This is a genomic window from Pseudomonas sp. BS3767 (assembly GCF_900099665.1).
Lineage (GTDB): Bacteria > Pseudomonadota > Gammaproteobacteria > Pseudomonadales > Pseudomonadaceae > Aquipseudomonas > Aquipseudomonas cerasi.
In genome coordinates, this window is the sequence record NZ_FNCX01000012.1 from 1 (window position 1) to 115343 (window position 115343).

A 115343-nucleotide genomic window follows, 5' to 3' on the forward strand; every position below is an offset into this window, starting at 1 on the left:
ATCCCATCCCGAACTCAGTAGTGAAACGATGTATCGCCGATGGTAGTGTGGGGTTTCCCCATGTGAGAGTAGGTCATCGTCAAGATTGAATTCCAGAAACCCTCATCGCTTACGCGTTGAGGGTTTTTGTTTAAGTAGAAGTCACCAAAATTCGCTGGAACGTTACCTGCTAACGGATCGGCAACAGAATTTCTTGACGACCATAGAGCATTGGAACCACCTGATCCCATCCCGAACTCAGCAGTGAAACGATGTATCGCCGATGGTAGTGTGGGGTTTCCCCATGTGAGAGTAGGTCATCGTCAAGATTGAATTCCGAAACCCCTCATCGCTTACGCGATGAGGGGTTTTGTCGTTATGGGTTATCGAATAAAAAAGCCCGCTCAGGCATTCGCTCCGAGCGGGCTGTTGTGGTGCAGCATCAGTCAGCCAAACAGGCTGCGCACGTTACTCATTGCGCCATCTGCAAACCCCTGAAGAAACGCCTCAAATGCATCCCCCTCAGGCCCTCCCTCAACAGGGTCGGCAACAATCGTCCAGCTGGCGAGGCAGGTATCGCCGTCGCCGATAGCGTCAACAGTCATTGCTGCCCACAGATTGCTGACTGGCAAGCTGGTGTGGATCAGTGACCAGGTCATATAAAGCGCTTGATCGTCCCTGGAGTTCAGTTGTTCGATGGCCACGTTGCCATCCTTGAACAGCTTGCTGCGAACCGAGCCCGGACCTTCACCGGTGACCTCAATGCTCTCCAGTGCCGGTATGAATGCCTGGAAGCCACCGAAATTGCCGACAACAGCCCATACGCTGGCCGCATCACCTGGGACTTCCACGGCGGACACCACTCGGCACGCCACCGGGTTCTTGATGAGTGTGTCGGGTTTCAGATTGCTGTGAAATGTGTTCATGTCGTTCTCCATTTATCTCAGTGGGTAGTGGCTCAGATGAAGTCGATTTCTTTCAGGTAATCGCAGCCCCTGCGCAGCAACGCCGGAGTCTTTTGCGGGTATTGCTCGCCCATGCGACGAATGCCGTTCAGGGTGTTGCGGTGCTCGATCATCGAGATATCGCCGATGTCTTCTTCAAACCCATCGAGGTAAAACCCCAGCACGCCAAACAGCGCGTTCTGGCTGTCGACGCGCCGGAGTTGCGCCTGCCATTGCTCGACGCTGACCAGCTCGAACTGACGCCCGGCCTCGCGAAAGGCGTGCACGTAGTCGCTCCAGCTCAAGGGCTCGGGGTTATGCAGATTGAATACCGCATGTTCTGGCTGATAACGGCTGGCATGGAAGCCGATGAAGCGCGCCAGAAAGTCCACCGGCATCAGGTCGAAGTTGATGGCGAACGCCGGAACCTGACCCAATTGCAGCGAACCCTTGAGCATCAGCATCAGGCGGTTTTTCTGTGGCTGACACACGCCGGTCACGCTGTTGAAGGCGATGTTGCCGGGGCGATAGATGTTCACCCAGGCACCTTGGTCCCGGGCACATTGCAGGATGCGCTCAGCCACCCACTTGGAGAGGTTGTAGCCGTTCTTGATGTAGATCGGCGGGGTCGCGGCAGCGGGTCGTTCAAGCACATTGCCAGCGGCATCGATGGCACTGCAGGCAGACAGCGTCGAAACGAAATTGAAGATCTTTTTACTGCGCCCCTCACACAGCTTCAGGCATTCAAAGACCGGGGCCACATTGTCTTTGACCAGGGTTTCGTAATCCTGGACATGGTTCACATTGGCAGCGTTGTGCACCAACGCACCAAACTTGAGATCCAGTCGTTCATACACCGCTTCACTGAGCCCCAGCCTTGGCTTCGTCAGGTCAGCGGGGTAGACCTTTACGCGGCTCAGGTCCAGGTGATCCAGACGGTTTTCCCGCAGGGCATGTTCGAAACGCTGCTGTGCGCTTTGTCCAGAAGTCTCCCGCACCAGGCAGGCGATCTCTGTCGCTCCCCAATTGAGCAGCGCTTGGACGATATGCACACCCAGAAAGCCATTGGCACCCGTGACAATCACCTTATGAACATCACCCAGCCTGCTGACGGGCAATGTAGCCAGTTGAAAGTCCGGGTTGGCATCCCGCAGCGCCTGAGCACTGAGGACACCCGCCGAAGTGCCGTCGCTGTCGATCAGGCTGGCCAGCGTCAGTACTGTCGGTGCTTCGATAAAACGATTGATAGGAATGCTGCGCCCAAAGCGTTCACGAACCCCCAGCAACAGGCGCGACAGGAGGATCGAGTGGCCTCCGAGATTGAAAAAGCTTTCATCAGTCGAGATGTCGTCTGGCGGCAGCTCCAGCAGCTCGCCCCATAGCTCGAGCAGTGCCTGCTCCTGCGTAGTCTCGGGCAGACGGCGAGTGTGCTGCCCGGTAAAGCTCAGCGGTATTTCCAGAAGCGCTTTACGATCTACCTTGCCGTTGCTGGCGAATGGCATGCCGGGCAACATCGTGTAGACGGCGGGGTGCATGTAATCAGGCAGCAGACGTTGTACATGGGCCTTTAGCGCCTGTTCGTCATGCTCAATATACGGTTGAGCGAGAAACGCCAGAATTCGCCGTTGGTTGTCGATCACCACGGCAACCTGTCGATACAGTCCGCTGTCGCGCAGGCAATGCTCGATCTCCTCGGGCTCGACCCGAAAGCCGCGAATCTTTACCTGATTATCACGACGTCCGCTGAGGACGATGCCGTCAGCCGTCCACTTGGCGATATCGCCGGTGCGATAGGCGCGCATTAGCTGCCCATCCGGTTTCATCAGCCACACATAACGCTCGGCGGTAAGCTCTGGGTTGTTGACATAGCCCAGGCACACACCGGGTCCGACGATGTACAGCTCCCCCTGAGTCTGCTCGGCCACGGGCTGCAATTGCTCGTCCAGAATCCACGCCTGGCTGTTGGCGATCGGTCGGCCCAGATGGCGGTTGCTGCTGGACGGCCCGAACTCGCAGGCGGTGACCAACACCGTGGCTTCGGTGGGGCCGTACAGGTTGTGGAAATGACATTGCCCGGTGAGTTGCACAATCACATGCGGCTCGCAGACGTCGCCTCCGGTCATGACATGTTCAAGCCCCAGCGGCTGATCCAGCGGCAGGATGCTCAACAGCGCCGGCGGCAGGAATGCATGGGTGATGCCTTGTTGCAGTACGCGGACCAGCTGCAACGGATCACGCCGCTGATCCTCATCGGGGACCACCAGTTCGGCGCCGCTGAGCCAGGTGGGGAAAATGTCGATGATCGACGAGTCGAAACTCAGCGTCGAGAACTGCAGCACCCGGCTATGTTCGTTCAGGCTCACATGCTCGGCATACCAGGCGGTGAAGTGGCTGAGATTGCGCTGGCTGAGCAATACGCCTTTCGGCTGCCCGGTGGTACCCGACGTGTACAGCGCCATGCAGGGCGCATCCTGATCGGCAGCGGCGCCTGTATGCGCTGAAGCTACGTCCTCGACAGGCACCGCCGCGATATCCAGCGCCGGAAACTCCGCAGCGGCCAGTGGGTGCGAGCCATCGTGCAGCAACAGCATCGCCCCCGAGTTTTCCAGAATGTACTGCTGACGCTGCACAGGCTGGCCGGGATCAAGCGGCAGGTACACCGCACCGCAACCCAGAATCGCGAGGATGCCCGCGTACAGCTCGGCTGACTTGCTCAGGCAGATACCAATCACCGGAGGTGCGTCGGCTTTTGCGTGCGCCAGCAAGGGCTGCAGCAAGTGCTGGATAGCGAGACTGTGCGCGTGCAGTTGCCGATAGCTGAGCGTCTGGTTGCGAACGAACAGTGCCGGGCGTTCGGCAAACGCCAGCAGCGCCTGCTCCAGCCGCTCGGTGATGGGTGTTTCGGCCCGTTTCAGCAGGTGTGGTTGATCTGTCTGATTCAGACGATGCTCGAACAGCAATTGATCAACCGCCTGCAAGCCATACTGTCGATCACTCTGGGCGGGTGTGACGCTTGTCAGACCGTTGAAATAGTCGTCGTCTCTGGATAGCCGGCTGATCTGTAATGCCGTCAGATCAACCATGGCTGCGACAGCGGCATCACGCAGTACGCGCCCGTTGCCTGATTCCTCGACCGGCAGCCATTCATGAACGATCAAGCGTCGAGCTTCGGCAGCGCCATGCCAGCACAGCAGCTCCAGCCGGGGTAACCCGTACTCCAGTTCCCCGCTGATACCGAACCGCAGGCTCAGATGCGTGAAGTGGCCGAACGCACTCAGTTGTTCCTTTGTCAGGCCCAGGCTGCCGTCTTCGATCAGCACGCAGCCATCAGGCATCGTCAGCGCGCCCAGCGCCTGCTGATCGGACAGATGCCGCACGCCATGCCCGTGGTCCTGCAGCTCGGTATTCAGTTCAGTCAGGGTCAGGCTGTGACCCATGAGCACAATCTCCAGGCGCTTCATTGCAGTGTCCCCCGAGTCGGCAGATAGTCCACCAGCGCCCGCTGCACACAAGGATCGTCCAGCATCGAGCTGTTCTTGAAGAAACGCACGATGTTGGCCACCAGTGGGTGATGGCGATTGACTGGGAAACTCACAGCCCTGGTTTCGTCCCTGAGCGCCTGCTTGACGGTGTCCGGCACCTGCAGGTGGTCGATCAGGGTGAAGTCGAAGCCATTCTGAAGATCGTTGGTCAGGTATTGAGCGATGAACACCGGCATGATGCTGGCGATGGATTCCCGGTCCTGTTGGGGAGCGGTGTGCCAGTAGATGCGTACCAGCCGCGCCCAGAAGCCCGAGTGACGCCCCTCGTCCAGCAGGTGGTCGGCCATCAGGCCCTTGACCGATTGCTTGACCGATTCGTCCTTGGCAAACGCCGCCACGTCATTGGTCACGGTGTTCTCCGCGATGGCGACACAGATCAGCTCCACTGCGCTGCGCAGATGCTCCGGGGCCAGAGCCAGTGCGGCGGGAATGGCCCGGCTGAGTTCAATCTCGTCCGGCAACGGGATAGGCGCTATGCCCGTCAGGGCGATGGTCTGTTGCATGAAGTCCATGGCGACCAGTGCGTGATAGTCCTCATCGACCACCACCGTCATCGCGTCATAGCGACAGGCAAACGGGAAGCGAATCGTAAAGTGGTCCTTGGCGATGCTGCGTGCGGTCCTGTCGACGATCTCGGTCTCGAAGATCACCACATCGTTGATGAACTTGTAGAGGCTCTGTACCAAGGCGTAATCGCGCAAATGCGCGCACTCGCGGATGAATGTGTCACTGAGCACCAGCGGCTGACGGCTGAGGGGGTAGATCAGTTTTTCATCGTTCTCGACGATCCTGCGTGGACGAGTACGAATGGTGGCGCGACCTTCCCACGCATCGATGAACGACATGTAGTCTTCTGCTTTCATGATGGCTTCCTTGTAAAGGCTTCAGGGTGTTGCGAGCGGGACTTACGCGCTGGCCTGCACCAGCGGCGTTCGCATGCTCAGGCGCAGCGTGTCCCATAGCCGGATCCTGCTTTCCACAGCGGCGATGGCGGTCTGATAAACCTCTCGTTCGCGCTGCGCGTCGCCAGCGACCAGACGAGCCAGTAACTGCTCTGCTGCCGGACCGTGGTCCTCGGCGTCCACTTCGATGTGGCGTTCCAGGTAGTAGCGGAAGGTAGGGGCCTGGTCGGCGGTGATGCCCCAGTCATCGAGAATGGTCTGGAACATCTGCGGGATGACACTCTCGCGCCCATGCAGAAAGGCCGCCGCAACGCTGTGTGCTGGCGCATGCAGGGCGATGTCGAGCGTGTGTGTCACGAATGCTGTTGCTGCCTGCCCCGCGTCGACTTGCTGCAGTGCGGTTGTGTAACGCAGGCCCTGTCTCTGCAGTTCGATGAAGCGCTCGATCTGCACCGTACTTGCGCCGATCTCGCGCATCGCATCCAGATAGAGCTCGAAGTGGCTGTAGTGACCCGCGCCCAGTCGGTTATCGGATTCCTCACCCAGGACAATCTCATTGATCAGGCGGGCAGCGGAAGCATCTGTCGGCGGCAGCCACGGCAATTGGGTGCAGGTCAGCTCCTGTTGCAGACGCTTGGTCAGCGACATGAAATCCCAGACCGCGAATACGTGGGTCTCCATAAAACGCCGGAGTACATCCAATGTGGTGATTTCTGCAAAGATTGGATGACGGCCAAGTTCAACTTTCTTGTGTGCAAGCAGCGTTTTTTCACAAGGCATGATGACGGTCCTATTGAAAGAGAACGGTAAGTAGCAATGCAGTTATTTGCGATATAAAAGTGTCGGCTGTGCAGCGGTGGAACACAATGAAATACGTGGGAGCAAGGCAAGCGCAGGCCTTAAGTGTGAGGGCCCATTCGCCGCAAACATGCAACGGTTATTTCACATCCAGGCACAATGCAGTGTCGACGTTTCGAGCGCTAGCCCTTGTACAGCGAGGGGGCACCCCGGTAAGCCATCAATAACACCGACGGCGAAGAAAACTTAAAACAAATTTGTCAGAGGGGGCAATCATTTTTTAATAATATTTAACTGGCTGTTTTTTTAGCATGTAAGTTGCCATATAAAACGCTCTGAATACGTTTTACAGGCGCGCAGACAACCCTCCCGACTGATAACGTCAGAATTATTAATAATGAGCGAATGCCTCGCCCAGCGTTGCCGATATGCTGAATAATCAGGGTTCTGGATTTTTTAATGGGCGAAGTTGGAAATGACTTCCAATGTCTGTTTGCCCCGTTCAACAACTCCTTATCCATTGAGTTCAGATGAACAGAGAACCGCTCCGATCCTGCGCGAGCCGTTCAGCCGTAGCCAGGGAACACCCTCCGGTTGGTGTCCTCAGCGCCTCGGCCGAGTTTGCCTCATTCCGGCGTTGGGCCATCTGGCAGATCAGGAAAATAGCGATAAAAACGCCATGCCCGGGTTGAGCCTGGCGATACGCTGACGAGATGTGGAGAGGAGGGCGGGAGGTACAAGCGGCCAATCCGCAGACGTTGTGTCATCGCCTGCCGGATAGACCGCCTTGATAATTCAGGCGGGGTTTTTCTTTATTGCGCGGGTCGACTTGGCCTTGGTGGCCTTTTTGCTGTTCAGGTATTGAGTGACGGCCTGAACACCTCGGTTGAGGTGATACTGCAGCGCTTCGACACAGGGTTCGATCGCTTTCTGCTCGGCAAGCCGCAACAGCTGCCAATGGTCATCCTGAGAAAGCTTGCCCAGGCCCATGTCGGAAAGATTGAAACGCAGGAAGCGTTCCTCTTCGTTCAGGCCTTCTTCAACCAGACGCATGAGACGCTTGTTGTGGGTCTTGGCATACAGCGACAGGTGGAACATCCGATTGAGTCTGCCGATCTGGCCGAAATCTGTCTCGACTTCAAGCTGCTCGATATAGCCCTTCGCCGCCGCCAGATCATCGGCGTCCAGCAATGGGATAGACAGGCGCAACGCTTCGGATTCCAGCAGGATGCGCAAGGCATAGGCATCCACCGCGTCTTCGGTGATCAACGGTGCGACCACCGCGCCCTTGTGCGTTTCGACACGCAACAGCGACTGCGCCTCGAGCTGGCGCAGTGCCTCGCGTACAGGCATGCGGCTGACGCCAAACAGCGTCGCCAGTTCCTGTTGGCGCAATGCCGTGCCACTTGGCAAGCTGCCATCGATAATGGCGTTTCGCAGCTTTTCTTCAATCACGGTTCTGGCAAGGTGCGCCGGAGGCTGCTCATTGCCCAGTACGGAGCCCAGAAAGGCTTCTCTATCTGATTTGCGCATTGGCCTACTTCTTCATCAACCCTGGCTGGACAACGTCCAATTAATCGCTTTGTTGCCGACAGACTAGCCAAGACTTGCCGGTACGTCGCGAAAATACAAACATCATCCTGTTTAACGGCGAACGCCGGATCGCGCTGCAGCCCGGTGAACTCGATAAATACGCGCCTATCTTAGCGCTCATCGGCTCTGCGTACCGAGCGCGCGTTCACAGGTAACAGGAGTTTCACATGTTGTTTTTATGACGATGCGCTCTGAAACGACCGTTCCAGAGCGCATCAGGGCTTCGCTCGCGGCATAAGGCCGCAGGCGTGATCCTCTCAGCGCGTCAGGCGGCCGGAGACGAAGTGCTGAACGTCATTGAAACCGGGCGTCGACGCATGGCCGGGTGTCACCAGCGAATCGATGAACGCTTCGTCTTCAGCGGTGATATCCACCGTGAGTGCTTTGGTGTAACCGTCCCACTGCTGCTCGGTTCTTGGGCCGACGATGGCTGAGGTCACGGCCTGGTTGTTGAGCACCCAGGCAATGGCGAACTCGACAATGCCGACTCCTTTGTCCTGCACATACGCCTGAACTCGCTGCGCGATACGCAACGACTCCATGCGCCATTCGGTTTCCAGCAGCCGCTTGTCCTGGCGCCCGGCGCGGCTCTCGCTGTCGGGGGCGATGTCCGGAGCGTATTTGCCGCTGAGCACACCGCGTGCGAGCGGGCTGTAGGGCACGACGCCCAAGCCGTGGTACGCGGCCGCAGTGATCTGCTCGACCTCAGCCTGGCGATTGACGATGTTGTACAGCGGCTGGCTGATGACCGGCCTGTCCACACCCAGGCGTTGCGCGACGTTGACGATTTCGGCAATTCGCCAGCCGCGGAAGTTCGACACGCCCCAGTAACGGATCTTGCCCTGCCGGATCAGATCGCCAATCGCCGACACCGTCACTTCCAGCGGCGTGTCGTGATCTTCCTTGTGCAGGTAATAGATATCCACATAGTCGGTATCGAGCCGCCGCAGGCTGTTCTCGATGGCGTTGAAAATATGCTTGCGGTTCAGACCGGCCCGGTTGGGCACGCCGTCGGGCGGGCCGATGGCGACCTTGGTGGCCAGCACCCAGTCACTGCGCTGTGCCGCGATGGCCCGTCCGACGATTTCCTCCGAACGCCCGGCGTTGTAGACATCCGCCGTGTCGATGAAATTGATGCCCTGATCCCTGGCCTTGTCGATGATGCGCAGCGACTCTTCGGCGCCGGTCTGCTCACCGAACATCATCGAGCCGAGTGTCAGTGTGGAAACCTTGAGGCCGGACTGGCCAAGGGTTCGATAATTCATGCTCAGCATCTCCATGTCATTCAGGCGAGCTCAGGTAACCCCCACGCCTTGAGCGGGAAGTCGGCCAGCGAGCCCAGCAGCAGGTCCGCATGCTCGTATTGCTCGACCGGCATGTGCGAGTCCGGCACAGCCACGGCGTACATCCCGGCAGCCTTGGCGGCGGTCACACCGAACGGCGAGTCTTCGAAGACCAGGCAATCGGCGGGCGAGACGCCGAGACGGCGGGCGGCGACCAGAAAGATGTCCGGGGCCGGCTTTGCGGCGCCTACTTCCGGATCGTCGGCGGTGACGACGGTGTCGAACAGCTCGAACCATGCGCGGTGCAGGGTAGTCTTGGCCTCGAAGTAATGCACAGACGAGCTGGTGCCCACGGCGATGGGAATATTGTGGGCTGCCAGATGCCGGACCAGCGCCTCGGCTCCGGGCATTGCCGGCGCTTTGGGGAAACGCTCTTCGAGCATAGGTTCACGGGTTTCGAGAAACTCGTCGATCGACATCGGCAGCTCCAGCGCCTTGATCACGTAGTCCGAGAAGTCCCGGGCACCGCGGCCAATGGTGTGCTGCTTGACGGACCAGTCGAAGGTGCGCCCGTGGCGACTGGCAATCAAGTGGGTGACTTCGGTGTAAACCCCCTCGGTGTCCAGCAACAGGCCATCCATGTCGAAAATGACGGCCTTGATTGGGCCTCGTTGTGTTTGCTGCTCGCTCATGTGATCACGTCCTGTTCCCAAATTCGTTTCAGCCTAACGTTTCCGGGAAGGCTGTGGCTAGGGTCTGTTTCAAAACCTTTCCGCGGGATTGGCGTGCGCAACAAAAGGCACAAGGCCATGTCCAACGCGCTTACAGAACGGCTACGCGCCCACAGAAATGGCCATGAAGGCTGGGCTGTCGGGATCTGCCGATGATAGTCTCTCGCGGCTTTCAATCGGCGCTGCCGGTCCCGGTACGACTTTCCCATCATCAGAACGGATATCTTCACGTCACTATGAATAAATCAGCAGGTATAGCGATTGGCGTCATCGTCGTAGCGGGCGCACTGGCTACGGCCGGTGCCTGGTACACCGGCAATCAGCTGGAAGGCGCGCTGAACGACTCGATCAGCAAGGCCAATCAGGAACTGGCGAAGTCGTTCAAAGGCACGGACACCAGTGTCAAACTGGAAATGCTCTCGCTCGACAAGCACTTCTTCAGCAGCACGGCGCACTATCGCGTCGACATCCAGAACCTGTCCGATAGCACCCAGGGCGGCCAGTTTCTGTTCGTCGACCATATTGAGCACGGCCCCATTCCGCTGTCGCATCTGAAGACCCTGAACCTGCTGCCGGTCATGGCCCTGAGCAATTTCCAGATGGAAAAAAGCCCCAGCGCCGAAAAATGGTTTGCCATGAGCAAGGACGTTCCACCGCTCACGGGCCAGGCCAGCATCGGCTATGACCGCGCCACCAAAGGCACGCTGCAGATGGCCCCGCTGGAAATGACCGACGTCGACGGCACGTTCCGTTTTTCAGGTCTGGACCTGAACGCCGAGTCGTCGGCCGACGCGGAAAAATTCAGCCTTGCGGGCAACATGGACAATCTGCAACTCAATGTCGCGTCGCCTGACGGTCCGGTCAGCATCGAGATCAAAGGCATGACCTTCGACACGGGCGGCACCAAAGGCAAGTCCGGTTTCTATCTGGGCCATACCAACATGAAAATCCAGAACGCGGGTTTCCAGGTGGTGGGCAAGCCACAGGTGCAGATCCGGGATTTCACCAACACCAACCTGGCGCAGGAAGATGCCGGTAACCTTGCAGCGCAGATCAATTACGATGCCGGCATGATTGCCTACGCCGGCAAGGACGTCGGTTCTGCGCACATGGGCTTCAAGATCGCCAATTTCGATGTGCTGGCGACTCAGGCGCTGTATCAGTTGTATCAGGATAAAATCCTGCCTCAACAGCAACAGGCCGCGCTGGAGAAGCGTCCGTTCCGCCTGGAGCTGAACACGGCTGATCAGGAACTGATGAACACCCAGATGAAAACGCTGCTGGCGGCCAAACCGCACATCGAGCTGGAAAAACTCTCGCTCAAGACCAGCAACGGTGAAAGCCACATGCGTATCGCCGTGGACCTGGCCGATCCAGGCCCGCTCGATCAGCCTTCCGATGCGCTGCTCATGAAGAGCCTGGGCGAAGTCAACGCCAGGGTCGTCCTGTCCAAGCCGATGATTCGCGATCTCGCGACCCAGCAAGCCATTCGTGAAGGCCAGACCGACCTCAAGGTCATCGCTGATCAGGCCAAGGCCGCTGGCGACATGGCCAGCGCAATGGCCGAGATGATGCAACTGGCCAAGGTCGACGGCGACAACATCGTCTCCGACCTGCATTACGCCAACCAGATGGTCGACTTCAATGGCCAGAAAATGACCGTGCAGCAGTTCATGAGCAACGTCATGGGCAAGGTCGGCGTGCTGGGTAACCAGTAAGCCGCCTGCGACACGGTCTGCCGTCAGGACGGGCGATGTGCCGTCCTGACACCAGGCGTCGCTACTGAGTCAGCCCGCGCAGGGTATCCGCCAGTTGCCGGGTACGCTGCGAGGTGCCCGCCGTCATATCGCTGGAGCCTTCCAGTTCCGACAGCAGCCCCGTCAGCGTTCCAACCTCAAGGGACTGCTCCTCGATGTGCTGCGCCACCTTGCGAATTTCCTCGGCCAGACGCTCGATATCGGTGCCGATGTCGTTGGCGTTCTGCGACGTCTTCTGCGCAAGCTGGCGCACCTCATCGGCCACCACTGCAAAGCCACGTCCCATTTCGCCCGCCCGCGCAGCCTCGATGGCAGCGTTCAGCGCCAGCAGGTTGGTCTGCCCGGCGATCTGCTGGATCATCTGCACCACCGACTGAATGCGCAGGCTGGACTTGGCCAGCTCCCGCGAGCCGAGCACCACCTCGTCAGCCTGACTGACCAGGCTTTTGACGGTGTTGCCCGCTTTGTCGATAACCGTTTCCTGCTGGGTGATGGTCTGCGACAGCTCATCCATCGAAACATGCAGCTCGCCAGAGTAATGGCGCAATTGAGCGGCGATTTCTTCCTGATCCTGATGGGCCTTGACCAGCACATCGCCCAGGTCGCTCAGGCCACCGAACACCGGACGGATCTGCTCGTCCAGACCGCTCGGGTCAATGGTTTGCACGAAGTTACGCTGCTTGAACTGATCGATCTGCTTGACCACCACATGGCTCAGACCGGCCAGCTTCTTGATCTGCCGACGCAGAAAGAACGCCTTGAACTCGCCGTAATAGGCGATGAAGTTATCGATGTAGTCGTCGCGGAACGGCTGCCCTTCGGGCACCTTGAAGAAGAACACGGCGGTGAGCGTCTGGTTGAGGTTCAACCCGAGAATCTCGCCAAAGGTCGAGAAGCCCACCACCGGCGTCGCACCGAACACATCGTTCATCCGGCCCAGTTCACTGCCGTTGTTCAGGCGCCGCAGGATGCAGTCGCTCAACAGGCCGAGCAGCGGCTTTCCGGACTTGCCCTGCAGAAAACGCGCGAAGTCCTTGCGCGTGGTGTCGATCATGGACGTTCGTTTGACCATCACCAGCTCTTCGCCGGGCGCCACGTCGCAGAACAGGTGAACCCGCTCGCTTTCATAATCGATGCGCGCAATCGAGCGCACGAACAGCTCTTCGCCTACCCGGATGGCGAACGAGTACTGCGCCAGCTTGCCTTCCAGCTCATGCCGCTCGCACTTCAGCGCGTCACACAGCGCCGCAACCATCGTAGTGATCTCGCCTCTGGGGTTGACCACCTGGCTGATGTAACGATCTTCCAGGGAGGCCGTCAGCACACTCAGGCTCAATGGCGTCGGCGCGAAGTTCTGGCTCTTGAAGACGCCGAAGCGCACGTTTTTCGCGCTCTTGAGAAACACCACCTGAGCATGGTTTTCGTAGCTGCGTTTGCCGTCGTGAATCAAGGTCTTCTTGAAGTCGCCTTTGCCCCCCGCAGAACCGCCCACGAACAGGCACGGAAAGCGCCCGGACTCATACAGCGCTTCCATGAAAAACGACTCCGACGCCGACAGCCCGTCGAACGTGACGTAGGCCAGCGTGTCGCGGTGGTCGATGGGGGTGTTGATCTGCGTGCGCTTGATCGAGTCGGTCAGGCGCGCAATGCGCTCACGCATCGACAGCCGCTTGCCCGCACCGCGAATGTCTTCGCTGTGCAGCGGAATGTGCACCACCTCCGCACTCTTGATGACGCTTGAGTCAAACAGCGCGAGGACGATCCGGTCCCACTGGTTATCCGCCGCGCAGTACAGCGAATCATTGCCCGAGCACAGTTCGCCTGACGTTGTGCACAGGCTGATCTTCGCGTTGGGAAAGCGCGTAGCGACAGACTTGGCTACCTGATCGAAGTCGACGTGCGGCGAAACGAAACCGGTCAGATAGACCGGATCGAAGCTCAGCGCAGACAGCTTGGCGTTCAATTCCCGGGCGGACGTAATGACACTGATGGCGCCTTCGGTCCGCGATGTGCCGGCCCGAAAACGAGATAAAAGGCTCATGGTTAAACCCGTAAAGATAAAAAGCAGAGGCCACGCGGAATATGGACCGATCCTTATTGATCGGCTGCCAACAGGTTCGGGTGAGCTTGAAGGGCGATGAATTTTGCCTATGCGTGCCGCTCAGGACAGGTGCAGCATCAACGCTCTGATGAGGGCGAGCGTCTGGCGATGCACCGAATCATAATGATCATTGTGGCAATAGGGCCGTACCGACAGGGTGATGGAGTCGGCCGTTGTGGAGGACAGGTGCACATCGACAGCGGGGCTGCTCAGTACATTGGGCAGGCGGGCGATCTGATCCTTGAGGCGCGGGATGATCTTCTGCTCGTCGGCGGTGCCCGGCAATATTGCGGTCAGTTCGACGCTGCGAAAAGCATTGCTGGAAAAATTGACGATCGTGTCAGAGAAGATCTTGTTGTTGCCCACCAGATTCAGCACGTTTTCCGGCGTGTTGATCGACGTGACGAACAAGCCGATTTCGACAACGGTCCCGGTCACGCCCGCCGCCGAAATCAGATCGCCGACCTTGAAGGGCCGCAGCACGATGATGAAACCACCCGCTGCCAGATTGGCCAGCAAACCCGACCAGGCCATGCCGATCGCCAGCGCCACGGCCGCCAGCAGCGCCGCAAAGCTGGTGGTCTCGATGCCGCAATAGCTCAGAATGGCGATCACCAGAATGATATTCAGCGTCACCGTGATGAACGAGCCGACATAGCGCAGGACCGTCGGATCAAACCGCTGCCGCGTCAGCGAACGCTGTGCCATCCTGACCAGCACGCCGATCAGCCAGCGACCCACTATCCACAACAAGGCTGCGATCACCAGCCTCAGAACAACAGTCGTCCCGTACTGCAGAACGACATTGAACAACGAGTTGATTCCGTCAGTGCCGATATTGATGACATTCAGCGCATCCATCACCGCTACTCCAGACCGCAAGGCTCGCCCGGCAGATGGCCTACGGAGCGGAGCCGTACATTGAAGGGCAAAGCAGGGCGGTGGCTACTGGTAGTTTTGACTGGAGGCAAAGGGCCTGCAACTGGTGTTGGGGGCTCAGCAGGTGTTCTGGGCTTTTAGCCTACTCGTGTCTATTTTTTGTTTTTTGAGATGTAGTCAACTATGTTTTGTACCGTTTTGAATTTTTCAATTTCCTCATCCGGGATATCGATGTTGAATTCTTCTTGTAGAGCCATGCTGAGCTCGACAAGTTCTAAACTGCTACCCTTGAAATCCTTGGTTATGTCAGATGTCGGTTTTACCTCTACTGCCGCTGCTTCCAAATGCTCGGCCACCAATTCTTTTACACGTGTCATTACCTCTTCCATGATCATCATCTCCTCGCATGCGATTTTTACTGACTACTGAAATCCTAAAATTAGGCCTCAACAGAAAAGCTGTCTACTGACATTAATAACAGCTGTTTAACAGTGGGAGGTCTGAGCCGTTTGGCCATGCTCGTATTAAGCCCGTCGATAAATCGCTAAACTCGCCACCTCACAAGGACGACTCAAGGACCTGGTATGCCGCTCCCTTCTGACACCCTGCGCCGTACGCTGGTGATCTGGCTGTATGCCGTCGCAGTTGCGCATGTGCTGGGCAGTCTGGTGTTCACTTGGGCAGGCTTTTCCGGCTTGCTCGACGGCTACCTGACTACGCTTGAGCAGGCCTTCTGGACCGATGCGGTTCCCGCCGCTGCTCGCGCGCAACAGGTTTGGTGGATGGCGCTGTTTGGCGCAACCTTGCAAACGTATTCCGTGTACATGCTGGCGCTGGTGCACCTGGGCAACCGCCTGAAAAGCGCCATGCCCTGGGGCTGGCTGATTGCGGGCCTGCTGCTGTGGGCGCCTCAGGACATCCTGATTTCCGTGCGTGGGGGCGTCTGGTCGCACGTATGGCTCGATCTGGCGGCGTTGCTGGCGTTGTTGCCGCCGCTCATCTGGCTGTATCGCCATGACCGCCGCACTTCGGTTGTTCACGCGTCGAAGGACCCTCGTCATGTCTGACTTGCCGCTGCTGTATCTGCTGGCGGGCAACGGCAGCAGTGCCGAATGGTGGAACGACGCGCTGCCGCATTTTCAGCGGCATCGAGCCGTGCCGCTGGAACTGCCAGGCTTCGGCAATAATCCTCAGCCACCCTGCGAAGACCTCGCCGCCTATGCCGATGCGCTGTTGGCGGCGACCGTGAAGGGCAGCGCCATCGTCGCTGTGGGTGTCAATGCCTTGCTGGTCATGCATGCCTTGCAGCGCCAGCCCGGACACTTCTGCAGAAGCGTGCTGCTGGCCCCGGTGGGGGCTTTTCTGTGGCAGCGGCGCTTGCCTGCGCTGATGTCGCCGCTGCCCATTCGCAAGACCATTCACTGGCTGCTGGCCAACAAGCCCACGCTGTTTGCGCACAAGTTTTCCAGGCAGACCTGGCCAGCCGAGCACTACCAGCGCATGGGCTCCGGTTACGCCCGCTGCCGTGCTTTCGTGCCGTATTGGGATCTGTTGCGTGCCGACACCGCGCTGCCGCTGCTGGAGTGGGTGCAAGATCCCATAGAGCTGGTCTGGGGCGATCAGGACGAGGTCCTGGGTATCGAGCAGGCGGCAGCGTGGTCGGCCATTCTGGCGCGTGCCGACCTGAGCATCAGCCTGAAACCGGGCTGGGGTCACTACCCGTGGATCGACGCGCCGGCCGAGTTTGCGCAGTGGCTGGAGTCGGGCGAGCGCGGCTTCGTTGCGCACACCAAAGGCGGCCGTCTGCGTCTGGCGGCCATCGCCGGGCAACCGGTGCCCGATGCACTGTCTCTGGTGCAGGGCGATGACTCGGCCTTGCCCGGGTTTCTGGCCCGTCAGCCTGACGCTATATGGGCCGTGCGCTCATCCAGCTTCGGTGAGGATCAGGCCGATGCGGCCAATGCTGGTCTGAGTACCACTTTTCTTCGCGAGCCCAGCCACAACGTACCCGTGCGCGTTGCAGAGCTGCACAACGCTGGCGTCGAAGAGGTGGTGGTACAGCGCTTCATTACGCCGGTGCTTTCCGGGATCGCTTTCGTGCGTCACCTGTCGGTCGAGCTGGAGTGGGTGCAAGGGCATCTGGAGTCGCTGGCCGACGGTCAGGCAAGTCCTGAGCGAGCAATCATTTCCCGCCTCGGCGCGGCCTGGAGCAGCGGCGACTTCAAGCCATCCCAAGGTTTGACTGAGGAGGCGCTCTGGGACTTCCTGCAGGGCATTCTGCGCGTATTCCACTACGTGCCGGGCGACGTCGAGTGGGCCTGGGATGGCCGCCAGCTGTGGCTGCTGCAGTACCGCCCGATCAGTGACTACGGCTGGCGCCGCCACCTGACCGCCGCCAATATTGCGGAGATCCTGCCGCCCCAGCCCAGCAGGCTGGTCGAGTACGCACAGCGGCGTGCCGCAGGCAGCATCCCGGCGATCATGGCGCGTTGGGAATCACGCGTGTTGCAGGACAACGAGCCATTTACCGCACTGTTTGGCGCAGCTTCCTACATCAACAACGACCTGTTTCTCGCACGCCTAGCTGATTGGGGCATCGCCTCCAGCAGTTACGCCGATGAGGTCGGTGGCGCGACCCCGCATCTACCGTGGCGACCACTGCGTCTGCTGCGCTCATTGCCGGTGTTTCTGCGGATGCAACGTGTCGCGCGTGGCCACTTGTTGACCCTGGAAAAGCAACTGCACCGTTTCGACCGAGAGCTGCATGCCCTGACGGCCCAAGGTGCTGACGGTCAGCAATTGGCTGACTGGTTCACCCGTTTCTACGTATTCGTCGTGCAAGGCAACCTGTGCATCGCCACCTCGCTGGCCAGCAGCGGCGGAGACCTGCTGGGACGTCCACCGACCGCTTACGACGACCTGGAGCACTGCCCGCACCGGCTGCCCTGGGAAACCGACCCCGCGACTCCACGCCCGGCAGCCACTGACCTGCCTTTACAAGCCTTCCCGACCTGGCCGGGTTTCATTCGCATCGCCCACCGCGCAGGCCTGCCGGGCATGCGCGGCTACTACCTGCAAGTACGCGAGTGGTATCGCGACAACCTGATGCGCCTGTTCTTCCGCCTGCATCACGCCATGCCCAGCGCCGACCGGGAACACTGGTTTGCGCCGCATCCAGACATTCGCAGCCGTGCCGGCAGCTTCTGGCAGGACGGCCGCGAAGGCACCGAGCAGGCCACCGGTTTCATGATCTATCCTGGCCAGGTGCAAGGCATTCTGGGCGAGGACATCCTGCTGGAAGACACCCTCGACCCCGGACGCCACGCGCACTACCAAAACGCCCGCGCGGTGATTGCGCGCATGGGCGGACGTCTCTCGCACGGCTCGACCTTGCTGCGTGAACTGCGCAAACCCTCGGCCGTGCTGCCGCAGGTTGATCTGGCGTGGGTGGGGCGTGAAGTGCTGTATGTGGATGGGGAGTTGAGGTTGGTGGAAGGGCAGGCACGCAGTCGGGTTCTCGCCGACACGGTATAGCCAAACGCTTACACGCGGTGGAGGGATTTGGCCATTTCCGAACTGGTCCTTCCTGCGTATTATTGGATCCATCAAGTGGTGAACAGGAGTTCACCAGGATCAAGGATGATCGACCATCGCCTCGGAGGCGGCCGACAGGAAGTCGGGATGGTCTTGGAAAAACCCGCTTCGGCGGGTTTTTTGTTGGGTGCGATAAAGTCCTCGTCGATTTCGGATCATGTGCGCGGTGCCTTCCGCTTGCGCAGGCTCTGACGATGTTTCTTGAGGTCTTTACGGCGATGCATCTCCCGACAGATCTCCTTGCGCTCGCACCGAATGAGCGCCCACTGCACACGCAATTCGCGACCGTGCCGGCTGTTGAGCGATAAAAGGCCCAGCGATGGGAAAAGCAGACAAACAATATCAGTGCGGTCATGCCAGAAGTCGCAACGCTTCTGGCTCTGAGTTAGTCAGGTGATGTTCGTCACCTGCGTGTCCTGCCCCATACTGCGCAAGAACTTTCGCTGCTGCCTGAGCAACTCACGGTAGTCGATGCAGCGATAGTGCAGACCGTGGCGGGGGGCCAGATCGGCAATGATGTTCGCCAGTGCCGGGTAGTGTCGATGACTCCAGCCAGGGAACAGGTGATGAGTCAGATGAAAGTTCAGCCCGCCCACGGCATGGTGCAGCCAGCGTGGAGAGGTTTGCCAGTCGCAGGTTGTCGCGAAGTTATGTCGATACCAGCCGTGTGGCATCAACGGGCTGTCTGATGGCTGATAGAACTCCGCTTCTGCCCAGTGCGTGCCGAGCAGCAGAAATACCACCCAGAGAGAGGCAAGCATCTGGCTCAAAAAGTACGCGATCAGCACCGTCGTCCAGCTGCCCTCGAATATCACCAGCGGCACTATCAGTACCAGCAGCAGATGGCATGCCTTGCTGGCCAGAAATACCGCCCAGCCTTTGTTTCCCGGAAGAATGCTTTTGGCTTTGAGCGGCGTCTTCCCAAGGCGGTCCGACCAGTCGAATATCCATGAGATATAGGGCAGCGACAACGCCGCGACCATGGGCCAGTAAAGATGTTGATAACGCATGTGCTTCCGCCAGCCCTGGAAGGGCGTCTGTCGCAGGACGCCATTTTCCTCGGTGTCCAGATCGTAATGTTCAACGTTGGCATAGGCATGATGAAACTGCACATGCCTGACTCGCCAGTAATCCGGATCAATCCCGAGCGGCAAGGTCATCAACCTGCCCACCAGCCGGTTTGCCCAGGCCGCCCGGAAAAAAGCATTGTGGGTGGCGTCGTGAAACACCATCACGTTGAGTAGCATGCCTGTCAGGACAAACAGGAAATAGCAGCCCACGAATGCCCACGCATTGTGTTGCATAAGGCTCGAGGCATAAAAACCGCCGCACAGCAGGGTAAGGAGCATTGCCGTCACCTTTTGCCGAATGCTTGCGTAGCGATGGTCGTCTGCCAGGTAGGCGTGCGCCGCCTGCTTGAGGGCGTGATGAAATGCCTGTTCGCCATCGGCAGGAAATGACAGGGGGGCAAGTGACTCAGCCATGATGTTTTTTCACCGGATTTGCGGCTGAAAGGTTGTAGCCGCGAGAAGACACGGCCACCCATGCGCCGTGCAGGGCGAGGGCGACCATCGGCAATTGCCAGTAAACCTGCGACCAGCCGTAATAACCCAGAAAAAGCAACGCCAGCCCCAGGCTGACTATTAGCCAGACGGGAATACTCCAGGTCCTCGCTTCGGTCATTCCTCCCAGCGCCACCGAGCCCACCACAAGAAAGACGAACAGGACGACCTGCGGCCAAGTGATGTCGCTGTAGCCATAGCCATATTGATAGATATAGCCCACCACCAGCGCGAAGAGCAGCAACGCGCCGCTGAAAATGCTCAAACCCGAAACGCGCGAGCGGGTCGGTTCGTTCGATTTTATCGACAGTCGCAGGTAATGCAGAAAAGGTACGTTGCTGGCCCAGAACGGATTTGCGGAAGAGCGAGGCCCTCCGATTCCAAACGTGTAAGGCACATCGGGCAGCCTGGAAAATGTGCCGAACAGCTTGTCCCAGAAAATGAAAGTACCGCCGAAGTTCTTGTCTGAGTAGGTCCGGTCTTTGACGTGATGCACGCGATGATGGGTCGGAGTAACGAAAATCTTCTCAAGCACGCCCAGCCTGGGTGTCAGCGCATTATGGTTAAAGAACTGCATCGAGTAATGCAGGATCGACACTGTGACAAACACATGCAGGGGTACCCCCAGCACGGCCAGAAGAATGAAGAACGGAATCGAGGTGAGTGACGAATACCATGAATTACGCACGCCCAGGGACAGGTTGAAGTGCTCGCCCTGATGATGCACCACATGCACGGCCCAGAGTACGCCAACGTGGTGATGCAGACGGTGCAGCCAGTAGAAACAGAAATCCCAGGCCAGCAATGCGAACGCCCAGATCAATAGAGGCGGCCATGTATCCAGCAGGCCAAGGCTCAAGTACGCGGCGACAAGTCCGTAACAGATGACTTCCAGGCCACGGAACAGCCATAGCATGAGGTGGCCGGAATTCAGATTGAACACCACGTCATGCCAGTCAACCGGCTTGCGCTGCATCCACTGCAGAATGACGGCCTCGCCTGTTACGGCCAGCAGCATGATGATGATCGGAATGGCCAGATCGCTCATTGCATATTCCCTTTAAGTGCGACTGGCCTGCTTCGGCCGAGCGCATCGACCAGCATACCCGCCACCAGTGCGAGCACGGCGCCACTGACCACGTCGATGAACAGATGACGGCGCAATTGCAGGATCGAATAGGCAATGGCGACCACCCATAAGACAAACACTGCAGTACGCGCGCTACGCCTTGCTGCACTGATCCCCCAGACTGCCAGCACCATCAGGGCCATGTGCAGGGATGGCAGGCAATTCTGGGGCGAGTCCACATAGGTCAGTGCTGCCAGCAGTGTAGAGCTTAACGTTGTGCCCTCATCGACAGGGTAAACCATCGTTGTCGGCCACAGCAGATAGACCGTTCCGGCACCCAGTGCGGTAAGACGCATGGCGCGAGACAGCCAGCGCACCCGATCGAGTGGGGTCATCAGATAGCCCAGTGGAACAACCACGAAGAACGACAGGTACAGCCAGATGGCGTGCGGCGTGAATGCGATCATTCGGTCGAGCGGCGAGGGTGTCATGACCTGGCCGGTGCTCTGCAAATGGTCGGTCAGCGTATAGATCAGACCGACCGAACCCCAGCCAAGCAGCATGTGCCACAACCGAAACATCATTGGGGTGTTCATGCTTTTGCCTGCCGGACAATACGGCGTCGTTTTCGATCAAAGTTCGGCATCACGTTCTGCACCGTCAGTTGCCATTCAAGTTTGTCAGTGGCAATACCCTGTTGTGTGAACAGGGCGACAAGTTGTCTGCGGCTGTGCTCCAGTTCGGTTTGCGTACAGTCTGCAATCAGCTGCAGCCGGGTTTTCGAAAGCTGAATCAAGCGGTAGTCACTGGTCAGTGGCAGTGCATTGGCAATTGCCCGACTGCACAGGTCGGCAAAGATAATCTGCATCTCACCGTGCTGGTCGGGCAGCGAAAGCTGATCGTCGCGGCGACCTTCGATTCGGGAAATTGCCATCGAATGCTGACCACACGGGCAGGGCTCGGATTGCCTGACCAGTACATCATCCAGTCGGTAGCGTACGATAGGCTGGGTGCTGCGAGTGAAGTCGGTGATCAACGGCGTGAAGCGCTGCTCATCAAGCCACTGGGGCTCGATATGCACGAACTCTTCGTTCAAATGCAGCGTGCCATGAGAGCACGTGGCGGCCAGAAAACCTTCGGTTGCCTGATAGACCTCGCCGACCTCGCGGAACACCGTATTCAGTAACTGACGGTCCTGCGCGTCCAGGACTTCGGCAACGGAGATCACCTTCTTAACGTCGAGTTGAATCTGCCCGTCCAGAACGGCCAGCGCCAAGGCGCGTAGCACCTGTGCCGGTGCCACGATGATGGTCGGTGCCTGCGCTTGCAGGCGAGGCAATTGCTCAAGGAATGGTGAAAACAGATCGTAAAAGGCCAGGCTCAACCAGCGATTGTCCACGCTGTGGTACAGGTTGCTGTCCGCACGTAGAAAAAGTGCCACTCGCTCACCCGCGAAAATACCCTCTGGCAGCATCTTGGCAAGCATCCCGCCCGCCCAGATCTGCTGTTCCTGCGGGCTGACGACGAAAACGCCACGCTGCCCTGACGTGCCCGAGGACAGCCCGACGCTAAAGCGGCCGAGGCGTGGCGTGAAGTCGCGCTCGGCTTCGCCGCGCCTTGCGCAGGCCAGCAACTGATCGCGTTGCAGGCCCGCAGTGTTCATCTGGTCGAACTGCGTCATCATCAGCGCCTTGTCCATCAGCGGCCATTCTTTGAACGGCAGAACGCTGTAAGGCTGAAAGTACGGACTGTTGGCCAGCACCTGTCGGGCGAAGCGTTTCAGTTGCCTGCTCTGAAAACGCTCCAGTGCCTGGCGACTGGAAAAACGCAAACGACGTGCTCGCCAGTAGTGCCAGAGCGTCATCACCGGGATCATAAATCGCCCTCGTGGCACAAACGAATATCCACATGGCCTGCTGCCCACAACAGGTTCAGACGGTTCAGCGTCTGGTAGTAGGCCTTGCTGTCGTCCATCAGCACGTTGGCAAGCACAGAAGGCCCGCGTAATTCTTGATAGCTCAGCGGCGACCACGCTGAATCACTGGCCAGCAGTGTCCAGCCCTCGTCAGTGAGAATAAATGCCCCCAGGTGTCCGGCGGCATGACCTGGTAGTGGCACCAGAACAATCTGCCCGTCACTGCCCGGTAGTTCGTAGCCATGTGTAAACGGGGCCAACTGTGCAGACAGGCTCACCTGCTCAAAGCCCTCCACGAACTGCAACGCTGCTTCGAAACCTTCGGGAATCAGTCCTGGTACGAAGGCGCGCTTGAGCGCGGCGATGCCACGTAATGAGCGGGTTTTCTGCCAGCCTTCGCCCGAGCAGATAAAGTCGAGATGACTGAAGTCCCGCAGGCCGGCGATGTGATCGGCATGAAAGTGGGAAATAATCAGCGCCTGAATGTCGTTGGCCGCGTAACCCGCATTACGCAGCTGATCCAGCAGCGTTTCACCCGCATCCAGGTATACCGGGGTAACCTGGCTGTAGATGCGGAACACCCCTGAACGGGTATGCTCCTGAAAATGGTTGGCATAGCCGGTATCCCATAACCAGCGGCGATCGCCGACCTCCAGCAGATACGCCCTGGATGGAAATTTGCAGACCCGCAGGCCAGCGCCTTGCAACGCCATGCAGCCGATATGCGTGCAGTAACCCACTTCGAAAGTGGTGATGCTAGCCATGGCGCTTCACCGCTTGAGACTTGAGCCATTGCCCAGTGAGCTGAATACTTTCTTCCATCGTATACCGAGGTCGGTAGCCCAACTCTTCAATGGCTCGCGTCTGGCTCAGGGTCATATCGAAGTTCACCGCTGCCACACTGTAGCGGGTCAGCACGGGCTCCTTACGCGTTACAGAGGCCAGCAACTCAAGTGCAATCGCCAGTGTGTGAAGCAACCTATAGGGCATGGGCTGAACACGATAACGAAGGCCGAGTTGATCGTGCAGTAACAAATGCAACGTATCCACTAACCGCATAGGCTGGTGATTGGTGATGTTGTAGGCGGCGCCTGAAGACAAAGAATTGTTATGGCTGGCCAGATCCATGGCGTGCACAACGTTCAGTACAAACGTCAGGTCCAGTACCGCCTCACCACCGCCGGGCAAACGCAGCACGCCGCGGTCGCGTTCTATCTGGCCCAGAATCCGGGGCAGAATCACCCGGTCATGGGGGCCGAATAAGCCACGGGGCCGCAGGATAATAAACGTGGTCTGTGGATAAAGCGGTACCAGCGCCTGTATGGATTGTTCTGCCTGGTACTTGCTGCTGGCGTAGTGATTGGCGAATCGTCGGGCACGGTATTGCTCGTCAATACGCTCATGGTCTTGAAAGTCGAAATAGATCGCAGGCGTGGATATGTGCACGAAGCGCGAAACGCCGCAGCGGCCCGCTGCCTCGGCCAGCTTTTCTGCGACGACTACATTGGCCTCATGAAACTCGGCCTCGCTACCCCAGGGAGAAGACTTTGCCGCGCAGTGCCAGACCACGTCACTGCCGAGCATCAATTGCTCGCATTGCTGTGCTGTAGCCCGGGTCAGATCCAGGGCGGTGAACGCCGCTCCTTGTTCTCGCAGCAGATTCCCCACTGCCGAGTCACGTCCGGTGGCATGTACCCTATGGCCTGCATTCAATAGCCACTCTGCCGCATTGCGTCCGAGGCCACTGGTGGCGCCGGTCAGCAGAACCTTCATGGCAGCAGCACCATGCCCGCCAATGTCAAACCGGCAGCGGTACCGATCAGCATCACGGGTTTGCCGGGTGTAAAGCGGCCGGTGGTAAAAGCAGTATGCAGCGCCGTCGGAATCGATGCCGAGACCTGGTTACCGTGATAGCGATAAATATCCACCAGTACCTCAGGCCGTACTCCAAGCCTTTTTCGCATGTGCTCAAGCGAAAGATGGCTGGCCTGATGGGGGACCACGGTGGCGATCTCGGCAAGCTTCAATCCGCTCCTTTCCAACAGGCGTGCGAGGTAGCTCTCGATCAACGCGGCAGCCTGACGAAACAGCTGCTTGCCCTTCATATGGAACAGAAAGTCACTGTCAGTCATGCCTGTACGCGGATTGCGGCGTGTACCGCCTGCTTGAATCTCACACAGGTCGCTGCCCTGTGGATAAGTCTCGGACAGGCTGCTCAGAATGCCGCTGCTGCCGTCACCGCGTTCGACAATGGCGCAGGCTGCTCCGTCGCCGAGGATCAGCGAGCTTTCTTCGTCATCCCAGTCGATACCGCGTGAAACGAGATCTGCCGACACGACCGCAATGCGTTTGTAGATCCCCGCATTGAGCAAGCCGGCAGCGACCTGTAGCGCTGTAATGAAGCCGACGCAACTGCTGTTGATATCAAAGCCGGGAGTACCCGACGGCAGATGGGCGGCCTTCAGAATCAGTGCGGCCGTGCAGGGCAATGCTTGCATGGGTACTGCTGATGCCGAGATCAGCAGATCAATCGAGTTCGCCGGAATCTGCTCCCTGGTCAAAGCGTCCTGGAGCGCTTGCGCTGCAAGTTCGGCCTGGCTGGCATCGAGTGTTGCGTGAAACCGGCAATGCACGCCCGAGCGCTTTTCGACATAACCCGCAGGCTTGTTCAATAACGTGTCCAGCGCAGACGAGTCCACTCGATTTGCGGGCACCGCTACGCCAGTCGCAATGACTTTCAGTGGCAGCAAGGCTGCGGGGGAAGAGGGCGCTGTCATTGGAGTCCTGGCTTCGCATCCATGTGGCAATTACCTGAATGACTGATTCAAATATAACGCTGGCTGAACATGGCATGGGTCGATGAACCGCGAACCCTCATGCTCGGCAAGGGTAGAGTGTCATCGGTTATCTTTTCGGGTTAAAGACGCATGCCCTTGAACGGGTTCCAGCCTTGCTCGCCTTTTACTTCTTTGAGGTAGTACGAATAATTGACGGTCAAGGCATACATCAGCGAGAAGGCCACATTCAGACCTCCCCCCAGCGCGTAAGGAACCTCGGTTCCCAAAAGCGTACATACCAGAAGGATCAAGGCGTTGGTCGCGAGCATTATGCCAATCAACGCAATGCCTTTTTTCCACAGGCCCAGCACGAAGAAATAAATGGGGCCAAAGAAATACGCGATGACGTTGAAATTGATCCGCATTTTCTTCCTGAAGCCAGGAAGTGATTTGAGGCCGGCCTTGAACCGCGGGTCGTTCGGCGCACCGTACGTCTCGAAGAAATTGAAGCGCTCCTGCCACCTGGCGCTGTAGGTGCCAGTGTTGCGCGTCTGATCTGCTGTGCTCATGGTGCTGCTCCTGATGTTCCATTGGGGTGACGTCTTTCTTCCGGGAAATCCTGTGTTCTGGCGTTTTTATGATCAGGGTGCTGAGTGTATGGAGTTTTCGGGTGGTGTACTACGCCGATGCCACTCGATTCTTCCGCTCTACACCCGCTAGGTAAAGTTGTAGGTCGCATCGTTTTCGTTGGTCAGGGCGACGAGGCGAATGGCCTTGTCGTATTCGTAAGTGATGGTCTGGCCTTTGGCATCCTGTCGCCATTTGGGCAGGCCACGGCCGTTGCGCAGCAGTTGGGTGGTCTGGCCTTTGCCGTCGGTGTGGGTCAGGACCTGGCCCAGTTCGTTGTAGGTAAAGGTCTCGCTGTTGCCATCCGGGTGGTTGATGCGCAGCACTTCGCCGTCGGGCTTGCGTTCCAGCGTGGTGGTGTTGTTCAGGGCATCGGTGACGGCGAACAGGTGATCGAATTATTCGACATTGACGAGGTGCTCGCTGCACCTTTGATGTTGATAAGGCAATCCAAGTCGCTTTCATGGCAAAGTTTTTATCACCTTGGTACAAGGCTAGGACGGTATTGAAGTTGCCCATCTCAGTCAAATTTTTAAAGATCACTACTGTGGCGATAGGGCTATCTCATCGTGAAAATGCAAAGCCTCTAAAAAGCCAGAGTTACAAAATACTAGCAACAAGCTTTCTTACAAGCTTCACTTAGACTAATTATATTTTTTGCAGTCTAAATGAGTCTATTCTTATTAGGGCAAAGGCTAGCAGCAAAAGCCAGATGCCCTATCAAAAAGAAAATAAAACTTCCTACTCTGTTTTTTCAAAACCCTCTGCAGCTAATTCAATATGAATGATTTGGACCTAAGCTTAAATCGCAAAGGTTTTTATTTGCGCAGCATTAATCGTTAAATCGTCAAGCCTGTTCGAAATAACTTTCCAAGAAGTCGTTAAAATTTGCCCACTGAGGTCTCAATTTTCCTTGTTTGAAATCCAAGAGCTCATTTCCCAAAGATACGCTAAGTACCTCGCCAGTGTCTCTATTATAGAAATAGCCACTTTCGCCTTCGAAGCTATCTAGCGGAATATACTCCTGTGGGAGCTGCAATGTTTCATGTGTGTTCTTCAAATCTAAGTCAAAATTAGTATTTTTAGAGAACCAGCATACCTGATATATTTCCTTTCCGTGCTGCATGAATGTTGGACCGTCTTCTACGTGTAAGTAGAACTGAGCGAAATCAGACGATAAGTCAATACCCAGCTTCTTGAGCTCCACTTCATAATCTGCGCTTGCATCTTCATACCACCAGCCTTGTTGCTTAAAAAAATCTATCAGTTTTTTCGATATCATAACTTTATCCGCAGTTTCCCGAAAGCTTAGGGCTCCCGGCTCTTCTGTTAATTTCTGTTTGCGCACGTCCTTCCCAGTAAGCGCCGCGATCACCGTTGAATAGGTCTCTATTAACAGGGTTGATCGGATGCTGTGCAGGTAGATGAGGATGCAACGCGTTAGTGTTACCAAATTTTTTATGTGTATCGGCAGATAACTCGAAGAGAGAGCCTAACCCATCTTGTTTAGAATGATGGAGATTAAGCTGAGAATAACTGCCATTCTTAACAACAAATGGACTTCTCCCCTCTGATGCGAGATCCAAGTTGGTCTTTACTCCTTCCCTTGTATTGACAGGTAGGTCCCAGTCTATAACTTGCTGATAAACTGTATGTGTACTACCGGATGGAGCGGTGAATGAGGAGGGTGTAAAAAATCCAGTTAGTCCAAACGGATCAATCCATCCGTTGGTATTAGGGGCATACTGATAAAGATTAAACCCACCCAACAACCCAATCGGATCCTGCGTTATAAACCGCCCAATCTCCGGGTCGTAATACCGAAACGTGTTGTAATGCAGCCCCGTCTCGACATCAAAATACTGCCCCTGAAACCGCAGGTTCTGCTCAACCTCGTTCACCACCAGCTTCTCAACCGCTCCCCATGCCCGGTACTTCGCCTGCCAGACGATCTGCCCTTCGGCATCGGTCATTTCCAGCGGTGTACCAATCTGGTCGGTGTGGAAGTAGTAGACCTTGTTCTCGACTTCGCCTTCTTTCTCGTCAACACGCGCCAACGGTGCATAGCTGCCGGGCTCGTAGATATACAGACTGCTCTGGCCGGGACTTTCTTCGCGCAGCATCCGCAGGCCTTGCCAGAGGAAGCGTTTGTGGTCGGTGCGGCCTTTGATCTCGGACTGTTTGGCGACTCTTCGGCCAAGGCTGTCGTACTGGTAGCTGCTGGTGCTTTCCACCTGCGTGTCAGCCATGGTCTCGGTTTTGACCAGGCGGTTTTCGCAGTCGTAGGTGAAGGTCTGCCAGCGCACGATGCCGACGACTTTTTCGATCAGGTTGCCCCAGGCGTCGTATTTGTACTCGTGGTTCGCCCACTGTTTGAGGCGGTTGTCTTTGACGTGATCGAAGCGGCTGGTGTTGAAGTTGAGGCGGTTGGCCGCAGCGTCGTAGCGGAACTCTTCTCCATCGACCACTCGGCCGGTGTTGCGCGCTAGCAACTGGCCGTTGGCTTCGTATTCGTACTGGGTTTCGCCGCGCAGTTTGTCGAGGGTACGGCTCAGTTCACCGGCCGGGTCGTATTCGTAGCGGCGGTGAACCGGGTTGTAGGCGTGTTCGACGTAGCGCTCTGGTTTTATGAGCGGGTTCTGAATCTGTGACAGTTTTTCCGCAGGCAGGGTGGTTGCGTACTGCCACGCTTTGCGGCCCATGCTGTCGTAGCCGAAGCAACTGGTGAGTTTGCCCTGGGTGCGGTAGACCTCGCGGTGCAGGTCGTCGCGTTCCATGTCGCTGATCAACTGGCCATCGAGGTTGAGCTGATGCAGATGACCGCTGCCGTAGTACAGGTGGTTCAGGTGCTGGCCGGTAGGAAGGGTCAGCGTGGTCAGGTTGCTGAGCGGATCGTACTCGTAGGCCAGCGCGCCCTGAGGCGTGGTTTCTTTGACGAGGCGGCCGAGCAGGTCGTAGGCGAAGTCGATCTTTTCAGCGGTGACGCCCAGTTTTCAGCCTAAGTCCGTCGGCTTACGTTTGATCGATAGCAGTCGGTCACCGTTGTCGTATGCATAGTCCTGACGCACGTCGTCGTTTAGCTTTGCCAGCAGACTGCCGATTGAAAAAAGAAGGGCTGGCACAAAGTTGACAGCCCCTTTTTTCGACCAAGATTTTAAAGAGCTATATAGTTCAGAAAATTTTGACGGCATCATGGCAGAAAATGAAAACCAATAGCTTGGAGACTAAGCAACGCCCTTAACCAGTGACTGTCCCTTTACCCCACCCCATGGATCATCCATAAGATATTTTGCATCAAGCTCACCATCGGAAGGCACAAACGTGAACTTATAAAAAATTTCATCACCTTCACAAATTTCATAGTAAAGAGCATATTGGCGCTCTTCGACATCTAGAACGACTTTGGCTTTTTCAGCAGCTGAGGCAACCTCTAATTCGTTTCTTTTTGAAACAAAAAAGGGGACTACTATGCAGCGTTGAGTTTGTGTGTCCAAATTAAATTTTGTGTCTAGAGACAAGCTTATATTTGCACCAAATGCGTCATCTGGTAGGGGGTCAAATATTACGTAGTCTTTATGTATTACTGCGCCTTGATCAATATTTAGCTTACCCCATTGGCTCGAAGCTTCGTCATAGGCACGTGACCGAATTTGAATTTGGCTATGAGATATGAGTAAATCTACTACTTGATTAGAATTTGCCATTAGAAAACCTCTACTTTAATTTTAGTTCCATTTGGAAGGCCTGAAAGCACATTACCAATACTAGATCCTGCTCCTCGATTGTCACTAGGACCGATGTGTCTAACACTTGCACCGCTCCCTCCCTCTTTAAACATGGCCATAGGCCATTCGTCGCGATCTTTTAACTTCATTGTTTTAACGTCTTTGAGGCTTGTCTTTCTATTTAATTTTGCTGCATCTCTCTGAATGGTAACTATGTACGGCTGCCCGCCATTGATTGCGTCTTGTATGTGGCCAAAGGTTTCGGGATATTCGGAGCGTTTTAACCTTAAAAGGTAGTCGTGATCAACGGCATCTGCTTTTATCAAGGTACATCCGGCTAGACCCGTCACGTCAATCCAGCGAATTGGATTTATATTGTACTGGTACAGGTTATACCCTCCAGCCAACCCAATCGGATCCTGCGTAATAAACCGCCCAATCTCCGGGTCATAATACCGAAACGTGTTGTAGTGCAGTCCCGTCTCGACATCAAAATACTGCCCCTGAAACCGCAGGTTCTGCTCAACCTCGTTCACGACCAGCTTTTCCACCGCACCCCACGCCCGGTACTTGGCCTGCCAGACGATCTGCCCTTCGGCGTCGGTCATTTCCAGCGGTGTGCCAATCTGGTCGGTATGGAAGTAGTAAACCTTGTTTTCTACCTCGCCTTCTTTCTCGTCAACACGGGCCAGCGGCGCATAGCTGTCGGGCTCGTAAAGGTACAGGCTGCTCTGGCCCGGACTTTCCTCACGCAGCATGCGCAAGCCTTGCCAGAGGAAGCGTTTGTGGGCGGTCTGGCCTTTGATCTCGGATTGTTTGGCGACTCTTCGGCCTAGGCTGTCGTACTGGTAGCTGCTGGTGCTTTCCACCTGCGTGTTGGCCATGGTCTCGGTTTTGACCAGGCGGTTTTCGCAATCGTAGGTGAAGGTTTGCCAGCGCACGATGCCGACAACTTTTTCGATCAGGTTGCCCCAGGCGTCGTATTTGTACTCGTGGTTCGCCCACTGTTTGAGGCGGTTGTCTTTTACGTGATCGAAGCGGCTGGGGTTGAAGTTGAGGCGGTTGGCGGCGGCGTCGTAGCGGAACTCTTCGCCGTCGACCACGCGGCCGGTGTTGCGCGCCAGCAACTGGCCGTTGGCTTCGTATTCGTACTGGGTTTCGCCGCGCAGTTTGTCGAGGGTGCGGCTCAGTTCACCGGCCGGGTCGTATTCGTAGCGGCGGTGGACCGGGTTGTAGGCGTGTTCGACGTAGCGCTCTGGTTTTATGAGCGGGTTCTGAATCTGCGACAGCTTTTCCGCAGGTAGAGTTGTGGCGTACTGCCACGCTTTGCGGCCCATGCTGTCGTAGCCGAAGCAACTGGTGAGTTTGCCCTGGGTGCGGTAGACCTCGCGGTGCAGGTCGTCGCGCTCCATGTCGCTGATCAACTGGCCATCCAGGTTCAACTGGTGCAGGTGACCGCTGCCGTAGTACAGGTGGTTCAGGTGTTGACCGGTAGGCAGGGTTAGAGTGGTCAGGTTGCTGAGCGGATCGTACTCGTAGGCCAGCGCGCCTTGCGGCGTGGTCTCTGTGGTCAGTCGCCCCAGCAGGTCGTAGGCAAATTCCAGTTTCTCGGCGGTGACGCCCAGTTTTCTGCCGGTGTCCGTCGGTTTGCGCTCGATTGACAGCAGTCGGTCGCCGTCGTCGTAGGCGTAGTCCTGACGCGCGTCGTCGTTGAGTTTGGCCAGCAAACGGCCTATCGGGTCGCGCTCCAGATGGGTGCTGCGCCGTGGCTGTTCGCCTTTCTCGCCGTAGCCGATTTCCTCGACCTGTGTCAGGTGCCCGCCGAGGTTGTAGCTGAAACGGCGGGTGAGGTTATCGATGCGTTTTTCTTCGATCAGACGGTCTGCATCGTCGTAGGCAAAGCGGTAGGTCGCATCGTTTTCGTTGGTCAGGGCGACGAGGCGAATGGCCTTGTCGTATTCGTAAGTGATGGTCTGGCCTTTGGCATCCTGTCGCCATTTGGGCAGGCCACGGCCGTTACGCAGCAGCTGGGTAGTCTGGCCTTTGCCATCGGTGTGGGTCAGGACCTGGCCCAGTTCGTTGTAGGTAAAGGTCTCGCTGGTGCCATCCGGGTGGTTGATGCGCAGCACTTCGCCGTCGGGTTTGCGTTCCAGCGTGGTGGTGTTGTTCAGGGCATCGGTGACGGCCACCAGGTGGTGGCGCTCGTCATAGCGGTAATGCGTGCTTTTGCCCGAGCAGTCCTGAAAGCGCTGCACTTGCGCCAGGTTGTTCCACCACAGGTATTTGGACTTGAGCGTCGGGTCGACGATGGTGTGCGGCAGGCCGTCCTCACCGTTGAGGTATTCGGTCTTGTGGCCCAGCGCATCGATCTCGGCAACGAGGTTGCCTTTGGCATCGTAGTTGGCCTTCCAGGTACTGCCATCCGGGTAATCGACCTGAGTGATCAGCGTCGTCAGGTGGTGGTACTGGTAGCGAATACTGCGGCCCAGCGGATCGGTCTCCTTGAGCAACCGAGCGAACTCGTCGTACTCGAACGCCAACTGATTACCATCGGGCAGGGTCAGCCCGGTCATGTTGCCGGTATCGTCGATCTCGATGACGTAGTGATCGCCACTGTAGTCGCGGCTCGAGGTGACGCGATGGTCCTTGTTGTAATGAATCTCCTGCTCGCGGCCCAGTACGTCGGTGACCCAGGTGGTGCGGGCCTCGCGGTCGTAGCGGAAGTGGAAATGCTCACCATCGCTGGTCTGGTGTTCGACGACACGTGGCTGGCCGTCGATGGTTTCCCAACGGTACTCGCAGGTCAGGCCCAGTGCGTTGCTGTGGCGGGTCATGACGCCATCGGTGTAACTGAAACGGCGCACTGAATCACCGTTGCGGTTGAACACTTCTGCAAGCTGACCGTTGCTGTCGTAGTGGTATTGAACCAGGGTTTCGACAGCCTCATTGTCGACGATGCGCTTGACCGAGGTCAGGCGTGTCGTCACTTCGTCGTAATGCAGGTGCACGCGGATCCCGCCCGTCGCGCTGATGTCGGTCAGCGTGCCTTGTTCGGTGCGGGTGAAATGCAGGAAGTGACCGAGTGCGTTTTCGATACGATCCAACGGAACCGGTTTGTTGTCGTCAGGCACTTCGCCGAAGTAGAAGAAGATGTTGTCCAGCGTCTGCAGCAGGTAGTGACCACCCTGCGTGCAGACCAGATAAACCTGTTCGTGAGGGTTGTAGATGCGCTGGCCGGGCGCTATGTCCACGAACGGTACGGTGCGGCCCTGGTTGTCCGTAAGGTAGAGGAAGCTGCCGCGCTTGCGCAGGCTTTGCTCCCACGGCAGCACCCAGCCTTTGCCGAGTACGCTGTCCACATTCAGATTGCTGGCGTAAAAACGCGACCATTCGATGGGCATCAGGCCCGGCAGGCTGAAGTCGATTTCATCCGGGATCAGCTTGCGGCCAGTCGTGGTGTCGACCGGATTGCCGCTCAGGCCGCCGATGGCACTGCGCATCACAGGCTCAACCACGTAGCGACTGCCCACTTCGCCGGCGACGAAACCTGCGGTGAACTTCATGGCGCAGGGCAGCACTGCTTTCATGCCTGCCTGCGTTCCGGCCTTGATCAACTGGGCGATACCACCTGCCGCACCCGCCACGGCCATCAGCACATCGACGGTAGTGCGCAGCCAGCCTGGAATTTCGTCGTCCACTGGCAGATAGCGATACCTGCCGCCGCCGATAAATACGTTGTCGGAGCCGCCGGAGATGGTCGCGCCACAGGTCAGCTTGTCGCCTTTGCGCGCCGCCGCCACACTGTTGATGAAGACGTTGGTCGAACCCTCGGCAATCTTGACCGGCCCCGGATGCTTGTCACAGGCACCAATGCTTTTTTCAACATGCGCTGCCTTGCGGTTGTTGATGTACACATTGGGTGAGGCCGTGATGATCGTGCCGGAAGGGGAGGAAAACATACTCCCTATCGCCTCTCCTGCGGCGGTGAGCAGGCTACCTCCGACGCCTGCTGCAAGTCCTGCCAGAAGAGCCACGCCGAACCCGCACGTGAAGGTTGCGATCGCTACCGTCGCGATGAGCGCAATACCGAGCACAGCCCCGATCAGGAAGCCCCCCAGGGCGCCGGTATGCGATATTTCGTCACCAAAGCGCGCGGCCTCGAACATGAGCGTTACTCCTGTTCGCTACCGTTGGCTGGAGAGGTATCAGACACGCGAGGCTGGAAACTGGCCAACAAGTTTTCCCAATCCTGGGTCTGCTCGACACTGAAGTCCGTCTGGGACGTGGTCGAGAATACGATCGCGCGCTCAGGCTCGATCAGAAACGCCGCCTGACGTTGATAGTAAGGACGCCCTTCGGTCATGTAATACGCGTCGATCTGAATACCTTCGAGAGGGGCCACGGTCGATAGCGAAACTGCTTTTCTGTTCAGCAGCGTGTAACCGCGTAGCTTGGACGAAAGCATTTTGACCTGGCGATCAACATAGGTTTTCAGGTGCTCGGAAGGTAGCAGAGTGTCTCTGGAAACTGTAATGCTCAGCGGGGCAGGCAGCGTCGAACCCATGACGAACATGTTCACTGTGCGGTCCTGAAATCCCTCTGGCAGCTTGATACTGCCTTCGTGCAACTCGTAGTCCATGTGATAAGAATTCCTGAAATCAAAAAAGAAACAATCACTGTGCGGCGAGACCGCCCAGCATGCTATCGAAATCCGCCAGCCAGAGGCTGAGGTCCGGCTTGGTCGGATCGATCAGGCAAGAAATTTCCAACCACTGCAGCACATCCTTTCCGGCAAGCGGAACAAGCGCACCTACCAGTCGTGCGTGTTGTTCTGCGCTGCCTTCTTTGAAGTGGAAATCCAGCGCTTTCGCAGTGCAGCCCACCAAGATGCAGTCCCGCCGACGAATAATACGGAGTTGAGGGTCGCGCTCACGAAAGGTCTGCACCGAGCTTTCGAAAAGTGCTTCCAGCGCCTCACCCTGCATTACGTCTCTGCGTTTGACAGACAACATGAGCGGCTCGCCTTTGTACTCAAGCGTAACCTGGACATCACGAAACAGGACGCCGTCAGGAAAGGCCAGATTAAAGCCACCAAAATTGAAACTGCTGGGCACGTCCTGCAATGGCGTGATCGGTTCTGGCTCAGGCTCGGGGACAGCTTCAACGACCGGAGCTTCCAGCGCCGCCTTGCGTGCTGCCTCCTCATCCGCAATACGTTTTGCGGAAATACGGTCGTAGAGACTTGTTCGTTCCATGCCCTGCGTTCTCACTTGTTGATGTCGACTCGGTCACCTTTGACGAAGGTGCTCTCGCCAAGAACATTGATCACTTTGCCTTTTATCTGGATGCCTTCCGGAGTGATCGAGATGCTGCTATCGCCCACTTTGAGAAGGATGTACTGCTTGGCATCCACCTGAATGAATTGGTTGTCGACCTTTAGCGTAAACGACCCCTGCTGCACGTTCGTCACAGTATCTTTCTGGATGATTTCCGTATTCGTGCCGCCGACCGTCACCTTGCGGTTATTGCCCACCTCGTGCTTTTCATCCAGCTCGATCTCGGTGTCCATGTTGCGCTCGGCATGCACAATCACCTGTTCGGCACCGGCCTTGTCTTCGAAGCGGAAGAAGTTGGCTGTACCGCCATCACCCTTGGCCGAACGCGTCAGGAAACCGCTTTGGGTCTTGTTGGCAGGCAACGACCACGGCGGCGTATTCTGGCTGTTGTACAGACTGCCCATGACAAGCGGACGGTCAGGGTTGCCATCAAGGAAAACGACCACCACCTCGTCACCGACGCGCGGGATCTGAATGCTACCAAAACCGCCGCTGGCACCGGATTGAGCGACGCGGACCCAGCAGGAGCTTTTGTCGTTGTGCTCGCCTTTGCGGTCCCAGTGGAACTGAATCTTTACGCGACCCAGTTCGTCGGTAAAGATTTCTTCTCCGGGCGGACCCACAACGATAGCGGTCTGCGGCCCGGAAATGACGGAGCGATTGGTAGTGAGCTGCGGGCGAAAAACTATCTTCTTGCGTACACAGGAGAAGGTGTTGAAGTAGCTGGCTTGCTGACCGTTGAGATAATTGTTGTGGCCTTCGCTATCAATAAGAACGAGCAGAAATTGACGATCTTCAGGCGAGCCCTGATCGTGGTCGTAATGCTGCAGCAGTTCGAAGGTATAGCCAGGCTTCATGGCGCGACAGTTACTGGCCCCTCGAAAGCTCTTGCCCCTCAACTCAAGCGCTTCAACGCGCAAGCGCAACAACGCCTCACCTTCATCATAAGTGCCATGGGTGTACTGGCCGGGGAAGTCGTACACCTCGAAGTTCTCAACGTCACCCTGCTGGTTCAGACTGTTCATGGTCACTGGCAGTCTGTTGTTAGGCTGACGATAGTCGAACGTCTGAACCGCCATTTTTCCTGATTGCAGCCTGCGGTCGCCGTTCCAATCGGTGATGGAGTCGGCTGTCTCGGTAACAGATGCCGAATGGAAGCGTATCTGGGGCTGTTCCGGCAAGGGCACCAGCGTGGTGGAGTCGTCACAGATGATCATGGTGTGGCCTTCGGCGGTATGCTCGAAGTAATAGAACATCCCTTCTTCTTCCAGCAGGCGCTGGACGAAGTTGAAGTCGGATTCGCGGTATTGGGTGATGTAGGTATAGCGCTTGAGAGGCTTGCTCAGGCGAAACTCATGCTTGGAGAACGCGGTACACATCGCGAACACTTGGGTAACGACTTCCTCAACCGTATTCCCCTGGAAGATACGCGTGTCGAAGCGGTTCTTCAGCATCGAGAACCAGGGGTTGAGCGTTGCCGTGTATTTGGCCATGCCGCCGTCGCTGCCGCCACTGGCAAAGCGCGTGAGGTAGCCAGCGATGTAGCGTGGCGAGCCATCGGCCAGTTCGATCTCGATGACCACATGTTGGCCCATCATCGACTTCAGCTCGACCCCGGAGTCCTGACACACCAACAGCAGGTCAAACTGGTACGCCCGCGACAGACCTTCAGTTCCTCTGAACGACTCCAGAAGCAATTCCTGCTCGGGGTTGGCGAGGTTCTTGAATTTGAAAAGGCGCCGGTTCTGCGGCGAAAGCATCGCGGCAAGGTCCATCAACATGTATATCTCCTTGAGGGCAGGGAGGCCAGCACCGCCGGGTTTAGCGGCTAACGATTACGAACTGACAAGTCACGGCTTAGGTCTGGTGCTTAAGTATCAATCATTTAGGGCATTGGATTGACATTAACCATGGATGTGCAACGCGCCCTAAACCTCCGAAAATCTCGTAGGACCAGGGCTACAGACGCATTCCACATCTCGCAAATACTGCAGCGTGCGACCATAAATTAGTGTGAAAGTGCCACTAGCTCAGTAAAAATACCCTACATCTCTCATAAAACCGTTACAGTTCTTATCTTAAAGTATGAAAGGAAACACCGTGGCGCTGCGCCGTGTCAACCACAACCATGCGGCTCAGGTGTTGGCGGTGATTTTGATGAAGACACGCTATCTATGGGCGTTTTGATTCCACCGAGGCCAGATACTTTTTAATGGGTAAATACTCGGTATTCACAATGGTTTAAGTGAAGACTCGACTGGTTGATGGCTTAACGGCATCATTGCGGTCTGTTTCGCAGATGAGAAAAATGAGCTTACCTTGAAATTCAGCTCAAATATTCAGGTCTGACAGGCGATATACGCACTGCCCAGCCCACGCTGATTCGTGGTCACGCAAGGCACCGGTGCTAGCTTCCTTCAACCCAGGACTGTGACGTGTAAATGGACCTATTAGCCAATGTTCCTAGCTGGGATGACATCGAGCGAAACCTCGATGATAAATTCAATACGCTAAACCAAGGCTACAGCGATGGGCTGCAGAGCGCTCACGACAGCTGGAATGGCTTTACTCGACGCGTCAGTACCACAGCCACTCAAGCCTACGGGTATATGGGAGGCAACAGGATTGACTCGGTGAAAGCAGCGATGCGGCTTTCCCAGCCCATTATCGAGTCGAATCTCAAGCGCAAGTGGGCGTCTATCGAGATCGAACAGATCCTCCCTGTACTGCTGCAACTGGTCAAAGAAGTGGCGATGATTCTGGGCGGCAGCGTTGCGGTCGGCACCATTGCTGGCGGCGTTGCTGGGTCGTTTTTCTTTGGCGTAGGCGCCGTGCCGGTAGCAGCAGCGGGGGCGGGTATCGGGCTACAGGTTGGCAATCTGATCCTATTGACGCTAGGCCTCGCCTCTATCGCTGAGTATTTCTACCAAGGCCTACCCGCTTGCCTTGCAACACTGCAGGAAGGCTTTGCTACCGCCTGGCATGCTGACGAAGGCCTGAAACCCGAGGGCCTCGACCCTACCGGGGGGTCGGCATACGTAATGCAGGAGCGCATTGATCGCGCTGCCCGCCAACTTGCAAAGGGCCAAGAGCAACTGGTACTGCTGCTCTTTACTGCTATCGTGACCTACGTGACACGTGGGCAGGTCAAGGCAGGCCTCATGGGCAGCATGGATAGCATCGCAGCACGCAGTACCAAGCTTCAGGCTGAGATTTCGAACAAGCAGTTCGCGAATTGGTTGGCGCGTAATGAGCAGAAGTTGTTGGCTCAGCCGGAGTTGAGGGATACTGAGCCGGTGTCTTTCAAACAACCAGATGCGCAACAATATGATAAACAAGAACAACCCGCTGCAAGACCGCAAGCGAAGCCAGCCGAAAAGAAAGTGCTGGAGGTACAATCGCGCCGAGATTATCTGAACAAAAGATTTGGTCGTACTGGTGATCTTGTACAAGATATTTATATTCGTGGAAATCGAGAAACTGCTGTTGACTTTTTCAAGTCGCAAGGACTCAAGCCTGTCGATTACGAAAAATACATGTCTGGACTAGATTTTACGAAACCGGTCTATGTCGAAACGATCAACAGAGGCAAGAATCTTTGGCAGTATCAAGTGCCAGGCGGTGTGCAAGGGGTTTGGTTCTCGCCAACGCCGAATGTTGCGCCGGGCCAATTAGGAATCAACCCACTTGGTAAAATCTACAAAACTGAGACAGTGGTGCCGAAAGTATTGAATGTTTATCAATCCACTGATAAAGTAACGTTGCTAAGGAGTACGTCTGCACCCGTAGTTGATACATGGTCTATACGCCATCAGCCTTATGATGCAATAGGGGGAGCTAGACAAATGACGGCACTCCAGAAAGAATTGTTTAAACTCATTGCGCCGGGCCAACCATGATTATTAAAGCGCCGATTGATTATATTAAAAAAGCTATCGAAGTAACTGTGGATAGACGTGACAAGTGCCCTCAGTTTCCGGTGTACGATATGCTCCTTGCTCAGCTCGACTATGTGAAAGCCGTTTTTGAGGGAACAGAAAAAGATAAGTCTAGGCTTCATCAATTGAGTATAGGTGCTATTACGTCAAAGGAGTTTGAGGAAACCGACCCAGAGTTGGACCGAGCTTTAAGGGATGCTCACTATGTTGCTATACAATCAGCTCGCGGATTGAAAATTATACTTCCCGACTAGTATCGAATTTTTTAAAAGCGGTGCTGGCGTGGAGTACTTGCGCATGTACAGCTTTTGAAAAGTTTGCATTAGCTCTTACGAGAAAGATGATTTCATACGAAGAGATGACGCTCAAGTGTTGTTGCTAGTATGGTGTTTCACAAGTACCCATGAAAATATGGTCTATGCTCATCTGAAACCGATAATATGCACGAGCACTATGCTAGGCAAGATCCTGATTTTGTTCCTTATGAAGCTCAGCGTAAGGAAGCAAAAACGTTTGAGGCGCAAGGCCTCTCTCAAAAGGAAATAGTAGACTATCTTGCAACGGAAAATGGGCAGCTATATTTGGATAAATTGCAAGCAGCAGCGCCAGAAAAATCTTTTGATGAGATAATCAACCGTGCTATAGGCCAAATTAAGTCTGGCAGCACAATTCCGAAATTAGTTGTTACGGATTCCCCACTGGTAAAAATTGTACCAGTGGGGAAAGAAGTTAGCGACTATTCTCCCTTCTTTACTACGATGGACGAATTACGAAGAGCCAGTCAAAGCAAAGCTACGCTCGCTGACCTTTTTGGCCTTCCTTTAACCAGCGAAGCATCGAAATATTCTGTATTCGAAATAACACCAATCAAGCCAACAGAAGTTTTTGTGAGCAAAGTCGCACCGACTACCGAGTTTGGTGGAAGCGTTGCTAGGTCCGGAGATGTTTTTCAGAGCATAGTGACTAATCGTGGTGAATGGTCTGCGCCTAGGCTAATTGGCACGTTGGATAATTAGGGGTGATGTAGTTATGAATATTAAAGCTTTGAAAGTTGCTGCCAAAACGCTTCGTGATAAACTTGAATTTTACAAGCAGCGCGACTCTGATGCGTCAATATTGTTGTTGAGTCTTGAGAATTTACTTTGCCGAGCAGAGCAAGGCGAAATAACAGAAATGGTTGAGCCACGAGAAATACCAGGATACAAGCTTTTTACCGAAACGAACTTACAAGCTTATGGGGATTTGGCAAAGGCCTACGCTGATTTTTGTCTTGAACTTTCAGAGGTGCGCGAAACAGATGCGTATAAGATGTTGGCAGCCAAGATGGCTAAGCGTCGAAAGTCTCTTCAGTAGAGGGTAGTGCAGCGTACCTTCCTTTCGAGGCTGAAACGGTAAAGCGAAGACGTTTCTTCTCCTTTCGATAATCCCTAGTCAAACGCATGGAAAGCAAATGACTTACAGTCCCAAAAAGCGCTTAAATTAATGGGCGCGGGCGGGTGATGAAGTTTAATACTGCTATAGAGTTTATAGATTATGCTATCGATCTGACTAGAGAACGGATAAAACGCAATCCTTCATTCCCTGTTTATGCCACAGTTATAAACCAGTTTTTATATGTAAAGGCTGTTTTTTGATGGTATTGAGAAAGATAGATCTAGACTTCATAAGCTTTCCATTGGAGCTCTTGCGGCGAAAGAGTTTGAAGATGCTGATTACGAGTTGGTGCGAGCATTAATGGATGTTTATTACATAGCTAATCAATCAGCGAACGGACTGAAATTTAAGCTTCCCGAAGGGTTGTGGCATCCTTGAGAGATAAATTTTATTACGCTTGCCAAGAGCGAAAAAATTTGCAATTTTCGCTCTTGAGGCCGGTCGCAGATGTCTGCTTTCCTTCGTCCCTCCGTCGATCCAACTGCTGCCAAAGTCATTATCATGAATGCTGAACATCTGAAGCAAAAAACGCAAAAGCTGCGTGAGGTGATTGAAGATTTGAGAAGTTCAGATCCCGTTGTTGAAAAGCTTCGAGTTGAGATCGAACCACTGATGAAGCTGGCCGAATCTGGCATGATAACAGTTAAGTTGCAGTGGCGAGACATTCCGGGGCGTTACCTATTTACCGAAGAGGGCTTGCAACAATATTCTCATCTTGAGCATGCTTTCGCAGAGTTCAGGATTGAGCTGACTGGTGGAGAGACTCCTTTGTTACGTAAGTTGAAAAGGGAAATGGGCGAGGAATGAAAGTGAGTGTCACGGGCATTTAACTTTTGTTTTGTGTGGCGCACATGTCTTGCGACTCTAATGCTGCATGACCTGCTTTCTGAGGTATATAGCATGTGCTCCTTTGAGAATTGGCTAATGTCCTACTGCAATTGTCATGTTTGGAGTGTAGTAGTTAAGCGTGGCTAATGGTTCGCCGCTAGGAAGCCGTCACAATAGACACTTGGAGGTGAAATAAAATATGGATGTTAAAGCCTTGAGAGGGGCTGCCATAACGCTTCGCGAAAAACTTGAAATTTATAAACGTTGCGACCCTGATGCTTCAATATTGTTATTGCAACTTGAGGGTTTACTTTCCCGAGCAGAGCAAGGCCAAATTACTAAAATGGTTGAGCCACGAGATATTCCAGGTTACAAGCTTTTCACTGAGACACGTTTACAGTCATATAAAGATCTGGAGGCTGCGTACACAGATTTCTATATGGAACTCATAGAGGGGCGCGAAACGGAAGCTTACAAAATGTTGGCGGCCAAGATGGCTAAGGACTGAAAATCTTATCAGAGAGGTATGTTCTGTGCGTTAGGTTTGCGATTAGCTCAAATTAATATTTCGAGAGATAATATGGTTTTTAAAGATGGTTTCGTAAATCGCGATCTCATGTTCTCCTTGGGCATAGAAGAAACCTCCGGCCGTTTTTATTTATCATTCCCGGTGAGCAATGGCTTGGTCGATTACGAGGAGTACTACGAAATCGACAAAGCCAGCTTTGATCTTTTCCACACAGATCTCATTGCTGCAGATGCTTTCGCCACGACATTCCGCAGGAGAGAGCAGGATGATCTTTTGATCCAGAAGCCAGGCGCAAAGCGGGGAGCGGCTATTTGGCCGTTAACAAGCGGTATAGACTCGGGCATCAGGTAGCAGCTTCCATACTGCTCTGCACCTTGAAAGATTATCCTGGAAGGACCCATGATCGACTTGAGAAGCCCCAACGACATTCTCGACCACTATGTTGAGCGCTACGATCACCTGCTGCCCGCACCTTCCGCGCAGCTAACTCAACGCATGGATTACATGCTGAAGCCTGATGCACCCAGGCTGCCGAGGGGCAAGCCCGATTGGATAGCATCACGGACGTGTACCCTCAGCGAAGAACAGGCGCTGGACCGTGCGAAGGGGGGCTTGCTCGGCCTGGCCATTGGCGACGCAGTGGGCACAACACTGGAGTTTTTGCCTCGTGATCGCAGTCACGTCCATGACATGGTGGGTGGCGGTCCTTTTAAGCTCAATCCCGGTGAGTGGACCGATGACACCAGCATGGCACTCTGCCTGGCAGACAATTATCTTGCGAAAGGCAATTTCGACCTTAGCGATTACGCAGCCAGACTAGGCCGCTGGTATCTAAGCGGCGAAAACAGTCACAATGGCAGATGTTTTGATATCGGCAATGCTACTCGAACTGCGATCGAAGAAAGACTGAAGAATGGCGGCCTTTGGTATGGAAATGCTGCTCCATCCACCGCTGGTAATGGCTCAATAATTCGCTTGGCCCCGACTGCGATATTTTGTCGACATTCGCTCTCAGCTACTTGGCGTGATAGTGCCGCCCAAAGTCAATGCACGCATCGAGCACTAGAGGCCATCAGTTGTTGCAGACTGCTCGGCGCACAGCTGCATCTCGCCCTTAACGGCGCAGACAAAGAAGAAACCCTTTCTCCGATGATTCGCCCGTTACGACCGCGAGCTTTGATCATCAACGTTGGCGAATACAAAGAAAAAAACCGCGACCAGATCCGCTCCTCCGGCTATGTCATCGACACACTCGAAGCAGCTCTGTGGGCTGTATGGAATACCGACAATTTCAAAGACGCCATCCTGCTGGCCGCCAACCTGGCTGATGATGCCGACAGCGTAGCCGCCACTGCCGGACAAATCGCCGGCCCTTTGTATGGGGTGTCGGGTATGCCTGAGGAATGGGTCAAGAACGTTGCATGGTCCGAGCATATTCAGGGGCTGGCCCAACAGTTGTTCGAGCGTGCGCCGCTGCACGACCCTTTGGACGAGTCTATCGGCGATTGATAGGGAAGCGCGCGTACTCTCTCTGAGGGTCAGCCCGCGATCCCTGATTTTTATCGCGTCTCAAGGAATCTGACCCACATGCCCAAACCGTGTCCGCAACAGCTCTACAACAAAGCCTGGCTATTCGCATCCCATGCCCACGTAGGCCAAAAAATGACAGGCTTGGACCTTCCTTACACCACCCACGTGGCGATGGTTGCCAACGAGTTGATCTTTGCCCATCGCGAAGAGTCCGTGGGCGCGCTTGAGATAGCCTTGCCTACAGCGTTGCTGCACGACGTGCTGGAGGATACGCCGGTGACTCAGGATGAGTTGGCTGAAGCGTTCGGTGTGGAGGTCGCCTCAGCCCTGGCGTGCCTGAGCAAGAACCTGATCGTGCCGTTTTCCGAAGCGCTTTATTTCGCCGGGATCGCCAGTCATTCCAAAGAAGCTGCGTCGGTCAAGTTGTGTGATCGCATCACCAATCTTCAGTCAGCGCCGTCCACCTGGAAGAAGGCAAAGCGAGCGTCTTATCTGGTGGAGTCGGCGCAGATCCTGGCTGCCTTGGGGCATGCGAACGGGTATCTGCGGCAGCGGCTCACCGATACGATGGCGCGTTATGAGGCGCTTTATGTTGATGGCTTTGAAGACTGAGTAATGAGCTCTCATCATTGTCGGATCGAGAACGGGAATCTCTGGATAGAAAGTCAGCGAGTCTGCCTTCCTTACCCAGTGGATACGTTTTTGCTTTTTCAGGGGATAGTGCTAATCAGGCTTGAATCCCCACCGGGCGAGGGCTTCAACCGGAACATCTTCGCTTTCTCGATGGCTGGCGAAGTGCTCTGGCAGATCGAGGAAAGCCCGCACGGTACGCAGGCGGACAAGCCGTTTATGAGTCTTCACTGCGATGACAACGCTCAGGTCATCGCAGGTTGCTGGAATGGTGTGACCTACTCGGTGAATGTGGAGAACGGGAAGATTCAAGTTATCCAGTTCAACAAATAGCCGCGCTTCCGGCGTTTACCCTTCAGCTGACGCGCTTCGCGCCTCACCAACGCAACCCCTCAAACGGATTCCAGCCCTGCTCGCCTCTCACTTCCTTCAGGTAATACGCGTAATTGGTCAACTGGCCATACAGCGAATTAAACGCAAACCCCAGCGCAGAACTCGCCTCCTTGGCGTAGCGGAACTCAAACATGTCCATCACGATGTTCAGCGCGACAGAAACCACTATCATGATCGCGATAATGCACAGGTTCTTCTTCCATAGCCCCAGAATGAACAGGTAAACCGGCCCGAAAAAGAACGCGAAGAAGTTGAAGTTGATTTTCACTTTTTTCAGAAAGGGCAGTTGCTTGAGCGCGGGTCTGAACCCTGGTGAGTTCGGGCCGCCATGCGCTTCAAAAAAGGCGAAGCGCTCTTTCCATTTGTCGCTGTAATGGCCTGATGCGTTTACCGGGTCTGACGTGTTCATTCTCTAATCCCTGATGTGTGTGAATCCTGTGAATGGTCGTTCCCTGTTGCATTGCTGGGTACGACACAAAATACGGGTAAATCATGGGCACGTCAGTCGTACAGACAGACTCGCCTCGTGGTGCATTTCCCGACGGTCTGTACGCACCTTCATACAGACCGATCCACCAGATCGCCCTTACTGCTTAGGCTCTTTCGTACCCAGCACATCGCGAATGCTGTCCACGACGTTGCTGTCCTTGATAACGTCGTTCAGCCAGCCTTCCAGCGGCATGTTGCCCCACTTGATGGCGCGTTCGATGAGGTACGGGACGGGGCTTTGCGGTTCGGTGTTTTTGAAGAACTGCGCGATGCCGGCGAGCATGGTGAAGGCTTCGTCGCGTGTGGTCGGGGTGGTGCGCAGTGGTGCGGACGCGCTGTCCTGGCTGGCCTGGGTCATTACGGCACCTGCGGGTTGGTCGATGGCGATTTCGGGTGCGGTCTGAGCGGCGGCTGCCGGGGCAGGGCTCAGTTCGATGCCGCGGTCCTTGAGCAGTTTCTCGGTCAGTTGCCCGGCGCGTTGCAGGATGTCGCTGAGGGTGACGAGGCTCGGCGCGTCGCGGCCGAACAGCGTGTCGGCAGTGGCCTGGAGCTGCTGGCAGGCGTACAGGCTGGCGGCGATTTCGCTGGCCTTGAGGCGCAGGTGGTCCGAGTCGGTCAGGACCACCGAGCGCTGGAAGATTTCAGCGTTGATCTTGCCTTCTTCAACAGCGGACTGCATGGCCTTGGGATTTTGCAGCGCGAGGTTTTCAACGTGGCGCGACTCGTCGTAGCGCAACAGGCCAAAGTTCTGCCCCTGGGTGATCGGCAGCCCGCCGACGACTTCGGTCAGTGTGGTTTTCAGCCAGGCCAGGCGGGCGGCACGTTCTTCTACGCCATCCTCTAAGGATGGGTACAGATCGTCCCAGAAAGTTTGCAGGATCCGTTCGGCCACAGTAAGGCCGAAGGTGATGCCGACAAAGTGGTATTTGTGCGCCAGGGCTTCGCTGAGCCAGGCGACGAGCATCAGGTCCTTGCTTTGTTCGGCAAGGCCCTGTGCGGCCAACGTGATGGTCTGTTCCCAGTCCGAGGACTTCAGATCGGTTTGCCAGTCACCTTGGGTGAGGTAGTCGGGGTCTGCTCGACGAGCTTCCTTGACCTGATCGAACAGGGTGGAAAAGCTCAGGTCCTCGCCACTTCCCCCGTTGATGGGTGCCGTCAGATCGGCAAGCGAAAGGTCGTTGAGAAATTCAGACATAGTCAACTCTGATCAGAGGATAAAAGAACACCGTGCCTGGGCAGACACGGTGTTGAAGACGGGCCGCTTGCGCGACCCGATGTGTCACGGACTTATGCGAATACTTTGTTCGCAGTGCGGTCCCAGCCGCCAGTGACGTTACCGCCACCCTGGCCATCGGAACGGCTCTGCTGGGTGTAGGTAGTCTTGATGCGAGCGAAGTTGAAGCTGATTTCTTCAATCGGCAGATCGCTGACTGCGTTGTCTTCGCCTTTCTGGCTACCGCCAGCAACCGCCTTCACGGAAGACACAACCACTTCTTCCAGGTTGATGGTCAGGTAGGTCAGCTTGTCGCCGCCTGCACGGTTGACGTTCAGCTGGATCTTGGCGATGTGAGTGCCCTTGCAGCACGCTTCGAACAGCTTGGCGGAGGCCTTGTCCACAGACTTGCGGATGCTGAAGTCGCTCAGTGCAACGCGCTCGGACGAAGCACCGCCCGAAGAGCTTGCGGTCGCCGAGGTGGCCTGGGTAGCGCCGAACTCGTAGCCCAACACTTCGATCCAGTCCTTGTGCTTGTCGTCCAGAACTTCGCCTGGGATGCCGTCGATTTGGATGTATGCGTCAAATGCCATTTTCTGCTTCTCCTTCTTCATTTAAAGCCGTGGCGTCTGCGGACAGAACACGGCCCTTTTGATTAACCTTCCTGAAACGATCAAGAAAGGTTCTCTTGCCACGGCCAAGGTCTCATATGGACAACCCGGGCTTCGGTTTGCTCGCCAACGCGCGATCAATTGAGCGCGCGTACTTCGATCTCCACGCGTCGATTCGGCTCAAGGCACTGAATCAGCTGAGCTCTGGGTTGCTGCATATCGCATTTGACCAGAGGCTTCTCGCTGCCTTCACCAACCGCGTCCACCAGCTCGGCGGGCACGCCCTTGCCGACCAGGTAAGTCTTGATGGTCTGCGCGCGCTGTTTGGACACCTGCATGTTGCTCTGCGGGTCGCCCAACTGGTCAGCGTGACCTGCAATCACGATCTTGCCGATGTTCGGTGTGCTCAACAGCTTGCCGGCGATCGCGCTCAACTGATTTTGACCTTCGGTTTTAAGGCTCTGGAAATCGGCACGACCAAAGGCAAACAGCGTGTCCGATTCCAGCGTGATCGTTTCGATAGCCTTCAACGACTGCGTCAACAGGCTGTTGATGTAATTACGCGAACTGGATGTCAGAAATGCGTTGTCGAGAATCCGCGGCACGTCCAGTTCGTGAATCTGATCGCTGTAGAAGTTGATCTGTCGGCTGGCGTACTCGTAATCCTGATTGGAGCCTGCCTCGGCATTCGCGGTGATGGTCTTGCCGGTCTGACGCGCGATGGCCGGGTACCAGTAATCAGGCATCTTCGCTTTCAGGAACGCCGGGTCAGCCTTTTCACGCTGGGCGCGCGACAACATCACGTAAGTGTCCAGCGTGGCCTTGCCGAAGGCAGCGATGGATTGCGCGCGGTTATCCGGCGGCAGCGCCTTGGGCTCGACACTGTCGACGCCGGTGACCGGCATCAGGTCCTTGGCATTACGCTGGTAGACCTTGATGGTGGTCAGCAGGTAAAGCGAGCGCGTCAGGTTGTCTGCGGTCGGTTTGAGCATCACCGTTTCCAGACGGTTGAAGTAACGCGTGCGCAGCAGCGGCTCGACGTCATAGCCCCGGTAAAGACCCAGGCGCAAGCGCAGTGGTACCCCTTCGTCGTGATGACGGTCGTAGTAAAGCGAAGTCCAGAAGCGCATGCGATCCAGCGTTTGCCACTCGGTGTACTGCCCGGTGGCCTTGCTGTCCTCGGCTGCGGCCTGAGCGAGTTCGGTGGAGATAGACTGGATGTTGTCCTTGTTGTTCCAGTACGACCAGCCCCACAGACTGCACAGCAGCAACGCGACAAGGCTTGCGCCACCGATCCAGGCGGCCTTGCGGCGACGTTCGCGGTGGTTGGTGGTGTACAGCGCCACCAGATGCTGATCAGGGATGATCACCTTGCGGAACAGGCTGTTGATGAACAGCGGGTGCGGCTGGACATTGCCATCGACAGCTTCCTGCTCGCTTTCCAGCTGGAATCGTTCGGTGACCTGGCGGGTATGACCGCCCATCTCGGGCTGATCGGCGTCCAGTGCGCTGGTGAAGTAGAAGCCGCGCAGCATCTCGGCGCTTTGATACGGGTTAGCGCGCAGCAGAGCATCGACGAACAGGAGCAGGCGCGGTTTCAAGGCTTCCAGCTCCAGCGGGAAGCGATACACCGCAGTGTCCTGACGAGTGACCTGGATGTCCTGAAGCACCAGTTGCTGGTTGGCGATCTGTTTCCAGTAATTGATCAGTTCTTCCATCGCCACACCGAAGCGCTGGCCCCAGTCGGCTTGCTCGAAGCCCTTGTGCGGGAAGGTCTTGCCCATCACTTCGCCACGCGCCACATCGTCGAGCTGGCGATAGAACGGCACGAAGCCCGGGACCAGGTCGCACTTGGTGAACACCAGATACACCGGCAGACGTACTTCCAGCAGCGCGTGGGTTTCCTGGATGCGCTCGCGCAGGCGCTTGGCGATGCGCTCCTGGTCCTCCACCGAGGACTGCAGGATGTCATGAATGCTGACGGTGACAATCAGGCCGTTGAGCGGTCTGCGCTGGCGGTGCTGACGCAGCAATTGCAGAAAGGCGCGCCATTTGCCGGCTTCTTCCTGATCGTTCATGTAGCGACCGGCCGTGTCCAGCAGCACGGCTTCCGAGCTGAAGAACCAGTCACAATTGCGCGTGCCACCCAACCCGGCCACGCGTGCGCCTTCGCGTTCTGCGTAGGGGAAGTTGAGGCCCGACTGATAGAGCATGGTGCTTTTGCCCGCTGCGGGCTGACCGATCACCAGATACCAGGGCAGGGCGTATAGCGCGTCCTTGGAGTTGCTGCCGTTCGGCTTGTTGCTCTGCAGGCGCTCGAGGCTTTGCAGCAGGCGCTCGCGCAGCAGGCTGACCTCTTCACGGTCCGCCGGGCTGGCGTTGAGCACCGCCTGGTCGGCGTCGTCACGCAGCAGGCCTTCCAGGTTCTGGTGCTGTGATACGCCTCGATACAGCAACAGCACATAGGCTGCCGACAACAGCAGAAACAGGCCGATCCCCGTCAGCAGGCTGTTCATCGAGCTGAAGCCCAGGGCACGGCCGATGCTCCAGACGATAAAGATCGCCAGGAAAAAACAGACCCCTAGAACGTAGGGCTGGTAGCGCAAAAAGTAGTATTTGATCTTGTTCATACGGGCTTCAAATCCAGCACATCGACAAAGCGGTCGATAACGTCATAAAGAGGGCGGTCAATGTCTGGAAACACATGGCCTCGGTGGTGTTCGTCGAACGCGTCGAAGGGTGCCAGTACGTCATAACTCTCCGAATGCTCACTCACGCCCGTCACCACCCGGTACACGCCGGAGGTGTTGCGGGATGCAAAGCAGAACAGCCGGGGGCGCATGAAATCATCCGCCAGAATGCTGATCTGCGGCACCGCCCTGTTCGGTTCGATGCGTGTCAGCCAGTTGACCCACAGATCGGCTGTCGGGTTCTTCAAGCCTCGTTCTGCCGGCAGTGGCAGCGAAATACCAACGGGTGCCTTGGACGATGGGCGGCTCAGCGCCTGCAGCCTGGTGAGCACGGCGTTGCTGATGAACTCCGGGTAGGAGCTTTCCAGCGAGGTCGCGATGTCGCGCAGGGTGAAGTTCACCAGAAACTTCTCATGCACACGCCTGAACAGCTCGAAATCCTGACCTTGCAGCGGTCGCAAGGCCCTGATGCGTTCGAACAGCACCGCCGTGCTTTCGCCTTGCGCGGCCATGTGCAGCAGCGGTTTGATCTGCCCGGCGAACAGTTCGCTCAGGGTGAACGGGTTCACAAACAGCCCGGCGTCACTGGACTTCACCGTTTGAAAGATGAAGAACGGATAACGCCGAGCGCTTGAGTCCTTGGAACTGATCAAACCGCCCACCAGCCAATTGCCGCTGCGTGCCCGGTAGCTGAAAAAGCACACGGGCAATCGGTCGAACAGCGTGCGCCAGTCTTCGCGGTGCTGCATGTCGGCGAGAGCGCCCTGCAGCCATGCATCGAACTCGCAGATATCGTCGCTGGCACCATGCAGGCTGACGAAATCTGCGCTCGCGGGCACTTTTCCGAAGCAGCCAATCATCGACCGCCCTCCAGATCCAGCATGTGCATCCTCACTTGGTCCGCCCATCGGTTGCGTTAAGCGCGCTTAGCGCCTTGACGTTGGCCAGGTCGGTCAGCTTCACGCCGCCATAGTTGCGTACCACCAGACTGACCGGCCCTTTGGCCGTGTTCCAGCTGAATCGCTGCTGGATGCCGTCAAGGTCAGCGACGCGTGCGCTGTCGTTCATGCGCAGCAGGCCCCAGCGGCCGGTGTAGTCGAACACGGTAATGCGTTCGCCGGACAGGGTGACTACATCCAGGCGTGCGCCTGGCGCTGTGGTAGTGCCAGGCCACGAGAAGCGGCTCCAGCTGGTCTTGCCGTTGCGGTAGTGCTGCTCCTGGCCATCCAGCGTGAAGATGATATCGGTGAAGTAGGCCGACGGCTCAAGCATGATCTCGAAACCGTTGTCGCGGTCCGAGAGGCTGGCGATGACTTCGCCCAGAGAACTGGCCTTGTCGATGTTGCTGACCATTTTCGGGTTGACCAGCGGCGCCGCCTTGGCACCGCTGCCCATGCCGAGCCCTTCGCCATCGGACAGATTGCCGATTTCATTGCGTTTGAAGTTGGGCAGCAGGCCCGACTCCGGGTCGACGAAACGCTGCAGGTCTTTCACCGAGGCCTCGTTGCGGCTGTCCGCAGCAATCGGGTACCGGTGAGCCATGACCTGTTCCCAAGGCTTGGCGACCTGTTTGGCCCAGGCTTTGGCGATCTGTTCGCCAGCCGGATCACGCAGCGTTTCCCAGGCGAACTGAATCGGCAGGCTGAACAGGCTTTGCAGCGAAGTGGAAAGCCCGCCCTGGCTGGTATCGACCGTGGTTTCAACGTAGTTACGCACGTTGGTGACTTCGCTCGGCTGCCCTTCGAGGGTTTCGCTGATCAACTGCTTGCTGCTCTTGCCGACATCCTGCGAGCGCTGGATGTTGTTCATCCGCACTTTGAGCTTGCGCAGTGCTGCCAGGTAGCGATCCATGATGGTGCTGTCGGCGCCTTCGGCATTCTGTGTGGCGAAAACCCGCGATACAGGCTCGAAGCGCTTGGCCAGACTGCCGTCATCCACCGCAGGCAGCGGCGAGACCAGTACGCTGGCCGCTGCTTCCTTGTTGTCGAAGATGCCGGTGACCTTGCCCCAGAAGCCATCGTCACGCTTGACCCCGGTCTGTTGCGCCTCGCGAACAGCAGGGACGTCCCATTGCGTGTTGTCGTTGACGGCGGCGAGCAGCAGCTTGACCGGCGAATTGCGCACGTCACTGAGCAATGACAACTGCTGCGTGGCGTTGGCCATGTCGCTGAAGCGACGCACGCCCACGCTGTCGATCATGGTGTACCAGACCTGCGTGTAGTCACGCTTGTAACGGGACATGAACTCACGGACGAAGTTGGCTTTCTGCACCACGCTGTCGCCGCCTTCACCGTCGAGCACCCAGTCCGATTCGTTACGCAGATTGCCGGACACCAGCTTGATCAGCTCCGGCTTCACGAACTCTTCCCAGCCCTGACGGGTGAAAATCGCAGGCACGGCTTCCGAACCGTACAGCAACTGACGACCCGGCATCGGCACCAGATCATTCAGGCCGATAGCGGGAAACTGACGGCTGGACTCCAGTTGCAGGCGCAGGTATTCACGGTCCACCAGCGAACTGGAGATCATGAAAAACTTCAGGCTCTTGCGGGTCTCGTCGATCAACTGCTCATTGCGTGGCATGGCCGGCGCGTCGCCGTTCTTGAGCAACTGTACGTAGACCGGCGAGTTGTCCTCGATGACGTCGTCGCTGATCGGATTGGCCTCGCTGGAAATATCCGCCCAGGCCACCGGCAACGCCGCGTTGACGAACTCGGTTTCCGGGTGCGTGGTCGGCTGAGTCAGAATCAGATAAAGCTTGAGAGCGTTGTATGACTCGATGATGGATGCCACCTGCCGTTCATCGAGTCGTCCGAGCATCTCCTCCGACAGCGACAAACCGCCCGTGGTGGCCGACAACTCGGCCGCATCGTTTGCGGTGGCCGGGTTACGCAGTGCGGCGATGGCCTCGCTGCGTGTCTGGCTGGCCGTGTTTCTCGCGGCGCCGGTCAGGCGATTGGTCACGTCGCCGGTGCTGCGCGGAATGCTGCTCAGGCTGGTCGGACGGCCTGCAGCGACGTTGCGAGCGCCACGGTCCAGCAGTTTCCGGCCTTGCGCACGCGCCTTGCCGGTTTTGCTGTCGGAACCGGCGGGAGCGGCCCCGAAGCCATACTGCGGGTCCATGGTTTTGGCGAACTCGTTGAATTCACGCATCTGCAGTTGCAGTTTCAGCGTGATCGGCTCCAGCGCCTGGGTGCGCAGTTGCTGCAAGTAAGCGGTCTGGGTGGCGAAGTAGATATCGTCGCCACGGTACAGGCCGCCGCTGAGTTGCAGCGGTACGCCCTTGGTGCGGTATTTCTCGATGGTTGCCAGCTGATTGCGCAGCAGCTCCAGGCCCTGGCCCGAGGCAAGGCGTTGTGCCCGGTCCGGGGACTGCTCCAGTTCGCGCAACTGCTGGCTGATGTTGGCCAGCCACTCGCGGTTTTTCTGGAACGACAGGGCCTGCCAGCCGATGAAGGCCAGCCCGGCGAACAGCGCCGCAGCGATGACGATCGGGCCAATCGAGCGGTCGCGGCCATGCCGTGACTGGTACAGGGTCAGGTCACGGTCAGGGAAAATGACGCGGCGGAAGGTATCGGTGATGAAGTAACTGCGATCACTGATTTTCCGGTGTTCTTCTTCCTCTTCCTCCACTGCACCGTATGGCTTCGCCGGCCGCAGGACGAACGACTCTGACAGCTCGTCTTCATACACCGGTGTCAGCTGCTTGTCGGTTTGCAGGGCGCTGGTGAAATACAGGCCGCGCAGCAACAACTGAGTACCGTTGACGTTACTGCGCGCGAAATGCTGCAGGAACTGCTCGAGGATCGTCGACAGCTCGGCAAAGTAGTTGGGGAAGTTCAGCAGGGCGCTGTTGGCATCGGCACCCAGCGCGATAATCTGTGCATCGACGTGGCGACTGACATGCGCCTGCAAGTTCGCCAGCTTACGATCGAGCACCGTGCGCAGGCTTTCGGTGTTGATCTCGTTCAGCCCGAACGTCATGCCCAGCGGCTGCTGGCGCTCGTTCAGGTCCATGCCGTCGAAGGCCTGGTTGAAGCCGGGCAGTTGGTCGGTCTTGGTCAGCATCAGGTAGATCGGTGGATTGGCGTCCAGGCAATCGGTGTATTCCTCGATGCGCGTGACCAGGCGCGCACCCATTTCGTTTCGTTCGGCGGAAGAGGCGGCCAACAGCTCCGGCAGGCTGACCACCAGTACCAGACCATTGACGGCGGCCTTGCTGCGCTGCTTTTTGAGCATGCGCAGGAACGCCGCGAATTCGCTGGCGGACTGATCGTCGCGAAGGTAGCGGCCAGCGGTGTCGATCATCACGGCTTCAGGGCTGAAGTACCAATCGCAGTGCTGGGTGCCGCTTTCCGTGTCATTGGCGCTGCTGGCAATGCTGGCCGACAGGCCGGAGCGGGTCAGCAACGAGGTCTTGCCCGCTGCGGACATGCCGATGACCAGATACCAGGGCAGATCGTAGAGCGCCGAGGAGCCGCCACCACCTGCCGAACGATCGGTGCGCAGCATGGCAATGGCATGCTTGAGGCGGTCGCGCAGCACTTGCTGATCACGGAACTCGCCGGTGGATTTCAGCGAGCGGTCAACTTCGATCTGAACCAGATTCTCGAGGTTGTGTTCGGTGCGAATCCGCCGGTATTGGCGCAGTACGATCAGCAGCAGGTAGAAGGCGCTGATGATCGCCATCGCTTCGAGCGTGTAGCCTTGCAGCCAACTGATCCTTGGGGCGAAAAACCAGCAGACAGCCAGGCTGATCAGCCACAGTATCGGGACCAGGAACCAGAAACTTTTTAACAGGCGCAGTAATGTCTTCATGTCTTCCTGACTCGGTTACCTGATCGGGACTCAAGCATTGAACAGTTGGCTGATTTGTTCGGCCAACGCGGCCACGTCTTTGCCCAGCAACCAGTCAAGCGTCAGATAGACACCCAGGCATACGAGGGCGATGAGCACCAGGTAAAGCCATACCGGAACTTCATGGCGAAGCATTTGCGACACCTGGTCAGGCAGTGCCCAGTCAGGCGACAGCGCCTTTGGCGTCTTGCGGTAGCGTGCGATGTCCTGGCCCAGCGTGTTGGCCAGGTAGCGCAACTGGTCCTTCTGACCCAGCCCGAATTTGCCCTCGAAACCCAGTGCCAGGCACAGGTGATACACCTCGAGCACATCCAGGTTCTTTTTCACGTCGGCGCGCAGCAGTTCGATTTTCTCGAAGAAGCCTTCGCCCGCCAGGTGAACCCCGAAATAACGGAACTGCAACGGCTCCATTTCGAAGTGGCGACGCATGTCGTTGTCACCCGAACGCAGTACGCTCTCATCGAGGAATGCGCACAGTGCGTACTGGGCGTCCTTGACCTGTTCGACGCTGTAATTGGCGCTGCGCGCTTGACGCTCCAGGTTGGCGAAAAAGGTATCGACGCTGGATTCGAAGGCAGTGACCGAGATCGCCTGGCGGCCGCGACGGACAATCAGCGCCATGGTGATGAAGTCACGTACCAGGTCTTTGAGCGTAGGTTTTTCGGTTGCGGCCGTAGCGGCACCTTGCATCACGGCTTCAGTCATTTAAGCACCGCCAACAGTTCGAGCTTGAGATTGGTAAACGCGCTGGGCGCGTAGAAGGAAATGGCCTGGGCTTCCATCATGCGTTCATACACGCGGCCATGCGGCTCGATGGAGAAGTAATGGTTGTCCAGGCGCACCGGAATGGCGTTTGGCAGACGCGTCGAGTGGTTCAGCGTGACGCCCGGCATGGCGCTGTTGACCACCACTTCGATGTCTTCCGGCGAACCGACCTTGAACGCACGTGGCACCAGTTCCAGCAGGCTGGAGCCAGGCATGTCGGCATGCACCGAGATGTAAAAGTCGGCTTCGGTAAGGCGGGGGTCCAGCAACTGGCCCTGCCAGTACGAAGGCCGGACCTGACTCAGGTTGATGACGATGCACTGGTTCGGGATCACGTTTTCAAGCAGCAGACGAACCAGTTCGTCGAGCTTGACCAACGAGGCCGCCGGGTCCTGATGATCGTAATCGGGGATGTCGGTGAGCTGAGTGTCCAGCGAGAAGGTCAGCAAACCACCCGCCAGTTCCGCCAGAAACAAATACAGACGCTCCGGGTGCAGGCGTGGATGCGCCAGCAGGTGAGCCAGTTGCGGGTAGGCGCGATTGACCGTATTCAGCAGCCAGAACAAGGTGACGTCGCTGGAGCCGAACTCGGCGATCTGGTCAGCCCGCTCGCGGCGGCGGCCTGAAAGCGCCTTGCTCTTGGCTTGCAGCACGCTGATCAAACGTCTGCCGAGACCGACCAGCGTCTCGTGGGTGCCCACGTGCAGCGTCGGGTGCACAAAATGCGCATCCAGGTTGAAGCCGCCGATGCTGTTGCGTGCCAGTCGGGCAATCGGGCAGTAGCTGTAGCCATCCAGACTGTCGCCATCGACCAGCATCACCACGTTCAGGCGCAGGCTGGTGATTTCGTTTTCCAGATCGCCTTCGTTGAGGTCCGGCAGGGTGTCGAACTGTTTGCGAAAACGTCGCGCGCTCTTCTGTTCCTGGCCGTCTTCAACGTAATTCAGGCCAAAGGGCTCAGGCAGTTTGAGCGCCGCGTAGACCTTGATTTCTCCGCCTTTGATCAGGTTTTTCAGGTCGCGGGCGGCGGGCAGCGGGTCGTGCTGCGGCGCGTCGTAAAGGCTGCCGTCCGGGAACACCAGCTTCAGACGCTTCAGTTGCAGGGAGCCTGTCGCCAGCGCCTCGACGTCGACTTCCAGCGTTTGCACGCCCCAGTGAAAGGGCGTGGAGCGCAGCGTCGACTCAGCAAGCTGATGTTGATGAAACTCATCCTGATATTGGAAATGTTGCGGCAAAAGGAACATGCCTTCCGACCACATCACGCGGCTTTGTTTACTCATTTGGCGCCTTCCAACAGAGAATTGAATTGTGAGTCTGCTGCCTTTTTGGCAGCACTGCCGGCCGAGTCCTGAACCTGCTGGACAGCTGCGTCCTGCGCGCGCTCGGTCATACTTTTACTGGCGGGTTGTTCGGGAATCGAATTGGATTTGTTGAACTGCTCTTCAGTCTTGAGTTTGTTCAGCACGTCCACACCACGCACCGCGAGGATGTAGTTGTTATCCACCAGCACACGCACGCCGTCGGACGAGAACCAGATACCGTCCTTGCGCAGCGTGTTGGCGTCGAACGCGACCTTCCAGCGGCTGTCGACGTCGGTGCGGAAGAACGCCGCGATGCCCACATACGAGGCATTCGGGTTCAGCGGCCACTGATCGGTCTGGCCCATGCCAGGCAACAGAATCAGCTCCCGGCTTTCGACCATGGTGTTGCCCAGAGCCTTTTGCGGATCATCCCAGAGGGTGTCGGCGTTGATCGACTCGAAGCGCTCCAGAGAGGACAGCTGATAAACGCGCACCACCACCGACAGCGGTTTACCGTACTCGTCAGGGTTGAGCTGGTTGCCGCCGTCAGTGGTCAGGATGACCTTTTCGTTGTCACCGAACATCATGTCGCCAGCCCAGGTGTCATCCATGCGCTTGGCGACACGGTCTGTCACGCCGCAGGCGGACAGAGCCATCATCATTGCCAGAACAGCCAGGCACCTTGCCAAGGCTGGCTTCGAGGAACAATTGCCTTGAAGTCTTTTATTCATCACGTCTTACCTATGGGGTGATCGATCAGGTCAGGGTGTAAGCGAAGTCGCCATCGCTGCCCAGGCCGATGGTCAGGCTCTGAATCGGCTTGTCCTGCGCCATCCGCTCCAGCACCCGCTGAGCGAGCTCCGGCATGAGGGTCTTGGACAGGATGTTGTCGATATTGCGTGCGCCACTGTCGACTTCCGTGCAGCGCGACGCGATAGCCTTGATCAGCGCTTCGTCGTAACGCAGCACCGCCTGATGATTGCGCTCGAAACGCTTGCGGATGCGCTCCAGCTTCAGGCCGACGATGCGTTCCAGAATCGCGTCCTGCACCGGGTAATACGGCACAATGGTCAGGCGCCCCAGGAAGGCCGGTTTGAATACCTGATTCAGCTCGTCGCGCAGGCCTTCCACAATGTCATCGGGAGTCGGCTTCTGCTCGGTGTTCAGGCACCACTGCATGATGCGGTCAGTACCGGTGTTGGAGGTGAGGATGATCACGGTATTGCGGAAGTTGATCTCGCGACCTTCGCCATCGTCCAGCACGCCTTTATCGAAGACCTGGAAAAACAGCTCGAGCACATCCGGGTGGGCTTTCTCCACCTCGTCGAGCAGTACCACGCTGTAAGGCTTGCGGCGCACGGCTTCGGTGAGCACGCCACCTTCGCCATAACCGACGTAGCCAGGCGGTGAGCCTTTCAGGCTGGAGACGGTGTGGGCTTCCTGGTATTCGGACATGTTGATGGTGATGACGTTACGTTCGCCGCCATACAGCGTGTCAGCCAGGGCCAGTGCCGTTTCGGTCTTACCGACACCGCTCGGGCCCAGCAGCAGGAACACACCGATCGGCTTGTTCGGGTCTTCCATGCGGGCACGGGAAATCTTGATGCGCTTACCGATCTCTTCGAGTGCATGGTCTTGACCCAGCACGCGTTCGCCCAGCAGCGCGGGCAGGCTTTGCACGGTGTCGATTTCGTCGCGCAGCATCTTGCCCAGCGGAATGCCGGTCCAGCCGGAAATCACTTCGCCAATCGTGCCGCCATCGACCAGTGCATGGACCAGCGGTTGCTCACCTTGCACGCTGGCCAGTTCGGCGCGTACGGCGGCAATCTGCCCGGCATCAGGCTCGCCGCTTTCCGGAACGCTGAGTGCGCCAAGTTTTTCGACCAGTTCCAGCTCGCGCTTCCACTGTTGCTCCAGCGACTCGCGGGTTTCCTGTTCGGCTTTCAGCTCTTCGTGCAGGGCCGTCAGACGGCGAGCGTGGTCGCTGCCCTTGGCGGTTTCCTGCTCCAGTACGGCGATTTCCGCGTTCAGGTTGTCGATGTGACGCTTGCAGTCTTCCAGCGCTCCCGGCTGTGCCGATTGGCCCAGGGCAACGCGTGCGCAAGCGGTGTCGAGCACGCTGACGGCTTTGTCCGGCAGTTGGCGGCCGGTGATGTAGCGGTTGGACAGGCGTACGGCCTGCACCAGCGCTTCGTCCATCACGGTGACCTTGTGGTGCTCCTGCATCTTCGCCAGCAGCCCGCGAAGCATGTGGATGGCCTTGTCTTCGTCAGGCTCTTCGACTTTCACGACCTGGAAGCGTCGAGCCAGTGCGGCATCTTTCTCGAAATACTTTTTGTACTCGGCCCAGGTGGTGGCGGCGATGGTGCGCAGCTCGCCACGCGCCAAGGCAGGCTTGAGCAGGTTGGCGGCATCGTTCTGCCCGGCTTGCCCGCCCGAACCGATCAGCGTGTGGGCTTCATCGATAAACAGAATGATCGGGTGCAGGCTGCGTTTGGTTTCTTCGATGACCGACTTGAGGCGGTTCTCGAACTCGCCCTTGACCCCGGCACCGGCCTGCAACAGGCCCAGATCCAGCGTGTGAATGGCGACGCCCTTGAGCACCGACGGCACGTCGCCCTGCACGATGCGCAGCGCCAGGCCTTCCACCACGGCTGTTTTACCGACGCCGGCTTCACCGGTCAGGATCGGGTTGTTCTGGCGGCGGCGGGTCAGGATGTCGACCATCTGCCGCACTTCGAATTCGCGTCCCAGCACCGGGTCAATCCGGCCATCGCGAGCGCTCTGGGTCAGGTTGACGGTGTACTGGTCCAGGGCTGGCGTCTTGCCGTTGCCTTTGGTGGTGGCGCCCGTGCTGGCGTCGGCGTTCGCCAGTGGCTTGCTCAGCTTGGTCTCGGGGCTGCCCTCGACCAGTGCGCTCATGTTCAGGCGCAGGTCGTCAGCGTTGATCTTCTCCAGCTCCGGCGCCGAGCCGATGACCACGCGACGCAGTGCATCGTCATCCAGCAAGGCCTGCACAAGATGGCCGGTACGGATCTGTGACTGACCGAACTCGATCGATGCCAGCACCCAGGCCTGCTCGATCATGCGCGTGATGTGCGGCGAGAGCGCAGGCGTCCGCGTGTTGCCTTTCTTGAACGTCCCCAGCGCAGTGACCAACTGTGCCTGCAGGCGATCAGGCACCACATCGTAATGGCGCAGGATCACTGGCAGATCGTTGTCGTTGTTATCGAGCAATTGCAGCAGCAAGTGCTCGACTTCAACGTCGTAATGGTTCTCCGACAGGCACAGCGCAGCAGCGCTTTCAGTGGCAGTGCGGCTCGTTTCGTTCAGCTTGGCGAACAGGGACTTCAGGTTCACAGGGAGACCCCATCAAAAGGAATATGGAAAACGGCGCAACGGGAAGGCTCCACGTCGACACCGGGGCGTTTGAGCCAGCCAAGCCAGCCCAGTGATACATTGCCTTGGCGACCCAGACGGGCCACGGGTACAGCTTCGCGCTTGAGCTTCGGCGCAATCTGGAAGTCCAGTTCGGCACCGATGTAAAAACGCACCAGTTCAACAAGCTTCTGGTAATCCTCGGTGCCCGGCTGAAAACGCTGGTAATCGGCCAGTTCCAGAGGACCCATTTCGATACGTACACACGACTGGTAATCCCAGACGTGATTGCCGGCCACAGCGCTTTGCCCCAGCACTGCATTCTTGCGGCCCAACTGCGTGCACTGGCTGCTGTCGAGCTTCAGCCAGCGTCCGGCGAATTGCTGGATCTTGAACGGCAGCGAGAAGTAAAAACTCAGCATGACCTCAAGGTTCAGGGCGTTGCGCGGCTTTTGGGCGAACATCCCCGAGAAGTAGCTGAACAGTTCGCGGCGCAGCGGAGACTCGCCCTTGTCGAACTTCTGCTTCAGGCCTTCTGGACCGAAACCCACCAGGTTGAGCAGATAACGGTCGAAGTTCGAGGTGCCGTTGCGCTCGTACTCGATGTAAAACTTGTACTTCTGCCACGCCTCGTAAAACAGCGTGGTCATGCGATGCGAAAAAATATCCAGAAACGCATGTGCAGCGTCGTCTCGATACTGAATATGTCGGTCGATCAATAGCTCGGTGTACGGGCGCGGCAGCACGCCCGAAGGACCGACCAGGCCCATGAACGTGACCTGCACTTCGGACAGCGGCAAACCTGCCGCCGAGAGCTTGCCTTCGCGTTCGAACTGCAGGTCGCTGACTTCACTGGCCGGGAAGTTCAGCGACAGCTGCGAACGAAAGCGCAGAGGGTCTTCGTGCGGCCTGGTTTCCAGGTCCATACGCCCGTTCCTGCTGTAGTGCAGGCGAAGCAAACGCACCAACTGGAAAAATTCGAATCGGTGCGGCTCAGCCCTTGCCTGGTCGATCAGACCAGGGGTTGATCGCCTGTTCGCGGGGGCCATTGGACCACTCTCTTTTCGCGCTGCAAGGTGCGAAGGGTTAATTGGGTAAAGCTGTTCATCGAGCAGTACTGACCAAAGAAGTGATCAAGCACCATGCCGAACAGGAACACGCCACTGCCGGTGTACTGGCTTTCATCGAACTTCAGCGTGATGCCGACGCCGCGCACGAAGTTCGGCCGCGGATGGCCGATGCGTGCCACGACCGGCTCGCTGCTCACCGAAACGATCCCGTTGATCTGCTTGCGGATCGCCGACACGTTGCGGTAGTTGTAAAGCGACAGCAGCTCCAGCAGCACCTCGCGTCCCTTGGAAACCAGCGACATGTGGTTGAGTGACAGGTGCGAAATAAGCCGCCAGATCACGCCGTTGCCCAGCGGCACGCGCACCGTCGCCGTCGGCTTGCGCAGGCAGCGGATGTCCTTGATCACCGAGTTCGACGGAATGTTGAAATCGCCGCGCTCGCCGCCAAAAGGCAGCATCAATGGCAGGTCGCGATTGCTGCACGTCAGACGGATACTGAGCGTGTCGTTGTTGGAATCGATCAGTTCCAGATCCCGATCCACGACCCGGATGAACATGTTCGAGCCATCGCTTTGCCGGCTCTGCGTAGGGCGGCGCCGAGCGATCCAGAAACTCTGCCCCGGGCCTTGATCGCCACGTGGTTCGAAGAACGGATGGCAGGTGCCGACCTGGTCATTGCCATTGATCTTCTTCACCCGCCGCACGCGATCGATCGAAACCACTTCGGCGGAGCTTTGCAGGCGCACATCCGGCGTGACAGCGTATTCATGCTGGACGTGGGTCAGCTTGATCGGCTCGGCCTGCTGGCGGAACAGGTTGATGATCGGCGTGCAGTTGAGCTTGAAATTGTTGCGGCTGACGTTCTGCGTCAGGCGCGCCAGACGGTCCGTCAGGTCGTAGTCGGAAAAGTAGAAATTGATCTCCACTTTGGCGATCTCTTTGCCCGCCAGAATGCGCGCAAAGCCCGACAGGTCGAAGAACATGAACTTGTCCGGGAAGGTGAAGTACTCGTGCAGCAACCGGTAACCCAGAAACGAGCGCTCCGAGTAATCCACCAGCCCTTCATCCAGACCGTAACCGACAGATTTCAAGGCACCGGCTGGTAGCACCACTTCGCGAGTGCGGCCTTCGTCTTCGAAGGTCAGCGTGGCCTTGGCCAGGTTGTTGAACAGCAGCTCATACAGTTGGTGCATGAGCGTGCTTTCGCCATCGAGGAAGAAGCGCAGGCTGTCCATCTCCATCTTGCCGAACAACACGTCGGAGGTGGCCGTCAGACCAATGCGCAGACGCGCAATCAGGTCTGCGCTGTGGCCGTTGAACGCCGAGCGTTCCATTTCGATGAACGACGCGCTCTGCACGGCAATCGGCCATAACTCGACCGGGTAGCACGTCCGGAACTTGCACACGATGCCATCCACCGGATTGGCATGCAGTTCGGTGTGTCGTGCCACACGATAGGACTCGGTGACCTTTTCCTGCTTGCCCATGTTGAACTCGACGATGGACATCGACGGGGTAGGGCGCAGGTAATGCGGGTACAGCACCTCGAGGAACGACTCGACGATTTCCGGAAACTCATCATCGAGTTTCTTATGCACGCGCGCCGACAGGAACGAGAACGCCTCGATCAGGCGCTCGGTATGCGGGTCCTCGCAATTGTCGCCCTCAATCAGCAGTCGCGAAGCGATCTTCGGATATTGAGCGGCAAATTCCTGGCCCAGAAAGCGCAGGTGCGAGAGTTCCTTCTCGTAATAGGGCAGCAGATCGTCGAGCATCAGTTGAGGTTCTGCACTTTGTATTCCTGAGTGTTGACCTGCAGCACGGCGTCAAAAGAAACCTGACGCGAAATGTCCTGCAGACGCAGTACTGCGTCCACACGAAAAGTCAGCATGCGTTGGCCGGTCTGTTGTGCAAGCAACTGGACTTTCACGCTGCGAAAGCGTCGGTCGCCCACCGAGATGGCCTTTTCCAGCTGGCGCTGGATCAAAAGACGATCCTGTGGGTCGAGCACGCTTCTACTGGTGAAGTCGGGCATACCGTAGTCGAGGATGGTGCCGCTCAGATTGGCGAAACCTTCCAGCTCGTTAGCGACCAGAGACTGGCGAGTGTTCACCAGAATCTCCAGGTCACGAACGATGCTGGCCTTGTAATCGGCCAGCGAGCTCAACCGTTGCGATGACGATTCCACGGATTGATGTGGACGATCGTCGAGCAATCGATCCAGCAATGAAGGCAACAGCTTGTGTTGACTACTCATGTTGCCTCCCTGGCTAAGTGTTGGATCAGCCGCGAGTCGATTGCGGCAATTCGGCGACCAGACGCAGCGATGCCGTCAGTTCATCCAGTTGGTAATGCGGACGCAGGTAAGTCACGGCCTTGTAGACGCCAGGCTTGCCAGGAACTTCGAACACTTCGGCACGCGCTTCGCGCAGCGGGAACTTGGCCTTGGCTTCCTGGCTGGCGGTGTCATCCAGCAACACGTAGCTGGACAGCCACTTGTTGAGGAACAGCTCGACATCCTTGCGCGATGCAAAACTGCCGATCTTGTCGCGCATGATCGCTTTCATGTAGTGAGCGATACGCGAGGTCGCGAAGATGTATTGCAGTTGCGCCGACAGACGCGCGTTGGCGTTGGCAATGTCGGTGTTGTACTGCTTCTGCTTCTGGGTCGACTGGGTGCCGAAGAACGCGGCGTAGTCGGTACCTTTGCAGTGCACCAGCGGAATGAAGCCGAGGTCCGACAGCTCCTTTTCGCGACGGTCGGTGATGGCGATTTCAGTCGGGCATTTGAGCGCGATTTCACCGTCATCGGTCTTGAAGGTGTGCGTCGGCAAGCCTTCGACCAGACCACCGCCTTCCACACCACGGATCGCCACGCACCAGCCGTAGCGGGAGAACGCATCGGTCACACGGGTGCCCAGCGCGTAGGCAGCGTTCATCCACAGGTATTTGTTGTGGTCACGGCCATCGACGCTTTCGACGAAGTTGAATTCTTCGACGGGCGTGGTATCCGGGCCATACGGTAGACGACCCAGCACGTGCGGCAGGGTCAGACCGACATAGCGGGAGTCTTCAGAAGCGCGGAACGACTTCCACTTGGCGTATTCGACCGTGTCGAAGATCTTCGCCAGGTCGCGAGGGCCGGCCATGTCGGTGAACGAGTCCCAGCCGAACAGCTCAGCCGATGCCGCCGAGATGAACGGCGCGTGGGCGGCGGCTGCCACGTGGGAGATCTCTTCCAGCAGGTACATGTCTTCCGGGTTGCGGTTGAACTCGTAGTCACCCAGCAACATGCCGAACGGTGCACCACCGAAGGTGCCGTACTCTTCTTCGTAGATCTTCTTGAACAGTGCGCTCTGGTCGAATTCGGACGACGCCTTGAGGTCTCGCACGAGGTCTTTTTTCGACGCGTTGAGCAGGTGAATCTTCAGCGTGGTGCTGGTCTCGGTCTGGTCAACCTGATACTTCAGGCCGCGCCAGGACGCTTCCAGTTGCTGGAATTCACGGGCGTGCATGATTTCGTTCATTTGCTCGGAGAGCATCGAATCGATCTCGGCGATGCGCGCGTCGAGCACGGCAATCAGGTCCTTGCTTGGCGTCATTTCGCCTTCAAGTACCTGAGCCACCAGCTCACCGATCAGATCGCGGGTACGGGTGCGCTCGGTTTCGGAGCGTGCAACGCGGCTTTCGGAAATGATGCTGTCGAGCAGGGAAGATTGCGGGGCGAAGTTTTCAACTTCAACCAGAGCGCTGTCCTGCTGAGTCACGGGTTGCTTATCGGTCATCGTCAGGCTCCTCCTTACTCTTTGCTGTCGGTGGCAGGAACGGCGGCTTCACGGCCGAACTCCTTGCCCAGGGTTTTCAGCTTTTCAGTGTTCTGCAACACGTCCATCAGCAGTTCTTCCAGCTTGTCGTTGCCACCCATCTTGTTACGCAGGTCAGCCAGCTTGTTGCGCACTTCCAGCAGCTTGCGCAGCGGCTCGACCTGACGCACGACGTTCTGCGGCTCGAAGTCTTCCAGCGCATTGAAGTTCAGCTCGACACCGAGTTGGGTCCCGTCTTTTGCCAGGGTGTTGTCGACGCGATACGCCAGGCGCGGCTTGATGCCTTTCAGGACGCCATTGAAATTGTCGCGGTCGATGAAGATGAACTTGCGATCCTTGAGCTTGGGCAGCGGCTCCAGCGGGTTGCCGGAGAAATCGCCCAGAACGCCTACAACGAATGGCAGCTCTTTCTTTTCCTGAGCATCGCCGATGTCCACGTCGTAAGTGATATGGACCCGAGGCGCGCGAACGCGGTCAAGTTTGTGCTGGGTACTTTCCTTCTTCGCCATCGTCATCTCCTGTGCGAGCAACTCGCTGCAAGTCGTTTGCGTACCGGGCCTGTGGCAGGCCGGGCGCGATTAGAGTCCTTCAATCGTCAGCAGCAGACGCTGACGGATTTCATCGTTCATTTCCAGAATGTTTTCGTGTCCGACCAATTCTTCGAAACTGGTATTGCCTGCGATCTGCGTGCTGTTGCGAATCACCGATTCATCCGGCAATTCTGAGCGCACCGGTGAGCTGATCACGCAGAACGGCAGGTCGCCGAAGTCTTTCAATCGCTCGAAACTGACCGGGAAGCGCAGCCCTTCGAACAGCCTGCTCATGCCCGGCGACTTGCTCAGGCAATAGAACAGCACCAGATAATGCACAACGTAGCGATACAGCTCGGCGCTGCTGCGATTCGGGTCTTTGATGACCTTGCGAAACTGCGCCAGATCGAACGAGTTGAAGCCCACCACCCAACGCACCGGACTGGTGATGCGAATGGTCTGCCCGCTTTGTGACAACACCATGTCGTATTCGAGCGGGAACAGCTCGGGCGTCGTGCTGATCAGGTTCAGGGGCACTTCCAGTTCATTGACCAGCTTGAACGGCTCTGCCGAAGCAATGCGGTCATAGAGCTCCTTGAGCTCTTTGAAATGGTGCTGAGTCTCGCGGCCGCTGCTGCGCTGCGCACCCTGCAGGTATTCACCGAAGAATGTCTGCGGGCGTATCAACAGCGCGAGGGTCGACAGATAGTCGGACGCCTGCACCTTGAGCGCGTCGGAGATAGCGCGCGTCTGCTTGCGCAGCTTTATCAATGCTTCTATATCGAACGTCTGAGTCATCGGTACATCGTCCTTGAACCCTTCACGACCGTTTCCCGGATCAGACCGGGGACGGGGAAAAGTTGCGAATTTCTCGACTGCACACCTGCTCATGAAGTGGTTTTGCCATGTGTGTCACTGCGAGACACACCGCCACAATGAGGGAGGAGTTCGTGCTGGCATATAGATGTCGTCTAGCCAGCAGTGTGGTCTATGGCACTATTTTTAGTAGGAAAGTTCCTACAGACGGTGGATATTTTCTCGGTTTCGTTACAGTAAGCAATGATGACTATGAGCCATCATTGTATTGAATTTCACCCATAATGTAACTGTAAGTGTTGATTTCAAAGGGCTTTGGGGTGGTATTTGGATCCGATCAGGGGGGTAAATTAAGCTTAGAAAGATGAACTTATTTGCAGGTTTTCCAAGCTCTGAAGAGGGTAAATGTACGGACTCGCCTTACAGGCGTTTTTTTCTGGATGGGGAATGATGGCACTGCGAGCGCTGAGGCGCACGAATCCAGGTGGGTCGACACAGGTCAGGCGGGTAGCTTTGTTACATCATTTTGCAAATCAGGGTATAACGCCGCCAGCGCCCTCACGCGTGTACTCGAGCAACGGCAGGGCGCATGCACGCAGACGCCAAAAGCGTTTTGCCTGACGGACTTAGTGTGCGCTAAGGATAGCCAGCGGCGACGCACCTCTATGAGCCTTGCCTCATGAAAATCTACAAGCTCATTGCTGTACTCATCCTGCTCCCTCTGGGCCTGAACCTCATCGGTGTCTGGCAGTTGCAGCGCAGTGTCGAAAACACCGAGCGCCTGACCGAGATCCAGGCCGACCTTGCGCATGCCCGTCCCTATTTCGAAAGGCTTGCCAGGTCGCCCGACGCCCTCACGCGAACGATGGATATGGACGGAGAAAACATCACCCTCAAGGAGGCTCTGTCGCGTCTCCATGAGGCAGAGCAGGGCCTCGATTTCGTAGTGGTGCTGGGCAGTGTCACTATTTGGCTGGCACGCGCCGTCATCGCGCTGTGCCTGCTGGCGGCTCTGGTCGGCGGCATCGGGCTGGCAGGGCTCAACTGGGCCGGCGCACGCGCACGTCAATCCCGCGAGCGATTGCTGCACACCTTCAGCAGGGTCAGGCGGATTCTGCCGTTCGTCCTGGTGGGGCACATTGTTGCCATGGGCGCGGCGGTGTCTGCAATCCTCTGTTTCGAAGCCCTGGGCCTGTGGCATGTGGGGCGCATGTCCGCGGGCGAACTCAAGCTGATCATCGTCGTGCTGATGCTGGTCGCTGCGTGCCTGTATTCGATCTGGCGGATGGGCAAGCAGTTGGGCGTCATGCTGCACATGTTCGAGCCCACCGCGATGCAGGTTCTGGGGCAGCAGGTCACGCCTGAAGAGGCACCGGTGCTCTGGGCCTATGTTCGCGATCTGGCCGAACGGCTTGGCGCGCTGTCACCTGATCACATCGTGCTGGGCATGACCGAAGGCTTCTACGTCACCTCGAGCGATGTTTCCCTTCTGCCGTCCGACGCCGTGCTCAAGGGGCGAACTCTGCATGTGCCGATCCTGTACCTTGGGCTGATCGATGCCGCTGAAACGAGTGCAGTGATTGGTCACGAACTGGCGCATTTCGCTGGTGAAGACACCGAGTACAGCCTGCGCTTTCTGCCGATCTACGACGGCATCGGTCGCAGCCTGGGGGTGATCGCTGAAAACATGATGGTCAGCGGGTGGCTACAGCGCACCATTCTGCGTCCGGCGTTCATGCTGGGCATGTATTTCATGGAAAGCTTCGATCACGCGGTCAATCACTGGAGCCGCGTGCGTGAGCTGGCCGCCGATGCCGCGGGGGCGAGTCTGGCAGGCAATACGTCGGCTGCCTCGGCGCTGGTGCGCATTTCGGCCATCGACCCGCTTTTGCAGGAGCGGATCTACACGCATATCACGCGGGCCACCAACCCAAGGCGCGGAGAGGTGTTTACCAAGGATCTGCCGAACAGCGTGCTGCACGAGCTGGCCGGCAAGACATTCACGCTGCCTGACGAAGAAATGGCCGTCCAGCTGCTGCATCCCTCGGATACGCACCCGTCAAACGGCGAACGTATCGCCGCGCTGCAGGTTGCTGCCGACGAGGCGATCCGCAGCGGCACCCGGCCGGTAGTGGCGGCCCAGGCGCGCGCCGCGATGGACCATTACTTCGTTAATCCCCAGGCACTGCGCACCCGTCTTACCAAGGACTTCATCAAGCATCACGTGACAAATGATGCTGAGGTGGTGACCGAACTGCGTGCCCGCGCGAAAACGGTAAGCGGTGATGTCGTTCTGCATGAGGGCGCTCGCCTGCGGGGGCTGTTGCTAACACTATTCCTCGCCCCTCTGCTGGGGCTGGGTATTTATCTGATAGCCGAAGCGCTGTCATTTCCCCAGGGGCTGACCGAGAAGCGCAACTCTATGCTGATAGCGGGCGGCATCTTGGCGGCGTTCATGCTGACGCTGCTGCCATTTGCGCTGCGCATGTGTCTGCGTGCTGACAAGACCGCTCTGCTGCTCACGCCCGATCACTTTGTCTTCGCAAACCTGAAGTCCCCCGTCCCGATCCAGCACATCGCTGATTTTGAGCTGAATGTGGCCTATGGCACGTTTCTGACCCTGCATCTGCAAGACGATGCGCCTTTACCCGAGCGAGTCTCACGTTCGTTTTCTGCGCCGAATGCAAAAGTGTTCAGGAAAAAACGCCGGGTACTTCTGGCGCTGGCGCGGTTCAGCCGGGACGGCAAAAAGCTCAAGCCAGACGAGCTTGGTGAGTTGATTGCGGATTACGTCAATGCGGGTACTGCACGACACTTGCTGCAAGAGCGCTTCGAGCAGGGTAAGCGTTAAGCGGTTGGCTGTGAGCGGGGCGGCGTACGGCGCAAAGCTTTTCTGCAGGCAACAAAAAACCCGCCGAAGCGGGTTTTTCCAAGACCATCCCGACTTCCTGTCGGACGCCTCCGAGGCGATGGTCGATCATCCTTGATCCGGGTGAACTCCTGTTCACCCCTTGATGGATCCAATACTACGGAGCGCGAGCCGGGCCGGAAATAGCCAAATTCCTCCAGCGCGTGTAAGCCTTTCGCTATACCTCATGGGCTCAGCTTCGGACGGGCCTTTGAAGAGCAGGAAATCTGGCGTCAGGAAAATCTTGAGGTGGTTTGACCGCTGGAGGCAAAAATCGCAGGCAATAAAAAACCCGCCGAAGCGGGTTTGTACCAAGACCATTCCAACTCCCTGTCGGCTGCCTTCCCGGCGATGGTCGATCGTCCCTGATCCTGGCGAACTCCTTGTTCGCCAGTTGTTGGATCCAATATTACGGCTCTGACGGCAGGTGCAAAATAGCCATTCGCTTCATTGCGTGTAAGCCTTTGGCTATACATGTGTCCGTTTTTGCGGATTCTCAGATGCTCGGCCATGCAGCGGGAAAGTAGAAAACACCGTTGAAACTGCTGCGCCAGAAGCGCGCAGCCCTGTTTTCAAGGTGAGAAATTCGTGGTCACCTCACAATAGCGCTGCTGGGCGTTTTTACTGTCCTCGTCGCGGTTTCTTGCCGCGCGTTTGGTCCACTCTTGGCACTGTTCTCTGAAGTTGACCGCTGCGGCCTTGCGACACTCGCGCCGTTCGAATGAACGAATAGCGAAGTTTTCGCAGACGCTGTCGCCATCGATCGTGTTGCCGTAAATCCGCCACTGCGCGCGGTAGCGGTTTCTGCCGTCCGCTTCGCGTATGGAGGCTGTCGCGACGCTGTAAGGCTTGGAAGAACGAGCAGAATTGCGTGAAGCATTGGCCTTGAAATCGGCCATGTAGTCGGCAGACACCATGCCTGTTGCCGATTCTGCCTGAGCGGGGCGAGGAACCTGGCCGAATCGACAGTTCGCCACCGCCTCATCGATGACGTTGCCGTTTTTCATGCAGTCATCCAAGGGCTGCACGGGGGCGGGCGGCGCCACAGTGGCCGCGATCGGCACAAGCTCTGCGGTTTTTCGAATCTGCGCGGGCGCAGGATCGGCTGCGGCTACGGATTGCGCCTCGGCCTCGACTGTCTCGGGTTCAGGTACGGACTGCACAACAGGCGGTACTGCCAGCGCTTTGGGACCTCTCGCATGTGAGGTGATCAGTCCGGCGACGCAGGCTGCAGCAATAAGGCACGCCAGCCACAGGCCATAAGGGCGTGAGCGGCGAGGCGTATCGACGCGCTTGCGGCGTGGATGCGAGCCCAGCACCACATCGACCTGACCGGGCACGAGGCGCTGAATGCGGATGATCCCGTCGTCCTCGGGTTGCTGTAGGGAATCCATTCCTGCTCCTGATCAAGCGATGTTCGGTGGTGATATTACAATGATATCGGCCGGTGGGTAGAGTTTCTGCAACGCTTTGGTGCTATGTGCATCAGGCCTGGCGCGTTAAGGTTGAGGCCGTTTTTTGACTGATGGATGGAACGCGAATGCACCAGCGTCTCGAACAGGTATTCGGCTACACACAGTTCCGGCCGGGGCAGGAAGCTGCCATCAGTGCGGTACTGGCCGGACGCTCGGCTGCGGCGATCTTTCCGACAGGTTCGGGCAAGTCGCTATGTTACCAATTGCCTGCCCTGATGTTGCCGCATTTGACGCTGGTGGTGTCGCCGTTGCTGGCGCTGATTCAGGATCAGCTTGCCTTCCTGCACCGCCACGGTATCTCGGCGGCGAGCATTGATTCGGCGCAGAGCCGCGACGAGATCGCTGATGTGATGGCGCGTGCACGCTCCGGCGAGCTGAAGATTCTGATGATCTCGGTCGAGCGCCTGAAGAACGAGCGTTTCCGCAATTTCATCGCTCAAGTACCGATTTCCCTGCTGGTGGTCGACGAAGCGCACTGCATCTCGGAGTGGGGGCATAACTTCCGCCCCGACTACCTGAAGCTGCCGGACTACCAGCGCGAATTCAACATCCCTCAGACATTGCTGCTGACCGCCACGGCGACCCCGCAAGTCATCATCGACATGCAGGACAAATTCGCCATCGCCCCCGAGGACGTCATCACCACCGGTTTCTACCGCGCCAACCTGCACCTGTGGGTCAAGCCGGTCAGTGGCCGTGACAAAAGACGCCTGCTGGTGGAGTGGCTCAACGAGCGTCGCGGGCAGCCGACCATTGTTTACGTGACCCTGCAAAAGACAGCCGAACACATCGCCGCTCACCTGGAACAGCATGGCCTGCCCGCCAGCGCCTACCATGCCGGGCTGCCCAATGATCAGCGCGAGTCGATCCAGAGGCAGTTCATGGGCGGCCATCTGAACTGCATCGTGGCGACCATCGCGTTCGGGATGGGCATCGACAAGAGCGACATTCGCAACGTGGTGCATTTCGACCTGCCCAAATCCATCGAGAACTACAGCCAGGAAATCGGTCGGGCCGGGCGTGATGGTGCTGCTTCGGATTGTCTGGTGCTGGCCAACCGCGACAGTCTCAACGTGCTGGAGAACTTCGTGTACGGCGATACGCCGGAGCGCGAGGGGATTGCTCGTGTGCTGGAAGACTTGCTTGGGGCGCGTCATGACGGGCAGTGGGAATTTCTGCTCGGACCGCTCGCCGACCTCAGCAATATTCGTCAATTACCGTTGAAGACCCTGCTGGTGCAACTGGAACTGCGCGGGATCATTGCGCCGCGCTACGCGTATTTCGCCGAGTACCGCTTCAAGTTTCTGCTTCAGCCGCAAGACCTGATGGCGCGTTTCGAAGGGGAGCGACGCGACTTCGTTCAAGCCCTGATCGACACTTCAAACCGCGCAAGGACCTGGGCCACCGTCGATTTCGAGGCGATGTACCAGCAATACGGCGCCGAGCGCGGGCGGGTGGTCAAGGCGCTGGATTACTTTCAGGAAAAAGGCTGGATCGAGCTTGAAAGCAAACAGATGACCGAGGTTTACAGCCTGTTGCGCAGCGACTTTGATGCACAGGCCTTGAGCATCGAATTGCACGATTATTTCGCTCATCACGAAGCCACTGAAGTTGCGCGCATTCACACCACGCTGGACGTGTTCGCCAGTGACCAGTGCCTGACCCATCGGCTGGCGCGGTACTTCGGTGATCACAATGCGCCGGAGCGCTGCGGGCATTGCTCGGTCTGCCTTGGCGAAGTCGCCCACCTGCCCGAACCACCCGCGTTGGAGCCCCTGGCGAATCGGGACTTTCAGCACCTGTGCAGCGAGTTTATCCACAAGCACCAGGACTATATCGGCCAGCGGCCCAGCGCTGACTGCCTGACGCGTTTTCTGTGTGGCATCAGCGTGCCGCTGTTCACCAGGCTCAAAGCCCGCGCCACCACCGGGTTTGCGGTGCTGGAGGACTATCCGTACGCACAGGTCAGGACGTGGGTGCAGGCCATGGCTGGCAACTGACTACACGTACAAAGTGATCTGACCAAGGGGACGATGCTCTGCATCCAGTCCTGAACCTGCATTGCGACAGACAAATGAAAACCGGCCGCTAAAGGGCGGCCGGTTTTTTGTGCTTCAGCAACTGACGGTGGTATCAGTCACGATGACGGCGATGGCCGTGGTGCTTCGGGCGATGGCCATGATCACGGCCACCACGATAACGACGATCATCGCTGCGGCTTTCGTTGCCCATGTAGTTGCCGAGTGCAGCACCGCCGCCGCCACCTACCGCCGAGCCGACCAGGCTGCCGGTGTTGCCGCCGACGCTGCGACCCAGCACGTTACCGCCCGCAGCGCCCAGACCGCCGCCAATGGCTGCTTCTGTGCGGTTGCGACGGTCTGCGCCTACAGCGCCACCGGCTGCGCCGCCGACACCTGCGCCAATTGCTGAACCAGTGCTGCCGCCGATCTGCTGACCGACGACCGAACCGAGTACCCCACCCAATGCTCCGCCTACGCCTGACTCAAGGTTGCCTGCAGACGCCGCACCGCTGATCAAGGTAAGAGACAACAACAGTATCGAGGAATACTTCATGTATGGAATCTCATAGGGATGACGGCGCGATCTTGGTGTCAAGTGAAGAATGTAGCAATGCAATTCCGACGAGTAACACGATTGCCACACAAACTGCTAAGTTATTGTTTTGGCTAAGGAACTTAAGTCGGAAATGAGAGTCTGAGGTTACTTGCGAAAGGCCCGTTTCCAGAGAAACGGGCCTTTTTTGTGGGCGTCTTTCAGGGACGTTAGAGGATGCGTGCCGACTCTGCAGAGCGCTCGAGGCGGATGGCAACGAACTTCGAGGTCGGCGTGCTGCTGCCATCGCCCACGCTTTCCAGCGGCACCAGCGGGTTGACCTCTGGGTAGTAGGCGGCAGCCTGACCGGCCGGAATATCGAATGGCAGCAACGTGAAGCCTTTGACGCGGCGCTCGCGGTTATCGCTCCAGATCGAAATCAGGTCCGCCTTCTGCCCCGGCTGGAAGCCCAGACGGATGATGTCGGCTTCGTTGACGAACAGCACGTCACGCTGACCTTTGACGCCGCGATAGCGGTCGTCCAGGCCATAGATGGTGGTGTTGTACTGATCGTGTGAGCGCATGGATTGCATGATCAGGTCCGGGATCTGCCCGGTTGAACTGACGTGTTCATTGATCAGAGTCAGCGGCAGCGCATTGGACTTGAAGTTGGCGCGGGTCGACGCAGTGTTCCAGCGACGTGCGCCAGCAGCGTTACCCAGGTAGAAGCCGCCTGGGTGCTTGACGCGCTCGTTGAAATCCTTGAAGCCGGGGATGGTGTCGGCGATCAGGTCGCGAATACGGTTGTAGTCCTCGACCAGCCACAACCAGTCCACAGGCGCCTTGCCCAGCGTAGCGTTGGCGATACCGGCGATGATCGCAGGCTCGGAACGCATTTGCTTCGAGGACGGCTTCAACTGGCCGTTGGAAGCGTGAACCATGCTGAACGAATCTTCCACGGTGACGGCTTGTGGGCCGTTGGCCTGGATGTCGATGTCGGTACGGCCGAAGCACGGCAGGATCAGCGCGTCCTTGCCGTGGAACAGGTGACTGCGGTTCAGCTTGGTGCTGATCTGTACGGTCAGGTCGCAATTGCTGAGGGCTTCGGCAGTGCGATGGCTGTCCGGGGTGGCCTGAGCGAAGTTGCCGCCCAGCGCGATGAACACCTTGGCGCGACCTTCGGCCATGGCGTGAATGGCTTCGACGACGTTATGACCATTTTCGCGGGGTACTTTGAACTGGAAGCGTTTTTCCAGGGCATCGAGCAGGAACACCGGTGGGCGCTCGTTGATGCCCATGGTGCGGTCCCCCTGCACGTTACTATGACCGCGCACCGGGCACAGGCCGGCACCCGGACGGCCGATGTTGCCGCGCAGCAGCATCAGGTTGGCGATTTCCTGGATGGTCTGCACCGAGTGACGGTGCTGGGTAATTCCCATCGCCCAGCACATGATTACGTTCTTGCCCTTGGCGTACATGTGTGCCGACTGTTCGATGTCGCTCAGCGGCAGACCGGATTGCTCGACGATGGCGTCCCAGGACGTGTCATCGATGGCGGCCAGGTATTCGAGCACGCCTTCGGTGTGTTCGTTGAGGAACGCGTGGTCGAACACCGAAGGTGCGTTGTTGGCCTGCGCCTCGCGCTCCCATTGCAGCAGGAACTTGGCCATGCCGCGCAACAGCGCCATGTCGCCACCCAGGGCAGGGCGGAAGTAAGCGGTGTTGGTCGGGCGGTCGCCGTTGGTGAGCATTTCGACCGGGTGTTGCGGATGCTGGAAACGCTCCAGGCCACGCTCTTTGAGCGGGTTGACGCACACCACCTGGGCGCCGCGCTGTACCGCTTCGCGCAATGGCTCGAGCATGCGCGGGTGGTTGGTGCCGGGGTTCTGGCCGAGGACGAAGATGGCATCGGCGTGTTCGAAATCCTCGAAGGTCACGGTGCCCTTGCCGACGCCGACGCTTTGCGACAGTGCTACGCCGCTGGCCTCGTGGCACATGTTCGAGCAGTCCGGGAAGTTGTTGGTGCCATAAGCGCGCACGAACAGCTGATACAGGTACGCCGCTTCGTTGCTGGCGCGTCCGGAGGTGTAGAACTCGGCCATGTTCGGGCTGGGCAGGTTCTTCAGGTGCTTGGCGATCAGCGCAAACGCGTTGTCCCAGCTGATCGGCTTGTAACGGTCGGTTTCCGCGTCATAGCTCATCGGCTCGGTCAGGCGGCCCTGATACTCGAGCCAGTAATCGCTCTGCTCCATCAACGAGCTGACGCTGTAGCGGGCGAAGAAGGCCGGGTCGACACGACGCTTGGTCGCTTCCCAGTTCACCGCCTTGGCGCCGTTCTCGCAGAACTTGACCATGCCGCTTTCCGGCGAATCACCCCACGCACAGCCCGGGCAGTCGAAACCGCCGTTCTGGTTGGTCTTGAGCATCATGCGCAGGTTCTTCAGCGCGTTGTCACTGCCCAGCCAGTGTTGCGTCACGCTGATCAGTGCGCCCCAGCCGCCTGCCGCACCTTTGTACGGCTTGTAGCGGGGGGTTGGTGTCTTGTCGGCTTGATGATGAGTGCTCACGCTTGAATCTCCATCGCAGGGCTATAGACCCGCGGCGCACTTTTCTGCGGCAGGTGAATTAGATTGAGGTTGTGACGGCGGGCCCATTGCAGGGCCAGGCCGGTGGGCGAAGACAGGCTGACCAGGGTCTGGATGCCGGCGCGCAATACTTTCTGAATCAGTTCCAGGCTGCAGCGGCTGGTCACGATGGCGACGCCGCCTGCCAAGGGGATGTCCTGACGGATCAATGCGCCGATCAGCTTGTCCAGCGCGTTGTGGCGGCCGATGTCTTCACGTCCCAGCAACAGCTGGCCGTTACCGTCCATGAACACCGCCGCATGTACGGCGCCGCAATGGCGGCCGAGCGGCTGGAACTCGCCGATGCGCTGACGCAGGCCTTCCAGCCATTCGATCGGGGGCAGGGGCGCGCCGGGCAGCGCCTTCAGGTCAGGCAGTGCCTGCTCGACGGCTTCAACGCCACACAGTCCGCAACCGCTGGTGCCAGCCAGTTGCCGACGCTGCTGCTTGAGTTCCCAGAACGCGCGGCTGGCGATCTCGACCTCGGCCTGCATCGCCGAGCCGCAACCACTGATTTTGAAGTCGTAGATTTCGTCATGCGAGGCAATGATGCCGCTGCCCAGGCTGAAGCCGACGATAAAGTCTTCCAGATCAGTAGGGCTGACCAGCATGACCGCCTGGCTGATGCCGTTGTAGGCAATCGCCAGCGCCACTTCTTCAGCAAGTTCGTTACGTGCAGAGTCCGTGCCCTCGAGATTCGAGTAACTGTAAGACTGGCTTGCTTCGGGGGCTGGCGTAGCAAAGGACGCCGAGCTGACCTTGCGCGTAACGGGCATGGGCTGAAATACCGGCAGAATGACATCTGCAAGATTAGGCCCGTTATTGGAAATCGTCTAATCGCTAGTGCTGATGTCCCGATAGATGACGTCGATCAACGCTCTAGCGCGGTATTTCTGCTACCAGCGCAAAGCAGGCTTCAGCCAGTGCCGAACGTGGCGCACTGCGGCGCATGATCAACCCCAGCCGGGCCAAAGTCCGGGAGTCGGCAATCGGATGCAGGCGCAAATGTTCGGTGAGCGTTTCCAGACCGCCATCCAGCGGCATGATCGCGCAGCAAAAACCGCCATGTACGGCTTGCAGCAACTGATGAACGGCATCGGTTTGTATCAGCGGATTGGGTTGCAGGCCGCGGCTATGGAAGTTGTGATCGATCGACTGCCGAAAATGCATGCCGCTGGTCAGCATGCCCAGTGGCAGCTCGACCAGATCGGCCCAGCTCAAGGGATCGTCGCCAAACGTGAAGTGCCGACGGTCGTACAGCAGGCCCATGCGCGTGTCGTCCAGGGTCAGCGAATCGAAACGCTCATTGTCCAGACGTTCCAGGTACGAGACGCCCAGATCGATACGATTGCTTGCCAGTTGCTCCAGCACTTGCTCGGAGCTGAGTGACGACAGCTCGAAGCGCAGATTGGGGTGCAGCTGGTGCAGCCGGTGCAGCAATGGCAGCGGATCGAAGCTCGACAGCGGCACCACGCCCAGGCGCAACGTCCCGACCAGATGACCGCGGCAGGCGGCCGCTTCAGCCTGCAGACCGTCGTAGGCAGCCAGTACCGTGCGTGCCCAGGCCAATACGCGTTCGCCTGGTGCGGTAAAACCTTCGAAGCGTTGGCCGCGATTGACCAGTGGCAAGCCAAGCTCTTCTTCCAGATTGCGCAGGCGCATCGACAGCGTCGGCTGGGTGATGTTGCAGCGCGCAGCCGCCTGGCCGAAGTGCCTCGTCTCGTCGAGGGCGATCAGAAATTTAAGTTGCTTGATGTCCATGTTCACTCCGATGAGCCGTCCAGACAGCCGATTCTACGCGCTCAGGCTGAATGATCGAGCACGCCCTTGATCAACTCCCGATAGTCGTCCACTGCGGCGAACTCTTCGGTGTCTTTCGGGCCTTTTTGGCTGTTGGGTTGGCTGACGGCCAGCAAATGGGCTACACCGAAGTGTCGAGCGCTGCGCAGGATCGGCAGGGTGTCGTCGATAAACAGACTGCGTGCCGGGTCGAAGGCTGTTTCGGCCTTCAAAGCGTCCCAGAAATGCTGGCTTTCCTTGGGAAAGCCGTAATCGTGAGAGCTGATCAGGCGTTCGAAATAAGGCGCCAGCTCGATTCGCTCCATCTTCAGCGACAACGAATCACGGTGCGCATTGGTGATCATGATCACTCGCTTGCCTGCCTTTTGCAGGGCCGCGAGAAAGGTCTCGGCGTCTGGGCGCAGCGCAATCATGTGGGCGATTTCGCGTTTCAGGTCACGGACCGACAGGTTAAGCTCGGCGCTCCAGAAATCCAGGCAGTACCAGTTGAGCGTGCCCGCGTTGTTTTCGAACAGCGGTTTCAATTCCAGCCAGGCCATGGCGAAACTGACGCCGTGCAGTTCGGCGTAGCGCTGCGGCAGGTGCTGCATCCAGAAGTGTTCGTCGTAATGCAGGTCGAGCAACGTGCCGTCCATATCCAGCAGGACGGTATCGATTTCGCTCCAGGGCATGGAAAGCATTCTGGCCTCGTCAGGGGGTTGATAGCGGGTAAGCATATCCGACACAGACATCGGGAAAAGCTCGGTATAGTACCTCGTTCATGTAAAGGAGCCTGTCATGCGTCAGAAACCTACCGTACTTGCCCGCGCAATCGTCGCCAGTAGTCGTCTGTTCCGCGTTGAAGAGCTGCAATTGCGCTTTGCCAATGGCGTCGAGCGGACCTATGAGCGTCTGGCCAGCAAAGGCACGGGCCCCGGGGCGGTGATGATCGTGGCCATGCTCGATGCCGATCACGCTGTGCTGATCGAAGAATATTGCGGCGGCACCGATGCCTACGAGCTGTCCCTGCCCAAGGGCCTGATCGAGCCGGGCGAAGACGTGCTGGCGGCTGCCAACCGTGAACTCAAGGAGGAGGCCGGTTTCGGTGCGCGTGAGCTGGAACTGTTGACCGAGCTGTCGCTGTCCCCCGGCTACATGAGTCAGAAAATTCAGGTGGTGCTGGCCACCGACCTGTACGAAGAGCGGCTGGAGGGCGACGAGCCCGAGCCGATCCGGGTTGACCGGATCAACCTGCGCGAGCTATCGAGCCTTGCCCAGAGTGCCCAGTTCAGCGAAGGCCGGGCGCTGGCCGCGCTGTACCTCACACGTGACCTGCTGACCCAGCGTGGATTATTTCAGCCATGACCGATTCGTTGCACAACCTGCCACATCCGCTGCTCGCGCCGGTGATCGAACTGACGCGACTGGCGGGCGAAGTGATCCTGCCGTTCTGGCGCGCCAACGTCACCGTGACCACCAAGACCGACGATTCGCCGGTGACCGCCGCTGACCTGGCCGCCCATCAGGTGTTGGTCGAGGGTCTGCAGGCGCTTGATCCGGACATTCACGTGCTCTCCGAAGAGGACGCAGACATCCCCCTCAGCGAGCGGGCAAGCTGGGAGCGCTGGTGGCTGGTCGATCCGCTGGACGGCACCAAGGAGTTCATCTCCGGCAGTGAAGAGTTCACCGTCAATGTCGCGCTGATCGAGCGTGGCCGCGTGGTATTCGGTGTGGTCTCGATGCCCACCAATAACCGCTGCTACTTCGGCGGTGCCGGGCTGGGTGCCTGGCGCAGCGATGGCGTCGGTCACATCCAGCCGATCGCAGTGCGCACACAGCCTGGCGAAGGGCAGACCTTTACCGTGGTCGCCAGCCGCCGCCACTCCAGCCCGGAGCAGGAGCATTTGCTCGCCGGCCTGTCGAACGGGCTGGGCCATTTGCAACTGACCAACATCGGCAGCTCATTGAAATTCTGCCTGCTGGCCGAAGGCGCCGCCGACTGCTACCCACGCCTGGCTCCGACCTCGCAATGGGACACCGCTGCGGCGCAGGGCGTGCTTGAAGGTGCAGGAGGCGAAGTGTTGCAACTGGACGGCCAGCCATTCAGCTACCCGGCGCGTGAATCGCTGCTCAACCCATTCTTCCTGGCCCTGCCCGCCAACGCCGAATGGCGCGACAAACTGCTGGTGCTGGCGCAGTCCTGAGGCCGGTTTCAAGGCCTCTGCCCGGCGGGCGTGGGAGCGAGCTGGGCGACGCTTCGCGTGCTCGCGAAGGCGATGGTTCAGACGATGAATTTTCATAGATTGCACCGGCCTCTTCGCGAGCAAGCTCGCTCCCACAGGTCTGCATATGGCGCTGAGACAGTTTCACCAGTGCATCAACTGCACGCAGCCTCACCGGTGCAACACAAACTGTCCGACAAAACGAACGGCCTGTTCTTTGCTGTCCTGCTCGCTGATGCCGGTGTGCAGGGTCAGGCGGGCGCGGCCTCGGCGTTGGTAGGTGGCGATGAATTTGTCCCACTGCGCCAGCTCTGGCGCGTCGCAGCGGACGATGGCGTCGCTGCGTACCGGCAGTGGATAACTGATCTGCCCGTCCTGAATCACGATATGCCCATCGGTGATCCCGGCCTCGCGCAGTCGCAGGTGCAGCCAGCCCCAGCCCGCCAGTACTGCGCCGCAATACAGACTGCCGCCGAACAGCGTGCTCTTGTGATTGACGTTGGGTGCCAGCGGCAGGTGCAGGCGCAGTGTCTGGTTGTGCCAGTCGATCACGCGCATGCCCATCTCGCGGGTCAGCGGAATATCGTGGTGCAGCACCTGCTCCAGTGCGTGGGCTGCGTCATGTTCAGGCTCAATCGGTGTCATCGGAAGCTCCGCTGCTGTCGCCAAACGTCAGGCCATGCTTGCGCAGTTTGTCGTGCAGGGTCTTGCGCGGCACACCCAGCGCCTCCGCCAGGCTGCGCACCGAGCTATGCGGGCGCGCCAGTTCGGCGGCGATCAACGCGCGCTCGAAGCTTTCCACCTGATCACTCAAACCCCCGCCCGGCGGCGGTGCCTGTTCTGTATCAGCGCCTTCCAGCTCCAGTTCCAGACCCAGCGCAAAGCGCTCGGCGGCGTTCTGCAGTTCCCGGACGTTGCCCGGCCAGTTATGCCGCAACAGCAGCGCGCGCTGGCCCGGTTTGAGTTCGTGCTTGGGGATGCCGTGGCGCATGCTCGCGGCATCGGCATAATGCTCGAACAGCATCAGCGCATCCTCACCCCGTTCGCGCAACGGCGGGATGCGCAGCGAGGCCACGTTCAGGCGGTAATACAAGTCCGCCCGGAAGCGGCCCTGATCGGCCGCGTGACGCAAGTCTTCCTTGGTCGCGGCGATGATGCGGATGTCCAGCGGGATCTGCTGATTGCTGCCCATTCGCTCGACCACGCGCTCCTGCAGCAGGCGCAGCAGCTTGACCTGCACGTCCAGGCTCATGCTTTCGATTTCATCGAGGAACAGCGTGCCGCCGTTGGCAAACTCGAACTTGCCGATACGCCGCTTCTGCGCGCCGGTGAAGGCCCCGGGCTCGTGACCGAACAGCTCGCTTTCCACCACCGATTCAGCCAGCGCCCCGGCGTTGATCGCCACGAACGGGCCGCTGCGGCGGTTGGACAGGTCGTGCAGCGCGCGGGCGACCACTTCTTTGCCTGCGCCGGTTTCACCGAGGATCAGCACGTCGGCTCGCGTCCCGGCCAGTGCGCCGATTTGTTCACGCAGACGCAGGATCGGCGGCGACTGACCGATCAGGCGTGTGCTCAGTTGTTGGCGATCACTCAGGGCCAGGCGCAGGCTGCGGTTATCCAGCACCAGACGGCGCAGCGCCAGGGCACGGCGCACGCTGTCGAGCATGGCGTCGCTGGCGAAGGGCTTTTCCAGAAAGTCGTAGGCCCCGGCGCGCATGGCTTTCACCGCCAACGGTACATCGCCATGCCCGGTGATCAGCAGCACCGGCAGGTCGGGGTCCTGCGCGTGAAGCTGGTCGAGCAGCTCCAGGCCATCCATGCCCTGCATGCGAATATCGCTGACCACCACGCCCGGCCAGTCACGGCCAATGCGTTCGGCCAGCCCGGTTGCCTCGGGCAGCGACAGAACGTTCAGGCCAGCCAGGTCCAGCGTCTGACGCAGTGCCTGACGCAGGTGCGAATCGTCGTCGATCAGCACCACCTGAATCTGGCTGTCGATGGCTGTGTCCGAACTCATGCAGAAAGGTCCTCTGGCGGTTGAAGATTGGCTCCGGAAGCACCGGCCCGCAGGCGCAGGGTCAGCAGCGCACCGCCGCTGGGATGGTTGGCGAACAGCAACTCGCCGCCCAGCGCGCGCATCAGCGTATCGCAGATGGCCAGACCAAGGCCAAGCCCCTGGGTGCGGGTCTTGGTCGTGAAGAAGGGCTCGCGAGCCCGTGCCAACGCTTCCTGGGAAAACCCGGGGCCGTTGTCACGAATGTACAGGTTAACGCCCTCGGCGGTTTGCTCGACACTTATCCACAGCCTGCGCGGCGGGCCTTTCTCGGTGAGGGCGTCCAGCGCGTTGGCGAGCAGATTGCCGAGCACCTGACGCAGACGGGTTTCACCGGCCTGCACCCAGATTGTGGCGTCCGGCAGGTCACGGATCAGTTCGACTTCCATGGCGCGCCGCCGCTTGGCCAACAGCGCCAGCGCATCTTCCAGCGCCGGTTGCAGTGCCACGCTTTCAGGGGCGTGGCGGTCGCGACGGGCGAAGGCGCGCAAGTGCGCGATGATTGAGGCCATGCGCCCGGTCAGTTCGCTGATCAGCTTGAGGTTGCCGCGTGCGTCCTCGGTGCGCTGATGATCAAGCAGCACTTCGGCGTTTTCGGCGTAACTGCGGATGGCGGCCAACGGCTGATTCAGCTCATGGCTGATACTCGCCGACATGGTGCCCAGCGCCGTCAGTTTGCTGGTCTGCACCAGTTCGTCCTGAGCCTGCACCAATTCCTGCTGCGCCTGCTCGCGTTCCAGCACTTCCTGGCGCAGACGGCTGTTGAGCCCCTCCAGATCGCTGGTCCGTTCTATAACCCGCATCTCCAGCTCGCGGCGCGCCTTGGCCTCGAAAGCGATGCGATCCAGATAATGACGGCGACGCTGCATCATCAGGCCCAGCAACAACATCAGCACCAGCAGCGCTGCGCCGCCAATCGCCACCACCGTGCGCACCTGACGGTCGACAAGGGCGCGAGGCGCGAGAATGTTGACGTTCCAGCCGGTTTCTTCGATGGCCTGGGTCTGGGTCAGCCAGGCGTGTTCATCGATCCTTAACGGGCGCGGATCACGGGTCGGGTAGGACTGGATCGCGACGATGGCTTTTTTCTCGTCATCGGTCAGGTCGCGGGTTGCCCGGAAGCGCCATTCGGGGTTGGACGTCAGAATCACCACACCGTTCTGGTCGGTCAGCAGCAGTTGCTCGGGCGTCTTGCCCCACAGGGTTTCGGTGTGGTCCAGATCAACCTTGACCACCAGTACGCCGATGATCCGCTCACCATCACGCACCGGGCCGGCAAAAAAGTAACCACGTTTGGCAGAGGTCGTGCCGAGGCCGAAGAACCGCCCGGTTCTGCCCGCCCGTGCATCAATGAAGTAGGGCCTGAACGAGAAGTTTCGGCCAATGAAGCTGTCCTTCTGCTCCGAGTTCGAGGCCGCCAGGGTCAGGCCATTTGCGTCCATCAAATACATGACATCGGCACCGGTCTGACGCGTGATTTCGCTGAGCAGACGGTTGGCGTTCGCCAGGGTGGGTGTGTCGCCCGGCGCCGCCAGTGCGGCGCGCAAGGCAGGCAGGTCGCCGAGGATCTGCGGCAGGGTTTCGTAACGGTGCAGGGTGCCGAGCAGGTTGGCGACGTACAGGTCCAGGGTCTGGCGATTCTGATTGGCCAGCACGTTGCGGTAATAACGTTCGGCCAGATGTTCCAGCGGCCACAGCAACGGCGCCAGGCAGAGTGCCAGAAGGGCGAGGCTGCGCCAGCGAGGGCGGCGCGGCAGTGCGGGAGTCATGGTCATCGATTGGCCGTCGCCGAAGGGTTGACGATGCCTGCTGGCGGTCACGCCGTGGCAGGCAACAGATACACCCGGTCGATCCTGACGTGGGCATCAGGCGCGTATTATGCCCGCCGCTGGCTTGTCAGGCATCCGGACATTACGCCGGGCTGCCTTGGGGCTCAGGCAAACAGATCGGCTTCTTTCAGACGCTTGCCTTGCTGATCCTTGGCCGACAGGCTGGGTTGGCCGTCGAACTGCCAGTCGATGGCCAGATCCGCATCGTCCCAGGCGATGCAGCGCTCGGCAGACGGTGTGTAGTAGTCGGTGGTCTTGTACAGGAACTCGGCGTGTTCGCTGAGTACCACGAAGCCATGTGCAAAGCCTTCCGGAACCCACAGCTGACGGGCGTTTTCAGCGGACAGCTCGACGCCGACCCACTGGCCGAAGTTCGGCGAGCTGCGGCGAATGTCCACGGCCACATCCAGCACCTTGCCGACGTTGACGCGCACCAGTTTGCCCTGGGCATTTTCGATCTGATAGTGCAGCCCGCGCAGAACGCCGCGCTGCGAGCGGGAGTGGTTGTCCTGCACGAATTCGCGGGTCAGGCCGGTGGCAGCCTGAAAAGCCTTGGCGTTGAAACTTTCATAGAAAAAGCCTCGTTCATCACCGAATACCTTGGGTTCGAGAATCAGGACGTCCGGCAATTTTGTTGCGACTACGTTCACGAGGCTTCCCCTGCAATCTTCATTAAGTGGTGGCGACTCGACAGTCTGCCCTGAGGCGCGCCTGCCGAGAAGGGTGCTGATCAGGCAATCAGGTCTTTAGGCTCGCTAAAACCCAGTCGTTCGCCCTGATAACTGCCGTCCTGAACCCTGCGGCACCAGTCCAGGTTATTCAGGTACCACTGCACGGTCTTGCGCAGCCCGGACTCGAAGGTTTCTTCGGGCGTCCAGTCCAGCTCCTTGTCGATCTTGCTGGCGTCGATGGCATAACGCTGATCGTGGCCGGGACGGTCGACCACGTAGGTGATCAGGTCGCTGTACTGCGCGACGCCTGCCGGGTGCTGCGGCGCGAGCTCATCGAGCAGCGCGCAGATACCGCGCACGACGTCGATGTTTTTCTGCTCGTTGTGGCCACCGATGTTGTAGGTCTCGCCGACTTCACCTTCGGTCACGACCTTGAGCAGTGCCCGTGCGTGATCCTCGACGTACAGCCAGTCGCGCACCTGCAGGCCATTGCCGTACACCGGCAGGGGCTTGCCCGCCAGGGCGTTGAGAATCACCAGAGGGATGAGCTTTTCCGGGAAGTGGAACGGCCCGTAGTTGTTGGAGCAGTTGGTCACCACCACCGGCAGGCCATAGGTGCGGTGCCAGGCGCGCACCAGGTGGTCGGACGCAGCCTTGCTCGCCGAGTAAGGTGAGCTGGGCGCATACGGCGTGGTTTCGGTGAACAGATCATCGACACCGTGCAGGTCGCCATACACCTCATCAGTGGAAATATGGTGGAAGCGGAACGCCTGGCGCTGCGCTTCCGGCAATTTCAGCCACCAGGCGCGCGTGGCTTCCAGCAAGCTATAGGTGCCGACGATGTTGGTCTGGATGAACTCGGCCGGGCCATCGATGGAGCGGTCGACGTGGGACTCAGCCGCCAGGTGCATGATCGCCTGCGGCGCAAAGCGCTCGAGCACCGCACTGACGCGGGCCTGATCGCAGATATCCGCCTGCACGAACTCATAGCGCGTGTCGGTCGCAATGGACTGCAACGATTCAAGGTTGCCCGCGTAGGTCAATTTGTCGAAGTTCAGCACTTCGTGTTCGGTGTTGTTTATCAGGTGGCGGATCAGTGCAGAGCCGATGAAACCTGCGCCCCCGGTAACGACTATTCGCATGAACTGACCTTCTTGTGTGTTCTGGAGTAATGCAGCATAGCGCTTGAACGCGTATGACAGGATCGGACCATTAAACCCGAGCAGCAGGTCGAATAAAACTCCGGCTATTTCCCGACCTGGGGTGCAGGTGCGGATTGGTCGCGCAGCGCAATCCCCTTATAGTCAATCCCCTGTAGTTGTGCGACTGCCCATCACGCCTGGCTCAACGAGTCTGGCCTGACAACAATAACGAGGTTTTCCATGCCGCTTGCCACGCTCATCCGCCGATCCAGTCTGCCTTGCCCCGAGGTCAGCGTGGACCAGGCTTTGCAATTGCTCTCCGAGCACTACGGGCTGAGCGGCACCCTGAAAGCGTTGGGCAGCCAGCAGGATCGCAACTTTTTACTGGATACCGGCACGCGGCGTTATGTGCTGAAGATCTGCCACGGGGCTTATTCGACCACCGAGCTGAACGCCCAGCATGCGGCGCTGCATCATCTGGCCGGCCACAGTGCATTCAATGTACCGGGTGTGATCCGCGCCAACGACACCGAGCAGTTACTGTCGGTCGACATCGACGGCCAGGCAGTACATGTGCGCCTGCTCGAATTCATCGACGGGCAATCGCTGGGACATGTCGAGCATCTGGGCCGTGACATCGTGGTTGAGCTGGGCGAGCTGTGTGCCCATGTGGATATCGCGCTGGCCGATTTCGACCACCCCGGTCTGCAGCGCATCCTGCAGTGGGACCCGCGCCACGCCCATGCGTTGATCAAGCACCTGCTGCCGGTGATCAAGGATGCCGACGCCCGCGCCTGTCTGATCGAAGCCGGCGAGCAGGCTCATCGCCGTCTGTTGCCATTGATTGCGGCACTGCCGATCCAGGCGGTGCATCTGGACATCTCCGAGCACAACGCGGTCTGGCGGCGCGAGGCGGGGCATCCGTGGCAATTGCAGGGGCTGATTGATTTCGGCGATCTGCTCAGTACCTGGCGAGTGGCTGATCTGTCGGTGACCTGTGCGGCGCTGCTGCACCATGCCGAGGGCGATCCGCTGTACATCCTCCCGGCCATTGCCGCCTATCACGCCCTCAATCCGCTGAAGATCGAGGAATTGCAGGCGCTCTGGCCGCTGATCGTCGCTCGATCCGCAGTGCTTGTGCTCAGCAGCGAACAGCAGGCCAGCGTCGAGCCCGGCAATGCGTATATCCAGGCCAACCTTGCCGGGGAATGGAACATTTTCGAGGTCGCCACTTCGGTGCCGATGGCGCTGATGGAAGCTGCCATTCTGCGCGCGGTGGGTCTGGACCTGCTGCCTGTCGAACAGCCTGCCTATTCGCCGTTGCTGCCCAGCCTGGCGGGGCTTCAGCCGGTGCTGGTGGATCTGGGCGTGCTCAGTGAACACTTCGTGGCAGGCAACTGGGAACAGAGCGGCATCGATGAATGTCTGCTGTCGCAAGCGGCCGGGGACGGTGGTCTGGCAGCCAGTCGGTTCGGTGAATACCGTCTGTCACGCACCTTGCCTGACTGCGCCCGCGAGCCGGAGACCTTTGCGCTGCACGTCGAGTTGCACGTGCCCGCCGCAACGCCGCTGCATGCGCCGTTCGGTGGCACCTTAAAACTGACGGCCGATGCTGCGGTGCTGTTGGTCGGCGAGCGCATCAGTTTGAAGTTGTGGGGTGTGTTGCCGGAGGCTTCGCTAGCGGGTCAGGTGGCGGCGGGCTCGCTGATCGGGCAGGGCGGTGGCTCGCTGTTGCTGCAATTGTGCACGGCGCCAGACCTCAGCCCGCCGCTGTTCACTACACCGGCCTGGGCAGATGCCTGGCGCGCAATCTGTCCGTCGCCGTCAGCCCTGCTGGGTTTTGATTGTGACGCGCCAGCCTTGCAGGATGCCGCGCAATTGCTGGCGCGCCGCGATGCCAGCTTTGCCCGCTCGCAAAAGCACTACTACCAGGCCCCGCCGCAGATCGAGCGGGGCTGGCGCAATCACCTGATCGACATGCAGGGCCGCTCCTATCTGGACATGCTCAATAACGTCGCGGTTCTCGGCCACGGCCACCCGCGCATGGCCCACGAGGCGGCGCGGCAGTGGTCGCTGCTCAACACCAACTCGCGCTTTCACTATGCAGCGATCGCCGAGTTTTCCGAGCGCCTGCTCAAGCTGGCACCCGAGGGCATGGACCGCGTGTTTCTGGTCAACAGCGGCACTGAGGCCAACGACCTCGCGATCAGGCTGGCGTGGGCTTACAGCGGTGGCCGCGAGATGCTCAGTGTGCTGGAGGCGTATCACGGCTGGTCGGTGGCGACCGATGCCATTTCAACCTCGATCGCCGATAACCCTCAGGCACTCAGCACCCGCCCCGACTGGGTGCATCCGGTCACCGCGCCCAATACCTATCGCGGGCCATTCAGGGGCGCGGACAGTGCGCCGGAGTACGTGCGCAGTGTCGATCAGGCCCTTGCCACGCTGGCTGAGCAGCAACGGCAGGTGGCGGGCTTCATCTGCGAGCCGGTGTATGGCAATGCAGGCGGGATTTCCCTGCCGCCGGGTTATTTGCAACAGGTGTATCAGAAGGTCCGCGCTGTGGGTGGCGTGTGCATTGCCGATGAGGTGCAGGTGGGTTATGGCCGGCTGGGTCATCACTTCTGGGGTTTCGAAGAGCAGGGCGTGGTGCCGGACATCATCAGCATGGCCAAAGGCATGGGCAACGGCCATCCGCTGGGCGCGGTGATCACCCGCCGTGAGATCGCCGAGGCGCTGGAGGCCGAGGGCTATTTCTTCTCGTCATCCGGGGGCAGTCCGGTCAGTTGCCGAATCGGCATGGCGGTGCTGGATGTCATGGAGGAGGAGAAACTCTGGGACAACGCGCGAATCGTGGGCGACCACTTCAAAGCGCGGCTGCAGGCCCTGGCCGACAAACATCTGTTGGTGGGCGCGGTGCATGGCATGGGGTTTTATCTGGGCATGGAACTGGTCCGTGACCGTTACACCCTGGAACCCGCCACAGAAGAAACCGCCCGCCTGTGCGAGCGCCTGCGTGAACTGGGCATCTTCATGCAGCCGACCGGCGACTACCTGAACATCCTGAAAATCAAACCCCCGATGTGCACCACCCGCCAAAGCGTGGACTTTTTTGTCGACAACGTATCGAAGGTGCTCCACGAACTGGAATAGAGGACGCAGAGCGTCCAGAACGGCATACCCACGCGGAGCATGGGCACGATAGGTGGTGCCTGACACCCATCGTTCCTCACGCTCCAGCGTGGGAATGCCGTTCGTGACGCTCCGCGCTGATATGCAGGATAGGACGCAGAGCGTCCAGAGCGGCATACCCACGCGGAGCATGGGTACGATAGGTGGCGCCTGACACCCATCGTTCCTCACGCTCCAGCGTGGGAATGCCGTTCGTGACGCTCCGCGTCACACCCAGCCCGTAGAAATGAGCGCCGTCATGAGCCTTAAGCAGATTAATATCGGCAAAATTCAAAAATTAATAATAAAAAGACATTTATTTAGCTTTTAATGCCGATTTATATCCGTTATAAAGACGTTCATAATCGTCATCGCTCGTCTGCTATGGTGTTAAGTCCTTTGCAACCGCCCCTGGAGATATTTTCATGAGCCGTATCGTTTCTGTCGCTGCTACCCAGATGGCCTGCTCCTGGGATCTGGAAGCCAACATCGAGACCGCTGAAAAGCTGGTACGTGAAGCTGCCGCCAAGGGCGCCCAGATCATCCTGATTCAGGAACTGTTCGAAACCCCGTACTTCTGCCAGAAGCCGAACCCGGACTATCTGCAGTTGGCGACTACCCTCGAATCCAACGTCGCGATCAAGCACTTCCAGAAAATCGCCAAAGAACTGCAGGTCGTACTGCCGATCAGCTTCTTCGAGCTGGCAGGGCGTGCGCGTTTCAACAGCATCGCGATCATCGACGCAGACGGCAGCAACCTGGGCATTTACCGCAAGAGCCACATCCCGGACGGCCCTGGCTACCACGAAAAGTACTACTTCAACCCGGGCGACACCGGCTTCAAGGTCTGGCAGACCCGTTACGCGAAAATCGGCGTCGGTATCTGCTGGGATCAGTGGTTCCCGGAGTGCGCGCGCAGCATGGCGTTGCAGGGCGCGGAAATTCTGTTCTACCCGACTGCCATCGGCAGCGAGCCGCACGACAAGACCATCAGCTCGCGTGACCATTGGCAGCGCGTGCAGCAAGGTCACGCCGGCGCGAACCTGATGCCGCTGATCGCCAGCAACCGCATCGGCAACGAAGAGCAGGACGGCTACGACATCACCTTCTACGGCTCGTCGTTCATCGCCAACCAGTTCGGTGAAAAAGTCGAGGAGCTCAACGAAACCAAAGAAGGCGTGCTGGTCCACAGCTTCGATCTGGACGAGCTGGAGCATATCCGCAGTGCCTGGGGCACGTTCCGTGATCGCCGCCCTAACCTGTACGGCGCGGTGAAGACCCTCGACGGTTCGCTGGAGTCCTGATCGCCATGACCACGCTCAATAGCACGCCACGCGCCGACGGCTTCCACATGCCGGCCGAATGGGCACCGCAAACCCAGGTCTGGATGGTCTGGCCCGAGCGCCCGGACAACTGGCGCCTGGGTGGCAAGCCCGCTCAGGCTGCCCATGTCGCCATCGCCAAGGCCATCGCCCGCTTTGAGCCGGTCACGGTGGCGGTGTCCGCTGCACAATACGACAACGCCCGTGCGCGGCTGGACATGCCGAACATCCGCGTTGTGGAAATGAGCAGCAACGACGCCTGGGTGCGCGACAGCGGGCCGACGTTCGTCATCAACGACCGTGGCGAAGTACGTGGCGTGAACTGGGAATTCAATGCCTGGGGCGGTTTCGATGGCGGCCTGTATGCGCCGTGGAACCTCGATTCGCAGCTGGGCAGCAAGGTGCTCGAAATCGAGCGCTGCCCGCGTTACGTCACCGAAGGCTTCGTCCTCGAAGGCGGCTCGATCCACGTGGATGGCGAAGGCACGCTGATCACCACCGAAGAGTGCCTGCTCAATCGCAACCGCAACCCGCACCTGACCCGTGAACAGATCGAAACGATCCTCGGCGATTACTTGGCTGTGGATAAAGTCATCTGGTTGCCGGATGGCCTGTTCAACGATGAAACCGACGGGCATGTGGATAACTTCTGCTGCTACATCCGTCCGGGCGAGGTGTTACTGGCCTGGACCGATGATCCCGAAGACCCCAACTACTCACGCTGCCACGCGGCATTGAGTATTTTGGAAAACACCCTTGATGCCAAAGGTCGTGCGTTTATCGTGCATAAAATGCCGATTCCAGGCCCATTGTTCGCAACAGAAGAAGAATGCGCAGGCGTCGATCAGGTGCATGGCAGCCAGGAACGCAACCCTTCGGTGCGTCTGGCCGGGTCTTATGTGAATTTTCTGATCGTCAACGGCGGCATTATTGCGCCCAGCTTCGACGATCCGATGGACGGAAAGGCCCGCGAGATCCTGCAAAAGCTGTTTCCAGAGCATGAGGTGGTGATGGCGCCAGGCCGCGAGTTACTGCTGGGCGGGGGCAATATCCACTGCCTGACACAGCAACAGCCAGCCCCCCACAAGAACTAGCGCTTAGTAACTAGTTGTATCTAACAGCAACTAGTTGGTCTCGTTTTTGCTGTATTAAGCCCGTCATCTGATGGGCTTTTTTATGCGTTACCTTATAACTAAATTGGGTTCGTTTATCCGAATGACCCTAAATCAGACTGGCGAAAACCCGTTTTCTTAGCTTGACTGTCACATGGCATCAGTAGATTTAGCCCCTCATGAATCAAGAGGTTTTCGTTATGAATGCAGGTATGAGCCAACAGCGAGTCCGTGGTTTTTCTGCTTCGCTCAGTAACGAGGCACGCCAGCGAGTGGCGGATTGGTTAAGGACAACCAGGCCCGTGAACGCCAGGCCGGACGTACGTGCCATGCTGCTGCAGCGCTATCCGGCAGGCCTCTTCAACGATGCCGAATTCGAAGCATTGGCGCGCGTGCTGACAGATTAAGTAATACACCACGCCCCAACCCGTCCATCTACACGTTTGACACCCCCAGGCACCCGAACTAGGATTCGCGCCCCCACTGCCTGTGGCTCCACCCCCTGTACGTGCTTCGTAGTCCACTGCGATGACCTCGTGCGGCGCTCCACCGCCTGATCAGAGGCTGGAAGCCAGACGGCCATTGGCCGCCGCCACAGCGCATGTCATTTGCAGAACAAGGAAGACAAGATGCTTAACACACGTATGGGCATGCTCGCTTTGGGCATCATCAGCGCCAGTCAGGCCATGGCGCAGGGCCAGGCGGATTCGAAGGGCTTCGTTGAAGACAGCAGCCTGAACATCAACCTGCGTAACGCCTACATCAATCGCGACTACAAAAACGACCGTGAAGACAAATCCGAATGGGGCCAGGCCTTCATGGGCACCTTCGCGTCCGGTTTCACTCAGGGCACGGTTGGCGTGGGCGTCGACGCCTTTGCGCTGTACGGTATTCGCCTCGATGGCGGAAAGGGCCGCAGTGGCAATGGCGGCATCGACTTCTTCAAGCAGGGCGACAGCGGCGCGGCTGCCGATGACCTGTCCCGTGCAGGTGCTGCGGTAAAAGCGCGCTTCTCGAATACCGTCATCAAGTACGGCGATCAGATGCCGCAATTGCCGGTGCTGAGCTACGACAACTCCCGCCTGCTGCCGGAAAGCTACACCGGCACGCTGATCACCTCCAAAGAGATCGATGGGCTGGAAGTGGTCGCCGGGCGTTTCACCCAGGAAGCGCGCAAGAGCGCTGAAGGTCGCGACAGTGGTGACCTGAAAAGCATTAACGTCTACGGCGCCAGCTACAAATTCACCGATGAGTTCAGCGCCGCTTTCTATGCTTCGGACAACGAAGACGTGTTCAAGAAGCAGTACCTGAACCTGAACTACGTCTTCGCCCTGCCGCAAGACCAGTCGCTGACCTTCGACTTCAATGGCTACAAGACCCGACTGGACAAAGACTTCACGGCCAGCGACGCACGTGACAACAAGATCTGGAGCCTGGCCGCGACCTGGGCCGTGGGCATCCACTCCTTCACCCTGGCGCATCAGCGCAGCACCGGTGACATGGGTTACGCCTACGGCGGCTATCGCAACGACGGCGGTTACGGTGATGGCGGTAACACCATCTACCTCGCCAACTCCTACTGGTCCGACTTCAACGGCAAGGACGAACGCTCGTGGCAGGCGGCGTATGGCATCGACCTGTCCGGACTGGTGCTGCCCGGCCTGAGCTACAAGGCTGCCTACGTACGCGGCGATAATATCGACGATGGCACCGCAGGCAGCGGCGACGGCACTGAACGCGAAATCTTCAGCCAGCTGACCTACGTGGTCCAGAGCGGCCCGGCCAAAGACCTCTCGATCCGCCTGCGCAACTCGTTCCTGCGGGTCTCAGACGATGCACAGGCCTACAACAGCGAAGGCAACGAGACACGCATCTTCGTGGACTACCCGATCAACGTTTTCTGATCCGAGGGCGGCGGCCTGGCAAAGGCCGTCGCCTGTCTCAGTCCGCGACCAACTGAACAAACACTGCGAAACTGCCGAGGAATATCCAGAAAAAGCTGAACAGCCAAGGACTGCGCTTGGAGAACAGCAAGGACTTTTTCGGCCCGGTTTCGCTGGACTCCCAATCGCTGAACAACGGCGAATCGTCATAGGTCAGCCCGATGACCGGCTCGCTGAGTAACAGTTGCGCCTGCTTGTGATGCCAGTGCTGGATGATGTCGCACGCCGCCCGAATACCCGGCCAGGCGAACAGCGTACTGAGCAGCCCCAACAGTGCCAGCATCGGCGGCACCACCAGCGTGAACATCGCGCCCCAGGCCGTGTTCATGTTGGCCATCGACGACGCGTAAGCAATCACCAGAAATGACTGCGCCGACAAATAGGCGTTGGTGCGGTTGGAGAGGTTGGTGGTTTCGTAATGAATTTCGCGTCGATAAAAATCCAGCCGTTCCTTGGGCGAGCCAAACAATTTGACCTGCTGCTCATCCACCACTTTCGCGGGTGTTTCATCCGTTATGATTCTGGGCACTGGTGTTACCGATGTATAAAAGGTGCTGGATAGACCCCCACCTGCAGCCAGCAGTTCGACTTAAATCCCCGGCATACGGGACCGTTCATCCAGTGAGCACGTTTCGACGAACAGAGACATCGTCATGACCATCACCCCCACGCTACACACCGACCGCCTGCTGCTGACGCCACTGCAGCTTGAGGATGCGCCTGCGGTTCAGCAACGCTTTCCGCTCTGGGACATCGTGCGCTACCTGAACAACCGCGTCCCCTGGCCTTATCCACAGGACGGTGCGCTGCGCTACATTCAGGACGTCGCACTGCCCGCCATAGCAAACGGCACCGAATGGCACTGGATGATCCGCCTGCAGAGCGCGCCCCGCGACATCATCGGCAGCATCACCCTGATGACCCATCCCGGCAACAACCGAGGCTTCTGGCTGCACCCGGATTGGCAAGGCCACGGCTACATGAAAGAGGCCTGCCGCGCGATCAATCGACAGTGGTTCGACGTGATGGGCATGCCCCTGATGCAAGTGCCCAAAGCCGCCCCCAATGAAGCCTCGCGGCGCATCTCGATCAGCGAAGGCATGCGCAAGGTGAGCACCCAGGACGGGGAGTTTGTTGGCGGACGGTTCAAGGTAGAAGTCTGGGAGATGACGCGGGAGGAGTGGTTGGCGCGAGCGCTGCAAGCAGGCACTTCGAACGTCTGACGTAGAGGCCGACCCGGCATTAACCTGTTGCCCATCACCACCAGCCCAAGTGATATTGCTCAATAAACAGGGAGCGACCCGAATGCCGTTGATCCGCAACACCGAACCCGATATCACCCTGGTAACGGTCCAGCCCGAAGACTTCGAAACCTTGGTGGCCATCCGTGTCGAAGCCATGCGCGAAAGCCTCGAGCGCGTTGGCCGGTTCGATCCGGTGCGCGCCCGAGAGCGTTTTCGTGAAGGGTTTTCTGCGCCATGCACGCACTACATCCAGGTTGCCGGCAGCAAGGTCGGCTTCGTAGTCGTCAAACCAACCGGCGATGGTCTGTTGCTGGATCACCTGTACATCAAGCCCGCTGTTCAAGGGCAGGGCATTGGTGCTGCCGTGCTTCGGCAAGTGTTCGCGCAAGCGGACGCAACCGAATCCACAGTACGAGTGGGCGCCCTGAAAGAAAGCGACTCCAACCGCTTCTACGTCCGCCACGGGTTTCAGCTCGTTGAGAGCGGCGAGTTCGATAACTACTACCTCCGCCCGCCACGTTTTCCGATTTGCTGACGGGTTGGGATCAACCCGCCGAGGCAGCTTTCTCCGCCGCACGTGCAGCGAGCATGGCCGCCTCCGATTCCTGGGTGTGCAGCTCACCTTTGTAGGCCAACTGATTGAAGAACATGCCGTCGATCTGATCTTTCGATGGCGTCGACGTCTTGGGAATAAACAGCGCGCCCAGGTCCAGAGAATTAGCGAAGTTCTCCTTGTTCAGGTTGTAGCGACCCAGATAACTGCCGCTCCAGGGCGAATCGGCGTCGACCAGATCAATGGCCGTCTCCCGATAGGTAGCCGCAGCGGCTTTCAGCCCGCTGGACGCATTCAACAATGTATTGAGTTGCTTGGTATCCGCCTCGCTCAACTCACCAGAACTGTTGATCGCCTTCAGATTACCGTCCGCCTCGATCGTGAAGCCGAACTTCTTGCTGGCCAGATCCGGATACACCGACGCCAGCGTCGACGTGAACGCTTCATATGACGTTTTCAGCGCTTCCGTCGAGTTACTGTGCTGCGCTGCCATCTCTGGGAAATCAGGCGACTGCGAGCGACCTATCCAGGTATCAACCGCTTCCATCGGCTCGGTAGTCGCAGGTACTTCGGTACTCGGGTGATAAACGACAGCGGGTGTACTGGCAGCAGCGTTCTTAAACGCTTCTTTCTGCGCATCGGTGAGCGGCTTTGGAGTGAGCGTGATGCCGGAATTGGGCAGGGTGATGGTGGGAGACGTGTTGTTGCCGGGGGTTAGTGAGATAACCATTTCATCGATCCATGATTGCGGGGTTGTATGGAGGGTATCGACGAAGGAGGGGGGAGCTTGAGGGAGGTCGGGGGCCGGGAAATATTACGGCGTACTTGCAAGGCGCGCATTGCCACGCGCGCGCTTGACGTTATTAATACTTCTTCAGGACTCGGCGTAGCTCAATACGGTGTTCTTGAGAGCATCGGCAAAACCGTAAATATCATCCAGAGAAGCGATCGGGTGGCGGGTCTCGCCCTTGTCCTTTTCAAAAATACCGATGTATTTCTGAGCACGATTGAAATGCAGGCGAGTGATGGGTTTACGGTTGTTGTCATCCAGAAGAATGCCGAAATAGCTTTGTGTATCACGATGAGCAATACGTTTTGCTTCAACCACAGTGCGGATGATCGACTTGACGATATGGAAGCCTTCCATTTCCTCCACAGTCGTCACGATCCGGTCGTCTAACGGCTCTTCCTTTTCAGGCTGAGTGTTATTTTCGATGATGGTTTCGGCCACCGTGGGCGCCTGAACTCCGCTCATTGCCAGCTTCAACCGGTCGTTGACCTGATCGTTCAGAAATTGCGAGGTGGCCTTTTTGGTCAGAATCGTGAACTGCTCACGTACCTTCTGAGTGATCGCGCCCTCATAAATGCGTGACGCGAAGTAACGGACGAAATCGTCGTCCGGCTGACTGAACTGGGTCGCAATCACGCGCTTGATCTGACCTACGTACTTCAACTCGCCAGCGGCATTGAGAATTGACTCAACGTCGAAGGACGACTTGGTCAGCTTCTGTAATTCCGGAATGGCATGGTCATCAATCGCCAACAGGTCCAGTTCAAGAAATGGTTTTTCATCCATCTTGTTAGGCGCGTCCAGGTCTGTAAAAAACTTGTAGACCCGGCCATTGGTGAGGATCGAAATCCTTGCAGTGGTCACATGGAAATAACGGAACAGCTGGCTGGCATGATTGATGTTCAGCGGCTCGCCGATTTTCTTGGTCTCGATGAGGATTTGAATATTGCCCTCTTTAACGATCGCATAGTCGATCTTCTCGCCTTTCTTGGTGCCTACATCGCACGTGTATTCCGGCACAACCTCAGAAGGATCGAATACATCGTAGCCCAGCACGGTATGGATAAACGGCATGACCAGAGCCGTTTTGGTAGCCTCTTCGGTGCGGATGGACGCAGCTTGCTGGCGGACTTTTGCGGAAAGGGAATTGAGTGCTTCAAGAAAATCCATTTTTATTGCTCCGTGCCGGGCTCATGAGCCCTCAGTCCTATCGATAGTCGATAGAGGCGCAACGCTACTACGATGGGTTGCGAAATAGCTATAGGATTTTGAGGCGTGAGCGGAGATATCTGAGGAAATCGGAAACGTCTTACGCGTGGCGAGGCATAGCGGGGAGGGCTGTCCGTTTTGTTTGTGCGTAATGAAGATCTACATGTGCGTTGCTAAATCTGATGCGAAAAAAGGGCCTGTATTGCTGAAAGTACTTATTTTGTATGGTGCCAGCCTCATTAGTCGAGCTTCTCGAATTGGTCCAGTTGTTGGTGCTGCTATTGGTCGATACCTGCTTTCATACCCAATGCCGCAGCTGCCTTATGAGCTCTGCCTCGGGAGCTTGGTAGGTCGCGGCCTGCTCAGGGCCACGCGCACAGGAAACCTCCGTCACGCTGAAAGGGGGGTTGAATTACGTGGATTGCTGCGACCTGACGTCATCACCGAGCGCATTCACTTTTCGTAAGGCGCTTGGGGTATAACATGCATACCAAGCGGATCACGTAGGCAAGATCAACGGCTCTTTATCTTGTAGCCATCAATCGGAATATCTTCTGTGCGCTCATACAGTGGAGCATCGCTGAATGTGGCTTGTTCAAATGCGTGCGTATCCCAACGTCTTGCTTTCAAGGCTGAATACAACATGCCCACCCTCAACGGAATGTTTCCGCGTCTGTCTTTGGCGCGCCTGAAGGAAAAGAAGTTGAAACCTTCTTCCAGAAAGTACCGATAAGGGTAAGTTTATCAAATAGACTCGTACCGAGGTGCGAGCCTATCGTAAAAAATACTTATCAGTCATCAGCCTACACGGCTAAATCCGTATACATTTTTTACTCGTTGTGCGAAATAACCTCCGACAGAAGATGCAGAAATCAATTCTTGATATACGTCTTCGGGTACATCGTAGTATTCATATATCCCTCCGGTTAAGAATTCGATTTCGAGAGTTTGCGAAGCACTTTCATGCCCAACAGATGCAATATTTGAAGAGTTAACAGAGACACGTTCCATGATTTCTCCTACTGAGTAACATCTTGGTTTCTCCAAGCTCCGACGAGCCTTGAGTAATCTTCATTGCTTCTTGTAGCATTCCACTTTTCACCAATTTTTGGATCTGAGCTATTAGGGTATTTATCGTCCGGAAGAACATTGAATCTACAACGTGTTGGGAGCTGTGCTGCCTCGCCAACTATAATTGCTTCCCCAGTTCTTAGGATGGGAAGTGAGTCAACAATCCCAGCTAAGCCGTCAGACATTGCAGCTTTAACTATTCCGCGATCCGTAGAGTTGTTTATACGCAGTGAAATGATTGTTCCGCATTGAGATAGAATAGTCTCATCTATCTCCGAGGGCCTCTGACTGACGATCATGGCTCCGACGCCGAACTTGCGTCCTTCTTTAGCAATTCGCTGTACCATCTCTTTTGCGTGGCCGGCCTCTGACTTGCCGAGATAACGGTGGGCTTCTTCGAGAACTACAAGAAGCGGCCGCTCGCGCATCCCTTCCGTAATATTTCTTCCCCAAATTGCGGATTCAAAAACAATATCTAGAACTGCACCTAAAAGAAGCGTCAGTCGTGCTGAAGGCATACCTGATAAATCAAATATAGTTATGGGTTTGTCATGCCCCAGCCAATCTTCCAAAAGCGCATCCAAATCTCTATTAATCGTCCCGGCACTATCTGGATTCCAATCGCCAGGTTCTAACAAGAATGAATATTGTGTGTCTAGCAGCCGCGACTTCATCAAGTCAAGCTGTCTTTTCATCGCTCCGCCGCCGCCCTTTTTTGGCAGTGCCGAGCCAGACCCGGGAGGTAGAAATTTAGGAGCGATCAGGGAGGAAAAGTCCCCTTCGCCGTTTGTAGCGTATGCAGGAGTGGTCATCGCAGCGTCACTATAATTAACAGTGTCCTCGTGACAAAGGTCATACCAGATTTTCTTTAATCTATAAGGGAGTGGCGTGCTGCTTGTTATCTTATCTATATCGATGTCTTTTATTTTGTTTTCGACAACGCCGAGTCTTTTCTCGTCAACTGTTTTATCCATGAAAAGTGATCGTTGAGAATCATTGGGGTTATTGCAAAGAAAGTCTATAAGTTTATCTGGTGAAATGCACCAAAATGGTATGTACAGCTGATTTTCACCCGAGGGCATGATTGAAAAGGTCTTAGCTATATCATTAAGTGCTGGGCCATATTCACCGTGAATATCTATGAGTAGAACTCTCGCAGACGGTAAAGAGCTACCATCTTTTTTTATTACCATCGAACGAAGGATGCTGGCAGTACTTGTAGACTTTCCAGAACCTGTAGATCCTAAGATTGCAGAATGACGAGCGACTAGTTTTTCTAGATCCAAGCTTATTTCGATTCCCTCTGAGCTGGACAGCCTCCCGACTTGAAAGTGGCTATTTAAACTTTTTCTGAATATTAATTTTAGATCGCTCTCCACGACAAAGTGAACGTGGTCACCAATGCTTGGATATTCGCTTATTCCGCGATCAAAATCTCCTCCAATGGATTCTCCGACTAATTCCACCCTAATCCATTTTCTATCTGAAGATATTTTTGAATCAGCATCGACTGTTGAGGATTCGCTAGATTCAGAAATCACTCCGTACAGATGGTTATATCCAAGGGGTATTTTTACGAAACTTCCAACTTGTCCAACTCGATAATTTCGCCCCTCTAGCACGACAATTCCTGACTCCACGGAAGCAGCTAAGTCAACGGCTAATGACGAGCTCGAAACGGCGCTGACGATCCCTAAAAAAGTTGGTTGGATAGCAGTCATATAGCTTCCTCTAGCACTTCTAGGGCAATTGGAGGGACAGCATCTTGAGAAATATCGCTACCGGCCGTTGCTAGAAAACGAGCTAGCCGAAGGAAGTCTCCGAGTAAGAATTTATTGTCTTTGTAATATTCTGCTCTAATTTCGTGCCAGTTTTTGGTAGGAGGAGGTCCGATTTTCCATTTCGCTTCCACGCCATTGATAACCGCACCATCACTACAAAAAACACTTATTCCTGGGCACTTTAGAGCAAGTTCCTTAGCGGCTTTTTCATCGGCTAAGCTATTAAATTGAAAAGCAAATAGTGCGGCAGTGGGATTAGCCATCAGGCATTCAAGCAGGCGAGAGGAAATATGAGCATCTGCAAAAGAAAATCCGGTACTTAAAATTAACGTGTCAGGTTCGAGGATAAAATTTTTGAGGCGCTCAAAAAGGGAGGAGAACGGAGCCGCTTGTGTCTGATCGTATTTTATGTGCGAAGGATATACCATATTGGCATTTTTTGAGTTAGGTACACGAACAACCTCACCATTAGCGTTCGATTCCCAACCAATTGAGCCGTGAAGTTTCCAGAGCCTTACCCAACGCGGTGGAAGATCATTTTTTGAAATACTTGAAGGATCAAAAAACGCGCTCTTAGATCCGCTGAACCCGTCGAAATAGGGTGTTTTTGCTCGTTCTAAGGCATTTTCAATCAAAAGATCATAGTTTGTAGTAAATATCTCAACGGCATACTTTCTATTAATGCCGTTAATCCATGATACTAGTTCGGAATAGGGGTTTGCTCCCACTGGTAGGTCTTGTGCAACTACCTCTCGAATGGAGTTGCATATTGCTTCAGATAGCTCGGAAAAATCCTTTTCCGAAAAGTCAAATAGCCTCCCCTCACCAACAACCTCTGTAAGCATTCTGACGCGTGATAAAACTTTTTCAAGATTTGAATCAGCAAAAGAGGATTTTATTTGGTTGTAGACTCCGCGTTGACTTTCAGAAAGCTCCGATAATACAATTTTTTCGAGGCCGGCAATGTTCGGTATCAGCGGCTTCCAAGCTCCTGCCTCGCCTATGTTTATGCTGACAGGTGCACCTGCACCGATAAGCAGACCTATTTTTTTTCGTCCGTTTGTAGCAAGTTGGCGGAATCCGAACATGTGCTGGTCTGGGTTGTGCGAGGTATTTTCCATATTCTCACCTAATATTTTTAATTATTGATCCCAGGGCGATAGCGGAGGTTGTTCCTTATGCCTACTACGGGGCTTTTAAGTCAGCGAATTTTGCAGCCATTGTTGGGTTGTTGCGGTTAAGTTTTTTTATCGTAACGTCCTGCGCTTTATCGTTCGCCAAACGCAGGTTCCGGTCTGTGCCTAAAAGCGCTTCCTTTGTTTTTTGGAGGTGGTCGATTGATTTGTCGATTTCGCTAATAGCTGTCTGGAATCTTTTTGTGGCTAGATCATAGTTTTTTGAGAACGCTGATTTAAATGTTTCTAGTTCGGTTTCGAAGTTAGTGATGTCTATATTTTGTTCCTTCATTAGCGCAAGTTCAGATTTGTACTGTAAGGAGTTCATTGCTGCATTTCGTAGCAAAGTTATAATTGGGATAAAGAACTGAGGTCTGACTACGTACATTTTGGGGAATCTATGAAAGACGTCGACGATACCTGTATTATATAGCTCACTTTCGGGTTCTAATAGAGAGACTAGAACAGCGTACTCGCAACCTTTTTCAATACGATCTTTATCTAGCTCTTTTAGAAAGTCTTCATTCTTTTTCTTGTATGTAGTTTGATCATCTTCATTCTTCATTTCAAACATTATAGAAACTATATCTGTTCCCGCTTCATCCCAGTCGCGAAATACATAATCTCCTTTGCTTCCAGTTCGTGCGTCGTTGTCCTTTTCGAAGTATGCTCTTGGAAAAGCTGTAGCTCGGATACGATTGAACTCTGTTTCACAGTGCTGCTCTAGAGTTTCGCCAACCATTTTTGTCGAGAGGCGAGCCTTCAGATCTCTTAGACGTTCGATAGCGTCATCGCGATCTTTGATTTGCGTTTCATATTTGTCTTTCAGGGACTTTTCTGCAAGTTCTTTTTCTAGTTCGGCTTTCTCGAGTCCACTTTGCAGTTTGTCCCGTTCTTTTTCAATAGGACTAATTGCCTCTGCGATTGCAAATTTTTTCCCGATCTCGATGGATTCTATTTTAGACTTCAAATCTTGGATTTCAGCATCTTTAGCTGCGGTGGTCTTTTGCAATTCATTCAAAAGCTTCGCTTCTATTAATTGAGAAGAAGATTCTTGCTCTCGATGTATTTTCTCAAGTTCGTATGTAAGCGTATCGCGCTCTTTCTCCACACTGCTTAGCGCCTCACGGATCGCGAGCGTTCGCGCGACCTGTTCATTGCCAATACAGGATCGCAGTTCTTGAATCTCTGCGTCCTTGCTGGCATTCGCCTTTTGCAGTTCGCTAGCGGCCCTTGCAGTCGCAAGCTCAACAGCGTTCCGCTTTTCTCGCTCGGCTAGCTCAAGTCGTTCATGTAGTTGTTTCTCGAAATCGGTATCTCGAACTTGCTTCAGAATATCTGCATATCCAGCTTCATCGATTTTGAACGCCTTGGCGCAATGCGGGCAGATAATTTCATGCATTCTTCGCTTCCTTGCAGATTCCTGAGGTTTTCTTACGCTTAAGGACCGGCTTCTAGCTTCTGGCCTATGCGGTTAGCTTGCGTGTGTGCCGGAGTCTACCCCTAGTATCATCACCTCATTTGACTCTAGCACATGGCAGCGCGCTAACAAGGTAAGATAAACGACGTCGTTTTTAGACGTTGGCCCTAAAAGTTGTTTGGGTCCGCTCCCTTTGTTAGTTTTTATAACTATGCCTTAGGGTTCGAATACCCATGAATTTCCGTTTGCAGCGAGTTGCCGGCACGGGTGCGTTGACCAATATTCAAGATTTGTGAGCGCTGCCGATTCCGATGGTGAGGCCATCAACTTTGTAGCGGGGTGACGTGTTCGTGTGCGCTGTATTTGGTCTTGGGATCGTTGAGATCAAATTGGGGAGGCGAATTGCATCTGGTGAGTATGCAGGGGGCCATTTTCCCCTCTGGATAGGTTAGATTTTTGCCAGCGCTCTACCGCTAGGCTTGCACTTTGGTTGCTTCCTCACCTGATCTTGCGCGGGCGGTCACTTCAGAAGATCTACTGACCGAGAGACTGCCTCTTTTTCTAGGGGCCAGTATGAAAGATAGGGCTGCCGGAGTTGCTACCCACACCCCATACTCTTCCCAGCTCATGCCGAGGTACTCGTGCAGTTCGATGCCCCCACCGTCGTGGCCTTCGTGCCAGTCTTCCACGAACCGGTGGATATCTTCTTCCAGCACATCGCCCTTTAGGTAGAGCTCAGGAAATCTCATTTCAGCCTCCTGGCTCGACGTCGCAGATAGTGTCTCAATCTGGGTTTTCCAGCCCAAAACGAAAAAACCCGCCAAAAGGCGGGTTTTTCGGAGATTTCAAAGGCTGCAAAAACCACCTTTAAAACCTTGTATGGTGCCGGCACCAGGAGTCGAACCCGGGACCTACTGATTACAAGTCAGTTGCTCTACCAACTGAGCTATACCGGCGTAATGGGCTGCGAGTATATAGAGTCTGATGCGCTTGTAAAGCCTAGCTGTCTGATTCAGTTGAAAAAAATCGACCATTGGCGCTTCAGGTCGGATGTGGGCAGGTGGTGGTGCAGGACGTTTCTGTTGGTTTGGACGGATTGGTCTGTGTGGCAGGGCGGATGGCGTTGAATTCGGGCGTTGATTTTGCCGCTGGCGCACACGGCTTGTGCATCACGGAACGCTGGATTTTTCACCTGGCCTTGCAAACCGATATGTCTAGCCTTGATAGCTATCTGGCGCTCAAGAAGGCACCCATCCGCCCCCGCCATTTTTGGGCAGTTGCGGGGCAGGAGGGCTTTGCATAGGCTTGTTCTCAACGGCCCAGGCTACTGAGTCAGCAGCACGGGTCGTTGGCTTTTCAGCCAGGCAGATAAAGGACTATCTGATGAGTGATGCAATGGATCGTAACCAGGTTTGGGGTGTTGTTTGCCGCAGGCTGGTCATTCGCTGAGGAGTTGTTGAAGGATATTTGTAGTTGCGTATGGCCTGTTGGCTTTGCGCAGGGTGGGCTGAGGATGGCTGTCTGAATCGCATGAATGTGCGTCTGGACGCTCACGAAGGCTTCATCGATGTTTCAAGAAATGCCCGGATCCTCTGGATTCGGGCATTTTCCTGTGCGCTGGTTGCTGTTGCGTCGGATTTGCACTGGAGCTACCGGCTTTTTGGCCGATACAGCTGTATCGAAAATGGCAGTCGGCCATGGACAGCAAGTGCAATGCAGAGAACGCCTACGCATTACGAGCTGCTGAGTGTCGCTCGCGATGCCTCTCCTGAGCAGATCAAGAAGGCTTATCGCAAGCTGGCGCAGAAGCTGCACCCTGACAGGAATCCAGATCCTTACGCCTCGGAGATGATGGGCGTCGTCAACGCGTCTCACGATGTGCTGGCTGACCCTTCGCGGCGTGCGGCTTATGATGCGCAGCTCGCTGCCAACGAGCACAAGGCGCGTATGGACGCTGCGCGCCGCAAGCAGGCGCATGCAGCCCGTGGGCAGGCGGTGCATGTGTATGCGGCCACTTCTGCAGCCACTGCTGCTGCGCCGCCTCAGGCGGCTCGTGCGGGGCCGGCGCCCAAGTCTTCTTCCTATGCTTCTGCATCCCCTTCCCGTGACAAGCGTCGTCGCAGTGCGTGGCGTTGGGCGCTGTTGTTTGCGGTGTTCTGCGCGGGTGGCGCGTGGATGGGCTACGACCCGGGTGCAGGCAAGTCGTTTGTGCCGTCCGAGCCTGCGCCGGTTGCGCAGACGTGGGTCAAGCCCGCGCCTGTCATGCCTGCCGCGCCGGTTGAGGAGCCTGTAGCGAGCCCAGCCAAGACGGTGGATGCGGCGGCGTCCGAATGTGGCGTGCCGGCGCTTGATCCGATGGGCGCGCCGTGGCCGGACAAGGCGGGCTATGTGAAGGACATGCCGGTGCTCAAGGACAACGGCTGGTCGCAGATCACTGTGGATAACTCGGCGGGCGAGTCGGCGGTGTATGCCAAGGTCACGGATGCGGTGGGGCGCAGGGCGTTCCGGCATGCGTTTGTGCCGGCCGGGGCGGTGTTTGTGTTCGCCAAGATGGACCCGGGGCTGTACCTGCTCAAGTACAAGATGATGAGCACGGGCTGTGCTTTTGCGTCGGGCAGGATTTTGCTGGAGGAGACGCCGATGGGCAGTCAGATCAAGTCCAGTGCCTACAAGCTGACGTTGCGCAAGCTGCAGAACCGCAGTGTGCCGTTTGCGCGGTTGAAGGATGATCAGTTTTAGTAGTGAGTCATGACAGGAATGCGGCACTGCGTATTCAGTCTTCGCGAGCAAGCTCGCTCCCACGGGTTCTGCGCACGTGTGTTGAGATCATGTTTTGCAACGCTTTCAGGCCGGTTTTTGCAGGCACCGTCTCTTTCTTTTGAAGGACATTTCCGAGAGAATCCCAGACCGCTTGCGCCCCTCTGTCTGGGCTTCTAATCTCCGCCCCGTCGCTGCCCATCAGCGATCGGGTTTAGTCGCCCGGATTTGAGTTAAGGCGTATCGCGTCGCTGTTTTGTTCAGGTCTTCTTCCTGCACTCTATGGCGGCTGTGCGTGAGGGCACCTTCGGGTGCGCCGGTCTTAGCTCCCGGTCGACTAACCTTCGCACAGCTGCCACCTCACTCGTTTAGTCGCGACCCAGTGGCAGTTCCATTGAGGAGAGAGCTAAGCATGGTCAAAGTAACCCCCGATCCGCCCAACAAACCGTCCAGCGCCGCACCGGTCTTCGACAAGGCTGTGGTCAAGCGCGCCATGGAGTGTTACCTGCCAATCTCCCGACCGGCCAAGGAACCCCACGACAGCAAGTTCGACTTCATCAGCCTGGAAGCCACCCTGGTGCACGCGCTGGATTTTCTGCGCTGCGCATCGGCCACCGCTCACGAACTCGGCGATGAGCTGACCGGTTCGCAACGCGATCTGGCGTTCGCTTCCATGCACATGCTGGAAATGGCCAAGGTCATGGTCGAGCGCTCGCTGGAGTGTGTCGAAGAGGTCTGAAATCTTACGCCGGACAGCTCGTGCACAGGCGTCTGCGTGTGCACGATTGGGCCGCGCAAAACGCTTGCGCCAGAGCCTTTACCAAATCTTTATGCACAATTTGCTGATAAAGATTTGCGCAGTCGGGTAATTGTGTGCAGTCGGGTGCATTGAGCCGCAAGGCATTGTTTTTGCGGGTTACGGGAAGGATTGCGGAAAAAAATAAGGGGCTTCAGTAACTGGCGCGCCAAGCTTTAACGCACTCATCCACATTTTCATCAACAGACTTATCCACAGGTTGCTCAATCGATTTACGTCACGATTTTCGAGCCAGAATCAGCAGGTTGCGCGGTGTAATCCGGCTGTCACAGAAAGTGCCAACGCTCACGCTGTAACCCTGCTTACGCACATACATCGCTCTGTCCAGCACCAGCCACATCTCCAGCGGACGCCGAAACAGATCGCGGACCAGTTCCAGGTTGCGCACTTCGGCCAGTCTTTTCCAGCCAGCGGCCTCCAGCGCAGACCAGTCCTGTTGACCCGGTGCAGGCAGATGCTTGAGTTTTGCCAGATGGTTGCAGTAGTCCGCGTAGGACGCATCCAGCCAGGACGTTGGCAGCGACGGTGTGGGCAAGTAGTCATCGATGCTGCGCAGGCGGCGCTGCAGCAGGTCGAAGCCCAGGCGACGGGCCATCGAGATGTCGCGTTGACGGCGTACGCGCGCGCCGGCTGTCACGGTTTCACTGAGTGGCAGACCCAGCTCGTCTCGCGACAGCTTCAGGCCGGACGCCTTGCCCTCGCTGGACAGCGCCTGATAAAGGTCGTGCCGGGTGCGGTTATAGCAGCACGGCGCAATCGCCATGTGCCGACAGCCGGTCTGGCTGGCCAGCTCCATCAACTGAATGTGCAGGTCGCCGCAGGCATGCAGCGCCACAGGCGTGTGTTCGGGTTGCAGGTAGCGCCACGTGTCGTCGGCCATGACATCCTGCTGCACATGTCTGGCGTCGATGCCTTGCCGCATACTCAGGGCCAGGCCTGCTTCGATCAGCGCCGGGTCGTGCTCCAGACAGGTCAGACGCTGGCCGGGCCCGGTCAGGCGGCGCCCCAGATGGCCTTTGCCAGCGCACCAGTCCAGCCAGTGAGTTGTGCTGTCACGCATGTCCAGATGGCTGGCGAAGGCTTCGATCTGCTGCCACTTGCGCCCCGGCACATCGACGCTCATGCGCGGCTCGACCGGCTGCAGCGCATGCACGGGCAGTTCGGCGACGTGGCTCAGTGCGACGGCTTCGGCGGCCAGTTGCTTGAACGGGAAGGGCGCGTCGAGGTGTTCCGGGTGATTGTGCGCGGCCTCGGCCTGTTCCAGCGTGCGTTGTCGCAGCCAGTGCGCGAGGTCAGGGTATTTGTCTTCCCATGGCAGGGCCAGATGCGTGAACGGCTTGGGTCGCCACAAGGCCTGATGCGCGAACAGGAAGCTGTCCAGCGCACCAAAGTGGCTGCTGAGGTGTTCATCCTGCAAGCGAGGTTCAGAGGGCATGGTGGCGGCCTCGTGTGGCAAGGTGCTGACTGGATCGACGCCAGCACCTTTCATATCAGCGACCCTGGCTTGCGTCTACACGCAATAGTTTTTCCAGCAGCCGGAAGCCCTGCACCAGCACGAAGGTCATGACCAGGTAGAACATGCCGGCGGCGAAGAAGATTTCCACCGGCAGGTAGGTGCGGGCGATGATCGTGCGCGCCATGCCGGTCAGTTCCAGCAGGGTGACGGTGCTGGCCAGCGCACTGGCCTTGAGCATCAGGATCACTTCGTTGCTGTAGGCCGGCAGGCCGATGCGTGCTGCGCGTGGCAGGACGATGTAGAACAGCGCCTTCCATTTCGACATGCCCAGCGCCCGTGCCGCTTCTATTTCACCTGGCGGCACCGCCTGCATGGCGCCACGCAGGATTTCGGCGATGTAGGCGGCGGTGTGCAGGGTCATGGTCACCACGGCACACCAGAACGGGTCGCGCAGGTACGGCCACAACGCACTCTGGCGCACCGACTCGAACTGCGCCAGCCCGTAATAGACCAGAAACAGTTGCACCAGCAGCGGCGTGCCGCGGAAGAAAAAGATGTAGGCGTAGGGCAGGGCGCGCACCGGCCAGTGACGCGATGCACGGGCAATGCCCATCGGGATGGCGAGGATCAGCCCGGCGATGACGGCAATCGCCACCAGCTCCAGGGTCAAGGTTGCGCCCTGTGCCAGGCGTGGCAGCCACTTGATGATGACTTCCCAGTTCATGACGCGCTCCTCAGAAAGCCGCGACTGGCGCGCTTCTCAAGGAAGTACATGCCGGCCATGGCCAGCACGGTCAGGCCCAGGTACATGAAGGCTGCGACCATATAGAAGGTGAACGCCTGCTTGGTGAAGCCCACGGCGATCTGCGCGTGGCGCATGATTTCTTCCAGGCCGATCACCGAGACCAGCGCGGTGTCTTTCATCAGAATCATGAACAGGTTGCCCAGACCGGGCAGGGCGATGCGCCACATCTGCGGCAGGACCAGTTTGAAGAGGATGCGCGAGCGTGACATGCCCAGCGCCAGCCCGGCTTCACGATGGCCTTTGGGGATGGCCAGAATCGCGCCGCGAAACACTTCGGTCGCGTAGGCACCGAAGCAAATGCCCAGGGCGATGACCCCGGCAGCAAAGGCGCTCAGGGCCAGGTCAGGAATGTCGAACAGGTTGCCCAGAGCGCGCATGCCGTTGACGGTGCCGAAGTAAATCAGCAACACCCAAAGCAGTTCGGGAATGCCGCGTACCAGGGTCGAGTAGGTACTGCCCAGCCATTGCAGTGGCTTGTAGGGCGAGGTCTTGGCCAAGGCACCGAGCAGTCCGAGTATCAGCCCCAGGCACAGGGCCGAGAGTGCAAGCTGGACCGTCATCAGCGCGCCAGCCGCAAGGGCCGGGCCGAATCCGTGGAGATCAATGTTCATGGGCAGGCTTTGTCAGGGCCGGTCGCCGCGCTTCGACAGGAAGCGGCGGCGACGCGGTCAGGTGAATCAGAGGATGCTGAAAGGGAAATACTTGTCGTTGATCTTCTTGTAGGTGCCGTCAGCGATGATTTCTTTCAGGGCCGCGTTCAAGCGCTCGCGCAGGGCGTCGTCACCCTTGCGCACGGCGATGCCGATCTTGTCGTCTTCAACGACAGGCTCGCCCTTGAACTCGAAGTTCTGACCCGCTTCGCTTTTCAGCCACTCGAAGCTGACGTATTTGTCGGCCAGCATGGCGTCGACGCGACCGGAGGACAGGTCGAGGAAGGCGTTTTCCTGAGTGTCATAGAGCTTGGCGTCCATGATCCCGAGCTTGTCTTCCAGCCAAGTGGCGGCCAGTGTCGAGCGCTGTGCACCCACTGACTTGCCGGCAAGGCTCTCTTTGGCTTTTTCAGTGCTCGATACGTCGATCGAGGAGGTTTTCGGCGCAATGAATTGCAGCTTGTTCGAGTAATACGGGTTGGTGAAATCGACCACCTGCTTGCGTTCTTCGGTGATCGACAGCGACGAGATCAGGAAGTCGAACTTGTTGGCCATCAACGCCGGGATGATGCCGTCCCAGTCTGACGTCACCGCTTCGCACTCGACCTTCATCCTGGCGCACAGGGCCTGGCCGATTTCATAGTCGAAGCCCACCACCTGGCCACTCGCGTCCTTGTTGTTGAACGGCGGGTAGGCACCTTCGATGCCCATTTTCATTGTTTCAGCAAAGGCACTGCCGCTGAAGGCAAGGGTGGCCGCTGCGATCAGCAAGATCTTTTTGTACGACTGCATGGGTGTTGCTCCGTTAGCGGTGACTCGACATGAATTGTTTGCACCTTGCCGACAGCGGGTTTTCGAACACTTGCTGCGGTGTGCCCTGTTCTTCGACCATTCCCTGATGCAAAAACACCACTTCACTTGATACCTGACGTGCAAAATTCATTTCGTGGGTCACCAGCAGCATGGTCCGGCCTTCTTCAGCCAGTGCGCGGATGACGCCGAGTACTTCCTGAACCATCTCCGGGTCGAGGGCCGAGGTCGGCTCGTCGAACAGGATAACCTTTGGTTGCATGGCCAGCGTACGCGCAATGGCGGCGCGTTGCTGCTGTCCGCCGGAAAGTTGCGCGGGGTAGGCATGGCGCTTGTCGGCGATACCGACCTTGGCCAGCAATTCTTCAGCCACCGCAATGGCCTCGGCCTTGCTCTGACCGAGCACGCGACGCGGGGCTTCGATGATGTTATCGAGCACGCTCATGTGCGGCCACAGGTTGAAATTCTGGAACACGAAGCCGATCTGGCTGCGCAAGCGATTGATCTGCCGGTTATCGGCGGCAATCATGTCGCCGTTGCGCGCGGCCTTGAGCTTCAATTCTTCGCCGGCCACCAGAATCTGGCCCTGATGCGGGTTTTCCAGCAGGTTGATGCAGCGCAGCAACGTGGACTTGCCGGAACCGGAGGAGCCGAGGATCGATATGACGTCGCCGTCGCGAGCCGTCAGCGAGATGCCTTTGAGCACCTCAAGCTGATCGTAGCGCTTGTGCAGGTTGCGGATTTCCAGGGCGGGCGTGGCCTCGGCCATGTGGGGTCCTCATTGAAGTGTGCGCGCTGGCTGCCAGCGAACGCCAAGCTAGCACAGCGTTTAAAGGACAACCATCGACGTCTGGCGTCCAGCGTGGAGGCGCTCGACGGGTTGTCTCATCCGGGCAGCGGACGGTCGCAAGAAGGCAAGCATGATGCCCTGTAAAACAGGGGCGTGCGCGAAAAAGGCGCGATGTTGCCAGCTTTGGCCTGGTGTTGGAAGTAGCATTTGCTGAGCGGCGGTCTGATTTCTGCACCATGTTTGCGCTTGGAAGAAGGTTTGGGGCATTTTTGGTGCGTGCATGTAGACGAGTCTGAGGCGTTTGGTAACAAATCCTACAGACAGCTAAGAAAAGCCATCGTCTTGCATGTTTCACGGGTCAAGCCACAGGCCTCGTATTCTCTAAGCGACGTCGTTTTCGAAATATTTTGGCGCAATTCTTGCGTCAAATATAAAGAACGGCACCGTAGGTTTCTTTTTACGTAACGCTCCGGTGTGCCTCGCTCGTCTTGCACAGGTGGTTTTATGAGCAGTACCGCTAACTCTTCCGAGCTCGAACAAGGGCTGAAACCTCGACACATTACGATGCTGTCGATTGCTGGCGTGATTGGCGCCGGTTTGTTCGTCGGCTCCGGCCACGCGATTGCCGAAGCCGGCCCTGCCGTGCTGCTGGCGTATGCCGCTGCGGGTACGCTGGTGGTGCTGGTGATGCGCATGCTGGCCGAAATGGCCGTTGCCTCGCCTGACACCGGTTCGTTTTCAACCTATGCCGACCGCGCTATCGGTCACTGGGCCGGTTTCACTATCGGCTGGTTGTACTGGTGGTTCTGGGTGCTGGTGATTCCACTGGAGGCCAACGCTGCTGCAACCATCCTGCACGCCTGGTTCCCCAACATCGCGATCTGGATGTTCACGCTGGTCATCACGCTGGTGTTGACGGCGACCAACCTGTTCAGCGTGAAGAACTACGGTGAGTTCGAGTTCTGGTTCGCGCTGATCAAGGTCGTGGCGATCATCGCGTTCGTGGTGCTGGGTGTTGCGGCGATCTTCGGTCTGCTGCCCACCAGCAACGTCAGCGGTGTCAGCCATCTGTTCGACACCGGCGGCTTCCTGCCCAACGGTATGGGCGCAGTGCTGGCAGCGATGCTGACCACCATGTTCTCGTTCATGGGCACCGAGATCGTGACCATCGCAGCGGCCGAGTCCAAGAACCCTGGCAAGCAGATCACCAAGGCCACCAACTCGGTGATCTGGCGGATCTTCCTGTTCTATCTGGTTTCGATCTTCATCGTGGTGTCGCTGGTGCCGTGGAACGACCCGCGCCTGGCCGAGGTGGGTTCTTATCAGACCGTGCTCGATGCAATGGGCATTCCGAACGCCAAGTTGATTGTTGACCTGGTGGTATTGGTTGCTGTGACCAGCTGCCTGAACTCGGCCCTGTACACCGCTTCGCGCATGCTGTTCTCGCTGGGCAAGCGCGGCGATGCGCCTGCCGTGTCGAAGCGCACCAGCAAGGGCGGTACGCCTCACTGGGCGGTGCTCATGTCGACTGCGGCGGCTTTCCTGACCGTGTTCGCCAACTACATCGCGCCTGCGGCCGTATTCGATTTCCTGCTCGCCAGCTCCGGTGCCATCGCATTGCTGGTGTATCTGGTGATCGCGGTGTCGCAGCTGCGTATGCGCCAGAAGCGCATTGCTGCAGGCGAGGCCATCGACTTCAAGATGTGGCTGTTCCCATGGCTGACCTGGGCTGTGATCGCGTTCATCGTCGCGGTGCTGACCATCATGCTGCTGCAGGAAGAGCATCGCCTCGAAATCGTCGCCACCGGCGTACTCAGCCTGTTGGTGATCGGCGCTGGCCTGATCGTATCGCGTCGCCGCAAGGCCGGTCGCGTGGGCGCTGCTGCGCTGGGTTGACGCGCCCTTGGGCGGATGACGCTCGTGCCAATGCCGCGCATTGGCACGATCTTGCATCAGCGTGCGGCTCTGGTGTCTCTCTTCATCAGCAGGTCGGACGCCAGCGTGTAATCCTTCTGGAAGGCAGGGCTTTCGATCCACTCGATTGCACTGTCTTCGTCCTCATCGTGGTACATCGCGCGGTACACGATAAGCAGGCCCATCATAAAGTCCGTGGCCGGGTCCTCGTCCTCTTCGGAAATCACCAGTGCCAGCACCGGGTATTGCAGGAAGACGACGCACAGCGCCAGCTGGCTGATGGCCTCCGCTTGCTTCATGGCCGTGAACAGGTCGTCGTAGTCAGCCGGGTCAAAACCGTTCTCGACAATGTCGCTGAAGTCGAAGGTATTGAGGTCGAGTTCGACGTCATCGAACGGCTGGTTGACCAGTGCCGAGGCAAACACCGGATGAACCAGGCTGGTTGCAGCCTTGTCCGAGCGGTTCTGCTTGGCCTTGATCTTTGCGCGCTTGGCACGTTTTTGCTGCTTGTCTGGCGAGGCCATGAGCGGTCCTTTGGCTGGCGTGAGGTGCAATGGCCGCTATTGAAGCGCAGACGAGCCCGATAACCAAGGTTTGTGCGGTAATTGGTGGGCGATAAAAAACCCGCAGCGCGCGGGTTTTTGATTTGCGGGGTGTTACCGACGCGTCACCGTTTGCCCGGCTTTGCGAACGCTTCGGCTTCATCCATGCGGTTGGCGAACATGCTGACGGCTTCGACCGCATCGCTTGCGCCATCGCGGATCTGCACGATGACCTGCCCGGCCTGGTCTGCCAGTATCACACCGCGAATGGCTCCTTCCTGAGTCGCGCCCATGCTTGCCACGGCTTCGCGTGTTTCGGCGAGGATCTTGCCAATCATTTCGGCAATCTCGGTGGTCGAGCCGCTGGTACGTCCCGCCAGTTGCCTGACTTCGTCGGCCACCACGGCAAACCCGCGGCCCTGGTCACCCGCCCGAGCCGCCTCGATGGCTGCGTTGAGCGCCAACAGGTTGGTCTGATCGGCAATGCCGCGAATGGTGTTGACGATGGCGGTGATCTGCTCGGAGCGATCACCCAGCTGACTCACCAGCTTTGCCGATGCACCGATGTTTTCGGAGATTTGGCGCATCTCCCGCGCCGTGTCTTGAATGACCAAGGTTCCCTGTTCAGCCACTTTCTCGGTTTCTGCCGAGATATGGTAAGCGCGCGATGCACCGTGTGCGTCCGCTTCCTGTTTTTCAACGCGGTGGGTGATGTCGCTGGCGAACTTGACGATTTTGTAGAGTTTGCCGTCGACATCAAAAACCGGGTTGTACGTCGCTTCCAGCCAGACAACCCGACCCTGTTTGCCGATGCGTTTGAACTGGTCGCCGATGAACTCGCCGTGGTTCAGCTTGCGCCAGAACTCGGCGTACTCCGGGCTGTTGACCAGTGCCGGCTCGCAGAAGGTTCGGTGGTGTTTACCCTTAATCTCGTTCAGCGCATAGCCCATGACGTTCAGGAAGTTGTTGTTGGCCGTAATCACATTGCCGTTGGGCTCGAATTCGCAGATAGCCATCGCGCGGTCTACCGCTGCCAGCTTGCTGTTGGTTTCGTTCTCCAGCATCACGCGTGCGGTGACATCCAAGGCGTACTTGACCACCTTGACGACGTTGCCCTGCGCGTCAACGACCGGGTTGTAGCTGGCTTCAAGCCAGACGCTGTGACCGTTCTTGCCAACGCGTTTGAAGGTGCCGGAGATAAATTTCCCGGCCTTCAGGGATGCCCAGAGGTCAGCATACTCGCGGCTGCGGAGCATCTCCGGTTCGCAGAAGTCGCGATGCGTCTTGCTTGCCAGCTCTTCGGCGCGATAGCCCATCGCCGCGAGGAAGTTATCGTTGGCCCGTAGGATCTTGCCATCGAGGCTCAGCTCGACCACCGCCATCGACTTTTCCAGCGCGCTTGTCAGTCCGTTGAGTCCATCTACCTGGGCCTTCATGGCCGTCAGCTCAGCTTTGTTCTTATTTCCGAACATAACGTGCCCCTCGGTGTGTTTGCGGACCTACTGTGATGAGGCTATCGACTCGAAAGGCTGCAGCATGAATGCGCATTGCAACAATTGAAAAAATAAATCAAGTATTTTTTGGCGCCAGAGACGCGCGCGGAGCTGATTTGTCGACAAAAGCATGCGGCAATAAGTGCGGGGCTGGTGCGCATAGGGGCTGCTCGCCAAATTCCGGACAAAGAAAAGCCCGCGATGGGGGAGCGGGCTTAAGGATTCACACTTGGGAGCAGCTCTACAATGACGCGGCCGCTGTGAAAACTTTGTGAAGAGTTTTCACTGTTTTACTTTTTTTCAGGCTGAATGGTGTTGGTCACTTCGGAGGTCGGCACGAAGGTCTTCGACTCTTCGGCAGCCGCTTCCTTGGACTCGGCTTTATCCTTGGCCGCTTCGGTGTTCTCTTTGGCCGCTTCGTTCACTTTGTCCTGAGCAGACTCCATCTTCTCCTGGGATTTCTCCTGATGCGCCTGAGCGTCCTGTGCCTTCTGTTCGGATTTGCTGTCGCAGGCAGCCAGACCCAGAGTGGCGGCGAGGATGAGGGCGGAGGCGGTTAACTTGAGCACGGAATTTTCCTTGTGGAAGCAAATGTATGGCTTCGAGGGTGGGCGGGGAAAATTAGTTCAATGGGATGGCGGTGGCAGGGCTCTGGATGGCGGGTATGAGTAGCAGAAGGCTGTTGTGATCTTCTGAAGTGTTGCCTTGAACGGCACCTTTACATGCCGCCAGACTAATCACCCTGTGAGTCAAGCGACTTTCAGCTCGGACTCTTTCCACTGTGTTCCGTCCAATTCGAACGCGGCTCCTTCGTGGGGTTGTGCATTTCGTTCGAAGATGATCGGACCAAAATTGGCGTGGATATAGGCAGCGTAAAAAGCCCTCATGGCAACGTCAGCTGGTCCCGGTATTTCTTGAGATTCGCGCTTTTCCCAGTTGGCAATGGTCTGCACATCGACCCGGAAAATGGCTGCAGCCTCCTCCTGAATGAGGTCCTGCTCCTTTCTCAAAAAGCGAAACTGACGCCCGGTCATTGGCGTTTTCTGGCCAATGATATCCACAGCTATCGCTCGATGAAGTCCGTCGATATCTTCGATCTTCACACCTTCGCCGTATGGCGTTTCGAGGATCGTATAACCATTTTTCAAGAAGATGCCGTCCAGTCCACTGCCTTTATATTTGTACATTTTCATACCTCCCACACCGTAATTGCGAAAAGCTCGTCAGGCTCAGGACTTGGATTGACGGCTACTACCATGCAGACAACATCTCTCGGCGCGAGCTCGCTCATCCGGAACTCGAAGTTGCCATGCTTCTCGCTG

The 115343-nt window shown here is 57.4% G+C and carries 96 protein-coding genes, 1 tRNA gene, 2 rRNA genes and 7 pseudogenes (1 of these 106 running past the window's edge); 30 read left to right on the plus strand and 76 right to left on the minus strand.

Annotated features, from left to right (window positions below):
• Positions 1 to 85 (plus strand): 5S ribosomal RNA (gene rrf / locus BLR16_RS25600); the annotation flags it as partial.
• Positions 86 to 192: 107 nt separating this feature from the next.
• Positions 193 to 308 (plus strand): 5S ribosomal RNA (gene rrf / locus BLR16_RS25605).
• A gap of 117 nt (positions 309 to 425) precedes the next feature.
• Here rrf (BLR16_RS25605) and BLR16_RS25610 read toward each other — a convergent pair.
• The 7 genes from BLR16_RS25610 to BLR16_RS25640 all read right to left on the minus strand — a co-directional run bounded on the left by BLR16_RS25610 (position 426) and on the right by BLR16_RS25640 (position 9733).
• Positions 426 to 905: an SRPBCC family protein gene (locus BLR16_RS25610; protein ID WP_074806886.1), complete on the minus strand. Its 480-nt coding sequence runs from the start codon at positions 903 to 905 to the stop codon at positions 426 to 428.
• Between the two features lie 32 nt (positions 906 to 937).
• Positions 938 to 4384, minus strand: coding sequence for a non-ribosomal peptide synthetase (locus BLR16_RS25615; RefSeq protein WP_074806888.1), 3447 nt, complete (start codon positions 4382 to 4384; stop codon positions 938 to 940).
• A complete protein-coding gene (locus BLR16_RS25620) occupies positions 4381 to 5328 on the minus strand; it encodes a diiron oxygenase (protein ID WP_072367178.1) in 948 nt (315 codons plus the stop codon). The genes BLR16_RS25615 and BLR16_RS25620 overlap by 4 nt, the downstream gene beginning before the upstream one ends.
• A gap of 42 nt (positions 5329 to 5370) precedes the next feature.
• Positions 5371 to 6147 carry a DUF3050 domain-containing protein gene (locus tag BLR16_RS25625; protein WP_003434947.1) on the minus strand — a complete coding sequence of 259 codons (777 nt, stop codon included), beginning with the start codon at positions 6145 to 6147 and terminating at the stop codon, positions 5371 to 5373.
• An 813-nt stretch (positions 6148 to 6960) separates the two neighbouring features.
• A complete protein-coding gene (locus BLR16_RS25630; protein ID WP_044310692.1) occupies positions 6961 to 7698 on the minus strand; it encodes a GntR family transcriptional regulator in 738 nt (245 codons plus the stop codon).
• Between the two features lie 317 nt (positions 7699 to 8015).
• Entirely contained in the window at positions 8016 to 9023 is a 1008-nt protein-coding gene (locus tag BLR16_RS25635; RefSeq protein WP_074807415.1) for an aldo/keto reductase, read from the minus strand.
• Positions 9024 to 9043: 20 nt separating this feature from the next.
• On the minus strand, positions 9044 to 9733 hold the full coding sequence (locus BLR16_RS25640) for an HAD-IA family hydrolase (RefSeq protein WP_003372998.1): 690 nt from the start codon (positions 9731 to 9733) through the stop codon (positions 9044 to 9046).
• A gap of 275 nt (positions 9734 to 10008) precedes the next feature.
• Between BLR16_RS25640 and BLR16_RS25645 the strand changes: the two genes are divergently transcribed.
• The gene (locus BLR16_RS25645; RefSeq protein WP_003372995.1) at positions 10009 to 11490 is read left to right on the plus strand and encodes a YdgA family protein; all 1482 of its coding nucleotides are present in this window, start codon (positions 10009 to 10011) and stop codon (positions 11488 to 11490) included.
• Between the two features lie 61 nt (positions 11491 to 11551).
• Here the strand turns inward: BLR16_RS25645 and BLR16_RS29400 are convergent.
• From BLR16_RS29400 to acpP, 4 genes and pseudogenes are all read right to left on the minus strand, one after another.
• Positions 11552 to 11908 (minus strand): annotated as a pseudogene (locus BLR16_RS29400) (methyl-accepting chemotaxis protein); the annotation flags it as partial.
• A gap of 555 nt (positions 11909 to 12463) precedes the next feature.
• Positions 12464 to 13570 (minus strand): annotated as a pseudogene (locus BLR16_RS29405) (FIST signal transduction protein); the annotation flags it as partial.
• Between the two features lie 120 nt (positions 13571 to 13690).
• A complete protein-coding gene (locus BLR16_RS25655) occupies positions 13691 to 14491 on the minus strand; it encodes a mechanosensitive ion channel family protein (RefSeq protein ID WP_074806891.1) in 801 nt (266 codons plus the stop codon).
• Between the two features lie 170 nt (positions 14492 to 14661).
• Positions 14662 to 14898: an acyl carrier protein gene (gene acpP, locus BLR16_RS25660; protein WP_072367182.1), complete on the minus strand. Its 237-nt coding sequence runs from the start codon at positions 14896 to 14898 to the stop codon at positions 14662 to 14664.
• A 195-nt stretch (positions 14899 to 15093) separates the two neighbouring features.
• Here acpP and BLR16_RS25665 point away from each other — a divergent pair, with 195 nt between their 5' ends.
• Entirely contained in the window at positions 15094 to 15576 is a 483-nt protein-coding gene (locus BLR16_RS25665; protein WP_024661959.1) for a hypothetical protein, read from the plus strand.
• A complete protein-coding gene (locus BLR16_RS25670) occupies positions 15569 to 18043 on the plus strand; it encodes a PEP-utilizing enzyme (RefSeq protein ID WP_092194598.1) in 2475 nt (824 codons plus the stop codon). Before BLR16_RS25665 ends, BLR16_RS25670 begins: the two co-directional genes overlap by 8 nt.
• A gap of 215 nt (positions 18044 to 18258) precedes the next feature.
• Here the strand turns inward: BLR16_RS25670 and BLR16_RS28695 are convergent.
• From BLR16_RS28695 to BLR16_RS25760, 18 genes and pseudogenes are all read right to left on the minus strand, one after another.
• A pseudogene (locus tag BLR16_RS28695) lies at positions 18259 to 18444 on the minus strand (hypothetical protein); the annotation flags it as partial.
• Between the two features lie 48 nt (positions 18445 to 18492).
• Entirely contained in the window at positions 18493 to 19587 is a 1095-nt protein-coding gene (locus BLR16_RS25680) for a fatty acid desaturase family protein (protein WP_003372977.1), read from the minus strand.
• Positions 19580 to 20713, minus strand: a complete 1134-nt coding sequence (locus tag BLR16_RS25685; protein ID WP_074806899.1) for a sterol desaturase family protein — start codon at positions 20711 to 20713, stop codon at positions 19580 to 19582. Before BLR16_RS25685 ends, BLR16_RS25680 begins: the two co-directional genes overlap by 8 nt.
• A complete protein-coding gene (locus tag BLR16_RS25690) occupies positions 20710 to 21330 on the minus strand; it encodes a phosphatase PAP2 family protein (protein WP_074806903.1) in 621 nt (206 codons plus the stop codon). The genes BLR16_RS25685 and BLR16_RS25690 overlap by 4 nt, the downstream gene beginning before the upstream one ends.
• Complete coding sequence (locus BLR16_RS25695) at positions 21327 to 22610, minus strand: F390 synthetase-related protein (protein WP_072367161.1); 1284 nt, start codon at positions 22608 to 22610, stop codon at positions 21327 to 21329. The genes BLR16_RS25690 and BLR16_RS25695 overlap by 4 nt, the downstream gene beginning before the upstream one ends.
• Entirely contained in the window at positions 22607 to 23413 is an 807-nt protein-coding gene (locus BLR16_RS25700; protein WP_065350908.1) for an MBL fold metallo-hydrolase, read from the minus strand. Before BLR16_RS25700 ends, BLR16_RS25695 begins: the two co-directional genes overlap by 4 nt.
• Positions 23406 to 24422: an NAD-dependent epimerase/dehydratase family protein gene (locus BLR16_RS25705; RefSeq protein ID WP_074806907.1), complete on the minus strand. Its 1017-nt coding sequence runs from the start codon at positions 24420 to 24422 to the stop codon at positions 23406 to 23408. Before BLR16_RS25705 ends, BLR16_RS25700 begins: the two co-directional genes overlap by 8 nt.
• A complete protein-coding gene (locus BLR16_RS25710) occupies positions 24419 to 25426 on the minus strand; it encodes a 3-oxoacyl-[acyl-carrier-protein] synthase III C-terminal domain-containing protein (RefSeq protein WP_074806910.1) in 1008 nt (335 codons plus the stop codon). Before BLR16_RS25710 ends, BLR16_RS25705 begins: the two co-directional genes overlap by 4 nt.
• A 140-nt stretch (positions 25427 to 25566) precedes the next feature.
• A complete protein-coding gene (locus BLR16_RS25715) occupies positions 25567 to 25995 on the minus strand; it encodes a DUF2628 domain-containing protein (protein WP_074806913.1) in 429 nt (142 codons plus the stop codon).
• Between the two features lie 153 nt (positions 25996 to 26148).
• Positions 26149 to 26445: pseudogene (locus BLR16_RS25720) on the minus strand (RHS repeat protein); the annotation flags it as partial.
• Positions 26446 to 26900: 455 nt separating this feature from the next.
• A complete protein-coding gene (locus BLR16_RS25725) occupies positions 26901 to 27335 on the minus strand; it encodes an SMI1/KNR4 family protein (RefSeq protein ID WP_074806916.1) in 435 nt (144 codons plus the stop codon).
• A gap of 4 nt (positions 27336 to 27339) precedes the next feature.
• Entirely contained in the window at positions 27340 to 27639 is a 300-nt protein-coding gene (locus BLR16_RS29005; RefSeq protein WP_201769829.1) for an HNH/ENDO VII family nuclease, read from the minus strand.
• 117 nt (positions 27640 to 27756) lie between these two features.
• Positions 27757 to 29154, minus strand: a pseudogene (locus tag BLR16_RS25730) (RHS repeat-associated core domain-containing protein); the annotation flags it as partial.
• A gap of 123 nt (positions 29155 to 29277) precedes the next feature.
• Entirely contained in the window at positions 29278 to 29757 is a 480-nt protein-coding gene (gene comJ / locus BLR16_RS25740) for a competence protein ComJ (protein ID WP_074806922.1), read from the minus strand.
• The gene (locus BLR16_RS25745) at positions 29757 to 33944 is read right to left on the minus strand and encodes an RHS repeat-associated core domain-containing protein (protein ID WP_080484319.1); all 4188 of its coding nucleotides are present in this window, start codon (positions 33942 to 33944) and stop codon (positions 29757 to 29759) included. The genes comJ and BLR16_RS25745 overlap by 1 nt, the downstream gene beginning before the upstream one ends.
• 5 nt (positions 33945 to 33949) lie before the next feature.
• Positions 33950 to 34417: a DcrB-related protein gene (locus BLR16_RS25750; RefSeq protein WP_003434883.1), complete on the minus strand. Its 468-nt coding sequence runs from the start codon at positions 34415 to 34417 to the stop codon at positions 33950 to 33952.
• Between the two features lie 34 nt (positions 34418 to 34451).
• The gene (locus tag BLR16_RS25755; RefSeq protein ID WP_074806925.1) at positions 34452 to 35033 is read right to left on the minus strand and encodes a DcrB-related protein; all 582 of its coding nucleotides are present in this window, start codon (positions 35031 to 35033) and stop codon (positions 34452 to 34454) included.
• Positions 35034 to 35044: 11 nt separating this feature from the next.
• Complete coding sequence (locus BLR16_RS25760) at positions 35045 to 36895, minus strand: type VI secretion system Vgr family protein (RefSeq protein WP_080484321.1); 1851 nt, start codon at positions 36893 to 36895, stop codon at positions 35045 to 35047.
• Positions 36896 to 37555: 660 nt separating this feature from the next.
• Between BLR16_RS25760 and BLR16_RS25765 the strand changes: the two genes are divergently transcribed.
• The 11 genes and pseudogenes from BLR16_RS25765 (at position 37556) to BLR16_RS25815 (ending at position 44336) form a co-directional block, all read left to right on the plus strand.
• On the plus strand, positions 37556 to 39013 hold the full coding sequence (locus BLR16_RS25765) for a polymorphic toxin type 46 domain-containing protein (protein ID WP_074806928.1): 1458 nt from the start codon (positions 37556 to 37558) through the stop codon (positions 39011 to 39013).
• On the plus strand, positions 39010 to 39306 hold the full coding sequence (locus BLR16_RS25770; RefSeq protein ID WP_074806931.1) for an immunity protein Tsi6 family protein: 297 nt from the start codon (positions 39010 to 39012) through the stop codon (positions 39304 to 39306). The genes BLR16_RS25765 and BLR16_RS25770 overlap by 4 nt, the downstream gene beginning before the upstream one ends.
• Before the next feature lie 186 nt (positions 39307 to 39492).
• Complete coding sequence (locus BLR16_RS25775) at positions 39493 to 40068, plus strand: hypothetical protein (protein ID WP_175469384.1); 576 nt, start codon at positions 39493 to 39495, stop codon at positions 40066 to 40068.
• Between the two features lie 13 nt (positions 40069 to 40081).
• Positions 40082 to 40405, plus strand: coding sequence for a hypothetical protein (locus BLR16_RS25780; RefSeq protein ID WP_092194600.1), 324 nt, complete (start codon positions 40082 to 40084; stop codon positions 40403 to 40405).
• Positions 40406 to 40551: 146 nt separating this feature from the next.
• A pseudogene (locus BLR16_RS25785) lies at positions 40552 to 40864 on the plus strand (immunity protein Tsi6 family protein).
• 123 nt (positions 40865 to 40987) lie between these two features.
• Positions 40988 to 41293 (plus strand): hypothetical protein, encoded by a 306-nt coding sequence (locus BLR16_RS25790; RefSeq protein ID WP_161437918.1) that lies wholly within the window; start codon positions 40988 to 40990, stop codon positions 41291 to 41293.
• Positions 41294 to 41513: 220 nt separating this feature from the next.
• On the plus strand, positions 41514 to 41822 hold the full coding sequence (locus BLR16_RS25795) for a hypothetical protein (protein WP_092194602.1): 309 nt from the start codon (positions 41514 to 41516) through the stop codon (positions 41820 to 41822).
• 72 nt (positions 41823 to 41894) lie between these two features.
• The gene (locus BLR16_RS25800; protein WP_074807424.1) at positions 41895 to 42194 is read left to right on the plus strand and encodes a hypothetical protein; all 300 of its coding nucleotides are present in this window, start codon (positions 41895 to 41897) and stop codon (positions 42192 to 42194) included.
• 48 nt (positions 42195 to 42242) lie between these two features.
• Positions 42243 to 43352 (plus strand): ADP-ribosylarginine hydrolase Tri1, encoded by a 1110-nt coding sequence (gene tri1, locus BLR16_RS25805; RefSeq protein ID WP_161437915.1) that lies wholly within the window; start codon positions 42243 to 42245, stop codon positions 43350 to 43352.
• 78 nt (positions 43353 to 43430) lie between these two features.
• A complete protein-coding gene (locus BLR16_RS25810; protein WP_074806942.1) occupies positions 43431 to 43985 on the plus strand; it encodes a bifunctional (p)ppGpp synthetase/guanosine-3',5'-bis(diphosphate) 3'-pyrophosphohydrolase in 555 nt (184 codons plus the stop codon).
• Between the two features lie 3 nt (positions 43986 to 43988).
• Positions 43989 to 44336, plus strand: coding sequence for a DUF7957 family protein (locus BLR16_RS25815; protein ID WP_054081375.1), 348 nt, complete (start codon positions 43989 to 43991; stop codon positions 44334 to 44336).
• 43 nt (positions 44337 to 44379) lie between these two features.
• On the opposite strand, the gene BLR16_RS25820 is transcribed toward BLR16_RS25815, so the two are convergent.
• From BLR16_RS25820 to BLR16_RS25895, 16 genes are all read right to left on the minus strand, one after another.
• Positions 44380 to 44805, minus strand: a complete 426-nt coding sequence (locus BLR16_RS25820; protein ID WP_074806945.1) for a DUF2628 domain-containing protein — start codon at positions 44803 to 44805, stop codon at positions 44380 to 44382.
• Positions 44806 to 44982: 177 nt separating this feature from the next.
• The gene (tssA, locus tag BLR16_RS25825) at positions 44983 to 46080 is read right to left on the minus strand and encodes a type VI secretion system protein TssA (protein WP_074806949.1); all 1098 of its coding nucleotides are present in this window, start codon (positions 46078 to 46080) and stop codon (positions 44983 to 44985) included.
• Positions 46081 to 46172: 92 nt separating this feature from the next.
• Positions 46173 to 46691, minus strand: a complete 519-nt coding sequence (locus BLR16_RS25830; protein WP_003318810.1) for an Hcp family type VI secretion system effector — start codon at positions 46689 to 46691, stop codon at positions 46173 to 46175.
• A 155-nt stretch (positions 46692 to 46846) separates the two neighbouring features.
• A complete protein-coding gene (gene tssM / locus BLR16_RS25835) occupies positions 46847 to 49339 on the minus strand; it encodes a type VI secretion system membrane subunit TssM (protein ID WP_074806952.1) in 2493 nt (830 codons plus the stop codon).
• Positions 49336 to 50259, minus strand: a complete 924-nt coding sequence (gene tagF / locus BLR16_RS25840; RefSeq protein ID WP_074806955.1) for a type VI secretion system-associated protein TagF — start codon at positions 50257 to 50259, stop codon at positions 49336 to 49338. Before tagF ends, tssM begins: the two co-directional genes overlap by 4 nt.
• A gap of 31 nt (positions 50260 to 50290) precedes the next feature.
• Positions 50291 to 54217, minus strand: a complete 3927-nt coding sequence (locus tag BLR16_RS25845) for a type VI secretion protein IcmF/TssM N-terminal domain-containing protein (RefSeq protein WP_044310338.1) — start codon at positions 54215 to 54217, stop codon at positions 50291 to 50293.
• 30 nt (positions 54218 to 54247) lie between these two features.
• Positions 54248 to 54961 (minus strand): type IVB secretion system protein IcmH/DotU, encoded by a 714-nt coding sequence (gene icmH, locus BLR16_RS25850; RefSeq protein ID WP_003318805.1) that lies wholly within the window; start codon positions 54959 to 54961, stop codon positions 54248 to 54250.
• The gene (gene tssK, locus BLR16_RS25855; protein ID WP_003434831.1) at positions 54958 to 56301 is read right to left on the minus strand and encodes a type VI secretion system baseplate subunit TssK; all 1344 of its coding nucleotides are present in this window, start codon (positions 56299 to 56301) and stop codon (positions 54958 to 54960) included. The genes icmH and tssK overlap by 4 nt, the downstream gene beginning before the upstream one ends.
• Positions 56298 to 57053 carry a type VI secretion system lipoprotein TssJ gene (gene tssJ / locus BLR16_RS25860; RefSeq protein ID WP_074806959.1) on the minus strand — a complete coding sequence of 252 codons (756 nt, stop codon included), beginning with the start codon at positions 57051 to 57053 and terminating at the stop codon, positions 56298 to 56300. Before tssJ ends, tssK begins: the two co-directional genes overlap by 4 nt.
• A gap of 25 nt (positions 57054 to 57078) precedes the next feature.
• Positions 57079 to 59682 (minus strand): type VI secretion system ATPase TssH, encoded by a 2604-nt coding sequence (gene tssH, locus BLR16_RS25865; protein WP_092194604.1) that lies wholly within the window; start codon positions 59680 to 59682, stop codon positions 57079 to 57081.
• On the minus strand, positions 59679 to 60749 hold the full coding sequence (gene tssG, locus BLR16_RS25870) for a type VI secretion system baseplate subunit TssG (protein WP_092194606.1): 1071 nt from the start codon (positions 60747 to 60749) through the stop codon (positions 59679 to 59681). Before tssG ends, tssH begins: the two co-directional genes overlap by 4 nt.
• Positions 60713 to 62545 carry a type VI secretion system baseplate subunit TssF gene (gene tssF / locus BLR16_RS25875; RefSeq protein WP_003434826.1) on the minus strand — a complete coding sequence of 611 codons (1833 nt, stop codon included), beginning with the start codon at positions 62543 to 62545 and terminating at the stop codon, positions 60713 to 60715. Before tssF ends, tssG begins: the two co-directional genes overlap by 37 nt.
• On the minus strand, positions 62545 to 63027 hold the full coding sequence (gene tssE / locus BLR16_RS25880) for a type VI secretion system baseplate subunit TssE (RefSeq protein ID WP_003420335.1): 483 nt from the start codon (positions 63025 to 63027) through the stop codon (positions 62545 to 62547). Before tssE ends, tssF begins: the two co-directional genes overlap by 1 nt.
• Before the next feature lie 25 nt (positions 63028 to 63052).
• Positions 63053 to 64555 (minus strand): type VI secretion system contractile sheath large subunit, encoded by a 1503-nt coding sequence (gene tssC, locus BLR16_RS25885; protein WP_003434824.1) that lies wholly within the window; start codon positions 64553 to 64555, stop codon positions 63053 to 63055.
• 14 nt (positions 64556 to 64569) lie between these two features.
• Positions 64570 to 65103: a type VI secretion system contractile sheath small subunit gene (tssB, locus tag BLR16_RS25890; RefSeq protein WP_003318241.1), complete on the minus strand. Its 534-nt coding sequence runs from the start codon at positions 65101 to 65103 to the stop codon at positions 64570 to 64572.
• 69 nt (positions 65104 to 65172) lie between these two features.
• Entirely contained in the window at positions 65173 to 65922 is a 750-nt protein-coding gene (locus tag BLR16_RS25895) for a hypothetical protein (protein ID WP_002551426.1), read from the minus strand.
• 697 nt (positions 65923 to 66619) lie between these two features.
• Here BLR16_RS25895 and BLR16_RS25905 point away from each other — a divergent pair.
• Complete coding sequence (locus BLR16_RS25905) at positions 66620 to 68791, plus strand: M48 family metallopeptidase (RefSeq protein WP_003372312.1); 2172 nt, start codon at positions 66620 to 66622, stop codon at positions 68789 to 68791.
• A gap of 629 nt (positions 68792 to 69420) precedes the next feature.
• Here BLR16_RS25905 and BLR16_RS25915 read toward each other — a convergent pair.
• The gene (locus BLR16_RS25915; RefSeq protein ID WP_024662926.1) at positions 69421 to 70242 is read right to left on the minus strand and encodes a hypothetical protein; all 822 of its coding nucleotides are present in this window, start codon (positions 70240 to 70242) and stop codon (positions 69421 to 69423) included.
• A 146-nt stretch (positions 70243 to 70388) separates the two neighbouring features.
• Between BLR16_RS25915 and BLR16_RS25920 the strand changes: the two genes are divergently transcribed.
• Positions 70389 to 72323, plus strand: a complete 1935-nt coding sequence (locus BLR16_RS25920) for a RecQ family ATP-dependent DNA helicase (protein WP_161437916.1) — start codon at positions 70389 to 70391, stop codon at positions 72321 to 72323.
• A gap of 133 nt (positions 72324 to 72456) precedes the next feature.
• Here BLR16_RS25920 and BLR16_RS25925 read toward each other — a convergent pair whose 3' ends face one another.
• The 5 genes from BLR16_RS25925 to yrfG all read right to left on the minus strand — a co-directional run bounded on the left by BLR16_RS25925 (position 72457) and on the right by yrfG (position 77980).
• Positions 72457 to 72897: a glycine zipper domain-containing protein gene (locus BLR16_RS25925; protein WP_003372307.1), complete on the minus strand. Its 441-nt coding sequence runs from the start codon at positions 72895 to 72897 to the stop codon at positions 72457 to 72459.
• Positions 72898 to 73106: 209 nt separating this feature from the next.
• A complete protein-coding gene (locus BLR16_RS25930) occupies positions 73107 to 75443 on the minus strand; it encodes an FdhF/YdeP family oxidoreductase (RefSeq protein ID WP_074806968.1) in 2337 nt (778 codons plus the stop codon).
• Positions 75440 to 76276: a formate dehydrogenase accessory sulfurtransferase FdhD gene (fdhD, locus tag BLR16_RS25935; RefSeq protein ID WP_003372302.1), complete on the minus strand. Its 837-nt coding sequence runs from the start codon at positions 76274 to 76276 to the stop codon at positions 75440 to 75442. Before fdhD ends, BLR16_RS25930 begins: the two co-directional genes overlap by 4 nt.
• Before the next feature lie 103 nt (positions 76277 to 76379).
• Entirely contained in the window at positions 76380 to 77261 is an 882-nt protein-coding gene (locus BLR16_RS25940) for a LysR family transcriptional regulator (RefSeq protein WP_003372300.1), read from the minus strand.
• Positions 77262 to 77302: 41 nt separating this feature from the next.
• Positions 77303 to 77980, minus strand: coding sequence for a GMP/IMP nucleotidase (yrfG, locus tag BLR16_RS25945; RefSeq protein WP_003434805.1), 678 nt, complete (start codon positions 77978 to 77980; stop codon positions 77303 to 77305).
• A 97-nt stretch (positions 77981 to 78077) separates the two neighbouring features.
• Between yrfG and nudE the strand changes: the two genes are divergently transcribed.
• Together nudE and cysQ are read left to right on the plus strand one after the other, a co-directional pair.
• On the plus strand, positions 78078 to 78644 hold the full coding sequence (nudE, locus tag BLR16_RS25950) for an ADP compounds hydrolase NudE (RefSeq protein ID WP_074806971.1): 567 nt from the start codon (positions 78078 to 78080) through the stop codon (positions 78642 to 78644).
• Positions 78641 to 79483, plus strand: coding sequence for a 3'(2'),5'-bisphosphate nucleotidase CysQ (gene cysQ, locus BLR16_RS25955; protein ID WP_003434802.1), 843 nt, complete (start codon positions 78641 to 78643; stop codon positions 79481 to 79483). The genes nudE and cysQ overlap by 4 nt, the downstream gene beginning before the upstream one ends.
• Before the next feature lie 189 nt (positions 79484 to 79672).
• Here cysQ and BLR16_RS25960 read toward each other — a convergent pair whose 3' ends face one another.
• The 5 genes from BLR16_RS25960 to rfbB all read right to left on the minus strand — a co-directional run bounded on the left by BLR16_RS25960 (position 79673) and on the right by rfbB (position 85196).
• Positions 79673 to 80146 carry a YiiD C-terminal domain-containing protein gene (locus tag BLR16_RS25960; RefSeq protein WP_003372291.1) on the minus strand — a complete coding sequence of 158 codons (474 nt, stop codon included), beginning with the start codon at positions 80144 to 80146 and terminating at the stop codon, positions 79673 to 79675.
• Positions 80133 to 81518, minus strand: a complete 1386-nt coding sequence (locus BLR16_RS25965; RefSeq protein ID WP_003372289.1) for a sigma-54-dependent transcriptional regulator — start codon at positions 81516 to 81518, stop codon at positions 80133 to 80135. Before BLR16_RS25965 ends, BLR16_RS25960 begins: the two co-directional genes overlap by 14 nt.
• Complete coding sequence (locus tag BLR16_RS25970; RefSeq protein WP_032609702.1) at positions 81515 to 83323, minus strand: sensor histidine kinase; 1809 nt, start codon at positions 83321 to 83323, stop codon at positions 81515 to 81517. The genes BLR16_RS25965 and BLR16_RS25970 overlap by 4 nt, the downstream gene beginning before the upstream one ends.
• Positions 83324 to 83487: 164 nt before the next feature.
• Entirely contained in the window at positions 83488 to 84033 is a 546-nt protein-coding gene (rfbC, locus tag BLR16_RS25975; RefSeq protein ID WP_092194608.1) for a dTDP-4-dehydrorhamnose 3,5-epimerase, read from the minus strand.
• An 80-nt stretch (positions 84034 to 84113) separates the two neighbouring features.
• Positions 84114 to 85196, minus strand: a complete 1083-nt coding sequence (gene rfbB / locus BLR16_RS25980) for a dTDP-glucose 4,6-dehydratase (protein WP_074806977.1) — start codon at positions 85194 to 85196, stop codon at positions 84114 to 84116.
• 240 nt (positions 85197 to 85436) lie between these two features.
• Between rfbB and BLR16_RS25985 the strand changes: the two genes are divergently transcribed.
• The 4 genes from BLR16_RS25985 to BLR16_RS26010 all read left to right on the plus strand — a co-directional run bounded on the left by BLR16_RS25985 (position 85437) and on the right by BLR16_RS26010 (position 92705).
• Positions 85437 to 88349 (plus strand): aminotransferase, encoded by a 2913-nt coding sequence (locus tag BLR16_RS25985; protein ID WP_074806980.1) that lies wholly within the window; start codon positions 85437 to 85439, stop codon positions 88347 to 88349.
• Between the two features lie 443 nt (positions 88350 to 88792).
• Positions 88793 to 89671, plus strand: coding sequence for an N-carbamoylputrescine amidase (gene aguB, locus BLR16_RS25995; protein WP_074806983.1), 879 nt, complete (start codon positions 88793 to 88795; stop codon positions 89669 to 89671).
• Between the two features lie 5 nt (positions 89672 to 89676).
• Entirely contained in the window at positions 89677 to 90783 is a 1107-nt protein-coding gene (gene aguA / locus BLR16_RS26000) for an agmatine deiminase (protein ID WP_054081364.1), read from the plus strand.
• A gap of 647 nt (positions 90784 to 91430) precedes the next feature.
• Positions 91431 to 92705 (plus strand): OprD family porin, encoded by a 1275-nt coding sequence (locus BLR16_RS26010; RefSeq protein ID WP_003434784.1) that lies wholly within the window; start codon positions 91431 to 91433, stop codon positions 92703 to 92705.
• A gap of 37 nt (positions 92706 to 92742) precedes the next feature.
• Here the strand turns inward: BLR16_RS26010 and BLR16_RS26015 are convergent, their stop codons facing one another.
• Positions 92743 to 93237 carry a hypothetical protein gene (locus BLR16_RS26015; protein ID WP_003372272.1) on the minus strand — a complete coding sequence of 165 codons (495 nt, stop codon included), beginning with the start codon at positions 93235 to 93237 and terminating at the stop codon, positions 92743 to 92745.
• Positions 93238 to 93397: 160 nt separating this feature from the next.
• Between BLR16_RS26015 and BLR16_RS26020 the strand changes: the two genes are divergently transcribed.
• Both BLR16_RS26020 and BLR16_RS26025 read left to right on the plus strand, forming a co-directional pair.
• The gene (locus BLR16_RS26020) at positions 93398 to 93967 is read left to right on the plus strand and encodes a GNAT family N-acetyltransferase (RefSeq protein WP_074806985.1); all 570 of its coding nucleotides are present in this window, start codon (positions 93398 to 93400) and stop codon (positions 93965 to 93967) included.
• An 82-nt stretch (positions 93968 to 94049) separates the two neighbouring features.
• Complete coding sequence (locus tag BLR16_RS26025; protein ID WP_074806988.1) at positions 94050 to 94523, plus strand: GNAT family N-acetyltransferase; 474 nt, start codon at positions 94050 to 94052, stop codon at positions 94521 to 94523.
• 10 nt (positions 94524 to 94533) lie between these two features.
• Here BLR16_RS26025 and BLR16_RS26030 read toward each other — a convergent pair whose 3' ends face one another.
• The 8 genes from BLR16_RS26030 to BLR16_RS26070 all read right to left on the minus strand — a co-directional run bounded on the left by BLR16_RS26030 (position 94534) and on the right by BLR16_RS26070 (position 102943).
• Complete coding sequence (locus BLR16_RS26030) at positions 94534 to 95271, minus strand: hypothetical protein (RefSeq protein ID WP_074806991.1); 738 nt, start codon at positions 95269 to 95271, stop codon at positions 94534 to 94536.
• Between the two features lie 144 nt (positions 95272 to 95415).
• Positions 95416 to 96501, minus strand: coding sequence for a type I restriction endonuclease (locus BLR16_RS26035; protein WP_074806994.1), 1086 nt, complete (start codon positions 96499 to 96501; stop codon positions 95416 to 95418).
• A gap of 837 nt (positions 96502 to 97338) precedes the next feature.
• On the minus strand, positions 97339 to 97551 hold the full coding sequence (locus BLR16_RS26045) for a KTSC domain-containing protein (RefSeq protein WP_074806997.1): 213 nt from the start codon (positions 97549 to 97551) through the stop codon (positions 97339 to 97341).
• Between the two features lie 8 nt (positions 97552 to 97559).
• Entirely contained in the window at positions 97560 to 99332 is a 1773-nt protein-coding gene (locus BLR16_RS26050) for an ATP-binding protein (protein WP_074807001.1), read from the minus strand.
• The gene (locus BLR16_RS26055) at positions 99329 to 100513 is read right to left on the minus strand and encodes an SIR2 family protein (protein ID WP_074807003.1); all 1185 of its coding nucleotides are present in this window, start codon (positions 100511 to 100513) and stop codon (positions 99329 to 99331) included. The genes BLR16_RS26050 and BLR16_RS26055 overlap by 4 nt, the downstream gene beginning before the upstream one ends.
• Before the next feature lie 64 nt (positions 100514 to 100577).
• On the minus strand, positions 100578 to 101969 hold the full coding sequence (locus tag BLR16_RS26060) for a DUF2130 domain-containing protein (protein WP_074807005.1): 1392 nt from the start codon (positions 101967 to 101969) through the stop codon (positions 100578 to 100580).
• A gap of 491 nt (positions 101970 to 102460) precedes the next feature.
• On the minus strand, positions 102461 to 102736 hold the full coding sequence (locus tag BLR16_RS26065) for a hypothetical protein (protein ID WP_074807008.1): 276 nt from the start codon (positions 102734 to 102736) through the stop codon (positions 102461 to 102463).
• A gap of 131 nt (positions 102737 to 102867) precedes the next feature.
• Positions 102868 to 102943 (minus strand) — tRNA-Thr (locus tag BLR16_RS26070).
• Between the two features lie 77 nt (positions 102944 to 103020).
• On the opposite strand from BLR16_RS26070, the gene BLR16_RS26075 reads away from it, so the two are divergent.
• The 3 genes from BLR16_RS26075 to BLR16_RS26085 all read left to right on the plus strand — a co-directional run bounded on the left by BLR16_RS26075 (position 103021) and on the right by BLR16_RS26085 (position 105483).
• Entirely contained in the window at positions 103021 to 103290 is a 270-nt protein-coding gene (locus BLR16_RS26075) for a hypothetical protein (protein WP_371125071.1), read from the plus strand.
• A gap of 410 nt (positions 103291 to 103700) precedes the next feature.
• Complete coding sequence (locus tag BLR16_RS26080) at positions 103701 to 104726, plus strand: J domain-containing protein (protein ID WP_074807100.1); 1026 nt, start codon at positions 103701 to 103703, stop codon at positions 104724 to 104726.
• A gap of 430 nt (positions 104727 to 105156) precedes the next feature.
• Positions 105157 to 105483, plus strand: a complete 327-nt coding sequence (locus BLR16_RS26085) for a DUF6124 family protein (protein WP_003434742.1) — start codon at positions 105157 to 105159, stop codon at positions 105481 to 105483.
• A gap of 295 nt (positions 105484 to 105778) precedes the next feature.
• Here BLR16_RS26085 and BLR16_RS26090 read toward each other — a convergent pair whose 3' ends face one another.
• From BLR16_RS26090 to BLR16_RS26110, 5 genes are all read right to left on the minus strand, one after another.
• Complete coding sequence (locus BLR16_RS26090) at positions 105779 to 107050, minus strand: methyltransferase (RefSeq protein WP_074807103.1); 1272 nt, start codon at positions 107048 to 107050, stop codon at positions 105779 to 105781.
• A 1-nt stretch (position 107051) separates the two neighbouring features.
• Entirely contained in the window at positions 107052 to 107741 is a 690-nt protein-coding gene (locus BLR16_RS26095) for an ABC transporter permease (protein ID WP_003372237.1), read from the minus strand.
• On the minus strand, positions 107738 to 108433 hold the full coding sequence (locus tag BLR16_RS26100; RefSeq protein WP_003434735.1) for an ABC transporter permease: 696 nt from the start codon (positions 108431 to 108433) through the stop codon (positions 107738 to 107740). Before BLR16_RS26100 ends, BLR16_RS26095 begins: the two co-directional genes overlap by 4 nt.
• Positions 108434 to 108499: 66 nt before the next feature.
• A complete protein-coding gene (locus BLR16_RS26105) occupies positions 108500 to 109264 on the minus strand; it encodes an ABC transporter substrate-binding protein (protein WP_002555783.1) in 765 nt (254 codons plus the stop codon).
• 13 nt (positions 109265 to 109277) lie between these two features.
• Positions 109278 to 110051: an ABC transporter ATP-binding protein gene (locus BLR16_RS26110; RefSeq protein WP_074807106.1), complete on the minus strand. Its 774-nt coding sequence runs from the start codon at positions 110049 to 110051 to the stop codon at positions 109278 to 109280.
• A gap of 525 nt (positions 110052 to 110576) precedes the next feature.
• On the opposite strand from BLR16_RS26110, the gene gabP reads away from it, so the two are divergent.
• Entirely contained in the window at positions 110577 to 111968 is a 1392-nt protein-coding gene (gene gabP, locus BLR16_RS26125; RefSeq protein ID WP_065348840.1) for a GABA permease, read from the plus strand.
• 56 nt (positions 111969 to 112024) lie between these two features.
• On the opposite strand, the gene BLR16_RS26130 is transcribed toward gabP, so the two are convergent.
• The 6 genes and pseudogenes from BLR16_RS26130 to BLR16_RS26150 all read right to left on the minus strand — a co-directional run.
• Positions 112025 to 112510: a hypothetical protein gene (locus tag BLR16_RS26130; RefSeq protein WP_074807109.1), complete on the minus strand. Its 486-nt coding sequence runs from the start codon at positions 112508 to 112510 to the stop codon at positions 112025 to 112027.
• Between the two features lie 143 nt (positions 112511 to 112653).
• Positions 112654 to 113160 carry a methyl-accepting chemotaxis protein gene (locus BLR16_RS29410; protein WP_230081986.1) on the minus strand — a complete coding sequence of 169 codons (507 nt, stop codon included), beginning with the start codon at positions 113158 to 113160 and terminating at the stop codon, positions 112654 to 112656.
• A gap of 63 nt (positions 113161 to 113223) precedes the next feature.
• A pseudogene (locus BLR16_RS29415) lies at positions 113224 to 114000 on the minus strand (PAS domain-containing protein); the annotation flags it as partial.
• Between the two features lie 311 nt (positions 114001 to 114311).
• Positions 114312 to 114590: a lipoprotein gene (locus BLR16_RS26140; protein ID WP_003318312.1), complete on the minus strand. Its 279-nt coding sequence runs from the start codon at positions 114588 to 114590 to the stop codon at positions 114312 to 114314.
• Between the two features lie 180 nt (positions 114591 to 114770).
• A complete protein-coding gene (locus BLR16_RS26145) occupies positions 114771 to 115214 on the minus strand; it encodes a helix-turn-helix domain-containing protein (RefSeq protein WP_003372222.1) in 444 nt (147 codons plus the stop codon).
• On the minus strand, positions 115211 to 115343 hold the final stretch of the coding sequence (locus tag BLR16_RS26150; RefSeq protein ID WP_058400059.1) for a DUF4258 domain-containing protein. Its footprint extends 185 nt past the window's final position; 133 of the gene's 318 nt are visible here — the last part of the coding sequence; its start codon lies beyond the right edge, outside the window; it ends in the stop codon at positions 115211 to 115213. Before BLR16_RS26150 ends, BLR16_RS26145 begins: the two co-directional genes overlap by 4 nt.

Coding starts and splice junctions, on each gene's coding strand:
- BLR16_RS25610 (WP_074806886.1), bottom strand. CDS start 905: ATGAACACATTTCACAGCAATCTGAAACCCGACACACTCATCAAGAAC.
- BLR16_RS25615 (WP_074806888.1), bottom strand. CDS start 4,384: ATGAAGCGCCTGGAGATTGTGCTCATGGGTCACAGCCTGACCCTGACT.
- BLR16_RS25620 (WP_072367178.1), bottom strand. CDS start 5,328: ATGAAAGCAGAAGACTACATGTCGTTCATCGATGCGTGGGAAGGTCGC.
- BLR16_RS25625 (WP_003434947.1), bottom strand. CDS start 6,147: ATGCCTTGTGAAAAAACGCTGCTTGCACACAAGAAAGTTGAACTTGGC.
- BLR16_RS25630 (WP_044310692.1), bottom strand. CDS start 7,698: ATGCGCAAATCAGATAGAGAAGCCTTTCTGGGCTCCGTACTGGGCAAT.
- BLR16_RS25635 (WP_074807415.1), bottom strand. CDS start 9,023: ATGAATTATCGAACCCTTGGCCAGTCCGGCCTCAAGGTTTCCACACTG.
- BLR16_RS25640 (WP_003372998.1), bottom strand. CDS start 9,733: ATGAGCGAGCAGCAAACACAACGAGGCCCAATCAAGGCCGTCATTTTC.
- BLR16_RS25645 (WP_003372995.1), top strand. CDS start 10,009: ATGAATAAATCAGCAGGTATAGCGATTGGCGTCATCGTCGTAGCGGGC.
- BLR16_RS25655 (WP_074806891.1), bottom strand. CDS start 14,491: ATGGATGCGCTGAATGTCATCAATATCGGCACTGACGGAATCAACTCG.
- acpP (WP_072367182.1), bottom strand. CDS start 14,898: ATGGAAGAGGTAATGACACGTGTAAAAGAATTGGTGGCCGAGCATTTG.
- BLR16_RS25665 (WP_024661959.1), top strand. CDS start 15,094: ATGCCGCTCCCTTCTGACACCCTGCGCCGTACGCTGGTGATCTGGCTG.
- BLR16_RS25670 (WP_092194598.1), top strand. CDS start 15,569: ATGTCTGACTTGCCGCTGCTGTATCTGCTGGCGGGCAACGGCAGCAGT.
- BLR16_RS25680 (WP_003372977.1), bottom strand. CDS start 19,587: ATGGCTGAGTCACTTGCCCCCCTGTCATTTCCTGCCGATGGCGAACAG.
- BLR16_RS25685 (WP_074806899.1), bottom strand. CDS start 20,713: ATGAGCGATCTGGCCATTCCGATCATCATCATGCTGCTGGCCGTAACA.
- BLR16_RS25690 (WP_074806903.1), bottom strand. CDS start 21,330: ATGAACACCCCAATGATGTTTCGGTTGTGGCACATGCTGCTTGGCTGG.
- BLR16_RS25695 (WP_072367161.1), bottom strand. CDS start 22,610: ATGATCCCGGTGATGACGCTCTGGCACTACTGGCGAGCACGTCGTTTG.
- BLR16_RS25700 (WP_065350908.1), bottom strand. CDS start 23,413: ATGGCTAGCATCACCACTTTCGAAGTGGGTTACTGCACGCATATCGGC.
- BLR16_RS25705 (WP_074806907.1), bottom strand. CDS start 24,422: ATGAAGGTTCTGCTGACCGGCGCCACCAGTGGCCTCGGACGCAATGCG.
- BLR16_RS25710 (WP_074806910.1), bottom strand. CDS start 25,426: ATGACAGCGCCCTCTTCCCCCGCAGCCTTGCTGCCACTGAAAGTCATT.
- BLR16_RS25715 (WP_074806913.1), bottom strand. CDS start 25,995: ATGAGCACAGCAGATCAGACGCGCAACACTGGCACCTACAGCGCCAGG.
- BLR16_RS25725 (WP_074806916.1), bottom strand. CDS start 27,335: ATGATATCGAAAAAACTGATAGATTTTTTTAAGCAACAAGGCTGGTGG.
- comJ (WP_074806922.1), bottom strand. CDS start 29,757: ATGGCAAATTCTAATCAAGTAGTAGATTTACTCATATCTCATAGCCAA.
- BLR16_RS25745 (WP_080484319.1), bottom strand. CDS start 33,944: ATGTTCGAGGCCGCGCGCTTTGGTGACGAAATATCGCATACCGGCGCC.
- BLR16_RS25750 (WP_003434883.1), bottom strand. CDS start 34,417: ATGGACTACGAGTTGCACGAAGGCAGTATCAAGCTGCCAGAGGGATTT.
- BLR16_RS25755 (WP_074806925.1), bottom strand. CDS start 35,033: ATGGAACGAACAAGTCTCTACGACCGTATTTCCGCAAAACGTATTGCG.
- BLR16_RS25760 (WP_080484321.1), bottom strand. CDS start 36,895: ATGTTGATGGACCTTGCCGCGATGCTTTCGCCGCAGAACCGGCGCCTT.
- BLR16_RS25765 (WP_074806928.1), top strand. CDS start 37,556: ATGGACCTATTAGCCAATGTTCCTAGCTGGGATGACATCGAGCGAAAC.
- BLR16_RS25770 (WP_074806931.1), top strand. CDS start 39,010: ATGATTATTAAAGCGCCGATTGATTATATTAAAAAAGCTATCGAAGTA.
- BLR16_RS25775 (WP_175469384.1), top strand. CDS start 39,493: ATGCACGAGCACTATGCTAGGCAAGATCCTGATTTTGTTCCTTATGAA.
- BLR16_RS25780 (WP_092194600.1), top strand. CDS start 40,082: ATGAATATTAAAGCTTTGAAAGTTGCTGCCAAAACGCTTCGTGATAAA.
- BLR16_RS25790 (WP_161437918.1), top strand. CDS start 40,988: ATGAATGCTGAACATCTGAAGCAAAAAACGCAAAAGCTGCGTGAGGTG.
- BLR16_RS25795 (WP_092194602.1), top strand. CDS start 41,514: ATGGATGTTAAAGCCTTGAGAGGGGCTGCCATAACGCTTCGCGAAAAA.
- BLR16_RS25800 (WP_074807424.1), top strand. CDS start 41,895: ATGGTTTTTAAAGATGGTTTCGTAAATCGCGATCTCATGTTCTCCTTG.
- tri1 (WP_161437915.1), top strand. CDS start 42,243: ATGATCGACTTGAGAAGCCCCAACGACATTCTCGACCACTATGTTGAG.
- BLR16_RS25810 (WP_074806942.1), top strand. CDS start 43,431: ATGCCCAAACCGTGTCCGCAACAGCTCTACAACAAAGCCTGGCTATTC.
- BLR16_RS25815 (WP_054081375.1), top strand. CDS start 43,989: ATGAGCTCTCATCATTGTCGGATCGAGAACGGGAATCTCTGGATAGAA.
- BLR16_RS25820 (WP_074806945.1), bottom strand. CDS start 44,805: ATGAACACGTCAGACCCGGTAAACGCATCAGGCCATTACAGCGACAAA.
- tssA (WP_074806949.1), bottom strand. CDS start 46,080: ATGTCTGAATTTCTCAACGACCTTTCGCTTGCCGATCTGACGGCACCC.
- BLR16_RS25830 (WP_003318810.1), bottom strand. CDS start 46,691: ATGGCATTTGACGCATACATCCAAATCGACGGCATCCCAGGCGAAGTT.
- tssM (WP_074806952.1), bottom strand. CDS start 49,339: ATGAACAAGATCAAATACTACTTTTTGCGCTACCAGCCCTACGTTCTA.
- tagF (WP_074806955.1), bottom strand. CDS start 50,259: ATGATTGGCTGCTTCGGAAAAGTGCCCGCGAGCGCAGATTTCGTCAGC.
- BLR16_RS25845 (WP_044310338.1), bottom strand. CDS start 54,217: ATGAAGACATTACTGCGCCTGTTAAAAAGTTTCTGGTTCCTGGTCCCG.
- icmH (WP_003318805.1), bottom strand. CDS start 54,961: ATGACTGAAGCCGTGATGCAAGGTGCCGCTACGGCCGCAACCGAAAAA.
- tssK (WP_003434831.1), bottom strand. CDS start 56,301: ATGAGTAAACAAAGCCGCGTGATGTGGTCGGAAGGCATGTTCCTTTTG.
- tssJ (WP_074806959.1), bottom strand. CDS start 57,053: ATGAATAAAAGACTTCAAGGCAATTGTTCCTCGAAGCCAGCCTTGGCA.
- tssG (WP_092194606.1), bottom strand. CDS start 60,749: ATGGCCCCCGCGAACAGGCGATCAACCCCTGGTCTGATCGACCAGGCA.
- tssF (WP_003434826.1), bottom strand. CDS start 62,545: ATGCTCGACGATCTGCTGCCCTATTACGAGAAGGAACTCTCGCACCTG.
- tssE (WP_003420335.1), bottom strand. CDS start 63,027: ATGAGTAGTCAACACAAGCTGTTGCCTTCATTGCTGGATCGATTGCTC.
- tssC (WP_003434824.1), bottom strand. CDS start 64,555: ATGACCGATAAGCAACCCGTGACTCAGCAGGACAGCGCTCTGGTTGAA.
- tssB (WP_003318241.1), bottom strand. CDS start 65,103: ATGGCGAAGAAGGAAAGTACCCAGCACAAACTTGACCGCGTTCGCGCG.
- BLR16_RS25895 (WP_002551426.1), bottom strand. CDS start 65,922: ATGACTCAGACGTTCGATATAGAAGCATTGATAAAGCTGCGCAAGCAG.
- BLR16_RS25905 (WP_003372312.1), top strand. CDS start 66,620: ATGAAAATCTACAAGCTCATTGCTGTACTCATCCTGCTCCCTCTGGGC.
- BLR16_RS25915 (WP_024662926.1), bottom strand. CDS start 70,242: ATGGATTCCCTACAGCAACCCGAGGACGACGGGATCATCCGCATTCAG.
- BLR16_RS25920 (WP_161437916.1), top strand. CDS start 70,389: ATGCACCAGCGTCTCGAACAGGTATTCGGCTACACACAGTTCCGGCCG.
- BLR16_RS25925 (WP_003372307.1), bottom strand. CDS start 72,897: ATGAAGTATTCCTCGATACTGTTGTTGTCTCTTACCTTGATCAGCGGT.
- fdhD (WP_003372302.1), bottom strand. CDS start 76,276: ATGCCCGTTACGCGCAAGGTCAGCTCGGCGTCCTTTGCTACGCCAGCC.
- BLR16_RS25940 (WP_003372300.1), bottom strand. CDS start 77,261: ATGGACATCAAGCAACTTAAATTTCTGATCGCCCTCGACGAGACGAGG.
- yrfG (WP_003434805.1), bottom strand. CDS start 77,980: ATGCTTTCCATGCCCTGGAGCGAAATCGATACCGTCCTGCTGGATATG.
- nudE (WP_074806971.1), top strand. CDS start 78,078: ATGCGTCAGAAACCTACCGTACTTGCCCGCGCAATCGTCGCCAGTAGT.
- cysQ (WP_003434802.1), top strand. CDS start 78,641: ATGACCGATTCGTTGCACAACCTGCCACATCCGCTGCTCGCGCCGGTG.
- BLR16_RS25960 (WP_003372291.1), bottom strand. CDS start 80,146: ATGACACCGATTGAGCCTGAACATGACGCAGCCCACGCACTGGAGCAG.
- BLR16_RS25965 (WP_003372289.1), bottom strand. CDS start 81,518: ATGAGTTCGGACACAGCCATCGACAGCCAGATTCAGGTGGTGCTGATC.
- BLR16_RS25970 (WP_032609702.1), bottom strand. CDS start 83,323: ATGACTCCCGCACTGCCGCGCCGCCCTCGCTGGCGCAGCCTCGCCCTT.
- rfbB (WP_074806977.1), bottom strand. CDS start 85,196: ATGCGAATAGTCGTTACCGGGGGCGCAGGTTTCATCGGCTCTGCACTG.
- BLR16_RS25985 (WP_074806980.1), top strand. CDS start 85,437: ATGCCGCTTGCCACGCTCATCCGCCGATCCAGTCTGCCTTGCCCCGAG.
- aguB (WP_074806983.1), top strand. CDS start 88,793: ATGAGCCGTATCGTTTCTGTCGCTGCTACCCAGATGGCCTGCTCCTGG.
- aguA (WP_054081364.1), top strand. CDS start 89,677: ATGACCACGCTCAATAGCACGCCACGCGCCGACGGCTTCCACATGCCG.
- BLR16_RS26010 (WP_003434784.1), top strand. CDS start 91,431: ATGCTTAACACACGTATGGGCATGCTCGCTTTGGGCATCATCAGCGCC.
- BLR16_RS26020 (WP_074806985.1), top strand. CDS start 93,398: ATGACCATCACCCCCACGCTACACACCGACCGCCTGCTGCTGACGCCA.
- BLR16_RS26025 (WP_074806988.1), top strand. CDS start 94,050: ATGCCGTTGATCCGCAACACCGAACCCGATATCACCCTGGTAACGGTC.
- BLR16_RS26030 (WP_074806991.1), bottom strand. CDS start 95,271: ATGGTTATCTCACTAACCCCCGGCAACAACACGTCTCCCACCATCACC.
- BLR16_RS26035 (WP_074806994.1), bottom strand. CDS start 96,501: ATGGATTTTCTTGAAGCACTCAATTCCCTTTCCGCAAAAGTCCGCCAG.
- BLR16_RS26045 (WP_074806997.1), bottom strand. CDS start 97,551: ATGGAACGTGTCTCTGTTAACTCTTCAAATATTGCATCTGTTGGGCAT.
- BLR16_RS26050 (WP_074807001.1), bottom strand. CDS start 99,332: ATGACTGCTATCCAACCAACTTTTTTAGGGATCGTCAGCGCCGTTTCG.
- BLR16_RS26055 (WP_074807003.1), bottom strand. CDS start 100,513: ATGGAAAATACCTCGCACAACCCAGACCAGCACATGTTCGGATTCCGC.
- BLR16_RS26060 (WP_074807005.1), bottom strand. CDS start 101,969: ATGCATGAAATTATCTGCCCGCATTGCGCCAAGGCGTTCAAAATCGAT.
- BLR16_RS26065 (WP_074807008.1), bottom strand. CDS start 102,736: ATGAGATTTCCTGAGCTCTACCTAAAGGGCGATGTGCTGGAAGAAGAT.
- BLR16_RS26080 (WP_074807100.1), top strand. CDS start 103,701: ATGCAGAGAACGCCTACGCATTACGAGCTGCTGAGTGTCGCTCGCGAT.
- BLR16_RS26085 (WP_003434742.1), top strand. CDS start 105,157: ATGGTCAAAGTAACCCCCGATCCGCCCAACAAACCGTCCAGCGCCGCA.
- BLR16_RS26090 (WP_074807103.1), bottom strand. CDS start 107,050: ATGAAAGGTGCTGGCGTCGATCCAGTCAGCACCTTGCCACACGAGGCC.
- BLR16_RS26095 (WP_003372237.1), bottom strand. CDS start 107,741: ATGAACTGGGAAGTCATCATCAAGTGGCTGCCACGCCTGGCACAGGGC.
- BLR16_RS26100 (WP_003434735.1), bottom strand. CDS start 108,433: ATGAACATTGATCTCCACGGATTCGGCCCGGCCCTTGCGGCTGGCGCG.
- BLR16_RS26105 (WP_002555783.1), bottom strand. CDS start 109,264: ATGCAGTCGTACAAAAAGATCTTGCTGATCGCAGCGGCCACCCTTGCC.
- BLR16_RS26110 (WP_074807106.1), bottom strand. CDS start 110,051: ATGGCCGAGGCCACGCCCGCCCTGGAAATCCGCAACCTGCACAAGCGC.
- gabP (WP_065348840.1), top strand. CDS start 110,577: ATGAGCAGTACCGCTAACTCTTCCGAGCTCGAACAAGGGCTGAAACCT.
- BLR16_RS26130 (WP_074807109.1), bottom strand. CDS start 112,510: ATGGCCTCGCCAGACAAGCAGCAAAAACGTGCCAAGCGCGCAAAGATC.
- BLR16_RS26145 (WP_003372222.1), bottom strand. CDS start 115,214: ATGAAAATGTACAAATATAAAGGCAGTGGACTGGACGGCATCTTCTTG.